This window comes from Actinoplanes flavus (assembly GCF_017592555.1).
Taxonomy (GTDB): domain Bacteria; phylum Actinomycetota; class Actinomycetes; order Mycobacteriales; family Micromonosporaceae; genus Actinoplanes; species Actinoplanes flavus.
In genome coordinates, this window is record NZ_JAGFNS010000001.1 from 111,830 (window position 1) to 211,560 (window position 99,731).

99 protein-coding genes and 1 riboswitch (1 of these 100 cut by a window edge) are annotated in these 99,731 nt (G+C 71.9%); of the genes, 36 read left to right on the forward strand and 63 right to left on the reverse strand.

Annotated elements, in window-relative coordinates:
* The 11 genes from J5X75_RS00535 to J5X75_RS00585 all read right to left on the reverse strand — a co-directional run.
* Nucleotides 1-294: the beginning of a DNA-3-methyladenine glycosylase family protein gene (locus J5X75_RS00535; protein ID WP_372450822.1), read on the reverse strand. Its footprint begins 675 nt before the window's first position; the window shows 294 of its 969 coding nt (coding positions 1-294); the start codon lies at nt 292-294; the stop codon falls past the left edge of the window.
* Between the two features lie 205 nt (nt 295-499).
* Nucleotides 500-1,765: a Pecanex-like protein 1 gene (locus J5X75_RS00540; protein ID WP_208465125.1), complete on the reverse strand. Its 1,266-nt coding sequence runs from the start codon at nt 1,763-1,765 to the stop codon at nt 500-502.
* 38 nt (nt 1,766-1,803) lie between these two features.
* Complete coding sequence (locus tag J5X75_RS00545) at nt 1,804-2,577, reverse strand: DUF4142 domain-containing protein (RefSeq protein ID WP_183216139.1); 774 nt, start codon at nt 2,575-2,577, stop codon at nt 1,804-1,806.
* A 30-nt stretch (nt 2,578-2,607) separates the two neighbouring features.
* A complete protein-coding gene (locus J5X75_RS00550; protein ID WP_208465660.1) occupies nt 2,608-3,303 on the reverse strand; it encodes a hypothetical protein in 696 nt (231 codons plus the stop codon).
* Nucleotides 3,304-3,526: 223 nt separating this feature from the next.
* A complete protein-coding gene (locus tag J5X75_RS00555) occupies nt 3,527-4,303 on the reverse strand; it encodes a hypothetical protein (protein WP_208465126.1) in 777 nt (258 codons plus the stop codon).
* Nucleotides 4,300-4,980, reverse strand: a complete 681-nt coding sequence (locus J5X75_RS00560) for a sigma-70 family RNA polymerase sigma factor (protein WP_208465127.1) — start codon at nt 4,978-4,980, stop codon at nt 4,300-4,302. Before J5X75_RS00560 ends, J5X75_RS00555 begins: the two co-directional genes overlap by 4 nt.
* A gap of 600 nt (nt 4,981-5,580) precedes the next feature.
* Nucleotides 5,581-6,552, reverse strand: coding sequence for a hypothetical protein (locus J5X75_RS00565; RefSeq protein WP_208465128.1), 972 nt, complete (start codon nt 6,550-6,552; stop codon nt 5,581-5,583).
* Entirely contained in the window at nt 6,549-9,041 is a 2,493-nt protein-coding gene (locus J5X75_RS00570) for an AAA family ATPase (RefSeq protein WP_208465129.1), read from the reverse strand. The genes J5X75_RS00565 and J5X75_RS00570 overlap by 4 nt, the downstream gene beginning before the upstream one ends.
* Nucleotides 9,038-10,192 carry an exonuclease SbcCD subunit D gene (locus J5X75_RS00575; RefSeq protein WP_208465130.1) on the reverse strand — a complete coding sequence of 385 codons (1,155 nt, stop codon included), beginning with the start codon at nt 10,190-10,192 and terminating at the stop codon, nt 9,038-9,040. Before J5X75_RS00575 ends, J5X75_RS00570 begins: the two co-directional genes overlap by 4 nt.
* A gap of 21 nt (nt 10,193-10,213) precedes the next feature.
* The gene (locus tag J5X75_RS00580; protein WP_208465131.1) at nt 10,214-11,959 is read right to left on the reverse strand and encodes an ATP-binding protein; all 1,746 of its coding nucleotides are present in this window, start codon (nt 11,957-11,959) and stop codon (nt 10,214-10,216) included.
* 97 nt (nt 11,960-12,056) lie between these two features.
* The gene (locus J5X75_RS00585; protein WP_307797875.1) at nt 12,057-12,752 is read right to left on the reverse strand and encodes a pyrimidine reductase family protein; all 696 of its coding nucleotides are present in this window, start codon (nt 12,750-12,752) and stop codon (nt 12,057-12,059) included.
* 317 nt (nt 12,753-13,069) lie between these two features.
* Between J5X75_RS00585 and J5X75_RS00590 the strand changes: the two genes are divergently transcribed.
* Together J5X75_RS00590 and J5X75_RS00595 are read left to right on the forward strand one after the other, a co-directional pair.
* Complete coding sequence (locus tag J5X75_RS00590) at nt 13,070-13,780, forward strand: ACT domain-containing protein (RefSeq protein ID WP_208465132.1); 711 nt, start codon at nt 13,070-13,072, stop codon at nt 13,778-13,780.
* Between the two features lie 87 nt (nt 13,781-13,867).
* The gene (locus tag J5X75_RS00595; RefSeq protein WP_208465134.1) at nt 13,868-14,896 is read left to right on the forward strand and encodes a GNAT family N-acetyltransferase; all 1,029 of its coding nucleotides are present in this window, start codon (nt 13,868-13,870) and stop codon (nt 14,894-14,896) included.
* On the opposite strand, the gene bsaP is transcribed toward J5X75_RS00595, so the two are convergent.
* Together bsaP and bioB are read right to left on the reverse strand one after the other, a co-directional pair.
* Nucleotides 14,893-15,069 carry a biotin synthase auxiliary protein BsaP gene (bsaP, locus tag J5X75_RS46530; RefSeq protein WP_443607005.1) on the reverse strand — a complete coding sequence of 59 codons (177 nt, stop codon included), beginning with the start codon at nt 15,067-15,069 and terminating at the stop codon, nt 14,893-14,895. The genes J5X75_RS00595 and bsaP overlap by 4 nt on opposite strands.
* Nucleotides 15,069-16,064: a biotin synthase BioB gene (gene bioB, locus J5X75_RS00600; RefSeq protein ID WP_208465135.1), complete on the reverse strand. Its 996-nt coding sequence runs from the start codon at nt 16,062-16,064 to the stop codon at nt 15,069-15,071. Before bioB ends, bsaP begins: the two co-directional genes overlap by 1 nt.
* A gap of 84 nt (nt 16,065-16,148) precedes the next feature.
* On the opposite strand from bioB, the gene J5X75_RS00605 reads away from it, so the two are divergent.
* The 3 genes from J5X75_RS00605 (at nt 16,149) to J5X75_RS00615 (ending at nt 19,227) form a co-directional block, all read left to right on the forward strand.
* A complete protein-coding gene (locus J5X75_RS00605; RefSeq protein ID WP_208465136.1) occupies nt 16,149-17,282 on the forward strand; it encodes an 8-amino-7-oxononanoate synthase in 1,134 nt (377 codons plus the stop codon).
* A 377-nt stretch (nt 17,283-17,659) separates the two neighbouring features.
* Nucleotides 17,660-18,415 carry a dethiobiotin synthase gene (bioD, locus tag J5X75_RS00610; RefSeq protein WP_208465663.1) on the forward strand — a complete coding sequence of 252 codons (756 nt, stop codon included), beginning with the start codon at nt 17,660-17,662 and terminating at the stop codon, nt 18,413-18,415.
* Nucleotides 18,416-18,471: 56 nt separating this feature from the next.
* Nucleotides 18,472-19,227 carry an ROK family protein gene (locus J5X75_RS00615; protein WP_188119290.1) on the forward strand — a complete coding sequence of 252 codons (756 nt, stop codon included), beginning with the start codon at nt 18,472-18,474 and terminating at the stop codon, nt 19,225-19,227.
* Here the strand turns inward: J5X75_RS00615 and J5X75_RS00620 are convergent.
* A complete protein-coding gene (locus J5X75_RS00620) occupies nt 19,224-19,853 on the reverse strand; it encodes a class I SAM-dependent methyltransferase (RefSeq protein WP_208465137.1) in 630 nt (209 codons plus the stop codon). The two genes, J5X75_RS00615 and J5X75_RS00620, sit on opposite strands and share 4 nt — an antisense overlap.
* 78 nt (nt 19,854-19,931) lie before the next feature.
* Here J5X75_RS00620 and J5X75_RS00625 point away from each other — a divergent pair, with 78 nt between their 5' ends.
* Entirely contained in the window at nt 19,932-22,961 is a 3,030-nt protein-coding gene (locus tag J5X75_RS00625; RefSeq protein WP_208465138.1) for a putative bifunctional diguanylate cyclase/phosphodiesterase, read from the forward strand.
* 420 nt (nt 22,962-23,381) lie between these two features.
* On the opposite strand, the gene J5X75_RS00630 is transcribed toward J5X75_RS00625, so the two are convergent.
* Entirely contained in the window at nt 23,382-23,729 is a 348-nt protein-coding gene (locus tag J5X75_RS00630) for a histone-like nucleoid-structuring protein Lsr2 (RefSeq protein WP_208465139.1), read from the reverse strand.
* Nucleotides 23,730-24,493: 764 nt separating this feature from the next.
* Here J5X75_RS00630 and abmR point away from each other — a divergent pair.
* The 5 genes from abmR (at nt 24,494) to J5X75_RS00655 (ending at nt 29,475) form a co-directional block, all read left to right on the forward strand.
* The gene (abmR, locus tag J5X75_RS00635) at nt 24,494-25,045 is read left to right on the forward strand and encodes an ATP-binding transcription factor AbmR (protein WP_208465140.1); all 552 of its coding nucleotides are present in this window, start codon (nt 24,494-24,496) and stop codon (nt 25,043-25,045) included.
* A 538-nt stretch (nt 25,046-25,583) separates the two neighbouring features.
* Nucleotides 25,584-26,306 carry a HipA family kinase gene (locus tag J5X75_RS00640; protein ID WP_208465141.1) on the forward strand — a complete coding sequence of 241 codons (723 nt, stop codon included), beginning with the start codon at nt 25,584-25,586 and terminating at the stop codon, nt 26,304-26,306.
* Entirely contained in the window at nt 26,303-26,668 is a 366-nt protein-coding gene (locus tag J5X75_RS00645) for a DUF3037 domain-containing protein (protein ID WP_208465142.1), read from the forward strand. The genes J5X75_RS00640 and J5X75_RS00645 overlap by 4 nt, the downstream gene beginning before the upstream one ends.
* A gap of 129 nt (nt 26,669-26,797) precedes the next feature.
* On the forward strand, nt 26,798-27,865 hold the full coding sequence (locus J5X75_RS00650) for an ATP-dependent DNA ligase (RefSeq protein ID WP_208465144.1): 1,068 nt from the start codon (nt 26,798-26,800) through the stop codon (nt 27,863-27,865).
* Nucleotides 27,866-27,900: 35 nt separating this feature from the next.
* A complete protein-coding gene (locus J5X75_RS00655) occupies nt 27,901-29,475 on the forward strand; it encodes an alpha/beta hydrolase (protein ID WP_208465145.1) in 1,575 nt (524 codons plus the stop codon).
* On the opposite strand, the gene J5X75_RS00660 is transcribed toward J5X75_RS00655, so the two are convergent.
* The gene (locus J5X75_RS00660) at nt 29,402-29,887 is read right to left on the reverse strand and encodes a potassium channel family protein (protein WP_208465146.1); all 486 of its coding nucleotides are present in this window, start codon (nt 29,885-29,887) and stop codon (nt 29,402-29,404) included. The two genes, J5X75_RS00655 and J5X75_RS00660, sit on opposite strands and share 74 nt — an antisense overlap.
* A 56-nt stretch (nt 29,888-29,943) precedes the next feature.
* Here J5X75_RS00660 and J5X75_RS00665 point away from each other — a divergent pair, with 56 nt between their 5' ends.
* Complete coding sequence (locus J5X75_RS00665; protein ID WP_208465147.1) at nt 29,944-30,393, forward strand: GNAT family N-acetyltransferase; 450 nt, start codon at nt 29,944-29,946, stop codon at nt 30,391-30,393.
* On the opposite strand, the gene ligD is transcribed toward J5X75_RS00665, so the two are convergent.
* The 3 genes from ligD to J5X75_RS00680 all read right to left on the reverse strand — a co-directional run bounded on the left by ligD (nt 30,382) and on the right by J5X75_RS00680 (nt 32,559).
* Nucleotides 30,382-31,407 (reverse strand): non-homologous end-joining DNA ligase, encoded by a 1,026-nt coding sequence (ligD, locus tag J5X75_RS00670; RefSeq protein ID WP_208465148.1) that lies wholly within the window; start codon nt 31,405-31,407, stop codon nt 30,382-30,384. The two genes, J5X75_RS00665 and ligD, sit on opposite strands and share 12 nt — an antisense overlap.
* A 78-nt stretch (nt 31,408-31,485) precedes the next feature.
* On the reverse strand, nt 31,486-31,992 hold the full coding sequence (locus J5X75_RS00675; RefSeq protein WP_208465149.1) for an LPXTG cell wall anchor domain-containing protein: 507 nt from the start codon (nt 31,990-31,992) through the stop codon (nt 31,486-31,488).
* A gap of 99 nt (nt 31,993-32,091) precedes the next feature.
* Complete coding sequence (locus J5X75_RS00680) at nt 32,092-32,559, reverse strand: hypothetical protein (protein ID WP_238487106.1); 468 nt, start codon at nt 32,557-32,559, stop codon at nt 32,092-32,094.
* 84 nt (nt 32,560-32,643) lie between these two features.
* Between J5X75_RS00680 and msrB the strand changes: the two genes are divergently transcribed.
* On the forward strand, nt 32,644-33,042 hold the full coding sequence (msrB, locus tag J5X75_RS00685) for a peptide-methionine (R)-S-oxide reductase MsrB (protein ID WP_208465151.1): 399 nt from the start codon (nt 32,644-32,646) through the stop codon (nt 33,040-33,042).
* On the opposite strand, the gene J5X75_RS00690 is transcribed toward msrB, so the two are convergent.
* Genes J5X75_RS00690 through J5X75_RS00705 form a run of 4 tightly spaced genes read right to left on the reverse strand, consistent with a single transcriptional unit; the run spans nt 33,026 to nt 35,189 of the window.
* The gene (locus J5X75_RS00690) at nt 33,026-33,493 is read right to left on the reverse strand and encodes a dihydrofolate reductase (protein ID WP_208465153.1); all 468 of its coding nucleotides are present in this window, start codon (nt 33,491-33,493) and stop codon (nt 33,026-33,028) included. The genes msrB and J5X75_RS00690 overlap by 17 nt on opposite strands.
* Nucleotides 33,490-34,284 carry a thymidylate synthase gene (locus J5X75_RS00695; protein ID WP_208465154.1) on the reverse strand — a complete coding sequence of 265 codons (795 nt, stop codon included), beginning with the start codon at nt 34,282-34,284 and terminating at the stop codon, nt 33,490-33,492. The genes J5X75_RS00690 and J5X75_RS00695 overlap by 4 nt, the downstream gene beginning before the upstream one ends.
* Nucleotides 34,285-34,293: 9 nt before the next feature.
* Nucleotides 34,294-34,896: an NAD(P)H:quinone oxidoreductase gene (wrbA, locus tag J5X75_RS00700; protein ID WP_208465155.1), complete on the reverse strand. Its 603-nt coding sequence runs from the start codon at nt 34,894-34,896 to the stop codon at nt 34,294-34,296.
* 38 nt (nt 34,897-34,934) lie between these two features.
* On the reverse strand, nt 34,935-35,189 hold the full coding sequence (locus J5X75_RS00705) for an isoamylase early set domain-containing protein (protein WP_208465156.1): 255 nt from the start codon (nt 35,187-35,189) through the stop codon (nt 34,935-34,937).
* 54 nt (nt 35,190-35,243) lie between these two features.
* On the opposite strand from J5X75_RS00705, the gene J5X75_RS00710 reads away from it, so the two are divergent.
* The gene (locus J5X75_RS00710; RefSeq protein ID WP_208465157.1) at nt 35,244-35,735 is read left to right on the forward strand and encodes a GNAT family N-acetyltransferase; all 492 of its coding nucleotides are present in this window, start codon (nt 35,244-35,246) and stop codon (nt 35,733-35,735) included.
* On the opposite strand, the gene hemQ is transcribed toward J5X75_RS00710, so the two are convergent.
* The 3 genes from hemQ to hemE all read right to left on the reverse strand — a co-directional run bounded on the left by hemQ (nt 35,684) and on the right by hemE (nt 38,908).
* The gene (gene hemQ, locus J5X75_RS00715) at nt 35,684-36,388 is read right to left on the reverse strand and encodes a hydrogen peroxide-dependent heme synthase (RefSeq protein ID WP_208465158.1); all 705 of its coding nucleotides are present in this window, start codon (nt 36,386-36,388) and stop codon (nt 35,684-35,686) included. The two genes, J5X75_RS00710 and hemQ, sit on opposite strands and share 52 nt — an antisense overlap.
* The gene (gene hemG / locus J5X75_RS00720; protein ID WP_208465159.1) at nt 36,385-37,779 is read right to left on the reverse strand and encodes a protoporphyrinogen oxidase; all 1,395 of its coding nucleotides are present in this window, start codon (nt 37,777-37,779) and stop codon (nt 36,385-36,387) included. The genes hemQ and hemG overlap by 4 nt, the downstream gene beginning before the upstream one ends.
* Nucleotides 37,780-37,873: 94 nt before the next feature.
* Nucleotides 37,874-38,908, reverse strand: coding sequence for a uroporphyrinogen decarboxylase (gene hemE, locus J5X75_RS00725; RefSeq protein ID WP_307797876.1), 1,035 nt, complete (start codon nt 38,906-38,908; stop codon nt 37,874-37,876).
* An 82-nt stretch (nt 38,909-38,990) separates the two neighbouring features.
* Here hemE and J5X75_RS00730 point away from each other — a divergent pair, with 82 nt between their 5' ends.
* The gene (locus tag J5X75_RS00730) at nt 38,991-39,557 is read left to right on the forward strand and encodes a DUF3000 domain-containing protein (RefSeq protein ID WP_208465163.1); all 567 of its coding nucleotides are present in this window, start codon (nt 38,991-38,993) and stop codon (nt 39,555-39,557) included.
* 33 nt (nt 39,558-39,590) lie between these two features.
* Here J5X75_RS00730 and J5X75_RS00735 read toward each other — a convergent pair whose 3' ends face one another.
* A complete protein-coding gene (locus J5X75_RS00735; RefSeq protein WP_208465164.1) occupies nt 39,591-40,619 on the reverse strand; it encodes a S1C family serine protease in 1,029 nt (342 codons plus the stop codon).
* A gap of 144 nt (nt 40,620-40,763) precedes the next feature.
* On the opposite strand from J5X75_RS00735, the gene J5X75_RS00740 reads away from it, so the two are divergent.
* From J5X75_RS00740 to J5X75_RS00755, 4 genes are all read left to right on the forward strand, one after another.
* On the forward strand, nt 40,764-42,083 hold the full coding sequence (locus J5X75_RS00740) for an HRDC domain-containing protein (RefSeq protein WP_208465166.1): 1,320 nt from the start codon (nt 40,764-40,766) through the stop codon (nt 42,081-42,083).
* A 143-nt stretch (nt 42,084-42,226) separates the two neighbouring features.
* Nucleotides 42,227-43,423 (forward strand): thiolase family protein, encoded by a 1,197-nt coding sequence (locus J5X75_RS00745; RefSeq protein ID WP_183216208.1) that lies wholly within the window; start codon nt 42,227-42,229, stop codon nt 43,421-43,423.
* Nucleotides 43,420-45,480, forward strand: a complete 2,061-nt coding sequence (locus tag J5X75_RS00750) for a 3-hydroxyacyl-CoA dehydrogenase NAD-binding domain-containing protein (protein ID WP_208465168.1) — start codon at nt 43,420-43,422, stop codon at nt 45,478-45,480. The genes J5X75_RS00745 and J5X75_RS00750 overlap by 4 nt, the downstream gene beginning before the upstream one ends.
* A gap of 142 nt (nt 45,481-45,622) precedes the next feature.
* On the forward strand, nt 45,623-46,357 hold the full coding sequence (locus tag J5X75_RS00755; RefSeq protein ID WP_208465169.1) for a hypothetical protein: 735 nt from the start codon (nt 45,623-45,625) through the stop codon (nt 46,355-46,357).
* 4 nt (nt 46,358-46,361) lie between these two features.
* On the opposite strand, the gene J5X75_RS00760 is transcribed toward J5X75_RS00755, so the two are convergent.
* Genes J5X75_RS00760 through dxs form a run of 6 tightly spaced genes read right to left on the reverse strand, consistent with a single transcriptional unit; the run spans nt 46,362 to nt 54,246 of the window.
* On the reverse strand, nt 46,362-47,534 hold the full coding sequence (locus J5X75_RS00760) for a sensor histidine kinase (protein ID WP_208465664.1): 1,173 nt from the start codon (nt 47,532-47,534) through the stop codon (nt 46,362-46,364).
* 26 nt (nt 47,535-47,560) lie between these two features.
* A complete protein-coding gene (locus tag J5X75_RS00765; RefSeq protein WP_208465170.1) occupies nt 47,561-48,235 on the reverse strand; it encodes a response regulator transcription factor in 675 nt (224 codons plus the stop codon).
* A 60-nt stretch (nt 48,236-48,295) separates the two neighbouring features.
* Complete coding sequence (locus tag J5X75_RS45830) at nt 48,296-49,606, reverse strand: PQQ-binding-like beta-propeller repeat protein (RefSeq protein WP_208465171.1); 1,311 nt, start codon at nt 49,604-49,606, stop codon at nt 48,296-48,298.
* Between the two features lie 24 nt (nt 49,607-49,630).
* The gene (locus tag J5X75_RS00775) at nt 49,631-50,983 is read right to left on the reverse strand and encodes an outer membrane protein assembly factor BamB family protein (RefSeq protein ID WP_208465172.1); all 1,353 of its coding nucleotides are present in this window, start codon (nt 50,981-50,983) and stop codon (nt 49,631-49,633) included.
* Nucleotides 50,984-50,999: 16 nt separating this feature from the next.
* Nucleotides 51,000-52,316, reverse strand: coding sequence for an outer membrane protein assembly factor BamB family protein (locus tag J5X75_RS00780; RefSeq protein WP_208465173.1), 1,317 nt, complete (start codon nt 52,314-52,316; stop codon nt 51,000-51,002).
* Nucleotides 52,317-52,332: 16 nt separating this feature from the next.
* Nucleotides 52,333-54,246, reverse strand: a complete 1,914-nt coding sequence (gene dxs, locus J5X75_RS00785) for a 1-deoxy-D-xylulose-5-phosphate synthase (protein ID WP_208465174.1) — start codon at nt 54,244-54,246, stop codon at nt 52,333-52,335.
* A gap of 166 nt (nt 54,247-54,412) precedes the next feature.
* Nucleotides 54,413-54,495, forward strand: a riboswitch (ZMP/ZTP riboswitch).
* A gap of 13 nt (nt 54,496-54,508) precedes the next feature.
* Between dxs and J5X75_RS00790 the strand changes: the two genes are divergently transcribed.
* Complete coding sequence (locus J5X75_RS00790; protein ID WP_208465175.1) at nt 54,509-55,369, forward strand: bifunctional 5,10-methylenetetrahydrofolate dehydrogenase/5,10-methenyltetrahydrofolate cyclohydrolase; 861 nt, start codon at nt 54,509-54,511, stop codon at nt 55,367-55,369.
* Between the two features lie 241 nt (nt 55,370-55,610).
* Here J5X75_RS00790 and J5X75_RS00795 read toward each other — a convergent pair whose 3' ends face one another.
* Both J5X75_RS00795 and J5X75_RS00800 read right to left on the reverse strand, forming a co-directional pair.
* Entirely contained in the window at nt 55,611-56,897 is a 1,287-nt protein-coding gene (locus J5X75_RS00795; protein WP_208465176.1) for a class I SAM-dependent RNA methyltransferase, read from the reverse strand.
* On the reverse strand, nt 56,894-58,912 hold the full coding sequence (locus tag J5X75_RS00800) for an APC family permease (RefSeq protein WP_208465178.1): 2,019 nt from the start codon (nt 58,910-58,912) through the stop codon (nt 56,894-56,896). Before J5X75_RS00800 ends, J5X75_RS00795 begins: the two co-directional genes overlap by 4 nt.
* A gap of 168 nt (nt 58,913-59,080) precedes the next feature.
* On the opposite strand from J5X75_RS00800, the gene J5X75_RS00805 reads away from it, so the two are divergent.
* Together J5X75_RS00805 and J5X75_RS00810 are read left to right on the forward strand one after the other, a co-directional pair.
* Entirely contained in the window at nt 59,081-59,746 is a 666-nt protein-coding gene (locus J5X75_RS00805; protein ID WP_208465180.1) for a potassium channel family protein, read from the forward strand.
* 2 nt (nt 59,747-59,748) lie between these two features.
* Nucleotides 59,749-60,414 (forward strand): potassium channel family protein, encoded by a 666-nt coding sequence (locus J5X75_RS00810; RefSeq protein ID WP_208465182.1) that lies wholly within the window; start codon nt 59,749-59,751, stop codon nt 60,412-60,414.
* On the opposite strand, the gene J5X75_RS00815 is transcribed toward J5X75_RS00810, so the two are convergent.
* From J5X75_RS00815 to dut, 4 genes are all read right to left on the reverse strand, one after another.
* Nucleotides 60,411-61,226, reverse strand: coding sequence for a DUF3159 domain-containing protein (locus tag J5X75_RS00815; protein WP_208465183.1), 816 nt, complete (start codon nt 61,224-61,226; stop codon nt 60,411-60,413). The two genes, J5X75_RS00810 and J5X75_RS00815, sit on opposite strands and share 4 nt — an antisense overlap.
* Nucleotides 61,223-61,600 carry an OB-fold nucleic acid binding domain-containing protein gene (locus J5X75_RS00820; protein ID WP_208465185.1) on the reverse strand — a complete coding sequence of 126 codons (378 nt, stop codon included), beginning with the start codon at nt 61,598-61,600 and terminating at the stop codon, nt 61,223-61,225. The genes J5X75_RS00815 and J5X75_RS00820 overlap by 4 nt, the downstream gene beginning before the upstream one ends.
* 88 nt (nt 61,601-61,688) lie before the next feature.
* Nucleotides 61,689-62,363 carry a DUF3710 domain-containing protein gene (locus tag J5X75_RS00825; protein WP_208465187.1) on the reverse strand — a complete coding sequence of 225 codons (675 nt, stop codon included), beginning with the start codon at nt 62,361-62,363 and terminating at the stop codon, nt 61,689-61,691.
* 29 nt (nt 62,364-62,392) lie between these two features.
* A complete protein-coding gene (gene dut / locus J5X75_RS00830; RefSeq protein ID WP_208465189.1) occupies nt 62,393-62,845 on the reverse strand; it encodes a dUTP diphosphatase in 453 nt (150 codons plus the stop codon).
* Between the two features lie 93 nt (nt 62,846-62,938).
* Here dut and J5X75_RS00835 point away from each other — a divergent pair, with 93 nt between their 5' ends.
* Nucleotides 62,939-63,439: a DUF3093 domain-containing protein gene (locus tag J5X75_RS00835; protein WP_208465191.1), complete on the forward strand. Its 501-nt coding sequence runs from the start codon at nt 62,939-62,941 to the stop codon at nt 63,437-63,439.
* Here J5X75_RS00835 and J5X75_RS00840 read toward each other — a convergent pair.
* Together J5X75_RS00840 and J5X75_RS00845 are read right to left on the reverse strand one after the other, a co-directional pair.
* Nucleotides 63,402-64,214 carry a hypothetical protein gene (locus J5X75_RS00840; RefSeq protein ID WP_208465192.1) on the reverse strand — a complete coding sequence of 271 codons (813 nt, stop codon included), beginning with the start codon at nt 64,212-64,214 and terminating at the stop codon, nt 63,402-63,404. The two genes, J5X75_RS00835 and J5X75_RS00840, sit on opposite strands and share 38 nt — an antisense overlap.
* Before the next feature lie 145 nt (nt 64,215-64,359).
* Nucleotides 64,360-64,656 (reverse strand): DUF4193 domain-containing protein, encoded by a 297-nt coding sequence (locus tag J5X75_RS00845; RefSeq protein ID WP_014446959.1) that lies wholly within the window; start codon nt 64,654-64,656, stop codon nt 64,360-64,362.
* A gap of 335 nt (nt 64,657-64,991) precedes the next feature.
* Between J5X75_RS00845 and J5X75_RS00850 the strand changes: the two genes are divergently transcribed.
* Nucleotides 64,992-65,540, forward strand: coding sequence for a LytR C-terminal domain-containing protein (locus J5X75_RS00850; protein WP_208465193.1), 549 nt, complete (start codon nt 64,992-64,994; stop codon nt 65,538-65,540).
* A gap of 4 nt (nt 65,541-65,544) precedes the next feature.
* Here the strand turns inward: J5X75_RS00850 and J5X75_RS00855 are convergent, their stop codons facing one another.
* Entirely contained in the window at nt 65,545-66,366 is an 822-nt protein-coding gene (locus tag J5X75_RS00855; protein WP_208465194.1) for an inositol monophosphatase family protein, read from the reverse strand.
* Between the two features lie 253 nt (nt 66,367-66,619).
* On the opposite strand from J5X75_RS00855, the gene J5X75_RS00860 reads away from it, so the two are divergent.
* Together J5X75_RS00860 and J5X75_RS00865 are read left to right on the forward strand one after the other, a co-directional pair.
* A complete protein-coding gene (locus tag J5X75_RS00860; RefSeq protein ID WP_208465195.1) occupies nt 66,620-68,194 on the forward strand; it encodes an RNA polymerase sigma factor in 1,575 nt (524 codons plus the stop codon).
* 246 nt (nt 68,195-68,440) lie between these two features.
* Nucleotides 68,441-68,683, forward strand: coding sequence for a DUF7455 domain-containing protein (locus tag J5X75_RS00865; RefSeq protein WP_183216247.1), 243 nt, complete (start codon nt 68,441-68,443; stop codon nt 68,681-68,683).
* A gap of 78 nt (nt 68,684-68,761) precedes the next feature.
* On the opposite strand, the gene J5X75_RS00870 is transcribed toward J5X75_RS00865, so the two are convergent.
* From J5X75_RS00870 to J5X75_RS00890, 5 genes are all read right to left on the reverse strand, one after another.
* Nucleotides 68,762-68,986, reverse strand: coding sequence for a helix-turn-helix transcriptional regulator (locus J5X75_RS00870; protein ID WP_208465196.1), 225 nt, complete (start codon nt 68,984-68,986; stop codon nt 68,762-68,764).
* Entirely contained in the window at nt 68,986-69,483 is a 498-nt protein-coding gene (locus J5X75_RS00875) for a hypothetical protein (RefSeq protein WP_208465197.1), read from the reverse strand. The genes J5X75_RS00870 and J5X75_RS00875 overlap by 1 nt, the downstream gene beginning before the upstream one ends.
* 47 nt (nt 69,484-69,530) lie before the next feature.
* Nucleotides 69,531-71,261 (reverse strand): DEAD/DEAH box helicase, encoded by a 1,731-nt coding sequence (locus tag J5X75_RS00880; RefSeq protein ID WP_208465199.1) that lies wholly within the window; start codon nt 71,259-71,261, stop codon nt 69,531-69,533.
* 91 nt (nt 71,262-71,352) lie between these two features.
* Nucleotides 71,353-71,967 carry a trimeric intracellular cation channel family protein gene (locus J5X75_RS00885; protein WP_208465200.1) on the reverse strand — a complete coding sequence of 205 codons (615 nt, stop codon included), beginning with the start codon at nt 71,965-71,967 and terminating at the stop codon, nt 71,353-71,355.
* 7 nt (nt 71,968-71,974) lie between these two features.
* Nucleotides 71,975-72,199 (reverse strand): DUF3039 domain-containing protein, encoded by a 225-nt coding sequence (locus tag J5X75_RS00890; protein WP_183217188.1) that lies wholly within the window; start codon nt 72,197-72,199, stop codon nt 71,975-71,977.
* Nucleotides 72,200-72,302: 103 nt separating this feature from the next.
* Here J5X75_RS00890 and J5X75_RS00895 point away from each other — a divergent pair, with 103 nt between their 5' ends.
* Together J5X75_RS00895 and J5X75_RS00900 are read left to right on the forward strand one after the other, a co-directional pair.
* A complete protein-coding gene (locus tag J5X75_RS00895) occupies nt 72,303-73,256 on the forward strand; it encodes a pseudouridine-5'-phosphate glycosidase (RefSeq protein WP_208465201.1) in 954 nt (317 codons plus the stop codon).
* Between the two features lie 80 nt (nt 73,257-73,336).
* Nucleotides 73,337-74,218 (forward strand): carbohydrate kinase family protein, encoded by an 882-nt coding sequence (locus J5X75_RS00900; RefSeq protein ID WP_208465665.1) that lies wholly within the window; start codon nt 73,337-73,339, stop codon nt 74,216-74,218.
* A 141-nt stretch (nt 74,219-74,359) separates the two neighbouring features.
* Here J5X75_RS00900 and J5X75_RS00905 read toward each other — a convergent pair whose 3' ends face one another.
* Nucleotides 74,360-74,740 carry a DUF3099 domain-containing protein gene (locus J5X75_RS00905; protein ID WP_208465202.1) on the reverse strand — a complete coding sequence of 127 codons (381 nt, stop codon included), beginning with the start codon at nt 74,738-74,740 and terminating at the stop codon, nt 74,360-74,362.
* 67 nt (nt 74,741-74,807) lie between these two features.
* A complete protein-coding gene (locus J5X75_RS00910; protein WP_208465203.1) occupies nt 74,808-75,386 on the reverse strand; it encodes an HhH-GPD-type base excision DNA repair protein in 579 nt (192 codons plus the stop codon).
* A gap of 42 nt (nt 75,387-75,428) precedes the next feature.
* On the opposite strand from J5X75_RS00910, the gene dtd reads away from it, so the two are divergent.
* Nucleotides 75,429-75,848, forward strand: a complete 420-nt coding sequence (gene dtd / locus J5X75_RS00915) for a D-aminoacyl-tRNA deacylase (protein WP_208465204.1) — start codon at nt 75,429-75,431, stop codon at nt 75,846-75,848.
* Here dtd and J5X75_RS00920 read toward each other — a convergent pair.
* Nucleotides 75,845-76,633: a sporulation protein gene (locus tag J5X75_RS00920; RefSeq protein ID WP_208465206.1), complete on the reverse strand. Its 789-nt coding sequence runs from the start codon at nt 76,631-76,633 to the stop codon at nt 75,845-75,847. The two genes, dtd and J5X75_RS00920, sit on opposite strands and share 4 nt — an antisense overlap.
* 234 nt (nt 76,634-76,867) lie before the next feature.
* Between J5X75_RS00920 and sigB the strand changes: the two genes are divergently transcribed.
* Nucleotides 76,868-77,857 carry an RNA polymerase sigma factor SigB gene (gene sigB / locus J5X75_RS00925; protein WP_208465666.1) on the forward strand — a complete coding sequence of 330 codons (990 nt, stop codon included), beginning with the start codon at nt 76,868-76,870 and terminating at the stop codon, nt 77,855-77,857.
* Between the two features lie 3 nt (nt 77,858-77,860).
* On the opposite strand, the gene J5X75_RS00930 is transcribed toward sigB, so the two are convergent.
* Together J5X75_RS00930 and J5X75_RS00935 are read right to left on the reverse strand one after the other, a co-directional pair.
* On the reverse strand, nt 77,861-80,407 hold the full coding sequence (locus J5X75_RS00930; RefSeq protein ID WP_208465207.1) for a bifunctional acetate--CoA ligase family protein/GNAT family N-acetyltransferase: 2,547 nt from the start codon (nt 80,405-80,407) through the stop codon (nt 77,861-77,863).
* Between the two features lie 2 nt (nt 80,408-80,409).
* A complete protein-coding gene (locus tag J5X75_RS00935) occupies nt 80,410-81,591 on the reverse strand; it encodes an acetoin utilization protein AcuC (protein WP_208465209.1) in 1,182 nt (393 codons plus the stop codon).
* A 151-nt stretch (nt 81,592-81,742) separates the two neighbouring features.
* Here J5X75_RS00935 and J5X75_RS00940 point away from each other — a divergent pair, with 151 nt between their 5' ends.
* A complete protein-coding gene (locus J5X75_RS00940) occupies nt 81,743-82,429 on the forward strand; it encodes an iron-dependent transcriptional repressor DtxR (protein WP_307797898.1) in 687 nt (228 codons plus the stop codon).
* Here J5X75_RS00940 and J5X75_RS00945 read toward each other — a convergent pair.
* Nucleotides 82,426-82,986: a hypothetical protein gene (locus J5X75_RS00945; RefSeq protein ID WP_208465211.1), complete on the reverse strand. Its 561-nt coding sequence runs from the start codon at nt 82,984-82,986 to the stop codon at nt 82,426-82,428. The two genes, J5X75_RS00940 and J5X75_RS00945, sit on opposite strands and share 4 nt — an antisense overlap.
* Before the next feature lie 70 nt (nt 82,987-83,056).
* Nucleotides 83,057-83,296, reverse strand: a complete 240-nt coding sequence (locus tag J5X75_RS00950) for a DUF5522 domain-containing protein (RefSeq protein ID WP_307797899.1) — start codon at nt 83,294-83,296, stop codon at nt 83,057-83,059.
* A 44-nt stretch (nt 83,297-83,340) separates the two neighbouring features.
* Between J5X75_RS00950 and J5X75_RS00955 the strand changes: the two genes are divergently transcribed.
* A complete protein-coding gene (locus tag J5X75_RS00955) occupies nt 83,341-83,799 on the forward strand; it encodes a MerR family transcriptional regulator (RefSeq protein ID WP_208465213.1) in 459 nt (152 codons plus the stop codon).
* Entirely contained in the window at nt 83,796-84,695 is a 900-nt protein-coding gene (locus J5X75_RS00960; RefSeq protein ID WP_208465214.1) for an alpha/beta fold hydrolase, read from the forward strand. The genes J5X75_RS00955 and J5X75_RS00960 overlap by 4 nt, the downstream gene beginning before the upstream one ends.
* A gap of 10 nt (nt 84,696-84,705) precedes the next feature.
* Here the strand turns inward: J5X75_RS00960 and J5X75_RS00965 are convergent, their stop codons facing one another.
* From J5X75_RS00965 to J5X75_RS00980, 4 genes are all read right to left on the reverse strand, one after another.
* A complete protein-coding gene (locus J5X75_RS00965) occupies nt 84,706-85,254 on the reverse strand; it encodes a hypothetical protein (protein WP_208465215.1) in 549 nt (182 codons plus the stop codon).
* Nucleotides 85,255-85,425: 171 nt separating this feature from the next.
* Nucleotides 85,426-88,329: a vitamin B12-dependent ribonucleotide reductase gene (locus J5X75_RS00970; protein ID WP_208465216.1), complete on the reverse strand. Its 2,904-nt coding sequence runs from the start codon at nt 88,327-88,329 to the stop codon at nt 85,426-85,428.
* A gap of 83 nt (nt 88,330-88,412) precedes the next feature.
* Nucleotides 88,413-88,931: a transcriptional regulator NrdR gene (gene nrdR, locus J5X75_RS00975; protein ID WP_183216288.1), complete on the reverse strand. Its 519-nt coding sequence runs from the start codon at nt 88,929-88,931 to the stop codon at nt 88,413-88,415.
* A 350-nt stretch (nt 88,932-89,281) separates the two neighbouring features.
* A complete protein-coding gene (locus J5X75_RS00980; protein WP_208465217.1) occupies nt 89,282-89,419 on the reverse strand; it encodes a hypothetical protein in 138 nt (45 codons plus the stop codon).
* A 253-nt stretch (nt 89,420-89,672) separates the two neighbouring features.
* Here J5X75_RS00980 and lexA point away from each other — a divergent pair, with 253 nt between their 5' ends.
* Nucleotides 89,673-90,446 carry a transcriptional repressor LexA gene (gene lexA / locus J5X75_RS00985; protein WP_208465218.1) on the forward strand — a complete coding sequence of 258 codons (774 nt, stop codon included), beginning with the start codon at nt 89,673-89,675 and terminating at the stop codon, nt 90,444-90,446.
* Between the two features lie 281 nt (nt 90,447-90,727).
* Here the strand turns inward: lexA and J5X75_RS00990 are convergent, their stop codons facing one another.
* Nucleotides 90,728-92,452 (reverse strand): hypothetical protein, encoded by a 1,725-nt coding sequence (locus J5X75_RS00990; protein WP_208465219.1) that lies wholly within the window; start codon nt 92,450-92,452, stop codon nt 90,728-90,730.
* Between the two features lie 216 nt (nt 92,453-92,668).
* On the reverse strand, nt 92,669-94,081 hold the full coding sequence (gene hflX / locus J5X75_RS00995) for a GTPase HflX (protein WP_208465221.1): 1,413 nt from the start codon (nt 94,079-94,081) through the stop codon (nt 92,669-92,671).
* Between the two features lie 174 nt (nt 94,082-94,255).
* On the opposite strand from hflX, the gene J5X75_RS01000 reads away from it, so the two are divergent.
* Complete coding sequence (locus J5X75_RS01000) at nt 94,256-95,716, forward strand: NAD-dependent malic enzyme (protein ID WP_208465222.1); 1,461 nt, start codon at nt 94,256-94,258, stop codon at nt 95,714-95,716.
* A gap of 44 nt (nt 95,717-95,760) precedes the next feature.
* Here J5X75_RS01000 and J5X75_RS01005 read toward each other — a convergent pair whose 3' ends face one another.
* The 3 genes from J5X75_RS01005 to miaA are packed head-to-tail and all read right to left on the reverse strand — an operon-like array spanning nt 95,761 to nt 98,260.
* Nucleotides 95,761-96,501 (reverse strand): glycerophosphodiester phosphodiesterase, encoded by a 741-nt coding sequence (locus tag J5X75_RS01005; RefSeq protein ID WP_208465224.1) that lies wholly within the window; start codon nt 96,499-96,501, stop codon nt 95,761-95,763.
* Entirely contained in the window at nt 96,501-97,346 is an 846-nt protein-coding gene (dapF, locus tag J5X75_RS01010; protein WP_208465225.1) for a diaminopimelate epimerase, read from the reverse strand. The genes J5X75_RS01005 and dapF overlap by 1 nt, the downstream gene beginning before the upstream one ends.
* Before the next feature lie 8 nt (nt 97,347-97,354).
* Nucleotides 97,355-98,260, reverse strand: a complete 906-nt coding sequence (gene miaA / locus J5X75_RS01015) for a tRNA (adenosine(37)-N6)-dimethylallyltransferase MiaA (protein WP_307797877.1) — start codon at nt 98,258-98,260, stop codon at nt 97,355-97,357.
* A gap of 179 nt (nt 98,261-98,439) precedes the next feature.
* Here miaA and J5X75_RS01020 point away from each other — a divergent pair, with 179 nt between their 5' ends.
* Nucleotides 98,440-99,648, forward strand: a complete 1,209-nt coding sequence (locus tag J5X75_RS01020; RefSeq protein ID WP_208465229.1) for a DUF349 domain-containing protein — start codon at nt 98,440-98,442, stop codon at nt 99,646-99,648.
* Nucleotides 99,649-99,731 lie beyond the last annotated feature (83 nt).

Genomic DNA, 99,731 nt, shown 5'->3' on the forward strand with positions numbered 1-99,731 from the left:
GGCCCGGTCGGCGGCCCACTCGGCGCCCGGCCCGTGACCGGTCGCGATCAGCTCACCGGCGGCGCGGGCCAGGTGCAGCGAGGCCGGCCCGGCCGGGGTACGCATGGCGAGCCAGAGACCGTCCTCGCCGAGCCGCCCGCAGGGGTCGTGCTTCGGGACCAGCAGTGGCCGCACCGAGACGGCGAAGGCATAACGCTCGGGTGGGCGCAGGCGGCGGACGACTTCCACCGCGCCACTATGACACTCCGTCCGGGCAGACCGATGGCCCTGACCGTGCTCCGGGGTCAGGGCCATCGGTTGTGGTGACCGGACGCCCGAGAATGTCCGGTCTCCCTCTGCGGGCGCCGAACCCGGTGGTGGCCGGGTGGCCCGCCGCGCTCTCGTCCAGCAGGGGGAAGGACGGTCGCCGGACCGATGGGGGGCCCGGACCGGGGTGGGAGACCCCGGTCCGGTTCGGTCCGGCGACAGCGGCAGCGGCGTCCGCGGTCTTTGCCGCCGGTCAGCGAACTCGGATCTTGACCGAGTCGAAGGCCGGCGTCTGGTTGGCGCGCTCCATCATCGGGATCCGGTGCGAACCGTCACCGGCCCACGAGGAGCACTGGAAGGTGCCTGCCTGGGGCAGGCCCGGCACCTGGATGGCGACGGTGTCCGGCTGGGCGCCACCCTGGCTGTCCTCGGTCGCGACGAAGAACGCCGGGACCGGGTCCGGGGCGGGCGCCTGGTTCTGGCTGTCCAGGATCCGGCACGCGGTGTGGAAGTGACCGCGGACCAGGCCGTTCTGGAGAACGCTGGACTCCACGTAGTAACCGCCCTGGCCGGCCGCGAGGAACCGGTCACGGATCAGGTTCCGGGTGCTCACCTGGAGGGTGAACGGGGTGTTCCGGTTGACCTGCCGGGGCGCGCCGGTGATCAGCAGCGTCGGGTTGTTCGCGGCGGCGCCGACCTCACCGAACTCGGTCGAGACGCAGCGGTTGCCACGCTGGAAGCCGTCGTGCGCCTCCAGGTCGGAGGTCTCGCAGCTGTTGGTCAGGATGCCGAGCCCGGCGCCGGGCGGCGGGGTGGTGGCGGTGGGAGCGGGATCCGGCTGGTCGCCGCCCTGGTCGGCACCGTTGTTGCCGCCCTGGTTCTGGTCGCCACCACCCTGGTTCTGGTCGCCACCACCCTGGTTCTGGTCGCCACCGCCCTGGTTCTGGTCGCCACCGCCCTGGTTCTGGTCGCCACCACCCTGGTTCTGGTCGTCGGCGGGGGCGCTGGTCGCTCCGTCGGCGGGCGCGCTGGTGGCTCCGTCGGTGGGCGCCGCGGCGCTGGCGCTCGGTGCCGCGCCACCGCCGTTGTTGTTGCCCCGGCCGCCACCGTTGTTGTTGCCCCGGCCGCCGTTGTTGCCGCGGTTACGCCGGAGGGTGGTGGCCTCGGACTCGGAGGCGACGTTGTTCAGCACCCACTCGCGGCAGCGGTTCCGCACGTCCGCGGTCGTCGCCACGTCACCGGCACCGTCGTCCGGGTGCTGCGTGACCTTGCCGTTGTTCGTGGTGTACGTGCCCCGCCGGGTCTGGGTGGAGAGCCGGGAGGACTTCGGCGCCTGCAGATCGTCACACGCCGCCATGGCCCGGTCGGTGACCGTGTCCTCGGTGGCCGCGTTCGAGATCTGGGTGACGGTCACTACGCCGCCGAACGCCGCCAGCGCCGCGGCGCCGATGATCGCGATGCGGCGCCGACCGCTGAACCAAGTCGGGGAATTGGCGCGGCGGTACTTGGACCTTCGCATGGGTGACACCTTTCTTCGTCGCCGTGGGCGATTTCGACTTACCGCGCGCGGAAGATGCGCATGGTCGTTACGACCCCGACCACCAGCGCGGCAGCGAGGACCAACAGGATTACGGTGTTGCTGAGACCGGGGATGCTGTCCCCGTTGGTCGCCGCGACCAGCATCTGGTTGTCGATCGGGACCGGTCCCTGTCCGGCGGCGGCCGGCGCCGGCGCTGTGGGCAGCGCGGCGTAGTCGACGATCCCGCTGCTCTCCAGCAGGGTCATGTGCGTGGCGACGAACTGGTTCGTCTGCTGTGCCAGCGCGCGGACCGTGTCGTTGCGCGTGGTGGCCCGGATCGTGGCGATCGCCGGGAAGATCTTGCCGTGCGCGGCGCGGAGCCGGTCGATGAAGATCTGGTCGAACTGCTCCGGCGTCGCCGCCGTGCGCATCTCGTTCAGCCAGAGCTGCTGGTCGCCGTTCGGCTGGTTCGGCAGGCTGATCCCGAGCTTCTTGGCCGCGGTGCGGTCCAGGCTGTCCAGCGCGACGTGCTGCGCCGCGATCGACTGGCCGATCTTCTTGACCGCCGCGTTGTTCGACTTCTCCACGGCCATGTTGCCGGCCGGGACCTCCCAGAGGCCGGCCAGTCGCACCTTGATCACGAAGTCACGGTCGGCCGCGCTGAGCGTGCCGGTGCCCTTGTTCGGCAGGCCTGAGGTCTGCGGAACCGGAATCGGCTCCGCGGCGTGAGCCACCCCGGCCGGCGCCACCATGAACGCCAGGGATAGGGCCAGGGTGCCGACCAGCCATCGGGGGCTACGGCGGGTCCTCATCATGTCCTCCAATGCCTCTTCTCTGCCAGATCAGTAGCTGTAGTCGCCGCCGGACTCGCCACTGCCGGCCTCGCCGGAGGTGTCGTCGGACGGCGGAGCGACCGGCTTCGACACGGCCGGCAGGCAGGTCAGGTTCTTGGTGCCGGTGGGCGTGATGACGAACCAGGTGCCACTGACGTTCTGGCCCTTCCACTGACCGGGCTTCTTGTCGCCGATGTAGCGGTAGAGCGGCCAGCCCTTGAGGGTGAGCTGCTTGGTGCCGTCGGCCCGGGTGACCGTCCCGACCAGGGACTTGTCGACGCCCTTGAGGGTCGGCTCCCCGTCGTTCGTGACCGCCGGCGGCCAGATCTTGGCGCAGTCGCCGTTGCAGTTCGACTTCGCCGGGTCGTCGGAGTCCTTGTCGAAGCGGTAGAGCACGAAGCCGTCCTCGTCCTGAACGGTGCTGCCCATCCGGGCCACCTTCGTCGCGTTCAGTTCGGTGGTGGCCACCTCGTCGCTGATCTCCGGGGTGTTCGCCTCGCCACCGCCGGCCGGGTCGGCCGGCGCGGTCGCCTCGGCGGTGGGATCGGCCGCGGCGACGGCTTCACCGGTCGCGCCCGGCGAGGCCTGGACGTCGTTGGAGGCCGGCTCGGCCGCGTTCCCGTAGTCGGCGGCGCCCGCGTCGAATCCGGCCGGGGCACAACCGGGCAGGGTGATCACCGCCGCCAGCGCCGCACCGACGACCATCAACTTTCGCTTCTCCGGTACCACGAGCCCTCCCGGCTGATTCATGGCTCTGCCATTTCCGGGCAGTAGTACGGAGAGGGTGCGGAGTCGGTTGAACATTCGGGTGGATCAAATCAATGATTTTTCGGTTGAACCTTCCGGCCCGGCCGTACGTAAAGAGATGACCCGGCGCACGAAAAAGGCCCGGCCGCGTGGGCGACCGGACCTTTTCGTGGTCGTACGGTTACGGAACGCGAACCAGCGTCTCGCCGGCCCCGGTCGAGGTGATCTCCTGGACCTGGACGTGCGCGATCTTGTCCCGCGGGGTGGCGGTGACCGCCTGGAGCATCAGCGGGGTCGGGTTGGCCGCCGTGCCCCAGCCGGTCTCGGTGACCGTCCAGTCGGCGACCTTCTCGGCCGTGCCGTCGGTGCGCACCACGAAGAGGGCACACGTCTTCGGCCCGCTGATGTTGGCGACCGCGAAGGAGACCTGGGTGCCCCAGTCCTTCTTCAGCAGGCCGACCGCGGCGGCCACGTTGGTCCGGTTGTCGGTGCCACTGTAGTTGTCGCCGGGCAGCTTGGTGCCACCGATGGCCACCCCGTCGGCACTCGGCAGCTGGTCCAGCTGGCTGGCGCCGCCCTGGGCGCCGGTCTCGGTCGTGCCCGCCTGGTCCGGCGCGAGCCACTTGCCGCCGGCGAACAGCGCGCCGATGGACAGCATGGCGAAGACCACCACGGCGGCGGCCAGCGAGTAGAGCCGGCGGCTGTTGGCCCGCTGCCGCTCCGCGCCGACCTCGCGCATCATGCGGTTCAGGACCGCACCGTCGCGCTCGGCCCGCTCGGCGGCCACGAACGCCTCCGCGTCGACGGTCGCGAGGACGTCCGCCACCTGGACGAACGACTCCAGCTCGTACGCGCACTGCGCGCAGTCGATCAGGTGGTCCTCGAACTGGGCGGCATCGCGGTCGTCGAGGATGCCGAGGGCGTACGAGGCGACGTCGTAGTGCTGCTCCTGCGTCATTCCGTCACCCCCCGCTGCTGCAACGCGGTACGCAGCGCGCGCAGCGCGTAGTACACCCGTGACTTGGCCGTGCCCAGCGGAAGGTTCAGCGCCTCGGCGGCTTCCGGCACGGTACGGCCGCGGAAGTACGTCTCGATCAGGATCTCCCGGTGCGAGTGGCTCAACTGCCGGAGCGCGTCCGACACGGTCATCGACTGCAGGACCTTGTCGGTCTCGTCGGACGTGGTCGGGAAACTCTCCAGCTCCCGATCGTACGTCTCCGCGGGGCGCGCGTTGGCGCTGCGATGCTCGTCGATGGCGATCCGCCGGGCCACGGTGACCAGCCAGGGACGCAGCGACTGCTGGCCCTGGGCGCCGAGCCGGTGCGCGTTGCGCCAGGCCCGGAGCAGGGTCTCCTGCACGATGTCCTCGGCGCGCTGCCGGTCACCGCCGGTCAGCCGCAGGACGAACATCAGCAGCGGGCCCGCGTGCTCTTCGTAGAGTGTCCGCACGAGGGTGTCCTCGTGGCTGGGAGAACTGCTCGAAGCGGCCTCGTGCCGCGGCCCCTGCCGCGGGATCACCGTGCCCTGGTCCCGGTGGTTGCCACCGTCCAGCGCCTGCCACCGACCACCGGAGTGTTGCCGTGCCATCACGCGCACCCTCTCCGGCGCGAGCCGTTCCTCGACCACCGCATGCATCGATACCTCCGCCCGGACCCTTCCCCGTCGCCTGAGATACGGCCGGGGAGCCCTGCCGGGATCAAAGCCGGGGCGAGAATTTCCGGGACACTCGGTCTCAACGGTCCTCCGCTGCGTTCGTGGTCGAGACGGCGCACCCGTCGCCGATCACCCTCCGTATTGATCAACGCCGATTGGGACGCCAGGTAAGCCGGAATGATACTCAGTGACATTCGACCCTGGACATGTCCCTGAGAATAATTCTCGGAGGCGTGGAGAGAGCCTGAACTCGCAGCGTGAACAGGCGATTCCACTGCGTTGTCACAGGTGCGTAATGTGCGGCTAATAGGGGCACCGGCGAGCCGATCGGGGGATGCCGGAATGCCACACGGACCCTTTCGGGCGACACCCGTGCGGGAGCGCTCCCAATTTTCGATCCCCCTGATCGGGCGGTAGAACGTGCCCGAATTCGCACGCCACGCGACAGCCGGTCACCGACCTCGGCGGCGAGCGCCGGTGCCGGCGGGGCGAACCCCGCTCCGGCGCCCGGATCAATGTCCCACTCAGTGAGACGCTGGGATCGGTTCTGAGACCGCGCGCCCAGCAGGTGGGCACGGCCCCTCAGAACGCCCGTGCCGAGTCGCGGGCCAGCGCGCGGTGCAGCACCCGGGCATCGCCGAGCATGCCCCGCAGACGGCGCTCCAGGCCCGCGATCGGCACCAGGTTCTGGGGCGCCCGGGGATCCTTGTACGCCGACGAGGCGAACCGCGGCAGCGTCGCGAGCGACACCTCGGCCAGTTCGATCGCCTGCTCCGGGGACAGCTCGGGCGAACACTCCACGCGGACGATCCCGGACCACGGCGCGCCCGACGACCCGGGCAACCTCAAATACCACGACCAGCCGCCCCAGACCGTGCCGATCTGGAAGACCGGGGTCCGCTGGCCGGGCCGCAGCCGGGGCACGATCGCCTCCTGCGCGGCCGGCAGATAGTGCTTCTGCTGGGTTTTCACGTACCCGATGGTGCGGGGCAGCTGCCGCCGGTTGCGCAGCGGACCGTCCACGATCAACAGATCGGTCCCGTCCGAGCCGCTGTCCCGCGCGGCCGACGAGATCTCGATCTCCAGCGCGGTGAGCGGCCCCTGCACGGCGGCCGGCAGTTTGCTGGCCTCGCCGGGGCCGCTGACCCGGTGCACCTCGTAGCGCACCGTCCCGGCGCGGACGTCGCCGAGCGACGGGCTGGCGGTGAACAGGCCCCGGCTCACCCGGGCGACGGCCAGCTCGGCCGCCCCGCGGGCCAGGTCGCAGCGCACCACGCCGGCCGCGAACGAGGCGGCCAGCCCGGCGTACGAGGTGCCGTCGTCCTCCGCCGTCCACACCTGGGCGTCGTTGCGCCGCACCCCGTCGACCAGGAACACCACGTCCGGCACCCGGGCGCCGGCCGACACGTCGATCGGCGCCCACTCGGCGGCCGGCACCTCGACCTCGACGTCCACCTGGGCGCTGCTGGACGACCCCGGCCCGTCGCCGCCCTCGCCTCCCTCGAACGACGCGCCGTAGGACGGGTCCCACGCGTCGACGAACACTCTGGTCACAGGCCGACCCTCTCGACATGGGCGGTACGCGCGTCCTTGCGCACCTCGAACCGGACCGGCACCCGCTCGGCCAGCGCGTGCACGTGGGTCACCAGGCCGACCATCCGGTCGCCGCGGGCCGCCAGGTTCTCCAGGGTCGCGGCGACCACGTCGAGCGTGGCCGCGTCCAGCGTGCCGAAGCCCTCGTCCAGGACGATCGACTCCAGGCTGGCCGCCGTGGTGCTCATCCCGGCGAGCTGCTCGGAGAGGGCCAGCGCCAGGGCCAGCGAGGCCTGGAACGTCTCGCCGCCGGAGAGCGTCCGCACGCCGCGCCGCAGCCCCGCGTCGTGGTGGTCCACGACGTAGAACTCGCCCTTCTCGTGCATCAGCTCGTACTGGCCGCCGGTGAGCTCCCGCAGGATCCGGGAGGCGCCGTCGACCAGCAGGTCGAGGGCCTCCTCCAGCAGCCAGCGCTCGAAGTTGTTGGCCCGCAGGTGCCCGGACAGCGACTTCGCCACCCGGCTCTCCCGCTGCAGCGCACCCCGCTGCTCGGCGGCGGCCCGGGCCTGCTCACGCCGTTCGGTGGCCCGCTCCCACGCCGCGCCGGCCCGCTCCGCCGCCACCGCGGCGGCCCGGATCAGCCCCGATTCCCCCACCTGCCCGGCCGGCGCCGTCGCCCCGGCCGCGGTGAACAGCTCCACGATCGACTCGTGCACCCGGACCGTCGAGGCGCGGGCGGCCTGGACGGCCACCTCCGCCTCCTCCCGGGCGGCCCGCCGCCGACCGTGCTCGGCGGCCGCCCAGTCGACCAGGGCCCGCCAGGCGCCCGCCAGGTCGTCCCGGTCGGCCGGCGGCGGCACGAAGCGGGCCAGGCCGTCGCGGGTCGCGTCGAACCGCTGCCAGACCGCCCGCTGCTGCTCCTCCGCCGTCCGGACCAGCGCCTGGGCCCTCCGGTGCCCGTCCCGGGCGGCGCGGACCGCGGTGGCCGCGTCCTCCAGGCGCCGTTGCAGCTCGCCCAGCTCGGCCAGCCGCTGCTGGAGCGCCTCCACCCCGGGCAGGCCCTCCACCGCCCGGCGCACCTCGGCCAGGCGGGTCAGGTGATGCTCGTACTGGCCGCGCTTGCGCTCCAGATCGTTCGCCACGTTGCGGGCCACCGCGTCCCGCTCACGCCACCGGGCGGTCGCCTTCTCCGCCTCCTCCTTGGCGGCGTTGCCGGCCGCCTCGGCGATCCGCACCGCCGACTCCCCGGGCACCTCCGGCACCTCGGTCACCGTCTGCTCGCAGACCGGGCAGGCGTCGCCGGAGGTCAGGTGGCCGCGCAGGGCGGCCGCCCGGTCCCGCTGCTGGGCGTCCCGGTAGTCCTGCCGGGCCTGCTCCAGAAGCTGCTGGGCGCCGACGTGGTGGGCGTGCGCCAGATCGGCGGCGGCGACCGCGTCCCGGTGCTCGACCTCGGCGACCGACACCTTGCCGGCGAACCACTCCTCCTGCTCGATCAGGCGGGCCAGCTCGGTGTGCCGGTCGAGGGCCACCCGCAGGCGGCCCGGATCGCCGGCCGCGGCCAGCTCGCCGCGGATCTTCTCCTCCGCCTCCTCGGCGGCGTGCACCTCGTCGGCCGCACGGGTGGCGGCCTCGCGGGCCGCGGCGATCGCGCCGGACACCTCGGTCAGACCGTCCGGCACCCGGACCGCGCCCAGAGCGGCCAGCTCGGCGTCGAGCGCGTCCCGCGCCCCGGCGGCGGCGGTCTCCGCCTCCCGGGCGGTCCGCAGCCCCGGCACGGCCGCCTCCACGGCGGCGGTCAGCTCCCGCATCCGCGCGAGCTCCGCGGCGGCCGCCTCGACCGAGGCGTCGGTGGCGTCCTCCAGGGTGCCGAGCTGCTGCTCGACCACGGTCAGCTTCGCCTCCGCGGCACGGCCCCGCTCGGTCGCCTTGACCTGCACCTCCTCGTAGACGTGCAGGCCCAGCAGGTTGACCAGGATCTGCTGGCGGGTGGCCGGCTTGGCGTGCAGGAAGTCGGCGAACTGGCCCTGCGGCAGCACCACACAGCTGGTGAACTGCTCGTACGGCAGGCCGACCGCCTCCAGCACCGCGGCGTCCATCTCGGCCGGGGTGCCGGCCAGCACCTCACCGAGGTCGGCCAGGTCCATGCCGGTGTCGAGCTTGGTGACGTCGAAGCCGGGCGGCATCAGCTGCAGCCCGGCTCCCGCCGTCTTCACGTTGCCCCGGCCGTCCCGCCGGACCACCCGGGTCGCCACGAACCGGTTGTTCGCCGACTCGAAGACCAGTCGCACCCGGGCCTCGGCCGCCGACGGGGCCAGCGCGTTGCCGATGCCCCGGACGCCGCCCCACCGGGGAACCGTGCCGTAGAGGGCGAAACAGATCGCGTCCAGCACCGTCGACTTGCCCGAACCGGTCGGGCCGACCAGGGCGAAGTAGTCGGCGTCGGTGAAGTCCACGGTGGTCTGGTCACGGAACACCGTGAATCCGGCCATGTCCAGCCTTAATGGCCTCATTGGTTGCTGCTCACCTCGTCGTACAGCTGGTCGAAGAGCTCGCGGACGCCCTCCTCGGCGTTGCCGCGACTGTCCAGGTAGTCGCCGAACAGCTCACGTGGGGAACGGCCGGCCCGCTCCGCCGACCGCGCCCCCGACCGGCTCGGCAGCATGTCCGGGTCGATGCGCACCTCCAGCGCGTTGGGCAGCAGCTCCTGCACGTCCTCCCGGAGGCCGGGCCGTGGCGCCTCCCGGACCAGGACACGCAACCAGGCGTCCGGAAGGTTCACCGTGGCGAGCTGCTCCAGGGTGCCGCGCACGGTCCGTAGGGTGAGCGCCGAGGTGACCGGCACGTCCCGGACCTGGGCCGCCTTGTCGCAGGAGACGTCGACGACCGCCACCGAGCAGACGTTCTCCTCCTCGCCGAAGTCGACGGCGAGCGGGCTGCCCGAATAGCGGGTGGGGCACGGTGAGATCACCGACTGGGTCCGGTGCAGGTGACCGAGCGCGACGTAGTGCGCGTTCGGCGGGAAGACCGTGGCCGGCACCGCGTAACCCATCACGGTGTGCGCCTCACGCTCGCCGCCGCCGGTGCTCGCCCCGACGATCGTCAGGTGGGCGGTCAGCAGGTTGACCACGCCCGGCTCGGCGAACGGCTCACTGAGCTTGGCGATCAGCCGGGCCACCAGGTCCGCGTAGGTCTGGTTGGCCTCGGCGGCGGTCAGGTCGTACATCTCGGCGGCGCGGATCGCGTACCGCTGGGAGAGGAACGGCAGGGCGACCAGCCGCCACCGCTCACCGCCCTCGGTGACGCCCTCGATCAGAAGATCGTTCAGATCACCTTGGGGGTACGACCCGCGCAGCTCGATCCCGGCGGCGTCGGCCCACGGGCGCAGCGCGTCGAGAGCCGCCCCGTTGTCGTGGTTGCCGCCGATCGCCACCACCCGGGCGCCGGTCCGGCGCAGGGCGGAGAGCGCGCGGGTCACCAGCTTGGTGGCGTCAGCCGTCGGCGCCGCCGTGTCGTAGAGATCGCCCGCCACGATCACCAGGTCGGGTTTCTCGGCCTGGGCGATCTCGATCACCTGGGCGAGCACCCGGCGATGCTCGTCACGACGGTCGCGGCCCTTGAGAACCTTCCCGACGTGCCAGTCGGAGGTGTGCAGGATGCGCATCGCTGAACCCTAGTCCGATCCCTAGAACGGAATGTCGTCGTCGGCCCCTGGTCGCCCGCCTATCACCGCGAACGGGTCGGCGCCCTGTACGATCGACCGCAACGTCTCGGCCGGCGGCGGCCCCGACTCCGACTTGCGGGTGGCCCACGCCGGGAACGGGAACTCGACGCAGAGCGGGACCGGGATGTCCGGCTGGTTGACGAACATCGTGCCGGGCCGGGCCAGCAGGGCGCGCTGGCGCATGGCCGGGGGCAGGAAACCGTACTCCGGGCGGGACGCCTCGGCCGGATCGAGCCGGCCCACCACCCGGATCGCCGAGTTCGTCACGATCCGCCGCTCCACCTCGCTCGCGGTCTGCTGGGCGCCGATCAGGATCACGCCGAGCGAGCGGCCACGCTCGGCGATGTCGAGCAGCACCTCCTTGATCGGGGAGGAGCCCTCGCGAGGGGCGTACTTGTTCAGCTCGTCGAGGACCACGAAGAGCAGCGGGCGGCCGGTGCCGGCCTTCTCCTTCTCCTCGAACTCGGTCTTCAGCGTCACGCCGACCACGAACCGCTGTGCCCGGTCCGGCAGGTTGTGCAGGTCGACCACGGTGACCTGGGCGCTGTCCGCGGTCTTGATCTGGTGCGGGCGGCGCTGCGCCAGGTCGCCGCGGATCAGCCGGGACAGGTCCCGCTTGCTGCCGATCAGCCGGCGGGCGAAGGCGTTGACCGTGCCCATGTTGACCGCGCTGCCGGCCCAGGTCGAGCGGGTCTCGTCGTCGGTGAGCTGCTCGACGACGTGGTCCACGAGATCCTGGTACGAGCTGATCCGCTGCCCGTCGATGCTGATGCCGCCCTCCGCCGGGACCGCGTACCGGGCCAGGTGGGCGGTGACCGAGTGGACCACCATCGTGTACTGCTGGCGCTCGTCGTCGGCGTCGGCGAACACGTACGGAAGGAGCTTCTTCTCGCAGAACTCGGCCAGCGTCCAGTAGAACGCGTCGACACCGGTGAGGCGGCTGGCCACGTCCGGCGCTCCGGACGAGTCGCCGGCGCGCGGCGGGGCGTAGACCCGGACGTCCGGGAACGGCGCGGCGGGCAGACCGAGAAGCGCGTACGCCGAGCGGGTCGCGTCGTCCAGCTTCGTGTTCGGATGGTCCAGGAAGAGCAGGTCCTCACCCTTGACGTTGAAGATCAGCGCCCGCGCGTTCGTCCCGTCGGCGCCCAGCTGACCGGACCGGAACACCGAGTAGAGCAGGAACGTGGCGAAACTGGTCTTGGTGGCCACGCCGGAGATGCCGGAGATCGACACGTGCGCGCCGCGGGTGCCGTCGAGGAAGTCGGCGTTCAGGAAGACCGGGACCCCGTCACGCCCGGTGCCCATCGGGACCCGCCGCTCCATCCGGTCGAAGTGCAGCGCGGCGTCGCGGGCGTCGCCGCTGGCCCGGTGCACCACCGCGCCGGGGGCGGGCGGGACGTAGAGCTCCGGGTCGACGCGGGTGGTGGTGATCTCGGCGGCCTCCTGCACCATCGCGGGCAGGGTGCCGTCGGCGATGGCGAACACGTCCGAGTCGAACTGGGCCCCCTCGTGCCGGGCGCGCACCTGGGTGACCACCCCGGCGATCGTCACCGGCTCGCGGTCCGGCAGGTCACGGCGGGTCACCACGACGTCGTCGAGCTGGAGGTAGCTGCCGGGGGTCACGGCCGTCCAGAACTGCAGGGGGGTGGCGTCCGCGGTGCCCAGCACGCGGCCGACGGAGGAAGTTTCGTCAGACACGTCGATCATCGTGCCTCAGCGGTACGACAAAATGCCCGCGCCCTCGGCTGTCCACAACTTGTGGGGTCCATCCACCGAGTTATGCACAAGATCTTGATTCCACGAATCAGGCGCTCCGGGCGTACCTCAGAAAAAGCATGTCCCCGTGGACGAGCGCGTGCCGCAGCGACATCCGCCGAGGCGGCGACGGCGGTCCGTGCGCGATGCGGCCCGCCGGGCCGCCGACCAGCAACGGAGCGACCGTGAGACACAGCTCGTCGACCAGATCGGCGGCGATCATCGCGCCCAGCAGCCCCGGCCCGCCCTCGCAGAGCACCTGGGTCGCGCCGCGCTCGTGCAGCAGCCGCAGCCCGGCCGCGAGGTCGACCTCGGTGTCACCCGTGGGGATGATTTCGGCGACCGCGCGGACCGGCGAATCGGGGGCGGCCCGGTGGGTCAGCACGATCGGCGGAATCGGGGCGTCCGAGAAGACCAACTGCGCGGGGTCCAGGTCGAGGGAGCCGGAGACGATCACCATGAGCGGGAACTCGGGCAGCCCGTGCGCGACCCGCCAGGCCCGCGCGGACGGGGTCAGCCGCAGGGCGTCGTAGCCCTCGGCGCGGATCGTGCCGGCCGCCACCACGAGGGCGTCGCAGACCATCCGCAGGGTGTCGAAGACCTCCTTGTCACCGGGCCCTTGCAGGCCGGCGGAGAGTCCGTCGACGGTGACCGCGCCGTCGGCGCTGGCGATGAAGTTCACCCGGAGGACCGGCCGCCCGGCACGCGGATAGTGGGCGACGAGCGCCGCGGGGTCGAGATTCACGGACCGGGCGGACCGGTGACCGGCGGGGTCGGCTCGGGCTCGCGGTGCTGGCAGTCGCACCACGAACCGCCGCGGCAGTCGTCGTGCCGCCGCTGCCGGCAGGCTGCGCAGATCATGTGCCGACCCTACGGCACTGTCCGACACCCGACCGGCGCGGTTCTCCGAACATCGCGAACTCCTACTCTGACGTTGTGATTCCGGACATAAAGCTGCAGCTTGACGGCCGGGACACGGCCGTGCAACGGGTCCGAAACGCCGAATGTGCAAGGTGTTGATCGCAGGACGGCGCCACCGGCCGTCGCGACGGGAGGAGTTTCATGTTGCTGCGGGTTCGAGTCACTCTGCCGGACCGTCCCGGCGCTCTGGGCCAGGTCGCGCGCACCCTCGGGGTGGCCGGCGCGGACATCGTCCAGGTGGTGGTGCTGGAACGGCTCGGCGGCCGCGCCGTCGACGACTTCACCGTGGTGTGGCCGGGCGCCACCCGCGTCGAGCGCCTCCTCGCCGGTCTCGCCGCGATCCCCGGTGTGCAGGTCGACGGCGTGTGGAAGGCGATAGGAGCCCCGGTCAACGGCGGCCACGACGCCGAACTGCTCGCCCAGGTCGCGGCGAACCCGGTGGACGGCCTGGCCACCCTGGTCGACGCGGTGCCCGGCCTGCTGGCCGCCGACTGGGCCGCGGCCGCCGTGGTGCCGGCCGACTGGGCGGCCCGCAGCGGCGCCGGCGGCGGCAGCGAGCCGCGGTCGGTCTACGCGAGCTGGCGTGCCCCGTCCCCGCTGCACCTGCCCGAGGTCACCCCGCTGCGGGCCCGGCCGATGGCCGAGCCGGGCGGCGCACGGTACGCGGTGGCACCCTTCGGCCGGGCCGGGCTGGTTCTGGTCGTCGCCCGTGCCGACGACGAGGACCTGCCCGCCGCCGCCTTCCACGTGACCGAGGTGGACCGGGTCGCCCAGTTGGTGAGGGCCGCCGCGGTCATCCTCGGCGACCGTCTGGACGCCGTCGGCGCGCCCGCCGGAGCCACCCCGGTGTGATGCTCCTGACCCGGTAACCCCTGGTGAAGGCAATATTCGCGCAACAACGCCGGTGCACTCTTGAGGGCGGAGGAAAGGAGTGCCCGCATGGCGTTGTGGCGGATCAGGGCCACGGTCGACGACCGTCCCGGCTACCTCTCGGTGCTGACCGCGAGCCTGGCTCTGCGGTCGGTGAACATTCTCGCCGTCCAGGTGCACACCACCGAGGAGGGCGCGGTCGACGACTTCCTGGTGGACGCGCCGGACACGCTCACCGAGGCCGACCTGATGGCGGCGGTGGTCAAGGGCCGCGGGCGGGACGCGTTCGTCGGCCGGGCCGAGGCGGAGGGCCTGGCCGACCAGCCGACCCGCGGCCTGGCGCTGGCCGGGCGCCTGGTGCACGAGCCGGATTCCCTCGGCGAGTCCCTGGTCGCCCTGCTGGACGCCACCGACGTGCGCTGGCGGCCGGCGTCCGCCTCCGACGGGCCCGGCTTCCACGGCGGCCGGATGACGCTGATCGACCCGGCCGGCGGCTGCCTGGAGGTGCTCCGGGCGCTGCCCGCCTTCACCCCGGCCGAGTTCGCCCGGGCGCAGGCGCTGGTCGAGGTCGCCGCCTCGGTCCACCGGTTGCAGCGGGAGCAGGTTTCCCTGCTCCTGCCGGACGGCTCCGAGCTGGTGCTCCGCCCGGCCGGGCCGGACGATCTGCCCGCCGTCCGCGACCTGCACGAGGAGTGCTCGCCGGCCACGCTGCGCCACCGCTACCCGGGCGGGGTCCCCGGTGAGGCCCGGCTGCGCCGCCTCCTGGAGCCGTCCCGCGGGGTCACCCTGCTGGCGGTGGCGCCGGGCGGGTCGGTGGCGGCGATGGCGACCCTGCTCGTCGAGGGCGACCTCGGTGAGGCCACCGTCCTGGTGGAGGACGACTGGCAGCGCCGCGGCCTGGGCACCGTCCTGCTGCGCCGGCTACGCGCGCACGCCGAGCGGGCCGGCCTCGGCGCGGTGGTGGCGCACACTCCGAGCGACAACGTGGCGATGCTGCGCACGCTGCGGCGGCTCGGGGCGCACGCCGTCGAGCGCGACGGCGCGATGGTCAGCGTCACGATGCCGGCCGCCCGGGAGACTCCGGCGCCGTCGGCCTAGCCCGTGCGGAGGCCGTGCTCCACACAGGTGGCGGTCCAGCCGGTGGGGACGACCTGCACCTTCATCCGGCGGCGGCACTCCGGGCAGAAACGCGGCGGTTCCAGCGCACGAGCCGCCGCGCAAGCCATGTGATCACCGTCGGCCGCCGGCAGCCCGCACCGGTCGCAGAACATCAGAACGTCGCCGACAGGGACTTGACCGGCATCTTCAGGTCGGCCAGCAGCTCCAGGTCGGCGGTCGCCGGGCGGCCCAGCGTGGTGAGGTAGTTGCCGACGATCACCGCGTTGATGCCGCCGAGCAGGCCGTCCCGGGTGCCCAGGTCGCCGAGGGTGATCTCCCGGCCCCCGGCGTACCGGAGGATGGTCTTGGGCATCGCCAGCCGGAAGGCGGCGATCGCGCGCAGCGCGTCCTTGCCGTCCACCACCGGCCGGTCGCCCAGCGGGGTGCCGGGCCGCGGGTTCAGGAAGTTCAGCGGCACCTCGTGCGGGTCCAGCTCGGCGAGCTGGGCGGCGAACTCGGCGCGCTGCTCGACGGTCTCGCCCAGCCCGAGGATGCCGCCGCAGCAGACCTCCATGCCGGATTCGCGAACCATCCTCAGCGTCTCCCACCGCTCCTCCCACGAATGGGTGGTCACCACGTTGGGGAAGTAGGACCGGCAGGTCTCCAGATTGTGGTTGTAGCGGTGCACGCCCATGTCCACCAGGTCGTCGACCTGCTCCTGGCTGAGCATGCCGAGGCTGGCGGCGACCTGGATGTCGACCGCCTCCCGGATGGCCGCGACGCCGGCGCGCATCTGCTCCATGAGCCGCTTGTCCGGCCCGCGGACGGCGGCCACGATGCAGAACTCGCTCGCGCCGGTGGCGGCGGTCTGCTTCGCGGCCTCCACCAGGGAGGGAATGTCCAGCCAGACGGACCGGACGGGGGACGCGAACAGGCCCGACTGGGAGCAGAAGTGGCAGTCCTCGGGACAGCCGCCGGTCTTCAGCGAGACGATGCCCTCGACCTCGACCTCGGGGCCGCACCACTTCATCCGGACGTCGTGGGCCAACTGCAGCAACTCCGGCAGCGCCTCGTCGGGGAGGCGCAGAATCTCCAGAATGTCCGCCTCGGCCAAGCCGGAACCTTCGTCGAGCACCCGGGCCCTGGCCCGGTCGAGGATGTCAGACATGCCCGTACCCTACAGAGTTCACAGCCCGGTAGGACTGTCGGTGCTGGGTGATAGTTTCCCATTCTCGTGATCACTGGGGGTGTCTTGGCGGACTGGTTGGAGGCGCTGGACAGCCTGGCCCGCGAGCGGGCCAAGGCGGGGCTCACCCGTCAGTTGCGGCCGCGGGCCGCCGGCGACACCGTCGTCGATCTGGCCGGCAACGACTATCTCGGCCTCTCCGCCCACCCCCGGGTGATCGCCGCGGCGCGGCAGACCCTCGAGGGGTACGGCCTCGGCGCCACCGGTTCCCGACTGGTCCGTGGCTCCACCGGCCCGCACACCGAGCTGGAGGAGGCGCTGGCCGGCTGGCTGGGCGCCGAGTCCACCCTGCTCTTCTCCTCCGGCTATCTGGCCAACCTGGCCGTGGTCCGGGCCGTCGGCGCGGTCTGCGACCTGGTCGTGTCGGACGCCTACAACCACGCCTCCCTGATCGACGGCTGCCGGATCTCCGGTCTGCCGGTGCGGGTGTCGCCGCACAACGACCCGGCCGCCGTCGCCGCGATCCTCGAAGCGCATCCGGGCCGGGCCGCCGTGGTGACCGAATCCGTCTTCTCGGTCGACGGCGATCTCGCCCCGCTCGCCGCCCTGCACGAGGTGACCGCGGCCCACGGCGCGCTGCTGATCGTCGACGACGCGCACGCCCTCGGCCTGCTCGGGCCGTCCGGCGCGGGCGGGGTCGCGGCCGCCGGGCTGGCCGGCGCGCCCGATGTGATCGTCACGGCGACACTCTCCAAATCGCTCGGCGGCGCCGGTGGCGTGGTGGCCGGGCCGGCGGCGTTCGTCCGCCACCTGGTCGACACGGGCCGCAGCTTCATCTACGACACGGCGCCGCCACCGGCCGTGGTGGCCGGGGTGCTGGCCGCCGTCGGCATCGCCCGGGAGGCCGACGACCGCCGGGCCGTGCTGTTCGAGCGCGGCGCCCGGATCGCGGCCCGGCTCCGGGAGGCCGGGCTGACCGCCCGCGATCCGGCGGCCGGGGTGCTCTCGGTGCCGGCGCCCGGGCCGGAGGCCGCCGTGGCGTGGGCCGCCGACTGCCGCGACCGTGGGGTCGCGGTCGGCTGCTTCCGGCCACCGTCGACACCGGACGGCAGCTCGCGCCTGCGGCTGACCGTGAACGCGGGCGTCCCCGAGACGGACTTCGCCCGAGCCCTGACCGTGATCCTGGAGTGCGCACCATGACCGCCGACCCCCCTCAGGCGTCCCGTCCCACCCACCTCACGCTGGTCCCCCCGCACCGCGGTGGCGGCCACGGCCTGCCGGTCGCCACCGGTCCGGCCCGGCGGACGGTGACGACGGCCCCGGACCCGTTGCAGGCACACGGCGGCGGGCACGCGGCCGCCGTACCCTCTCCGGTCGTGAGCGTGACCCCGGCCGAACCCGCCGGTGAACCGGAGGCCGAGCCCCCCGCCCAGCCCGCGGAGCCCGCCACCGAACCCCCCGCCCAGCCCGCCGGGGCCCCCGCCTCACCCGCCGAGCCTCCCGCCCGGCCCGCGGAGGCCCCCGCCTCACCCGCCGAGCCTCTCGCCCAGCCCGCGGAGGCCGCCTCGGCCGAGCCGGTGGAGGCGGCGCGGCCGAGCCGGGCCGACAGCGACGAGTGGCGCGGCATCGTGCTGGTCACCGGCACCGACACCGAGGTCGGCAAGACCATCGCCACCGCCGCGATGGCCGCCGCCGCCCAGGCCGCCGGTCTTCGCGTGGCCGTGATCAAACCCGGTCAGACCGGCATCGCCACCGGCATGCCCACCGACGCCGAGGTGGTGACCCGCCTGGCCGGTCCGGAAACCGTGCGCACCCTGTCCGAGTTCCCGGAACCGCTCGCCCCGCTGGCCGCCGCCAAGGTGGCCGGGCTGCCCCCGCTGGACCTGTTCGACGTGGTCGACGCGATCCGGGCCGAGGCGGAGAAACACGACCTGGTGCTGGTCGAGGGCGCCGGCGGCCTCCTGGTGCCGATGGGCGTGCGCCCGTCCGGGGAGGCGTGGACGTTCGCCGACCTGGCCACCACGCTGGGCTGCGGGATGATCGTGGTGGCCCGCGCCGGGCTCGGCACGCTGAACCACACGGCCCTCACGCTGGAGGCGCTGAACCGTCGCGCCGTCCCGGCCCGGGTGATCCTCGGCGCCTGGCCGGCCGAGCCCGAGCTGGTCCACTGGGCCAACCTGGGCGAGCTGGTCCCGCACCTGGTGGGCGCCCTGCCGGCGGGCGCCGGATCGATGGACCCCGGCGTCTTCCGCCGGTCCGCGCCCGGCTGGCTCACCCCCGCGCTGTACGGCGTTCTGGACAACTGGCGCGTCTGGGCGGAGGAGGCGGGCTGACCGGACACCCGGCACAATCACCACCGGGGGAGGTGTCACGCATGCACACTGGCCGGGTGGCATTCACCTTGACGATCGACTGCGGCGGTGGCGGGATCAAGGGCTCGGTCCTCGACGAGGCCGGGACCATGCGGGCACACCCCATCCGGGTGCCCACCCCCTATCCCCTGTCGCCCGACCTGTTCGTCAAGACGCTCGTCGATCTGGGCCACCAGCTGCCGAACGCGGATCGCGTCACGGTCGGCATGCCCGGGATGATCCGGCACGGCGTGGTGGTGGCCACACCGCACTACGTGACCCGCAGCGGCCCGCGGACCCGGGTGGATCCGGAACTGTTCGAGGCGTGGCGGGGGTTCGACGCGCGGACCGCCCTGGCCGAGGCGTTCGGGCTGCCCACGCTGGTGCTCAACGACGCCGAGGTGCACGGCTGCGGGGTCGTCGCGGGCACCGGCTGCGAGCTGGTCCTGACCCTCGGCACCGGGCTGGGCTGTGCCCTCTTCGACGGTGGTGAGCTGGCCCCGCACCTGGAGATGTCACAGGCCCCGGTGCGGTGGGGGATGTCCTACGACACGTACATCGGCGAGCACGAGCGCCGCCGCCTCGGTGACGCGCTCTGGTCCCGCCGGGTCCGCAACGTGGTGGAGGGGCTGCGCCCGGTCTTCCTGTGGGACCGGGTCTACCTGGGCGGCGGCAACTCCCGCCTGATCACGCCCGCACAGCTGGCCCGGATGGGCGACGACGTGGTGGTGGTGCCGAACACGGCGGGCATCGTCGGCGGCGTCCGCGCCTGGACGCTGGGCCAGGTCGCCTAGGTGGTGACCTGCCAGACGGTGGTTCGGCGGATCGGGACACTCTCCAGGTCCTCGACCACCGGGACGTCGTACTCGGCGCGGCGGATCAGGCCCTCCGGCAGGTAGGCGCGGCCCGGATCGCCGACCAGGACCAGCGAACCACGGGCGGCGGCGCGGCGCAGGAACGGCAGGACCCGGCCGGCCATCTCCCGGCTGTAGAAGACGTCGCCGGCCAGCACGACGCCGTACCGGTCGTCGCTGTCCAACAGGTCGGCCTCGACGGTCTCCACCGGCATGCCGTTGGCCTCGGCGTTGGCCCGCGCGGCGGCCAGCGACAGCGGATCGATGTCGTTGGCCACGACCGGGCGCGCGCCGGCCCGCGCCGCGGCCACCGCGACCAGGCCGGAGCCGGTGGCCAGGTCGAGGACACTGCGCCCGGCGACCAGGTCGGGCTCGTCCAGGATGTGCCGGGCCAGCGCCTGCCCGCCGGCCCAGGCGAACGCCCAGAACGGCGGTGGCTGCGGCGTGCCGGCCGCCTCGGTCGCCTCCCAGAGGGCGATCGAGTCCTCGGCTTGGTAGAGCGAGACCTCGGGGACGAACGGGACCGGCGCCAGGACCGTGTGGGCGTGGACGAACTCCAGAAGCACCCTCCGATTGTGCCGTTGCCGCTCAGAGGCGCGGCGACCGGGCCGATCAGGACAGGGGAGAACGTCGGAGGGAGCGGGATGCCGACACGGTGGCCGGCCACCATCTTCGGCGCCTGGATGGTGGTCCTCGCCGTGGCCTTCGGGCTGCAGCCGGACCTGCGGGCTCCGCTCCAACTGATCGCCGGGATCTCGGCGGTGGCGGCGCTGACCCTCGGCATCCGCCGCAGCCAACCGGACGACGTACGCCCGTGGTGGGTCCTGGCCGGCGCGGTCGGCCTGTCCGCGCTCGGTGGCGCGGCCGTCGGCGCCCCCGCCTTCCTCACCGACCGGCTGCCCTGGCTGGAACCGGCCGGCACGGCCCTCCTGCTGATCGGCTACACGGCCCTGGCGGTGGCGCTGGCCGGCTTCGTGGACCGGCGAACCAGCTCGTCGCGGGACCTGGCCGGACTGCTCGACGCGCTCATGGTCACCTCCGGCGTGGCGCTGCTGATCTGGACCTTCGTGGTCGGCCCGCGGCTGGAGGGCTCGGTCGCGACCGGCTGGACCGAGATCGCCATGCCGGTCGCCGACCTGCTCTGCCTGGGCCTGCTGGTCCGGCTGGCGACCATGCCCGGCCGTCTGGTGGCGCCCGGCTACATCCTGGGCGCCGGGGTGGTGGCGCTGCTCGCCGCCCACGTGGCCCGGGGTTCCGGGTACGGGAATCTGGCCCTCTACACGGCGGCCGGCCTGGCGGCGCTGATCCCGTCGATGGCGGAGCTGACCCGTCCGGCCGAGTCGCCGCCCACCGAGACGAGTCATGGCCGGCTGGCGCTGCTCGGGGTGGCCGCCATGGTGGCCCCGACCGTGCTGCTGGTGAAGATGTTCCGGGACGGCGAGTTCGCCGGCCTGACCGTGGTGGCCGCGCTGAGCGCGCTGATGATGGCGCTGGTGCTGGCCCGGATGGCCGGGATCATGGCGAACCACCGGAAGGCGATGTCCCGGGAACAGGCGCTGCGGGAGGCGTCCGCGGCCCTGGTGTCGGCCGCCGAGGTGGAGGCGGTGGGCCGGGCCGTACGCACCGCGGTGGCCCAGCTCATCCCCGGTGACGTGCCGCACGGCGTGGTCCTGGCGATCGCGATCGCGCAGGCCGAGCCGCAGTCGCCGGAGGCGGTGGCGCAGGCCGCCGTGGACCGGGCCACCGGCACCGCCGCGCGCCTGGTCACCACCCGGGACGTGGACTGGGCGGTGGCGGTACGCCTCACCCAGTTCACCAGGACCCTGCGCTGCCCCATGGTGCTCAAGGACCGGCCGGCCGGCGACCCGCTGGTCGGCGTCCTGCACGTGGGCGCCCCGACCTGGGCGCTGCTGGAGTTGCAGCGGTCGGTCGAGGTGCTGGCCGGGCAGGTGGCGCTGGCCCTGGAACGGATCGCCCTCGGGCACGAGGTGACCCGGCAGAACAGCGAACGGTACTTCCGGACCCTGGTCCAGAACACCGCCGACGTGATCACGATCGTCGACGAGCAGGACCGGATCCGGTACGCCAGCCCGTCCGCGATCGGCGTCTTCGGTGGTGACCCGACCGGCTACCTCCTGTCCGAGGTGATCCACCCCGGCGAGCAGGACCGGCTGGGCGAGCTGCTGACCGCGGTCCGCAGCGGTCAGCAGCTGGACGAGCAGCCGGACTTCCGGGCGCGCGGCAACCGCAGCACCGAGGTGCTGCTCGAACTGCAATGCCGGGACCTGCGGGCCGACCCGACGGTGTCCGCCCTGGTCATCACGATGCGGGACGTGACCGAGCAGCGGCGCCTCCAGAACGAGCTGACCCATCAGGCGTTCCACGACGCGATGACCGGTCTGGCGAACCGGGTGCTGTTCAACGACCGGCTGCGGCACGCGGCGGCCCGCAGCGCCCGGGACGGCTCGGTGATCGGCGTGCTCTTCATCGACCTGGACGACTTCAAGATCGTGAACGACACCCTCGGGCACGCGGTCGGCGACCAGCTGCTGATCGCGGTGGCGCACCGGATCGCCGGGGCGTTGCGGGCCGACGACACCGCGGCCCGGCTCGGTGGCGACGAGTTCGCCGCCCTGGTGGAGAACGTCAACGACCCGGGCGCCGTGGAGGAGACCGCCAACCGGATCTTCACGGCCCTGGCCGAGCCGATCGCCACCGACGCCAAGCCCCTGTACGCGGCGGCCAGCATCGGCATCACCACCACCCCCGAGGGCAACGACGCCGACGAGCTGCTGCGCCAGGCCGACCTGGCCCTGTACGTGGCCAAGGGCGCCGGAAAGAACCAGTGGCGCCGCTACCAGGCGCACCTGCACGACGAGATGGTGCAGCGTCTGGAGCTGCGGTCGGCGCTGGACCACGCCGTCAACGAGGGCCACTTCCTGCTGCACTACCAGCCGATCGTGGACCTGCCCAGCGGTACGGCGGTCGGGTTCGAGGCGCTGGTCCGCTGGCACCACCCGAAGCGCGGGGTCGTCACGCCGGAGGAGTTCATCGAGGTCGCCGAGGAGAGCGGGCTGATCCTGCCGATGGGCCGCTGGGTGCTGGAGGAGGCGCTGCGCACGGTCGCCGAGTGGCGCCGCATCCTGCCGGCCGACCAGGCCCCGTACGTCAGCGTCAACGTCTCGGTCCGGCAGTTCCGCGAGTCCGGGTTCGTCGAACAGGTCCGGGCCGCGCTCACCCACACCGGCGTGCCGCCGCACGGGCTGATGCTGGAGATCACCGAGACCCTGCTGGTGAAGGACGACGAACGGATCTGGACCGATCTGGGCGCGCTGCGGGAGATGGGCGTGAGGATCGCCATCGACGACTTCGGCACCGGCTACTCGTCGCTCGGCTACCTGCGCCAGCGCCCGATCGACATCATCAAGATCGACAAGACGTTCATCGACGACATGGTCTCGAGCCCGCAGCCGATGGCTCTGGTCAGCGGCATCGTGAGCCTGGCGCACTCGCTCGGCCTCACGGTGATCGCCGAGGGCATCGAGAGCCCCACCCACCGCGAGGTGCTGATCCGCCTCGGCTGCCCGCTCGGCCAGGGCTACCTGTTCTCCAGCCCGCTCGGCCCCACCGAGGTTCTGGCCTGGCTGCGCGGCACCCAGCAGATAGCCGTCTGATCGGTACGGGCGCCGCACACCGGCCACGCGTGGAATCCTCGGCCATTTCCCGGGCGGGCGCTTTCCCGTACGGATGGGCCGGCCCCCGTTTTCCGGTCTCCGCCCGCCACCGGATACCCTTTCCGGCCCGCCCGGCCGGCCCCCGGCGAAGGCTCGGCGGGTTCCCCCCGGCCACGGTTACGTCGGTCCGGTACCGTCTCATTCCCACCGGTTAACGGACCTTTAGGGGCCCGCCTTTCCCCGCCGTCGTGCACCGCTTTCCCCGGTCGGCGGCCGGATCGTTCCCGGGTACCGGAACCGGAATGGCGCCGATCGCGCCGGTTATCGAAGGCGGCCGCTGAGGTCAGAGCGGGTCCGGACCGTCCACAGGAGACGGAACGGCGCCGCCCGGAAACCCGGACGGCGCCGCCGCGGAGCGCTCTAGCGCTTGTTGTGGTACGCCTCGACCACGTTGCTCGGGATCCGGCCACGCTCGGAGACCGGGTAGCCGTTCTTGTTCGCCCACTCACGAATAGCCTGGTTCTGGTCCCGGCTGGAACGGCTCGACACGGCCGCGACAGCCCGCCGGGCAGTGGCCGGAGTGCTGCCGTTGCGACCCAGACGGGTGGCCGCGGAGAGGAACGGCTCCAAGGCTTTACGCAGCTTACCGGCGTTCTTCTCGGAGAGGTCGATGGTGTAGTTGACCCCGTCGAGACCGAATTCGACGGTGCGGTCGGCTTCACCCCCGTCGAGGTCGTCGGTCAGAACGGTAATTATCTGCTTGGCCATGGTTGTTCGCTCCTACAGCGACGTCATTAGGCTGACGCCCGCCCCCGTACTGGCCGCGAATGGTCGTCATCGCATTCATTCTGTCGTCCGGGTGGCGGCTAGTGCAAATTGCCCGTTCTGGCATGTCGCAATTGCCGGGCTCATCGGACGTCGGCCGCGAGGGCTTTTCAGACCTGTGAATATGCGGTAACGTTCGCGGTGGGAGCGCTCCCACGTCGCCGTCCCCCGCGATGGCCCGCAGACCCGAGCCGCCTCGTCGCCGATCCTCCGGTGCCGGGGCGGTTCGCCGTTCCCCGGTCCATGATCCGGCCCATCCTGCCACGCGATCTCATCGCGCGCCGCCCTCCCACACGCCCCGCACCTCGCCCGGCAGGAAACCCGGCCGCACGCTCTCCGGCCCGTCACCGCCACACCCTCCGCCGCCGCGCCCGCACGCTTCCCCGAACCGTCACCACCACACCGGGCACGCCGCCCAACTCCGCCGCCACCGCGTCCGCACGGCGCCCCAGATCGCCACCGCCAAACCGAGCACACTTGCGCCCGGCAGGCGATCCCGATGCCCGTCCGCGTCGAGCCGGCTCGTTGCCGCCATGCCATAGCCGGCAGCAATCGCTCCGCCGCAGCTACACGACCAGTTCCTGACCGGCAGGCGGCTCTCCATCCACTGCGCCCGGCATCGGCCCTCCGCACCTCCATCGCCGACAGGTCTGGCGGAGCGGCGCGAAAGGTTGTAAGTATGTAATCAGGTAAGCGAGGAGGTTGTCATGCCAGTCCGATTCGCCGCGCCCGGTGGGCGCACCGAGCCGCCCAACGCCGACGACGCCGCCGCCTGGATCATCGGCGCGCTCCCCGACGGCTGGTTCACCGAGGCGCCCGAGGTCGTCATCGACCGCGACGAGATCATCATCTGGGGCCGTCTGCCCCAGCCCGACCTGCCGGAGGACACCACCGACGCCGACCGGGCCGCGGGCCAGGCCGGACGGATCGCCCGGTTCCGGGAGGAGACCCGGGAGGCCCGGATCCGGGTCGCCCGCCAGGTCGAGCACCGGTACCAGCGCAAGGTCGCATGGGGGGCCCGATGCGGGGAGACCTCGGAGCTCTTCACCCATCTGTCCGCACCGGTGATGACCCGGCTGCGGCAGCCCGAGCGCCAGGTCCTCGACACCCTGGTCGACGCCGGCGTGGCCCGCTCCCGCTCCGAGGCGCTGGCCTGGTGCGTGAAGCTGGTCGGCCGCCATACCGAAGACTGGCTGGCGGAACTGCGCTCCGCCATGACCCGCGTCGACGAACTCCGCCGCCGCGGACCGGAGGCCTGATCCAGTTGGCTGTCAGGGCTGCCCCAAGCACACCGAGACAGCCCTGACAACCAGCCAAAGTCGATCTAGCCGCCCAGACACAGCCCCGGCAACGGCGCACGCCGACCCACAGAGACAAGCCCGGACCCATCAAAGGACGCCACCCGGAGCGCGGGGGCACCCCAGATCCAGCTGGCTGTCAGGGCTGTCTCAGCGCCCCCGAGACAGCCCTGACAACCAGCCGAGTTTGGTCTTGACGCACGGACGCAAGTCGGCGCGGCGGACGCAAGTCCGGAATGGGGGCGCTCTCCGGATGCGGCTGGTTGGCAGGGCTGTCTCAGGGGCGCTGAGACAGCCCTGGCGGCCAGCTGGAGTTGATCTTGAGAGAGGGACCTAGCCCTCGCGGGGCACTTCGGCCGACGGGCTGTCTGGGTGAGGGGCGAGGCGGCCGGGAAGCGGAAAGCGGGGGCGAGGCGGCCGGGAGGCGGAAAGCGGGGGCGGGCGCTGTGGGGCGGGGCGGCGCACCGCGTACAGGATCATGGTCCGTAGGGTGAGTGGCGTGTTGCGTGAGGTCACCGCTATCCGTTATGTGACGCCCCTGCGGGAGGGCGGCTCGTTGCCCGGTGTCGTCGAGACGGACGATCTCGGGACCTATGTGGTCAAGTTCCGCGGAGCGGGCCAGGGGCCGCGCGCGCTGGTGGCCGAGGTGATCGCCGGGGAGCTGGCGCGACGGCTCGGGCTGCCGGTGCCGGAGCTGGCCCGGGTGGAGCTCGATCCGGTGGTGGCCCGCGCCGAGCCGGACGAGGAGGTCCAGGAGCTGATCAAGGCGAGTGCCGGGGGCAATCTGGGGATGGACTTCCTGCCCGGCTCGCTGGGGTACGACCCGGTGGCCCATCCGGTGGACGCCGCGCTGGCCAGCCGGATCGTCGCCTTCGACGCGTTCGTGGAGAACGTGGACCGCAGCTGGCGCAACCCCAATCTGCTGATCTGGCACGGCCGGCTCTGGCTGATCGATCATGGGGCGACGCTCTACTTCCATCACAATTGGGCGCGCGCCGAGCAGGTGGCGCACCGGCCCTACCGGTGGGACGACCACGTGCTGAAGCCGTACGCGACCGGGCTCGCCACCGAGGGCCCGGCGCTGGCCGCACGGATCACCCCGGAGCTGCTGGCCGAGGTGATCGATCTGGTGCCGCAGGAGTGGCTGGAGAACGGGGACCGGGCCGCCTACCTGAGCCATCTTTCCCGCCGGGCGGAGCGGCCGGAGGCGTGGTTGCCGTGACACCGTACGAGTACGCGATCATCCAGGCCATGCCGCGCGTCGAGCGCGGTGAGCTGATCAACGTCGGAGTGCTGCTCTACTGCCAGCGGCGGGACTTCCTGTCCGCGCGGACGCATCTGGACGAGTCGCGGCTGCTCGCGCTGGACCCGTCGGCGGACGTGGCGGCGATCCGGGCGGCCCTGGACGCCTGGGACCGGACCTGTGGCGGCAGCGGGGCGGCCGAGGGGATGCGGCCGGGTGAGCGGTTCCGCTGGCTGGTGGCGCCGCGCAGCACGATTCTGCGGGCCGGGCCGGTCCACATGGGCCTGACCGCCGAGCCGGCGGCCGAATTGGAGCGCCTGGTGGAGCTGCTGGTCCGCTGAGCCATCAGGGCTGCCGGTCCGAAACGTCCGTAGCGGGCAGGGCTGCTGGCCCAAGACGTCCGCAGCAGGCAGGGCTGCTGGTCCGGCAACGGGGCACCCGGCGGGCGCGCGAGGAGGCAGACTGATCGGATGCAGCTCCCGCTGAACCCGCCGGTCAAGCCGATGCTCGCGAAACCCGTCGCGGAGATCCCGCCCGGCCAGCTCTACGAGCCCAAATGGGACGGATTCCGGTCGATCGTCTTCCGGGACGGTGACGAGGTGGAGATCGGCAGCCGCAACGAGAAGCCGATGACCCGCTACTTCCCCGAGGTGGTCGCCGCCGTGCTGGCGAACTTCCCGGAGCGGGCGGTGATCGACGGCGAGGTGATCGTCGCCGACACCGGGCGGAACACTCTCGATTTCGAGGCGCTCCAGCAGCGCATCCATCCGGCGGCCAGCCGGGTCAAGCTGCTGTCCGAGCAGACTCCGGCCAGTTTCGTGGCCTTCGATCTGCTGGCGCTCGGCGACGAGGATCTGACCGGCCTGCCGTTCAGCGAGCGGCGCGCCCGTCTCAGCGAGATTCTCGAAGACGCTGAACCTCCGGTGTACGTGACTCCCGCGACCGATGATCTGGAGACGGCCCGCCGGTGGTTCGCCGAGTTCGAGGGCGCCGGGCTGGACGGGTTGATCGCCAAGGGGCGGGATCTGACGTACCAGCCGGACAAGCGGGTGATGTCGAAGATCAAGCACAAGCGGACGGCGGACTGCGTGGTGGCCGGCTACCGGGTGCACAAGTCGGCCGACAACCGGATCGGGTCGCTGCTGCTGGGCCTGCACGACGAGCGTGGCGTCCTGGTGAGCGTCGGGGTGATCGGCTCGTTCCCGATGAAGGTGCGCGAGGAGCTGTTCGAGGAGTTGCAGCCGCTGGTCACCACGTTCGAGGGACACCCGTGGAACTGGGCGGCGCACGAGCAGGGCGAGCGCACCCCCCGCAAGAACGAGGTGAGCAGGTGGAACGCGGGCAAGGACCTGTCGTTCACGCCGCTGCGGCCGGAGCGGGTCGTCGAGGTCCGCTACGACTACATGGAGGGCATCCGGTTCCGGCACACCGCCCAGTTCGAACGGTGGCGTCCCGATCGCGACCCGCTGACCTGCACGTACGAGCAGTTGGAGCGCCCGGTGCGGTTCGACTTGGCCGAGGTGCTCACCAGCCGTTGAGGGGCGTACCGGCACGGACCGGATAGGGTCGTTGCGTGGATCGTCGCTCGCGCCTGACCGTCGCAGTCCTCGCCGTGCTGGTCACGGCCACCGGTTGCACCCTGCCGTCGTTCGCTCCGGAGGGCGCGGACCAGCCGGCCCGGGCGGAGTCGGGCACGTCCGCGCCCGGCTCGGCGGCGCCCGGCTCGGCGCGCTGGCGGCCCTGCCCCGAGGTGGCGCGTGACCTGGTCGGCCGGACCGCCCCCGGGATGGCCTACGAGTGCGCGACGGTCCCGGTGCCGGAGGACTGGTCGAAGCCGGACGCCGGCGAGAAGTACGACATCTCGCTGGTCCGGATCCGCTCCAGCAGGCAGAAGGCGTCGGAGCGGATCGGCTCGCTGCTGCTCAATCCGGGCGGCCCGGGTGGCTCGGGTGTCGACCTGGCGGTCTACCTGACGTTCGGGGAGAAGCTGGGCGGCCTGCCCACCGAGATCACCGACCGGTTCGACATCGTCGGCTTCGACCCGCGCGGGATCAGCCGGTCCAGCCCGGTCAAGTGCATCGACGCGAAGGACCAGGACGCCTCCTTCGCCGCCGACCCGGACCCGGTGACCCAGGCCGAGTTCGACGCGGTGGCGGCGCTCAACAAGAAGATCGCCGACGGCTGCACGAAGAAGTACGGCGACGACCTGACCGACTTCTCCACCGAGCAGGCCGCCCGTGACGTGGACGCGCTGCGCGCCGCGGTCGGCGACGAGAAGCTCACCTACCTGGGGTATTCGTACGGCACCCTGCTCGGCGCCACCTACGCCCAGCTGTTCCCGAAGAACGTGCGGGCCCTGGTGCTGGACGGCGCGGTCGACCCGACGGAGACCTTCACGCAGGGTTCGGAGCAGCAGGCCAAGGGCTTCGAGCGGGCGTTCACCAACTTCACGAAGTGGTGCACGGCCGAGCCCGGCCGTTGCCCGATCGCGCCGGACGCCCGGGGCGCGGTGACCGACGCGCTCGCCAAGGCCGAGACGTCGCCGGTGCGCGGGGCGGACGGGCGGGAGGCCACGGCCGGCTGGGTGTTCCTCGGGCTGATCTCGTCGCTCTACACCGAGTCCGGCTGGGCCGACCTGGCCAACGCCATCGACGACCTGCAGGCCGGTGACGCGACCGGCATCTTCGAGCTGGCCGACCAGTACGCCGAACGCGAGCCCGACGGCACCTACTCCAACCTGTTCGACGCCAACCTGACGGTGAACTGCGTGGACAACGAGAAGGCGCCGGGCGTGGCGGAGATCCGCAAGCTCCAGGGCGAGTGGCGGGCGAAGTACCCGCTGTTCGGGGCGCCCATGGCGGTCGGGATGCTGCCGTGCGCGTACTGGGGTGGCCAGCGGGACCCGTACCCGGCCGGCGAGGCGAAGGGTGCGCCGCCGATCCTGGTGGTGGGCACGACCGGGGACCCGGCCACGCCGTACGAGAACACCGCCGACCTGGCGAAGATGCTGGGTGTCGGGCAGGTGCTCACGTGGGAGGGCGAGGGGCACACCGCCTACCCCTCGACCCCGTGCATCAAGGACGCGGTGGACGGCTATCTGCTGGATCTGAAGATGCCGGCGGAGGGTCTGCGCTGCCCTCCGAAGTGAGCATTTCCTGACGGGCGGCCATCTCCTCGAGCAGTGCGCGTACCCGTCGGAGGTTGTTCTTGAGCTCTTCCTGCTCCTCGTGGCGGAAGGCGTCGGCGTCGACGATCAGCTTGCTGGCGAAGTGCGCGGTGATCAGCGGGATCACCAGCAGCACCATGACCGAGATGAGGATTCCGGCCATCACCCGCGCCTGCCAGGTCTCGGGTGAGATGTCGCCGTAGCCGACCGTGGACGCGGTGACGACGGCCCACCAGATCGCGTCGCCGAAGCTGGTGTCGTCCTCGAAGTGGTAGTAGAGGGTGGCGCCGATGATGATCAGCATCGAGTAGGACAGCAGCAGCGTCTTCGGCGAGTTGGCCAGCCAGACCATCGCGCGGTAGACGAGTCTCGGCAGCGTGAGCAACGCGTGCATGTCGTCATGGTGCCCGAGGTGAACGGTCCGCGACAGCCCGTGACAAGCTTTCGATCATGCAGATCCGGATCGCCACCCGTGCCGACGTCCCCGCCGTACTCGGCCTGCTCGCCGATGACGACATCAGCCGTACCCGTGGTTTCGGGACCGCGGACGTCGAGCCCGGGATCTGGGCGGCCTTCGACGCGATCGACTCCGACGACCGCAACTATCTGATCGTGGCCGCCGACGGCGACGAGGTGGTGGGCACCTGCCAGCTCACCTTCATCCCGGGCCTGAGCCGGGGCGGCGCCGAGCGGATGCTGATCGAGGCGGTCCGGATCAGCTCGGCCCGGCGTGGGCAGGGCCTCGGCGGCGAGCTGATGCGCTGGGCGATCGAGCGGGCGCGGGCGCGCGGCTGCCGGATCGTGCAGCTGACCACGGACAAGCGCCGCACCGACGCGCACCGGTTCTACGAGGCGCTCGGCTTCGAGGCCTCGCACGAGGGCATGAAGCTACTTCTGTGACTTGAGGTCGCGGTCCTTGGACGGCTGCACCCGCTTCGGCTCCCCGGGCATCTTGGGATGGTCCGGCGGGTAGGGCAGGTCGCCGAGGCCGTCCCGCTCGTCGCGGGCCACCCACTCCAGCAGCGGGGTGAGGTCGTGGGCCACGTCGTCGATGCCGGCGTGCGGGTCGCCGTTCTTCGCGAACCGGGCCGGCACGGTCCGCAGATCGAAGTCGTCGGGCTCGACGTCGGCCAGCTCGGCCCAGGTGACCGGGGTGGAGACGGTGGCCCGGGCGTTGGCGCGCAGTGAGTAGGCGCAGGCGATGGTGCGGTCCCGGGCCATCTGGTTGTAGTCGAGGAACACCCGCTCGCCGCGCTCCTCCTTCCACCAGGAGGTGGTGATGCCGGCCGGGTTGCGGCGCTCCACCTCCCGGGCCAGGGCGATGGCCGCGCGGCGCACGTCGACGAAGGACCAGCGCGGCTCGATGCGCACGTAGACGTGTACGCCGCGGCCGCCGGAGGTCTTCGGCCACCCGGTCCAGCCGAGGTCGGCGAGGACCTCGCGGACCACGCCGGCGGTGGCGACCACGTCGGCGAAGCCGGTGCCGGGCTGCGGGTCGAGGTCGATGCGCAGCTCGTCGGGCTCGTCCGGGGCGGCGGCGCGGACCGGCCAGGGGTGGAAGACCACGGTGCCCATCTGCGCGGCCCAGGCGACATGGGCCAGGTCCGCGGGGCTGAGCTCGTCGGCCGTACGCATGCTGGGGAATTTGATCTTCGCGGTCTGGATCCAGTCGGGGACTCCGCGGGTGGGGATCCGCTTCTGGAAGAACATCTCGCCCTCGATGCCGTCCGGGAAGCGCTGCAACGTGGTGGGACGGTCGCGCAGGGCCCGCAGGATGCCGTCGCCGACGGCGAGGTAGTACTCGAAGACGTCGCGCTTGGTGAATCCCCGCTCGGGGAAGACCATCTTGTCCGGGCTGCTCAGGCGCACGGTGTGGCCGGCGACCTCGTGTTCTTCCGCGGCGGCTTTCGGCATGCCCCTCAGCTTAGGGGCCGATACGCGAGGAGGCCGCCCGGCAAACCGGACGGCCTCTTACCGTTTTATGCTGATATTTCAGACATTACGCTGGCGACGCGTGTACCAGACAGCCGCGGCGCCACCCGCCACCATCAGGCCGCCGAGGGCCACCACGCCCCCGGACGGGGAGCCGGTCACCGGAAGCGTGTTGCCGGAGCTGACACCCGCGCCCGCGGTGGTCTGAGTCGGCTTCGGCGTGGCGATCTCCGAGCTGACCCCGGCCGGCGGCACCGAGTTGACGTTGCCGGTCGGCAGGCTCGGGCTGGGGCTCGGCGTCTCGCTCACGCCGCCGTAGCCCGGCTTGCCCCGGGTCGGCGGGGTGGCGGTCACGGCGTTGACGGCGGGTGGCGCGGTCTCGGCGCCACCGTAGCCGTCGCCCCCCTGGCCGTCGACCGGGTCAGGGCTCGGCGCCGCCATGACGTGACCGGCCTCGCCGACGAGTTCGGCAGACGCCGCGGCGGGTCCGGCACCGAGGGCGAGAGCAGCGAGGACAGTGGCGCCGACCGTGGGAATTCCAGCGGTCAGCCGACGCGAAAAGCTCATGAGGAGTATCCGTTCTGTTGCTGAAGGTACGGTTCCATGGTCGCACGGGAGCTTAACGGTAATTGCCCGTTTTACCCGGAAACACCCCGAGGCGGGTCTTCAGCTAGGAAGACCACCGAAACGGTGACTGCGCCACAGGTGCGACAAAGTGAATACCTTGAGCTCGAACTGCGGGTCCGCGGCGAAGAGTCCCCCGCTGTACGGAGCGTGCAGTTGCACGCTGGCCCCGGTGTCCAGGTAGACCGAGACCACGTTGCGGCGACCGCGCCGCTCGGCCCGCAGGTCCACCACCCGGTGCCAGGGCGCCTCACCCTCCTCGAACACCGACGAGGTACGGATGCCGACGGCACCCACCTCGACCCCGGTACGCCGCCCGGCCACCATGCCGGCCACCGCACCGAGCAGCAGCGGCCCGCCGATCAGCGCGAGCCACACCCAGCCCGGCGGGCCGCCCCGGCCGGGCCAGGCCAATGCCGCGATCACCCCCGTCGTGACACTCGCCACCGCGCTCATCGCGCCGAGGTAGAGACCATGGCCGAGGACCTGCTGCCAGGTCGGCCGGAACATCGCCGGGGATCCACCTTCCATGTCCTCTCAACCGGGCCGATCATCACCTCCGGCGCACGCCGCGTGCGACGTACGGTGGATGGCATGACAACCGATCTACCCACGACCGAGGAGGAGTGGCGGATCCGCCTCTCTCCGGCCGAGTTCCGCGTGCTCCGCGAGGCCGGCACCGAAGCTCCGTGGAGCGGCGAGTATGTGAGCACCAAGACCGCCGGTGTCTACGACTGCCGGGCCTGCGGCGCCCAGCTCTACCCGAGCGACACCAAATTCGACAGTCACTGCGGCTGGCCGTCCTTCGACGACGCCATCCCGGGCGCGGTCACCGAGATCGAGGACCACAGCCACGGGATGGTGCGCACCGAGATCCGGTGTGCCCGCTGCGACTCACACCTGGGTCACGTGTTCCGGGGCGAGGGCTTCACCTCGAAGAACACGCGGCACTGTGTGAACAGCCTGTCGATCCGGCTCACGCCCGCCGGCTGAGATCCTCCACCACATAGGTCACGCCGTTCGGCGCCTGGACCCGGTCGGCACTGGTGACCCGCCAGTCGTCGCCGAGTTCAGGCGCGTAGGCGTCGCCGGGCACCGTGAGGTCGATCCTCGTCCGGACGATGTGCTCGGCCCGCGGGAGGAAGGCGGCGTAGACCTCCGAGCCGCCCATCACCCAGAAGTCCCGATATTTCACATCATCGAGCGAATGGATGACCGTGGCGCCCGGGGCCGCCCAGGACGGGTCGCGGGTGAGGACGATGTTCTCCCGGCCCGGCAGCGGCCGCTTCGGCAGCGACTCCCACGTGCGGCGGCCCATCACCACCGGCGAGCCCAGGGTGCGCTCCTTGAAGACGGCCTGCTCCCCCGGGACCCGCCACGGGATGGTGTTGCCGGCGCCGATCACCCGGTCCCGGGCCTCGGCCCAGATCATGTGGATCGTCATACCGCGACGGGAGCCGGGATCAGCGGGTGGTGCCGGTAACCGACCACGGTGAAGTCGGCGTACTCGTGCTCGAACAGGCTGGGGCGGGGCGCGATCTCGAGTTCCGGGAACGGGTACGGCTCCCGGGTGAGCTGCTCCCGGACCTGCTCGATGTGGTTGTCGTAGATGTGCACGTCGCCGCCGACCCAGATGAAGTCACCGGGCTCCAGGCCGACGTGTGCCGCGATCATCCGGGTCAGCAGGGCGTAGCTGGCGATGTTGAACGGGACACCCAGGAAGAGGTCGGCGCTGCGCTGGTAGAGCTGGCAGGAGAGCCGGCCGTCGGCCACGTAGAACTGGAACAGCGCGTGGCAGGGCGCCAATGCCATGTCGGGGATGTCGGACACGTTCCACGCGGACACGATCATCCGGCGCGAGTCCGGATTCTTCCGGATGGTCTCCACGACCTCGGAAAGCTGGTCGATGTCCCCGTTCTTACCGGGCCAGGAACGCCACTGCTTGCCGTAGACCGGCCCCAGCTCGCCATCGGCGCCGGCCCACTCGTCCCAGATCGTGACGCCCTGCTCGTGCAGCCACTTCACGTTGGTGTCCCCGCGCAGGAACCAGAGCAGCTCGACCGCGATCGACTTGAAGTGCACCCGCTTCGTGGTGATCAGCGGGAAGCCCTGGGCCAGGTCGTATCGCAGGGTCGCACCGAAAAGACTCCGCGTCCCGGTGCCGGTGCGGTCGCTCTTGGGCGTGCCGGTCTCCAGAACCCGTCGCAACAGATCTTCAAACTGGGTGTCGGCCATGCGGCGAAATTATCGCAGACGCCCACCCACCGCGACGATCCGCCTCGCCAGGTGATCCAGGGCCGCGTACTGCACCTCGCTGAGCGGGATGTCGTTGCTGCCACCGGTGACGTGCGAGACGCCGTACGGGTTGCCGTCGGAGAACTTCAGCGGGTCGGTGTAGCCGGGCGCCACCACCACGCCGCCGAAGTGGTAGATCGTGGTGTAGAGGGCCAGCAACGTCGACTCCTGGCCGCCGTGCTCGGTCATCGAGGCGGTGAACCCGGCGTACGCCTTGTTCGCCAGCAGACCCTGCGCCCACTGCGGGCCGAGCGTGTCGAGGAACTGCTTGAGCTGGCTGGTCAGGTTGCCGAACCGGGTGGGTGTGCCGAAGAGCACGGCGTCGGCCCAGACCACGTCGCCGGCCTCGGCCCGCGGACCGTCCTTGGTCTGGTCGTGGTGCCGGCTCCAGGCCGGATTTGAGGCGATCGCCGCGGGCGGGGCCAGTTCCGGCACCTGGCGCAGGCGCACCTCGGCGCCCGCCTTCTCCCCCGCCTCGGCGAGCCGGCGCGCCATCGCGTGCACGGTGCCCGTGGACGAGTAGTAGATGATCGCCAGCTTCACCTCAGCCATGGCTCAAGAAGATCTCCCCGGCGGCCCGGCCGACCCACTTATAGATGAAGTTCGCTACCGTCCGGGTCGTCCAGCCACACGCCGTCGGTGGCCAGATAGCGGAACTTGTAGTGGCCCGGGTCGAGCGGCACGCTCACCGTCCGGGTGCCGTTGCGCCGCACCTGGAGTTCGTGGGTCCCCGGCCGCCAGTCGTTGAAGTCGCCGACCACGCTCACCGTGCCGGGCGGCTCGTCCGCCGGGAGGCAGAACGTCACCCGGGTCTTGTTGCCGAACAGTCTGCTGCGCTTGATCATGACGTCCTCCAGCCTTCACCGGTACAACGTCGAAAGCCCACGTATGTTGTGCCGATGCATCCCGAACCTCACGACGAGCTGCGGGTGGCGTCGTTTCGCGATCTCGACACCACCACCCTCTACGAGATCCTCAAGCTGCGCAGCGAGGTCTTCGTGGTCGAGCAGGAATGCGCCTACCTCGATCCGGACGGGCGAGACGTCGAACCCGGGACCCGGCATCTGTGGTTCGCCCAGGGCAAACGGGTGCGGGCCTACCTGCGGATCCTGAGCGACCACGGGGTGGAGCGGATCGGCCGGGTGGTGACCGCCCCGGACGCCCGCGGCAACGGGCTGGCCGGGCGGCTGATCTCCGAGGCGCTCGCCGTGATCGGCAACCGCCCGTCGATCCTGCACGCCCAGGCCCACCTCGCCGCCTACTACACCCGCTTCGGTTTCGAGCAGTCCGGCCCGGAATACCTCGAGGACGGCATCCCGCACATCCCGATGAAGCGGGATCAGGGCAGGTTCGCCACGATCTCGGTGATCGAGCGGCGCCGGCCGGTGTAGAACGGCACCTCCTCGCGGACGTGCCGCCGCGCCCGGGAGGCCCGCAGCTCACGCATCAGGTCGACGATGCGGTGCAGCTCGTCGGCCTCGAAGGCGAGCATCCACTCGTAGTCGCCGAGCGCGAACGACGCGACCGTGTTGGCGCGGACGTCCGGGTAGCCGCGCGCCTGACGGCCGTGCTCGGCCAGCATCTCGCGCCGCTCCGCGTCGGGCAGCAGGTACCACTCGTAGGAGCGGACGAACGGGTAGACACAGACGTACGGCCGGGGCTCCTCGTCGGCCAGGAAGGCCGGCAGGTGGCTGCGGTTGAACTCGGCCGGACGGTGCAGCGCCATCTGCGACCAGACCGGCTCCAGGTGGCGGCCCAGCGCGGTCCGGCGGAACAGCCCGTAGGCGTCCTGGAGCGCGTCGGACGAGCCGGAGTGCCACCACACCATGATGTCGGCGTCGGCGCGCAGGCCGGACACGTCGTAGGTGCCGCGGACCGTCACGTCCTTGCCGGCCAGCTGCTCGAAGAGCGCGCCGACCTCGCCGGCCAGCTCGTCACGGAGTGCGGGCAGCGGCGCGGACACCCGGAACACCGACCACATGGTGTAGCGGATGGTCGCGTTCAACTCGTTGATCCGCGCGGCGTTCGTCTGCTGTTCGCTCATGCGATCTCCTTCAGGAACGTACTCACATCGTCCGCGGCGCGCTCGCCGCTGGCCACGCACACCGGGATGCCGACACCGTCGAACGCCGCGCCGGCCAGCGCCAGCCCCTCCGGCAGCCCGGCCCGCGCCGCGGCGATCCGGTCGGCGTGACCCGGCGCGTACTGCGGCAGGCCGCCGCCCCAGCGCTGCACCCACGTCGCCGCCGGAACCGGCAGACCCACCCCGAGCAGGTCGCTCAGCTCCCGGTGGGCCACCTCCAGCAGCGCGGCGTCGTCGCGCTGCAGCCGCTCCTCCTCGCCGGACCGGCCGAGCGACACCCGGACGATCACCGGGCCCTCGTCGCGGGCCAGGTGCGGCCACTTGGCGGTGACGAAGGTGGCCGCCTTCACCAGCGTGCCCTCGCCCGGCGGCACCAGGAACCCGGAGAGGTCCGGCAGCTCGGTCCCGGCCGGCAGGGTCATCGCCGCGAGGGCGACGCTCGCGTAGTCCAGGGCGGCGACCGCGGTGGCCGGCTCCGGCGCGACCTCGCTCAGCAGCCGGGACGCCGGCTTCGCCGGCAACGCCAGGATCACCGCGTCGAACTCCTCGGTCCGCGGCGCGGGCACCGGCCCGGAGACCACCTGCCAAAGACCCTTCCCGGTACGGGTGAGCTCGCGCACCGGCGCACCGAGGCGGATCCGCGCCCCGCTCGCCGCGGCGGCGGCCTCGATCAGCCGGCTCATCCCGCCCTCGACCGCGGCGAAGACCGGCCGTCCGGGGACCCGGCGCCCGCGCGCCTGGGCGGCCCGGACCGCGCCGCGCAGCGTGTGCTCGGTCTCCGCGGTGTGTGCCAGCTGCGGCATGGTGACCCGCAGGGACAGCCGGTCGGCGCGGCCCGCGTAGACCCCGCCGAGCATCGGGTCGACCAGCCGGTCCACGACCTCGTCACCGAACCGCTCGCGGACCAGGGCGCCGACCGCCACGTCGGCGCCGGGCGCCAGCAGGGGATGGCCGGTGTCCCGGTCGGCGTCGCTCGCCGGCAGCGCCACGCCGTCCAGCGTGGACAGGTCACCGGGGACGCCGACCAGCGTGCCGCCGGGAACGGGAGCCAGACGGCCCCCGAAGGCCAGGGCGGCCGGACGGGCCGCCGGGTGCACCAGGGCGTCGCCGAGGCCGACCCGCCGGGCCAGGGCCACCGCCGCGGACTCGCCGCCGTCCGGCGCGCTGTTCAGGAAGGACTCGGCGCCGCGCTCGACCGTGCGCCCACCCAGCTCACCGGTGCTGAGCTTGCCGCCCGGGGCGGGGCCGCGCTCGTACACCACCACCTCGGCGCCCGGGTGGACATCCCGCAGGCGCACGGCGGCCGCCAGGCCGGCGATGCCGCCGCCGATGACCGCGATCCGCTTCCGCACGCTTCACACACTCCCAGGTCGCGCCGGACCCCGGCCAGTGGGGTCCGGGTCTGTGACGTGAGCCTGCCGAGATCCGGCCCGGTCGCCCAGGGGCCTAGGACCCGGAGACCTCGTGAACCAGGGCGACCAGGCGGGTGAGGATGTCCGGGTCGGTCTCCGGCATCACGCCGTGGCCCAGGTTGAAGACGTGCCCGGGGGCGGCCTTGCCCTGGTCGAGGACCCGGCGGGTCTCCCGTTCCACCACGTCCCACCCGGCGAAGAGGATCGCCGGGTCCAGGTTGCCCTGCACCGCCCGGTCCGGGCCGATCCGCCGGGTGGCCTCGTCCAGCGGGGTCCGCCAGTCCACACCCACCACGTCGGCGCCGGCCTCGCCCATCGCCTCCAGCAGCACCCCGGTGCCCACACCGAAGTGGATACGCGGCACCCCGGCGTCGATCAGGCCGTTCAGCACCGCGGCCGAGTGCGGCATGACGAACCGCCGGTAGTCGGCCTCGGACAGGGCGCCGGCCCACGAGTCGAACAGCTGCACGGCGCTCACCCCGGCGTCGATCTGCACCCGCAGGAACGTCAGCGTGATCTCGGCGAGCCGGGCCAGCAGGGCGTTCCACAGCTCGGGTGCGCCGTACATCATGGCCTTGGTCTTCAGATAGGTCCGTGACGGGCCGCCCTCGATCAGGTAGCTGGCCAGCGTGAACGGCGCGCCCGCGAAGCCGATCAGCGGCGTCGCGCCCAGCTCGGCGACCAGCAGCCGCACCGCCTCGGTGACGAAGTCCACGTCGGCCGGGACGATCGGCCGCAGCCGGGCCAGGTCGGCCTCGGTGCGCACCGGCTCGGCCACCACCGGGCCGGTGCCGGCCACGATGTCGAGGTCGATGCCGGCCGCCGCGACCGGCACCACGATGTCGCTGAAGAAGATGGCCGCGTCCACGTTGTGCCGGCGGACCGGTTGCAGGGTGATCTCGGTGACCAGGTCCGGACGGCGGCACGACTCGAGCATGCCGACGCCCTGCCGGATCTTGCGGTACTCGGGCAGCGAGCGCCCGGCCTGCCGCATGAACCACACCGGCGTGTGCGGGCCGGGCAGACCGCGACACGCCCGGACGAAGGGGGAATCCTGGAGAACCGTCACCGGGCCATGGTGCCACGCCAGTACTCCGAGCGCGGCGGCGTGCCGACCCCGGACCACCGCTAGATCGGCATAGGCTTTCCCCATGGCGTCCCCCTCCGCTGCCCCTGAGGCGTTCACCCGCGCCGTCGCCGGGCTGCGCGCGGATTCGCCGCGGCCGGAGATCCTGCTCGAGGAGATCGCCGCGCCCCAGCGGCTCGCGCCGTTCGCGTTCGCCCTCAGCGCCACCGTGCTGCGCGGTGGTGACGAGGTGGCGAGCGGCCGGCTGATCCTGCTGCACGACCCGGCCGGGCACGAGGCCTGGCAGGGCGACCTGCGCCTGGTCACGCTGATCACCGCGGAGCTGGAGGAGGACCTGGCCTCCGATCCGCTGCTCTCGGCGGTGGCGTGGACCTGGCTGATTGACGGGCTGGAGCAGCACGCGGCGGCGTACACGGCGATCGGCGGCACGGTCACGCAGACCGCGTCCACCCGGTTCGGTGAGCTGGCCGGCCCGGCCCCGACCGCCGACCTGGAGGTGCGCGCCTCCTGGACACCCACCTCCACCGATTTCGGCGCCCATCTGTACGGCTGGTGCGCGATGCTGGCCTCGACGGCCGGCCTGCCGCCGCCCGGCGTGGCCTCCCTCACCGACCGTCACCTGCACGCCTGAGCGGCTCCGGCCGGTTTCCCGGCCGGAGCGGCCTCAGCCGTTGCCGCAGGCGCCGAGGGTCTGGCAGGCGGTCTCGATCGGGATCGCCAGGCCGATGCCCTCGGCGTCCCGCGCCTTCGCGGTGGCCAGCCCGACCACCTTCTTGCTGGAGTTGACCACCGGGCCGCCGGAGTTGCCCGGGTTGATCGGGGCGTCGAACTGGATGGTCGGCCCGTCCTCGGCGCCCGGCCGGTACGCGCTGATCACGCCGGTGGTGACCGAGTCCTCGAGGCCGAGCGGCGCGCCGACGACCATCACCTGCTGACCGGGCTTCACCTCGTCGGCGGCCACACCGAGCGGGGTGATGTCGGCGTTGGTACGCAGCAGCGCCAGATCCCGCCCCTGGCTCACCTTGACGATCGTCGCGTCGATCCGGGTGTTGCCACGTTCCAGCGACACCGCACGGTCGCCGCCGCTCCACACCTCCTCCACCACGTGGAAGTTGGTGAACAGGTTGGTCCGCCCGTTCGCCTGGCCGACCGCGAACGCCGTACCGGTGAAGTCGCCGGCCCGGACCCGGAACACGCTGGGCAGCACGCTCTTCGCGATGCCCTCCGGGTCGAAGACCGTGGCCAGCTGCTTCTCCAGCTCCTGGCTGCGGCCCTGCTCGGCGTTGACGGCGGTGGCCAGGTCGTTGCTGCTCCGGATCATGGTCTCCACCCGGAACGCCTGCCAGCCGGTGACCAGCAGCAGCGCCGCGACCAGGCCGATGACGATCATGCGGCCCCGGGTGCGCTTCGGAGCGGGCGCCGGCGCCGGCTGCTCGTAGACCGGCTGTTCATAGACCGGCTGCTCGTAGACCGGCTGCTGCGGCGTCTCGTAGACCGGCTGACTCCACTGCGGCTGCTGCGGCGCCCACTGCTGCTGCTGTTGCTGCTGACCCCACGGGTCGTAGGCGGGTTGCTGTTGCTGCTGCTGGGGCTGCTGGTTCCAGGACCGGTCGTCCTCCCAGCCCCATTCCTGAGCGCGCCGGTGCCCGCCTGATCCGTTGGCGGGCGTGAAGGGTTCGAATGGTGCGGTCATCCGGCGCGGCCTCCCCGGGTCTCGGCGCTGCGACAGGTGGTACGGACCGGAGCGCTGAACGGATGAACTTCGCACGAGATCAAGAATCGACGCGCCGGACCCCGGCTGCGCACGCCAAGGGTGCCACCCCCGTACGGTTACGGAGTGACCGACGAAGCACCCCTGCGCCGTCGGGACTCGCCGGACACGGCAGGAGACGGACCGCACCCAGTGCCGCCCGGCCCGCACGCCGGCGGTCCCGAGGGCGGCCCCGAGGAACCCCGACCCGCGACACCGCTGACCGCACCCCGCGAGGGCACGCCCCGCCCGGTGGAGACCGAGGCCGAGCTGGCCGAGATCGTCTCCCGGATGGCGGCGGGCAGCGGCCCGGTCGCCGTGGACGCCGAGCGCGCCTCCGGGTACCGCTACACCCAGCGCGCCTACCTGGTGCAGCTGCGCCGGGCCGGGTCCGGCACCGTGCTGCTGGACCCGCTCCCCCTCGACGATCTGCGCACCCTGGACCTCGCCCTCGCCGACACCGAGTGGGTGCTGCACGCCGCCAGCCAGGACCTGCCCTGCCTGGCCGAGCTGGGGATGCGACCACGCCGGCTGTTCGACACCGAGCTGGCGGCCCGGCTGGCCGGCTTCGAACGGGTCGGTCTCGCCGCGCTGACCGAGCAGCTGCTCGGCTACTCGCTGGAGAAACACCACTCGGCGGCGGACTGGTCGACCCGGCCGCTGCCGGAGTCCTGGCTGACGTACGCGGCACTCGACGTGGAGCTGCTCACCGACCTGCGCGACGTGCTCGCCGCCGAGCTGGAGCAGCAGGGCAAGACGGCGTGGGCGGCCGAGGAGTTCGCCGCGCTGGTGGCCGGCGCGGACCGCCCGCCGCGGGTGCGCCCCGATCCGTGGCGGCGCACCTCGGGCATCCACCGGGTGCGCGGCGCCCGCGCCCAGTCCCGGGTCCGCGCGCTCTGGTACGCCCGCGACGGCGTGGCGGCCCGCCGGGACTCGGCGCCGGGCCGGGTGCTGCCCGACTCGGCGATCGTGGCGGCGGCCGAGGCCGACCCGAAGGACGAGCGCACCCTGCTCGGCATCCCCGGTTTCGGCGGCCGCTCGGTGCGCCGGCTGGCCCGGATCTGGCTGGACGCACTGGACCAGGCGCGGTCCCTGCCGGACGACGCGCTGCCGGTGAACCAGCCGGTGGACGGGCCGCCCCCGCCGCACCGCTGGGCCGAGCGCGACCCGATCGCGGCGGCCCGGCTGGCCCGGTGCCGGCAGATCGTGGTGGGCACCGCCGAACGGCACAACCTCCCGCCGGAGAACCTGGTCAGCCCGGACTTCGTCCGCCGGCTCGCCTGGTCCCCGCCGGACGAGATCACGTCCCGCACGGTGGGTGACACGCTGCTCGGCTTCGGCGCCCGCAACTGGCAGGTGGTCCTGCTGGCCGACGACCTCGCCGAGGTCCTCCCCGAATCCTCCTGAGGGCTGTCCCGGGGCGTCCGAGACGGCCCCGGGATCCGGCCGGCCTCGAGGTGTGACCTTTTCCCGGTGGGCCTGGCAGCTACTAGTTACTGGCGAGTAGCATTGCCGACACATTTGGGTTCACGCCCGCAAGGAGGCTTGCTGTGCCCCGTGAAGTACGCGAGGTCGTCTTCGTCGACGGCGTCCGCACCCCGTTCGGCAAGGCGGGCGGCATGTATGCCGAGACCCGCGCCGACGACCTGGTGATCCGCTGCATGCGAGAGCTGCTGAAGCGGAACCCCAACCTCCCGCCGGAGAAGGTGGAGGAGGTCGCGATCGCGGCCACCACCCAGATCGGCGACCAGGGCCTGACGCTCGGCCGGACCGCCGCGCTGCTCTCCGGCCTGCCGAAGACCACCCCCGGCTACTCCGTCGACCGGATGTGCGCGGGCGCCATGACCGCGGTGACGAATGTCGCCGGCGGGATCGCGATGGGCGCGTACGACATCGCCATCGCCGGCGGCGTCGAGCACATGGGCCGCCACCCGATGGGCGAGGGCGTCGACCCCAACCCGCGGATCCTGGCCGAGAAGCTGGTCGACCCGTCCGCCCTGGTGATGGGCTCGACGGCGGAGAACCTGCACGACCGCCTGCCGCACATCACGAAGGAGCGGGCCGACGCGTACGGCCTCAACTCCCAGATCAAGACCGCCAAGGCGTACGCCGACGGCAAGATCCAGCCGGACCTGGTGCCGGTCGCCATCCGCTCCGCCGAGCTGGGCTGGGGCCTGGCCACCGTCGACGAGGCCCCGCGCCAGACGTCGCTGGAGAAGCTGGCCACCCTGAAGACCCCGTTCCGTCCGCACGGCCGGGTCACCGCCGGTAACGCGGCCGGCCTCAACGACGGCGCCACCGCGGCCATCCTGGCCGACGAGGCGACCGCCCGTGAGCTGGGCCTGCCGGTCGCCATGCGGATGGTGTCCTACGCGTTCGTCGGCGTGGAGCCGGAGATCATGGGCTACGGCCCGGTCCCGGCGACCGAGAAGGCCCTCAAGAAGGCCGGCCTGACGATCGACGACATCGGCCTGTTCGAGCTGAACGAGGCGTTCGCCGTGCAGGTGCTCGCCTTCCTCGACCACTACGGCATCGCCGACGACGACCCGCGGGTCAACCCGTGGGGCGGCGCGATCGCCATCGGTCACCCGCTGGCGTCCTCGGCCATCCGCCTGATGACCCAGCTCGCCCGGCAGTTCGCCGAGCGGCCCGACGTCCGCTACGGGATCAACGCGATGTGCATCGGCATCGGCATGGGCGGCACCGTTATCTGGGAGAACCCGTATTGGGAAGGCGCGGCCAAGTGATCGAGAACCCGAACGAGGTAGTCACCAAGGCGATCCTCCGCCTGGTCCAGGTCCCCGGTCTGGCGAAGCCCGCGGCCCTGATCACGCTGGACAACGGTTTCGACTACAAGAAGCCGAACAGCTTCGGCCCGGGCGGCCTGACCTCGCTGGACGAGGCGATCACCGCGGCCACCGAGGCGAACCCGTCGTTCATCGCGGTGACCGGCAAGCCGTACATCTTCTGCGTCGGCGCCGACATCACCGGCATGCCGCTGATCAACTCGCGTGAGCAGGCCCTGGCGCTCGGCGAGCTGGGCCACCGGGTCTTCGCCCGTCTCCGGAACAGCGAGATCCCGACCTTCGCGTTCGTGAACGGCGCGGCCATGGGCGGCGGCCTCGAGGTGGCGCTGCACTGCCACTACCGGACCGTCTCCACCGGCGCGGCGGCGCTCGCCCTGCCCGAGGTCGCGATCGGCCTGATCCCCGGCTGGGGTGGCTCGCAGATCCTGCCGAACCTGATCGGCATCATCAACGCGGCCACGGTCATCCTCCAGAACCCGCTGACCCAGAAGCAGCTGCGGCCGAAGCAGGCCAAGGAGATGGGTGTCGCCGACGCCCTCTTCGAGGCGGCCGACTTCCTGGAGGACTCGCTGGCCTGGGCGGCCGGCGTGGTCAACGGTGACATCATCGTCGAGCGGCCGGAGATCGACCGCAAGGACTGGGACGGCGTCCTGGAGTTCGTCAAGGCCATGCTGGACGAGAAGCTGCACGGCGCGGTCCCGGCCGCCAACAAGGCCGTCGAGCTGCTCGCCCTGGCCAAGACCGCGTCCTTCGAGGACGGCACCGCGGCCGAGACCGAGGCCCTCGCCGACCTGATCATGGGTGACGAGGCGCGTGCCAGCCTCTACTCCTTCGACCTGGTCCAGCGCCGGGCCAAGCGCCCGGTCGGCGTGCCGGACAAGTCGCTGGCCCGCAAGGTCACCAAGGTCGGCATCATCGGCGCCGGCCTGATGGCCTCCCAGCTGGCCCTGCTGTTCCTGCGCCGCCTCCAGGTCCCGGTGGTCCTCACCGACCTGGACCAGGAGCGGGTCGACAAGGGCGTGGCCTACGTCCACGGCGAGATCGACAAGCTGGTCGCCAAGAAGCGCATGGACGAGGGCACCGCCGCCAAGCTGCGCCTGCTCGTCAGCGGCTCGGTCGACAAGTCCGTCTTCGCCGACGCCGACTTCGTGATCGAGGCGGTCTTCGAGAACCTCGACCTGAAGAAGCAGATCTGGGCCGAGTTCGAGAAGATCGTCAAGCCCGAGGCGATCCTCGCGACCAACACCAGCTCGCTGTCCATCACCGAGATGGCCGCCGAGCTGGAGCACCCGGAGCGGGTCGTCGGCTTCCACTTCTTCAACCCGGTCGCGGTCCTCCCGCTCCTGGAGATCATCCGGGGCGAGCAGACCGACGACGCCACCCTCGCCACCGCGTTCGAGGTCGGCAAGACCCTGAAGAAGTCGTCGGTGCTGGTCAAGGACGCCCCGGCGTTCGTGGTCAACCGCCTGCTCACCCGGGTCACCAGCGAGATCTTCCAGGCCGTCGACGCCGGCACCCCGCTGGACGTGGTGAACGTGGCGATGGACCCGCTGGGCCTGCCGATGCGCCCGATCGCCCTGCTCCAGCTGGTCGGCCCGGCCGTGGCCTACCACGTGGGCGAGACGCTGCACGCGGCGTTCCCGGACCGCTACGTCGACTCGCCGAACCTCAAGCGCATCGTCGACAGCAAGCTGCCGGTGATGGTCGACAAGGAGATCAACCCCGAGGTGATCAAGCTCCTCGAGGTGGGCGACGCTCCGCTGACCGCCGACGAGGTCCGCCAGAAGGCGCTCGACGGCCTGGCCGAGGAGATCCGGATCATGCTCGACGAGGGCGTGGTCGCGGAGGCGCAGGACATCGACCTGTGCATGATCCTGGGCGCCGGCTACCCGTTCCACCTGGGTGGCGTCACGCCGTACCTGGACCGCAGCGGCACCGCCGAGCGGGTCACCGGCAAGCGCTTCCTGCCGGACGGCGTGGCCAACGTCCGCTCCTGATCAGGTAACTCCTTCGGAGGCCCCCGCACTCTCAGTGCGGGGGCCTTCGGCGTGCAGGTGTGACTACTCACGGCATGAACGGTCCGTTCTCGCTCCCCGGCGTCGATAAGATCCACCGACCTTCACCAGTCATGGAGCGTTGATGACATACCCGCCGCACCCCGGCCAGCCGGAGTACCCGCCGACGCAGCAGTACCCGCCCGCCGGGTACGGCCCCTACGGTGCGCCTCAGCCCGGCTTCGGGCCCCCGCAGCCGGGCTACCCGGGTTTCCCGCCGCCCTTCCCGCCGCCGAAGCCCAAGTCCCGGACGGTCCCGATCGTCCTGCTCTCGGTGGCGATCGCGCTGGTGCTCTGCGTCGGCGGCGCCGCCACGATCCTGCTGATCGGCAAGAACGCGGTCGACGACGCCGAGGCCGCGGCCGCCCGGATCGCCATCACGCAGCCGCAGACGCTGGGTGGCCTGCCGCTGGTCGACGACCCGCGGTTCGCGGCCATCACCGAGCAGATGGAGAGCAGCCTGGCCGCCTACCCGGGCGCGTCCAGCTCGTTCGGCGCCATCTACGGCTCGCCCGCCGAGCAGAATATGGTCGCCGCCCTGGCCACCAAGGCCACCATCAGCGACCCGGAGAAGGAGCTCACCGAGTCGTTCCGGGTCTTCGGCCAGTCCGCCGAGGTGTCCGGCCTGTCCGACGCCTCCACCGGCGAACTGGGTGGTGTCGCCCGGTGCGGCACCAGCAGCACCTCCGGCGTCGACCTGGCGATCTGCGGCTGGGCCGACGAGGGCAGCGTCGGCATGATCATGTGGTTCTTCAAGACCGCCGGCGACGTGCGTGCGGACTTCCCGGCTCTGCGCGCCGAGATCGAGACCAAGAGCTGAGCGGTCAGCCGGCGCGGGGGACGCTGGCGGTGGCCGACACCACCGGGGTGGTGTCGGCGGCCGGCAGGGCGACCGTGACCTCCAGGCCGCCGCCCTCCAGGGCCACCGCCGACACGGTGCCGCCGTGCGCGTCGCAGACGGCGCGCACGATCGAGAGGCCCAGGCCCGACCCACGGGAGCCGGTGCGTTCCCAGCCGCCCCGCTGGAACGGCTCGAACAGGCCCGGCACATCGCCCGGCTCCACCTCGTAGCCGGTGTTGCCGACCACCAGCCGGGCCTGGCCGCCCACCGACTCGGTCCGCAGCCACAGCTGCCCGAGCAGGTGGTTGTAGCGGATCGCGTTCTCGATCAGGTTGCCGGCCAGCCGGTCCAGCAGGCTCGGGTCGCCGACCACCGGGGCCGGCGCCAGTTCCGTGCTGACGTCGAGCTTGAGGCGCTCGGCCTCGGCCTTCACCGCGGACAGCGCGTTGTAGACGCTGGTCGCCAGGTCGGCCGGCACCTTGCGGACCAGCCGGCGGCCGGACTGCGCCTCCGACCGGGCCAGCACCAGCAGCGCGTCGACCAGCCCGTTGGCCCGCTCCGAGGCGTTGCGGACCACCTTGGCCATCCGCCGGTACTCCGCCACGTCCGCCTCGTCGTCGCTGAGCGTCACGTCGATCTCGGTCCGCATCACCGCGAGCGGAGTCCGCAGCTCGTGCGACGCGTTCGCCACGAACCGCTTCTGCGACTCGAACGCGGCCGTCAGCCGGTCCAGCATGGCGTCGAAGGTCCGGGCCAGCTCGGCCACCTCGTCGTCCGCGCCGGAGTAGCGGATCCGCTGGTCCAGCGTCTCCTCGCCGAGCCGCTGCGCGGTCTGGGTCACATAGTGCAGCGGGCGCAGCGCCCGGCCGGCCATCAGATACGCCAGGGCGACGCCGATGAGGCCGACCGCGATCAGCGCGCTGAAGCCCTTGACCAGCACCTCTCGGGAGGCCTGCTCGACCATCTCGGTCTGCCAGGCGAGCGCCTCCCGCGTGCGCCCGTCGCGCAGGGTCACCGTGGAGCCGGCCCGCAACTCGTCCACCGGGTGCAACGACTCACTGACCATCAGCCAGGCCAGCAGCACCAGGATCACCCCGGCGCCGACCAGCAGGATGCCGTTGAGCAGGGTCAGGCGCAGCCGCAGGGTGGGGCGCATCCGGCCGCGATCGCCGGGGTAGACGGTCACGATGCCACGACCGGCTCGGCGATCCGGTAACCGGCGCCCACCACGGTCTCGACCAGCGGCGGATCACCCAGCTTCTTGCGCAGGGTGTTGATCGTCACGCGGACGGTCGTGGTGAAGGGGTCGGTGTTGGCGTCCCACACCCGGTCCAGCAGCTCCTCGCTGGAGACCACCCCGCCCTTGGCCTTGAGCAGCTCCTCGAGGACGCAGAACTCCTTGTTGGTGAGCTCCAGCGGCGTCCCGCCGCGGGTCACCACCCGGCGGGACTGGTCCAGCACCAGATCGCCGGCGATGAGCACCGGGGGCGCCACCGGAGTGGCCCGCCGGCCCAGCGCCTGCACCCGGGCCACCAGCTCCTTGAAGTCGAACGGCTTGGCCAGGTAGTCGTCGGCGCCCAGCTCCAGGCCCTCCACCTTGTCGTCCACCGACGAGCTGGCGGTCAGCATCAGCACCCGGGTCAGCGTGCCCGACTCGACCAGGGCGGCACAGATCTCGTCGCCGTGCATGCCGGGCAGGTCGCGGTCGAGGACCACCACGTCATACCGCGTCACGTAGGCCATCTCGTGACCCTGGAGGCCGTCGTAGGCGACGTCCACCGCCATCCCCTTGCGGCGCAGGCCCCGCACGATCGCGTCGGCCATGTCCCGTTCGTCCTCCACCACCAGCACACGCACCGCAGACCTCCTGAAACACCCCGGCCGTACGTGCAGGCTACCCAGCCCCGGCCAGCGGTGTCAGAGGCGCCAGACCGCGGCCGAGGCGTCCAGCCGGCGGCAGATCAGCGCGCCCGAACCGAACCGGCAGTCACCGGCGATCCACCGCGCCCCACCGAGCAGGCGCACCTTTCCGGTGGCCAGATCGAGCACCCCGTACCGCATGGTGTTGTCGATCGAGAGGATGCGGTGGACGTAGGCCGTGCCGGGCCGCGGACCGGGACCACCGTTGATCCAGGCGCCCGCCCGGACGGTGATCCGGCCGGTACGCGAGTCGAGCACCGACAGCTCCGGATCCCCTCGGCTCGCCGCACCCAGCAGCACATGGTCGCCGAGCGGCTCGTGGCGGTCCCAGCCGTCCTGCCGCCACACCTGGCGCCCGGTGGCCGGGTCGATGCCGGCGAGGCCGTCCTGCCCCTGCACGGCGCAGATCATCGGACGGCAGTCCACCAGATACCCGTCCGGGCCGACCAGCGGCCCGCCCCGCCAGCGCTCGGCCAGGGTGGTGTCGTCGTAGGCGATCGAGTCGCCGCCCCGCGTGATCATGAGGAGGCCGCCCGCCACCCGAACCATGGTGTCGGAGTCCACCGGCAACGACGTGCGGGTGGACGCGGTGGTCCGGCCGTCACGCGTCTCCCGCGCCTCCAGCCGCCCGTCCGGCCACAACAGGTAGACGAGGCCCGGGAAACCGGTGTAGAAGTAGCCGGTCCGCAGCGCCCACCCGCCCGGCCGCGGTGGTGGCGGCATCGTCCAGCGGGGCTTCCCGGTCCCCGGATCCAGTCCGTGCAAGGGCGCCAGGTCGGGATCGATGATGTCGTCGTAGACCAGCACCGTACTCCGGTCGTCGGAGAGGCCGAACATGCCGGCCGCCCGCCGCCAGAGTGGCTCGGCCGACCCGGCCCGGACAGCGGTCAGCCCGATCGCCCCGGCACCGTTCTGCGTGCTGGACGAGATGAGCAGGATGCCGTCGCCGGCATCGATGAGGGAGGAGATGTCGCCCGCGATCGTGGCCGTCCACGTACCGGACAGGGTCATGCCGGGTAGCGCGAAGGCGCGGATGGTGTGGGTCCGCACCTCGCCGCCGATCGGCTCGCCGGGCCCGATCAGGTAGAGCCGGTCGCCCTGCACCCGGATCGCGTCGCGCAGGGTGAGCGGGATCACCTGCGGCGGCGGCGGGGGCGCGGCGGGCGGCACCGCGCCACCGAGCGCGATCAGCAGGATCGCCGCGAGCGGACCGAGAATCCATCGGTACGGCAGCGGCGCCCGCGGCAGCACCGGCTCCTCCGGCGCACCGGCCGGCACCTCGCCGAGGTCGATCACGCGGTCCCGCACGTCGACCCCCCGGTCCGCAAACGGTCAGGCCCGGTACGCCCAGACCCGCAGGCCACCGGTGTCCCGACAGACTACGTATCGATCGTCACCGACGCACTCGTTGCCCGGGAAGCCGGTCGTCCCGAGCACCGTGACTTCGGACCGACCGGGCAGCACGACACCGAACGTCTTCCCGCCGCCATGCTCGTAGCGGCGCAGCAGCAGCATCCGCTCGGGCGGGCCGTCGACCGCCTCGGTCCAGTCCCGCAGGCTCACCCGCGGCGCTCCGCTGCCCCGGTCGACCAGGTAGGACGGGGCGCCCGTCTCCCCGTCGGCGAACAGCACCCCGCCGGCCCGCACCATCAGGCGCATGTTCGCCGGAACGAACCATGTCGGCTCGCCGGTGGCCGGGTCCAGCACGGCCGTCTGGTCCTTGTCGCGGGAGCAGAGCAGTCCGTCGCAGTCGGCCGGGGCGGGGTCGTCGGCGATCTCCCGTTTCCACCGGCGCTCCAGCGTGCGGGCGTCGTAGCCGAGTTGCACGCCCACGCCCTGGTAGCCGACCAGCGCCAGGTCGCCGAGCACCGACGCGGTGCTCGGCCCGGCGCCGTCGACCTGCGGCAACGGCTTCTCGCGCAGCACCCGGCCGGTCGCCGCGTCCAGCAGGGTGAGCCGGTCGGAGGCGGTCACCAGGACGGCCCGCGGCGAACCCGCGACCGGGTCGGCGGTGACCGAGCCGGGCGACGTGACGGTCCACCGCGCCTCCCCGGTGGACAGGTCCAGGCCCCGCACCTCGGTGCGCACCGGCGGCTCGGTGTGCGGCTGCCCGTCGGCCGAGAAGTAGAGCATGCCCGGGTCGCCGGACTCCTGGTCGTAGAGCGTGCCGGGCCGGAAGATCCGCTCCACCGTGAACGCGGTGTCGCCGGCCGTGGTGATCCGGCCCGCCGAGGTCCAGAGGGTCCGCCCGTCCTCCGGGTCCAGGGCCGTGGTCGTTCCCGGCCCGTCGGTGACCAGCAGCGCCCCGCCGGCCGCCCGGACCGAGACCGGCCCGAAGATGTTGCTCACCGGGTCGTAGCTCACGCTGACCGGCAGCGCGGCGCTCCACATCCGGTACGGCTCCGGCTTCGGCGCCCAGGCGGTCAGTGTCCGCTCCTGACCGGACGAGGTGACCGTGAAGAGGCGGCCACCGGCCAGCTGGATCGGCGCGTCGGTGCCGGCCGACGCCGGGATCAGGCCCAGATAGCGCCAGAACGTGCCGCCCGGGAGGGCCGCACCACCCAGGGTCACGGCCAGCACGGCGGACAGGATCAGGCCGAGGTGCCGGTAGCGCCAGGGTGGCGGGGTGCGGCGGGCCGGTTCCGGATCGAGCGGGGCGTCCCGGTCCAGCTCGATCAACGTCACGCCGCGCCCTCCTCGTTCACGCCGTCAGAGGCCGGTACGCCCAGACGACCAACTCCCCGTACACCGACCGGCAGATCAGCCGTTCCGGGGCGGTCTGGCACTCCCCGGTGCCGGTGGGCAGCTCGGCGAGCAGGCGCGGATGGGGCAGGCCCGGGGCCGCGACGGCGACCATGGTACGCGGACCCGGACCGATCTCCCGGGTCACGAGCAGCTCCCCGCCGGTGGCCGCCCCGCCGACCGGCCGCCACCCGGTCAGGTCGACCAGCAGTCGCCCGGTCCGGGCGTCGACCACCCCGGCCGGGTATTCGGGGCCGTCGGCGTACGCGATCAGGCCGGCGCCGGACTCCTCGACGGATCGCCAGCCCGGCCGGTGCCACCGCTGGTCGCCGGTGGCCGGGTCGATGGCCCGCACCCCGTCCAGCCCGATGAGGCAGGCCAGCGGCCCGCACGCCTGGATCTCCCGGGTGCCGGTGGCCGGCTGGGTCCACAGTGGCCGCAGGGTCAGCGGGTCGTACGCGGAGATCTCGATCCCGGACGGCCCGGGGTGCCGCAGCAGCACCAGGCCACCGGCCACCACCGGGTTGTCCGGGTCGTAGTTGGCGGCCGGCATCCGCTGCGCGGCCAACGGGGTGCCGGTCGCCACCTCGTACAGCTGGGCCGTCAGGTCGTCCCGGACGAGCAGCAGCCGGCCGGGCCCACCGGGCGGGCCGGGCACGGCGAGCAGCACGGCGGTGGACGGCACCCAGAGCCGCCAGCGCGCGGCCCCGGCGGCCGGATCGAGCATCTCGATCCACTTCTCCACCCGGCGGCCGTTGCCGGACAGGCTGCGCACGCCCTCGACCGCGAGCATCAGGTCGTCGCCCGGGAAGGTGATCACGTTGCGCTCGTGGTGCCAGGTCAGGGCGCCGGTCCGCAGGGACACCGCGGTGGTCCCGGGTTCGCCCCGGCCGGGCGCCCAGGGGCGCAGCAGCACCTGGCCGCCGCCGGTGCGCAACCGGTAGACCGGGATGTCCTGCGCGACCCGCCACTGCCGGTCGCCGGTCTCCAGGTCGTAGGAACTCAGCTCGCCGGCCCGCTGGACGACCAGGCGGCCGTCGCTGGTCAGGGTGTCCGGGTCGCCGGGGCTGATCGCCAGCCGGAGCAGCTCGGACAGCGGCGGGCCGGGCGGCGGCGCCGCGGCCGCGACCGAGAAGAGCAGCAGGACGGCGAGGAGGGCCGGACCGAGCCAGAGCGGCGTGGTCCGCCGCTCCGGCCGGTGGTACGTCTCCGGCTCACCTCGCTCCAGCCCCAGGTCGATGACGACCGGTCCGCTGGAAGCGGGGTCAGCGCTCATCCATCAAAGGTAACAATTATGTAACGGGAATGCTCGCCTCAAGGCTCGACGCCCACTCGGTCACGTCCCGCGCGATGTCCTGCGCGGTCAGGCCCAGGGCGGTGAGGATCTCGGCGCGGCTGCCGTGCGGGTGGAACGCGGCCGGCACACCGAAGTCCCGCAGCGGGGTGGTCACGCCGGCGTCCCGCAGCGCGCTGGCCACCGCGTCACCCACACCACCGGTGCGAACGCCGTCCTCCAGGGTGACCACGGCCCGGTGCTGGGCGGCCAGACCGGTCAGCTCGATCGGCACCGGGCGGACCCAGCGCGGGTCGACGACGGTCACTCCGTACCCCTGCTCGGTGAGCCGCTCCGCGGTGTCCAGCGCCAGGCCCACGAAGGAACCGACGGCGACGAGCAGGATGTCCTCGCGGTCGCCCTCACGCAGCACGTCGACCTGACCCACCCGGCGCAGCGCCGGGGTGTCCGGGGCGACCGAGCCGGTCGGGAACCGCACGATGGTCGGCCCGTCGTCGACCGCGACCGCCTCGCGCAGCTCCTCACGCAGGGTGGCGGCGTCCCGCGGGGCGGCGATCCGCAGCCCCGGGACCACGCCGAAGACGCTCATGTCCCACATGCCGTAGTGGCTCGGCCCGTCCGGCCCGGTGATCCCGGCCCGGTCCAGCACGAAGGTCACCGGCAGGCGGTGCATCGCCACGTCCAGCAGGACCTGGTCGAAGGCCCGGTTCAGGAAGGTCGCGTAGACCGCCACCACCGGGTGCAGCCCGCCCATCGCCAGACCGGCCGCGGAGGTCGCCGCGTGCTGCTCGGCGATGCCCACGTCGTACGTCCGCTCCGGGTACTTCTTCGCCAGCGCCGCGATGCCGGTCGGCTCGGCCATCGCCGCGGTGATGCCCACGATGTCCGGGCGCTCGTCGGCGATCCGGACCAGCTCCTCGGAGAACACCTTGGTCCACTTGAGCGTCGGCGCGGCCAGCAGCTTGCCGGTCTCCACGTCGAACGCGCTGCCCGGGCCGTGCAGGCAGTCCGCCTCGTCCTGCTCGGCGGGGCGGTAGCCGTAGCCCTTCCTGGTGACCGCGTGCACGATGACCGGGGCGTTGAAGCCCTTGGCCCGGCGCAGCGCCGACTCCATGGCCTGCTGGTCGTGGCCGTCGACCGGGCCGATGTATTTCAGGCCCAGGTCCTCGAACATCGGCTGCGGGCTGATCGCGTCCTTGATGCCCTTCTTGACCGCGTGCAGCACCTCGAAGACCGGCTTGCCCACCACCGGGGTCTGGCCCAGCGCGTCCTTGACCAGGTCGAGCACCTTCTCGTAGCCCGGGTTGAGGCGCAGCGTGGACAGGTGGTCGGCGAGGCCGCCGATGGTCGGCGCGTACGAGCGGCCGTTGTCGTTGACCACGATCACCAGGCGGTTGCGGGTGGCCGCGATGTTGTTCAGCGCCTCCCAGCACATGCCGCCGGTCAGCGCGCCGTCGCCGACGACCGCCACCACGTGCCGGTCCTCGCCGCGCAGGGTGAACGCCTTGGCCAGGCCGTCCGCGTACGACAGGGCGGTGGAGGCGTGCGAATTCTCGATCAGGTCGTGGTCGCTCTCCGCCTGGCTCGGGTAGCCGGTCAGGCCACCGCGCTGGCGGAGCAGGTCGAAGCCGTCCTGCCGGCCGGTCACGATCTTGTGAACATACGCCTGATGGCCGGTGTCGAAGAGGATCTTGTCGCGCGGGGAGTCGAAGACGCGGTGCGTCGCCAGGGTCATCTCGACCACGCCCAGGTTCGGACCCAGATGACCGCCGGTGCGGGACACCTTGGCCACCAGGAAGTCACGAATCTCGGCCGCGAGCAGGGTCAACTGCTCCGCGGTCAGTCGCTTGAGATCACCGGGTTCGGTGATGCTGCTCAGCAGGCCGGCCGGGGTCGAGGGGGAGTCACTCATGAGGGCAGAGTCTATCCGTGCCCCGCTTCGCCGCGACTTGAGCGAACGGACCGTCACCAATCCTCCACACAATTGGAACGTAGTCCTCCACCCAACCGGGACCTCCGCCGACCGGCGCGAATCGGACCCCCGGCTGGTTCTCCGGCGCGACCTTCGGGCATCCTGGAGGGCACACAGCGACTGGCGGCACGGGGATGGTCCAACCATCGGGGAGCTCGTCACGAGGAGTCGACCGCCTGGGCTCCCCGCACGAGGAGTCCACATGTCCACCGCACGTCTTCTGCCCGGCGCCCCGGTCGCCGAATCGGTCCTCGACGACGTCCGCGCACGTGTCGCACGTCTCCAGGACCGCGGCATCCAGCCCAGCCTCGCCACCATCCTGGTCGGTGACGACGACGCCAGCGCCGGCTACATCCGGATCAAGCAGAAGCAGGCCGCCGAGCTGGGCTTCTCCTCCCCACACCGGCACCTCAGCGGTGACGTCACCCAGGCCGACCTGCTCAAGGTGATCGCCGAGTTCAACGACGACAAGGGCGTCCACGGCGTCCTCATCCAGTACCCGATCCCGGCCCACCTGGACTACGACGCGGCCCTGCAGACCCTCGACCCGGACAAGGACGTCGACGGCATGCACCCGCTCAACATGGGCCGGCTCGCCGTCGGCCTGCCCGGCCCGCTCCCCTGCACCCCGGCCGGCATCGAGGCGCTGCTCGCCTTCCACGGCATCGAGATCTCCGGCCGCGAGGTGGTCATCCTCGGCCGCGGCGCCACGCTGGGCCGACCGCTCGCCATGCTGCTGGCCCAGAAACGCCCGACCGCCAACGCCGCCGTCACCGTCGTGCACACCGGCGTCAAGGACTGGCCCCGCTACACCCAGCGGGCCGACGTCCTGATCGCCGCGGCCGGCGTCCCCGGCATCGTCAAGCCCGAACACGTCAAGCCCGGCTCGGTCGTCATCGGCGCCGGCGTCCGCTACGAGGGCCGCCGCCTGCTGCCGGACGTCGAGGAGTCCTGCGCCGAGGTGGCCGGCGCCATCACCCCCCGCGTCGGCGGCGTCGGCCCGACCACGGTCGCCATGCTCTTCCGCAACGCGGTAACCGCCGCAGAACGAGCCAACCCCTAAAGCCCTTCATCGGTACGGGGTGGAACGCACCCGCCGAATCCACCCCGTCCCGCCGGCTCCACGCGACCTCCCTGCCGGGTCACGCCGGTGCCGCCCCCGCCGGGCTGAGATCGGTGGTCCAGCCTGACCGGGCGGCTAGCGCCGCACGGTCCGGCCCGGGCGGCTAGCGCCGCACGGGCCACCCGGTGCCGCTGGGGCGGCTGACGCCGCACGGGCCGCCCGGTTCCGCTGGGCCAGTCGGTTACCGGGCGGTGGGTGGGGTCAGGTGGGCCACGCACTCGACGTGCTGGGTCATCGGGAAGCAGTCGAAGGCCCGCACCCTCTCGACCCGCCAGCCCTCGGCACGGAACGTCTTCAGGTCCCGGGCCAGGGCGGCCGGATCGCAGGCCACGTAGGCGACGGCCCGCGGACGGGCGGCCGCGACGGCCCGGACCACCCGGGCGCCGGCGCCGGCCCGCGGCGGGTCGAGGACGACCAGGTCGACCGGGCCGGTGACGCGGCGCCGGGACAGCGCCGTCTCCACCCGGGCCTCGACGACGTCCAGGTGGGGCAGGTCGGCCAGGTTGGCGCGGGCGGCGGCCACCCCGGCCGGGGACGACTCGACGACGGTCACCCGGGCCCCGGTCCGGCCGGCGATCGCGGCGGCGAACAGGCCGGCGCCCCCGTAGAGATCCCAGGTGGTCTCGCCGGCGGCCGGCCGCAGCATCTCGAGGACCGCCGTGACCAGGGTGTCCGCGGCCTGCGGATGGACCTGCCAGAAGCCCTGCGACGGGATCCGCCAGTCCCGCCCGGCCGCCTGCTCGGTGACCTCGGCCGGTCCGGCGAGCCGGATCAGCGGGCCGCCCTCCGGCGCCTCACCGAGGTCGTCGCCGTGGGCGGGGCCGGCCGTGCCGGACGGGCGGCCCAGCACCGCGACGTCCCCGCCGGTGGAGGCGACGGTCTGCACCGCGTCCGTGTCGGGCCAGTCCCGGGCGAGCACGTCCAGGTCCTGGATGGCCGGATGGGCGATCCGGCAGCGGTCGATCGGCACCACCTGGTGCGACCGGTGCTGCAACAGCCCGGGGCGCCCGGCCGCGTCGACCGCGTACCGCACCCGGGTCCGCCATCCGAGCAGCGGATCCTTCGCGGGCAGCGGCTCCACCCGTACGAAAACGCCGTCGGGGTCGAGGCCGGCCAGACGGACCAGCTGTTCCCGGACCACCTCGGCCTTCCACCGCAGCTGGGCCTCGCCGGAGGCGTGCTGGAGGTCGCAGCCGCCGCACCCGCCCGGATGGGCGTAGGGGCACGGCGGGGTGACCCGGTCCGGGGACGGCTCGTGGATCTCCACGGCGTCGGCCCGCAGGTAGCCGCGGTGCAGCTCGGTGATCTCGGCGGTGACCCGTTCGCCGGGCAGGGCGTGCCGGACGAAGATCACCCGTCCGTGCGGGCCGCCGAGCCGGGCGACGCAGTGCCCGCCGTGCGCGGGCGCGCCCACGGTGACCTCGACCCGGTCCCCCTCGACCAGGTCGTCGGCGATCGCACCGGTCATCGCGGCGTCTCCTCCTCGTCGTGGATGCGCGGTCCACGGGCCGGTGCCCGGGTGAGCCCCCGGTCCATCCGGTCGAGGTCGCGGTCCTGGCTGGACCGGAGCTGCCACGGCACGCTGGTGACCATCACGCCGGGTTCGAACAGCAGCCGGCCCTTGATCCGCAGCGCGCTCTGGTTGTGCAGCAGGTTCTCCCACCAGCGGCCCACCACGTACTCCGGGACGAAGACGGTGACCACGTCGCGCGGTGACGCGCGCCGGGTGTTCTTCACGAAGTCGATGATCGGCCGGGTGATCTCCCGGTACGGCGAGTCGACCACCGTGAGCGCGACCGGCAACTGCCGTCGTTCCCATTCGGCCTGGATGGCCCGGGTGTCGTTGTCGTCGACGTTGACGGTGACCGCGGTGAGCGTGTCCGGCCGGGTGGCCTGCGCGTAGGCGAGCGCACGCAGGGTCGGTTGGTGCACCTTGCTGACCAGCACGATGGCGTGGTTGCGGGACGGCAGCACGGGACGCTCGTCGGTGGGTTTGAGCTCCTCGGCGACCCGGGTGTAGTGCCGGTGGATGGCGACCATCAGCCCGTAGATCACGATCATGGCGGCGATCGCGATCCAGGCCCCGAGCAGGAACTTGGTGATCAGGACGACGATGAGCACCGCGCCGGTGAGGATCATGCCGAACGTGTTGATCGCCCGGGACCGGATCATCTGCCGGCGCCGGAGCGGGTCGCGCTGGGTCCGCAGGTGCCGGTTCCAGTGCCGGATCATGCCGGCCTGGGACAGCGTGAACGACACGAACACGCCCACGATGTACAGCTGGATCAGCCGGGTGACCTCGGCCTCGAAGGCCACGATCAGCACCATGGCGGCGCCCGCCAGGAAGAGGATGCCGTTGCTGAAGGCCAGCCGGTCGCCGCGGGTGTGCAGCTGGCGGGGCAGGTAACGGTCCTGGGCGAGGATCGAGCCGAGCACCGGGAAGCCGTTGAAGGCGGTGTTCGCGGCCAGGAAGAGGATCAGGGCGGTGACCGCGCCGACCACGTACAGCATGGTCGAACCGGATCCGAAGACCGTCTCGGCGAGCTGCGTGGTGACCGTCTTCTGGACGTAGCCCTCGGACGCGGCGTTCGGCACGATCTGCAGCAGCGGGTCCTCCACGTACTGCAACTTCGTGCGCTGGGCCAGCAGGATGATGCCGGAGAGCATGACGATCGCGAGCCCGCCGAGCAGCATCAGGGTGGTCGCCGCGTTCTTGCTCTTCGGCTTCTTGAAGGCGGGCACCCCGTTGGAGATCGCCTCCACGCCGGTGAGCGCGGCACAGCCCGAGGAGAACGTCCGCAGCAGCAGGAAGGCGAACCCGATCTGGGTCAGATGGTGTTCCTCGGCGTCGATCGTCAGGTCCGCGCTGGGCGCCCGCAGGTCGTCGCCGAGCACGAAGACCCGGAACACCCCGATGAGGATCATGCCGACGATGACCACGATGAACAGGTAGGTGGGCACCGCGAAGGCCGCCCCGGACTCCCGCAGGCCACGCAGGTTGAGCGCGCTGAGCAGGACGATCGCGAGGATGGCGATGGGCACCTTGTGGGTGGCGACCCAGGGGACCACCGAGCCCAGGTTGCTCACCCCGGAGGAGATCGACACCGCGACCGTGAGGATGTAGTCGACCAGCAGCGCGCTGGCCACGCCGAGCCCGGCCTTCGGCCCGAGGTTGACCGTGGCCACCTCGTAGTCGCCGCCGCCGGACGGGTAGGCGTGCACGTTCTGCCGGTAGCTGGCGACCACCGTCACCATCACCACCGCGACGGCCAGCGTCACCCATGGCGAGAAGGCGTACGCCGCGGCGCCGGCGATCGACAGCGTCAGCAGGATCTCGTCGGGCGCGTACGCCACGCTGGACAGCGCGTCGCTCGCGAAGACCGGCAGGGCGATCCGCTTGGGCAGCAGCGTGTGCTGCAGCTTGTCCGAGCGGAACGGCCGGCCCAGGAGCAGCCGTTTGGCTAGAGAGGTGGTACTTGCCACGAGTGCCAAGCGTACGGGCGGCCCTTTCGTCCTGCGGCCCGCCCCGGACAGCGCCCGGCCGACGGGCATGGCAGGCTCACGGTGAGCCTTGTCCCGACGGTGGAGACCGACCGCTAACGTTCGGCCGGGAGCAGCTCGAGGTAGGTCCTGGAAGGGGAGGCACGAACCGTGCACGTGGTGATCATGGGGTGCGGCCGGCTCGGGTCGACGCTGGCCCAGAAGCTCGACGCTCAGGGTCACCAGGTCGCGGTGATCGACCGCGACGCCGACGCGTTCCGGCGGCTCGGGGACAACTTCGGCGGCGTCACGGTCAACGGCATCGGCTTCGACCGGGACGTGCTGCGCGCCGCCGGCATCGAGCGGGCCGACGCGTTCGCGGCGGTCTCCAGCGGCGACAACTCGAACATCATCTCGGCCCGCCTGGCCCGCGAGACGTTCGGCGTCTCCCGGGTGGTGGCCCGGATCTACGACTCCCGCCGCGCGCAGGTCTACGAGCGGCTGGGCATCCCGACGATCGCGACGATCCGGTGGGCCGCCGACCGGATGTACCGGTTCCTGGTGCCCGCCGACCGCATCGAGGTGTTCCGCGACCCGACCAGCGTGATCAGCATCGTGGAGACGCCGCTGCACCGGGACTGGGTCGGCCGCACGGTCAAGTCGCTGGAGGACCGGACCGGCGCCCGGGTGGCGTACCTGGCCCGCTTCGGGGTGGGCACGCTCGCCGTGCCGTCCACCGTCCTGCAGGACGGCGACCAGGTCTACATGCTGGTCACCGACGAGACCGTGGAGCAGGTGCTGGACATCGCCCAGGGCGCCGACAAGGAAGGGAACTGATCGTGCGGATCGCCATCGCCGGCGCCGGCAACGTGGGCCGGTCCATCGCCCAGGAGCTGATCGGCAACGGTCACGAGGTCATGCTGATCGAGCGGCAGCCCCGGCAGTTGTGCCCGGAGCGGGTGCCGGAGGCCCGCTGGGTGCTCGCCGACGCCTGCGAGCTGAGCAGCCTGGAGGACGCCGACCTGGCCGGCTGTGACGTGGTGGTCGCGGCCACCGGCGACGACAAGGCCAACCTGGTGGTGTCGCTGCTGGCCAAGACCGAGTTCGCGGTGGGCCGGGTGGTGGCCCGGGTGAACCGGGCGGAGAACGAGTGGCTCTTCAACGAGCAGTGGGGTGTCGACGTCGCGGTGAGCAAGCCCCGCCTGATGGCCGCCCTGGTCGAGGAGGCGGTGACGGTCGGCGACCTGGTCCGGCTGATGACCTTCCGGCAGGGCGAGGCGAACCTGGTGGAGATCACTCTGCCGCGGAACGCGCCCTACGAGGGCCAGCCGGTCCGCTCGGTGCCGATGCCGCGCGACGCCGCCCTGGTCGCCATCCTGCGCGGCAAGCGGGTGGTGGTGCCGACCCCGGACGATCCGCTGGAGGCCGGCGACGAGCTGATCTTCGTGTGCACCGCCGAGGTGGAGGACCAGGTCCGCGCCGTGGTGCTGGGCCCGGGCGACTAGGCGACGGCGGTGTCCCGGCGCTGGGCCGACGTGACCCGGTGGATGGCCCAGACGGTGAAGGCGAACGTGGCGGCGTAGATCGGCCAGCTCACCAGGATGCGCACGATGCCGAGCGCGTTCGCCTTGTCCATCGCGTAGAGGACCGCCTGGATGCCGGCGCGGGTGGTGAGGGAGACCGCCCAGAGCACGGTCAACCACTGGAAGGTACGGAAGAGCCGGCCGTTGCCGAACCAGTCCTGCTTGCCCTTGTTGGCCATGATGCCCCAGGCGTACCCGATCAGGGGTTTGCGGAACGCCACCGACACCAGCAGCACCGCCGCCTGACCGAAGGTCAGCAGGATGCCGGGCAGGTAGAAGTCTTTGGCGTCGCCGCTGCGCCAGGCCAGCCAGGCGCCGAGCGCGATGCCGAAGAGGCCGTTGACCGCGTGCCGGACCGGCTGCCGGCGGGCCAGCCGCACCGCGCCGATGGCCAGCGCCGAACCGACCGAGCCGATGATCGCCCAGAGTAGGGCGGTCCGTTTCTCCAGCCCCGCCACGGACTCGCCGAGCAGCACGTTGAGCAGGACGAAGGCGAGCACCGGAACACTCGACTCGACGAGGCCGCGGACACCGCCGAGCTGCTCGGCGATCTGCTCGCTCATCGACGGGAGCGGCTCCTCGTCGTCGGGCTTCCCGGCCGGCTTCATCTCGTGGAGGTCGTGATCCGCGATGATCTCCTCGGCGATCTTCTCCTCGGCGGAGTCGAACATCGCGGAGAGCCGCTCCTCGACCGACTCGTGCGCGACGTGGCGCGGCTCGCTTCCGGATGTCACCGGGGCGCCTCCAGCTCGTAGTAGGGGTTGTAGATCACCTTGCGATCGTCCCGGATCGCGATCCGGCCTCGCGCGGTGAGCTGACGCCCCGGTTCGATGCCGGAGATGGACCGGCGCCCCAGGAAGACCAGCGTGACCACGTCACTGCCGTCGTAGAGGTCGGCCTCGAGCGTCGGCAGGTTGGTGCGAGGAGTGTACGCCACCGTCCGCAGTCGTCCCGACACCGAGACGACCTGGCCACGCCGGCAGTCGCCCGCCGGGACGGCGCCGCACTTGGCGCTGTCCCGTTGCAGCTCCCTCGCGTCCAGCTCGGAGTCGGTCGCGGTCAACCGGTCCAGGAACCGGCGCAGTCCGGTGCGCTCTTCGGTCGTCATGACTTCGCCGTCACCCTTCGTCGACGCGACGCAGTGTGCGCGTGTGCCGGACGTCCACGCTACAACCGCGACGCCCCGGTGATCTAGGTCACCCCAGCTGGTTGCCGTTGGCCGCCCGATCGGCCGCGGCCTGGCCCTGCTCGGCCATCTCCTTCGGCAGGCGCAGCGGCAGCGGCTCGCGCACCGGGCGGGGCTCGTTGTCCCGGACCACGACCAGACCGGTGAGCACCGCGCCGAGCACGCCCTCGTTCTCCGGCGAGGAGGCGGCCGCGCCCTGGAACAGCGCCCGGACCATCCAGCGGGGCCCGTCCACGCCGACGAACCGGACGTCCGCCGGGCCGTCCGGGGTGTTCACCCGGGCCAGCAGCTCGACGCCGTACCGTCCCTGGACCTCGCGCGGGGTGACCCCGTCCGCGGCCATCGCCTGGGCGATCTCCTCACGCACCTCGACCCAGATGCCCTCGGTACGCGGCGCGGCGAACACCCCGAGTTGCAGGGCGCTCTCGCCGTCGACCAGGACGACCTGCTCCACGCTGCCGTCCGGGTTGGCCTGCACCCGGACCTCGACGCCGTCGAGCGCGGGGATCTGGAGGCTGCCCAGATCGAGCCGCCGCACCCCGGCCGGGGCGTGCTGGGCGTCCCACGGCCCGAACTCGGGCGCCGGGGCCGCACCGTCGGAGGCGAGGCTGTCGGCGAGCGCCTTGGAGGGCGGCGCGTCGGCCGCCCGGACGTGCTTCGCGGCACCACGCTTACGGGAGAACATCACTGCCAGCCTTTCCTTCTCTTCGGGGCTCAGAGGGCCTGGTGGCCGCCGGTCGAACCGTGCCCGCCCGCGCCCCGCGCCGTGTCGTCGAGCGTGTCCACCTGCTGGAACACCGCCCGCTCCACCCGCTGAACGACGAGCTGGGCGATCCGGTCGCCCCGGGAGATCTTGACGGTGTTGTGCCGATCGTGATTGATCAGGTTCACCAGGATCTCGCCGCGGTAGCCGGCGTCGACCGTACCGGGCGCGTTGAGGACCGTCACGCCCAGGCGCGCGGCGAGCCCGGAGCGTGGGTGCACCAGGCCGGCGAAGCCGTCCGGCAGGGCGATCGCGATCCCGGTGCGCACCTTCGCCCGGGCGCCCGGGAGGAGCTCCACCTCCTCGGCCGCGAACAGGTCCGCGCCGGCGTCCCCGGGGTGGGCGTAAGCCGGTACGGGCAGGTCCGGGTCGATCCGGAGGACCTGGATGTTCACGTCGGTCACGTCGGGGTTCCTCACTGGCACGGGCACTGCGGGCGGCACTTACCCTGCCATCCTGCCGCGCCCCGCCACGGAGGCGCGCCGTACCCTTCGAGGGTGACACCCGAGTCCCCGGTCCGCACGGTGGCGGCCCATCAGGAACGCCTCGGCCTGCCGTGGTGGGCCTGGCCCGCCGCTCTCGCCGCCGCCGCGATCCTCGCCGTCGAGATGGTCCTGGGCGTGCCCGCGCTGCCCGCCTGGCTGCCGTTCGTGGTGCTGCCCCCGCTCGGTGTCCTGCTGCTGCTCCCGCTGAACCGGCTGCGCGTCGAGGTGACACCGGAGGAGTTCCGGGTGGACGACGCCCGGCTGCCGGTCGAGTTCATCTCCGGCGTGGTGGCGCTGGACGCCGCCGGCAAGCGGGAGGCGCTGGGTGTCGGCTCGCACCCGCTTGCCTTCGTGGTGCAGCGCGCCTGGATCGGCCCGGCGGTGCAGGTGCTGCTCGACGACCCGGCCGACCCGACCCCGTTCTGGGTGGTCAGCACCCGGCGCCCGGTCGAGCTGGCCACCGCCCTGCTCGAGGTCAGCGGCCGAGCGCGGGCCGAGCGGGCGGCGTCCTGAGGGCCTTCCTCCGCAGGTCGTCGTGCACCTTGTCGCCGACCGCCCGGGTGGCCCGCCGGTTCAGGTAACTCGCGACCACCGCGCCGGTGAGCATCGGCCCCAGCGTGGTCAGGTTCCGGCCGAACCGCTTCATCAACGACTTCTGCAACTCGCTGCGGGACGCCGTGCTGAGCACGGTGGCGACCCCGACGCCGGGCACCATGGGGTTGACACCGCGCTGCCCGGACCACGCCTCGATCAGGCGCAGGGCACGCTCGCCGGCGTCGCCGGTGATCGGCCGGCCGTACAGCTCGTGGAGCTCCCCGATCAACTTGATCTCGATCGCCACCACGGCGACCGTCTCGGTGGCCAGCAGCACCGGCACCGAGAGCAGGGTCGGGGCGGCGACCCACTCGACCGAGGCGATGCCGCCACCGGCCGCGCCCACCCCGGCGGTGGCCCGGGCGGCGTTGCGGATCAGGCGCTCGGCCAGCTCCCCGTCGTCCATGCCGGGGAAGTGCCGGCGTAGCGTCTCGCGGTCCCTGATCGGCACGTGCGGGGCCAGATCGGCGACCGTGTCGGCGACCCACCGCAGTGCCGCCCGCGGCCGGAACACCCGGCCGATCCCCCGCCCGCGAAGTTGCCCGGCCAGCCGGCCGAGCAGCCGGCGCCGGCCGCCCTGCTCCAGGTCGTCGGCGGTGAGGGCCGCGACGGTGCGGCCCACCGCCTCCGGAGCACGGGGCACGACGGGCTCGATCTCGGCGCCGGGTTCGGTCGCGCGATCCGGATGGCTCATCGTCGTCCTTCCCGTGGTCGTCACCGGCCTGTCAGTGCCCGGTCACGCCCCAGGGTCAAACCCCGTGTCAAACAGCGGCGGGAACGCCGTGGGCCCGACCGCGGAGACCGCGACCGGGTGGTGACGCGACCTGCGCGCGAGTGCGTCAGGCGCACTCGCGGCAGATCAGCTCCCCGTTGCGCTCCGTCGCCAGCTGGCTCCGGTGGTGCACGAGGAAGCAGCGGGAGCAGCGGAACTCGTCGGTCTGCATCGGCAGGACCTTCACGGTGAGTTCCTCGTCGGCGAGGTCGGCGCCGGGCAGCTCGAAGCTCTCCGCCACCTCGACCTCGTCGACGTCCACTGCGCCCGACTGCGAGTCGGCGCGACGGGCCTTGAGCTCCTCGAGGCTGTCCTCGCCGAGGTCGACCTCATCGCGACGCGGTGCGTCGTAGTCGGTGGCCATCGGTCTTCACTCTCCTGTATCGATGTGTCACTTTGGCGTTTGTAACGCCGATGACAAGGTTTCGGTTCCCTGTTTCGGTGGACGATTTCTGACACCAGAAACCGGTCTGCCGGGCGCGGAACCTTACCCCTGTCGCGGCAGGCTTGTACGCGCTCTGGCGGCACATTGTTCCCGATGTGACTGAGGCGACATCAAAGTAGGGGCACCAGCCTCTGGATCATCGTCAACGCGCCGGAAGCATTCCCTGTTTCCCAGCCCCTGGCGGACAGACGCTAACCTCTCGACAGGTCCGGGCGCCTCACCCGGGCCCGCCGTCCGATCCTGGAGCCTGCCCCATGAGCTTTGCCCGCGTCCGAGCGCTCGTCGTCGTCGGCGTGCTCGCCGTGGCCGCAATCGTGTTCGTCGTCGTCGCCCTTTTCCGGGACACGCAGCGCAACACCGCGAACGGCAGCGACTGCCCGGCCGGCGCCCCGCTGGCCGACATGCGGCTCCCGGACGATCCGGCCGAGATCACCGTCAAGGTGTTCAACGGGACCAACCGGGCCGGCCTGGCCGATCAGGTGACCACCGAGTTCAAGAACCGGCGCTTCACCGTCCAGGACCCGGGCAAGAGCAAGACCAAGTTCAACGGGGTCGCCGAGGTCCGGTTCGGCCCCGACGCGGCCGGCAAGGCCCAGCTCATCCGGGCGTACTTCCTGGCCCAGTCGAAGATGGTCTACAACGCCAAGCGCAAGGGCGACGTCATCGACATCGTCATCGGCGACCAGTTCCAGCAGCTGGCCACCACGACCGAGGTCAACCAGTCGCTGGTCGAGGTGGGCGAGCCCACCCTCCCGCCGGGCGCCTGCGTCAAGCCGGTCGAGGCGACCAAGGACCCGGAGTAGGCCGTCACGGGCCACCGGCCGCGTCCAGCTCCACCAGGGCGTCGTGCAGGGCCGGGAAGATCGCCGGCGGCGCGGCCACCAGCATCGTGCGGCCGGCCGGCGCGCCGGCCAGCCCGGCCACGGTGAGACCGGCCTCGGCCGCGATCAGCCCGCCCGCCGCGTGGTCCCACGCGTTGAGACCCTTCTCGAAGTACGCGTCCAGCTGCCCCTCGGCGGCCATGCAGAGGTCCAGGGACGCCGCACCGAATCGCCGGATGTCACGCACTCGGGTGATCAGACCGGCCAGCACGGCGCCCTGATGGGCCCGTCGCCGCGCGTCGTAGCCGAACCCGGTGCCGACCAGGGACTGGTCCAGCGTGGTGCGCACCGAGCCGCTGAGCCGCCGCCCGGCCCGCCACGCCCCGCCGCCCCGGGTGGCCGTCCACTCGTCGCCGGTGGCCGCGTTGACGACCACCCCGGCCACCACCTCGCCGTCCCGCTCGGCGGCCAGCGAGACCGCGTACTGGGGCAGTCCGTACAGGTAGTTCACCGTGCCGTCGATCGGGTCGAGGATCCACCGGACGGCGCCGGGCGCCACCTCGGCGGAGTCGCCGTACTCCTCGCCGAGCACGCCGTCGCCGGGCCGCTCGGCCAGCAGCGCCTCCACGACCTGCCGCTCGACCGCCTTGTCCGCCGCCGTGACGACGTCGGTGTCGGTGCTCTTGGTCTCGACGTCGCCGATCGCCGCGGCGCGCATCCGCCGGGCCGTGCCGGCCGCCTCCCGGGCCACTCGGACCGCCAGGACCAACAACTCATCGGGTGTCGATGCCACCGGAATCTCGCTCACGTATGGGTCCTTTCCGCCGATAGCATTCTCTCGCCAGGCGTCTCTGACGAGGTCGTCGGCCCCCGGCGGCGTGCTGTGGGCGGAGGATCTCGGTAAGCGGCGCTACAATTCACCCCTGCACCCGCTTCACGGACACCGACCACCGGGACGGTCCGTGACCCGGGGGTCCCCAAACCGACTCCGGCGACACTCGCCCCCGCGTGCTGCGCTGGACCTGGCCGTGCCCTATCTCATCGCCTCCGGAAGGTCATTCGTGACAGAAGCCCACCAGAACGGTGCCGACGTTCGCTCTCTCACCGAGGCCTTGATCACCCATGCGCAGGGTGCTGGCGGGCAACTGACCTCGGCACAGGTCGCGCACACGCTCGAGTCAGCCGCGGTCAACCCGGCGCAGGCCAAGAAGATCCTGCGGGCTCTGGTGGACGCCGGCATCACCGTCGTGGTCGACGGATCGGCCAGCACCCGCCGGCCGAAGGTGGCGGCGGCTCGCGCCACCACCCCGGCGTCGCGTGCCACCACCGCCAAGACCGCGCCGGCCAAGAAGGCGGCGCCGGCGCCCAAGCAGGCCGCCCCGGCCGCCGAGGGCGACGCCCCGGCCGCCGCGCGCAAGGCCGCTCCGGCCCGCAAGGCCACCGCCGCGGCCGCCAAGGCCGCTCCGGCCCGCAAGGTGACCGCCGCCAAGGCCGGCCCGGCCAAGGCCGCCAAGCCCGGCGAGGGCCCCGAGGGCGAGGAGATCGATCCCGAGGAGCTGGCCGCCGAGATCGAGGACGTGGTGGTCGAGGAGCCGCCCGCCATGGTCGCGGCCGCCGCCACCGACGCCGCCAGCTCGGCCACCGACGGCGACTTCGAGTGGGACGACGAGGAGTCCGAGGCGCTCAAGCAGGCCCGCCGGGACGCGGAGCTCACCGCCTCCGCCGACTCGGTCCGCGCCTACCTCAAGCAGATCGGCAAGGTTCCGCTGCTCAACGCGGAGCAGGAGGTCGAGCTCGCCAAGCGGATCGAGGCCGGCCTGTACGCCGCCGAGCGCCTGCGGGCCGCCGAGGAGGGCGAGGAGGCGCTCGAGCGCAACTTCGAGCGCGACCTCAAGTGGATCAACCGGGACGGCGAGCGGGCGAAGAATCACCTGCTCGAGGCCAACCTGCGGCTCGTCGTGTCGCTCGCGAAGCGGTACACGGGCCGGGGCATGGCGTTCCTCGACCTGATCCAGGAGGGCAACCTCGGCCTGATCCGCGCCGTCGAGAAGTTCGACTACACCAAGGGCTACAAGTTCTCCACGTACGCCACCTGGTGGATCCGGCAGGCCATCACCCGCGCCATGGCCGACCAGGCCCGCACCATCCGCATCCCGGTGCACATGGTCGAGGTGATCAACAAGCTCGGCCGGATCCAGCGCGAGCTGCTCCAGGACCTGGGCCGCGAGCCCACCCCGGAGGAGCTGGCCAAGGAGATGGACATCACGCCGGAGAAGGTGCTGGAGATCCAGCAGTACGCGCGTGAGCCCATCTCGCTGGACCAGACGATCGGCGACGAGGGCGACAGCCAGCTCGGTGACTTCATCGAGGACTCGGAGGCGGTCGTCGCGGTCGACGCGGTCTCCTTCTCGCTGCTGCAGGATCAGCTCCAGCAGGTGCTGCAGACGCTCTCCGAGCGGGAGGCGGGCGTGGTCCGGCTGCGGTTCGGCCTGACCGACGGCCAGCCGCGCACGCTCGACGAGATCGGCCAGGTCTACGGGGTGACCCGGGAGCGGATCCGGCAGATCGAGTCGAAGACGATGTCGAAGTTGCGTCACCCGTCCCGGTCGCAGGTTCTGCGCGACTACCTCGACTAGGACCTTTGGTCAACATTGCGTGTCCGATTGGTCACCACCCGTACATCAACGGGTGGTGATCAGACCGTTGTGCAGAAGTGATCGTTGACGTGGCACCCTTGGATCACGGCACACTAGCCGGAACCAACGTGTGACCCTGGTCCCCCCGGGGCACCTTGGGAAGGCTGCAACGGTGCAGGGTGTTGCACGATGTGTGAGCAGTAGCCGAGGAACATGTTCATCGGTGACGAACAGAGGAGGAAGGCGATGACCCCGACCCTCACGCCGCCGGCCGGAAGTCTGGCCGGCCCCGCAGCCGATGAACGGTGCGACCGCTGCAATGCAGCCGGGAAGCTCCGTTTGACCCTGGCGGGTGGTGGAGAGCTGGTGTTCTGCGGCCACCACGCCAACCGGTACGCCGAGGACCTGGTGAAGATCGCGGTGCAGTACGCGGCCGATCCCGAGTTCACCTGGCGCGGCGCGGACATGATGTCGAACTCCAGCAACTAGCAGCGGTCCCCCAACCGATACGTGTGACGAAGAGAGGGCGCTTCCCCTGCAGGGAGCGCCCTCTCTGCTGTGCCCGGCTCAGTGGCCCCAGAGGTCCTCGACGGTGACACCCAGCGCCCGGGCCACCTTGATGGCCAGGTAGACCGAGGGGGCGTAGTCGCCGGTCTCCATCGCGATGACGGTCTGCCGGCTCACCTGGATCTCGGCGGCCATGCTCTGCTGGGTCAGCCCGGCCGCCTTGCGGGCGTCCCGGATCCGGGCGCCGGTCGTGCCGTCGGACTCGGCCGCCCGCACCGGGGCCATCAGTCGTCGTCCCCGACGAGCAGCGCGTCCCGGCGGCGCACGCGGCGGGTCTGCACGGCCTGGATCACCGCACCGGCGGCGAGGCCGATGAGCGAGCCGATGAGGGCCGAACGCCAGACGTCCGACTCCGGGTAGGCGTGGTAGAGGAAACCGACCCCGAACGCCACATAGGGGGCGCCCAGCAGGGTCGAGATGAGCAGGCGCTTGCCGCTCCACACCCGCGGCGTGGTGTCGACCCGGCGGCTCTGCACGTAGATCGAGCTGAAGCCGATCGGCACCAGGAAGACGGCGAGCAGGATGAGCAGCGGCCAGGCGACCGGCTCGCCGACGGTCCAGACCAGGGCGGTGGCCGTCCACGGGACGACGATGGCCTGGAGCTGGAAGGCGACGGTGACGGCCTCGTACCACCGCAGGCGCTCGCGCTCGTCGCGGCCGTAGAGGTCACCGTCGAAGTCGAGGTTCCAGCGAACGAATCGATCCATCAGCGTCGTGGTCATGCGTCCATGATGATGTTAAGTCGACTTGACGTCAAGTCCTCTTTACATCAGAACGTCTGGATCGTCGCGATCCGCTCCTCCAGCTGCTCGATCGTGGCCTGCGCGCTGGGCGGCCCGCCGCAGATCCGGCGAAGCTCCGCGTGGATCTTCCCGTGCGGCAGGTTGGTCCGGTGGTGATGCGCCGCCACCAGGGTGTTGAGCTGACGGCGCAGGCTGTTGCGGCGCTCGCCCGCGCTCATCGGCACGACCGGCTCCCGGGTCGCGGGCTCCTGGTTCCTCGCCTCTTCCGCCTGCCGCCTCGACGCGGCCGCCATCTGCTCCTGCTGCCGCTTGTTCAGCAGGGTGGTCACCTGGTCCGGGGTGAGCAGGCCGGGCAGCCCCAGATAGTCGGCCTCCTCGGGGGTGCCGGTCCGGGCCGCCATACCGAACGAGGTGCCGTCGTAGATCACCTGATCCAGCTCGGCCGTGGCGGACAGCGCCTCGAACTTCTTGTCCAGGTCGCCCAGCGCGTCCTCGGACTTCTGCGCCCGCTCGATCAGTTGGTCGTCCAGGCCGTCGGGGTCCTTCGGCGCGCCCAGGACGTGGTTGCGCTGGGCCTCCATCTCGCTGGCCAGCCCCAGCAGGTGCGGCACGCTGGGCAGGAAGACGGTGGCGGTCTCGCCGGGGCGCCGGGACCGCACGAACCGGCCGATCGCCTGCGCGAAGTAGAGCGGGGTGGAGGCGCTCGTCGCGTACACCCCCACGGCCAGGCGGGGGATGTCGACGCCCTCCGACACCATCCGGACCGCGACCATCCAGCGCTGCTCGGACGCGGCGAACTCGGCGATCCGCCCGGAGGCGCCCTCGTCGTCGGAGAGCACCACGACGGCCGACTGGCCGGTGAGGTCGTGGAGAAGCTTCGCGTACGCCCGGGCCGACTGCTGGTCACTCGCGATGACCAGGCCGCCCGCGTCCGGCATGCCGTGCTCGCGGATCTTGGTGAGCCGGGCGTCGGCGGCCCGCATGACCTGCGGCATCCAGTCGCCCCGGTGGTCCAGGGCGGTACGCCACGCCTGCGCCACCAGGTCCTTGGTCATCGGCTCACCCAGCCGGGCGGCCAGTTCGTCACCGGCGTTGGTGCGCCAGCGGGTCTCCCCCGAGTACGCCATGAACAGCACCGGGCGGACGACCTGGTCCCGGAGGGCGTCGGCGTACCCGTACACCGAGTCGGCGTGGGACCGCTGGACACCGTCAGAGCCCCGCTCGTACGACACGAAGGGGATGGGGTTCTCGTCGGACCGGAACGGGGTCCCGGTGAGCAGGAGACGCCGTACAGCGGGCTCGAAGGCGTCCTTGACCCCGTCGCCCCAGGTACGCGAGTCACCGGCGTGGTGGATCTCGTCCAGGATCACGAACGTGCGCCGGGTGATGGTGCGCCGTTTGTGCACGGCCGGCGCCATGCCGACCTGGGCGTACGTCAGGACGGCGCCGTGGAAGTCCCGCGACGAGTGCACGTCCGAGTTGCGGAAATGCGGGTCCAGCTGGATGCCGACCCGGGCCGCGGCGTGCGCCCACTGCGTCTTGAGGTGCTCGGTGGGACACACCACGGTGACCGCGTCGCAGGTCCCGTCGACGAGCATCTCGGCCGCGATCCGCAGAGCGAACGTGGTCTTGCCGGCGCCGGGCGTCGCCACGGCCATGAAGTCCTCGGATCGGCGACGCAGGTACGTCACCATCGCCTTGCGCTGCCAGTCCCGCAGCGGCGGAAAGATCTCCAGGTTCGGCACAGGCGGGCTCAAGCTGCGGTGATCCCTTCTCCATGGAAAAACCCCCGCGATGAGAGGCGCGGAGGCGGGCTTCAGCATAGCCACGTGAGGTTGCGGAGCGGGTCTACGGCGCCGCCACCGGAGCCGACCAGCGGCGGTGGAGAGCGAGCAGCCGGACCCCCGTCATCAGGGCCGCGGAGACGGCCAGCGGCAGCAGGCCGGTGAGCTGGAACCGGTGCAGGACCGCCACCAGCACGGCGCCGCCGAGCGCGACCACCGCGTAGATCTCTCGTTGCAGGACCGCCGGGATCTGCCCGGTGAGCAGGTCGCGGGTCAGGCCCCCGCCGATTGCTGTGAGCATCCCCACGAGACAGGCGCCCACCTCCGGGACGCCGACGTCGAGCGCCTTGAGCGTGCCGGTCACGGTGAACAGGCCCAGGCCGGCGGCGTCCAGCGCCAGCACGCTGCGCCGCACCCGGTGCAGCGCCGGGTGCAGCCAGAAGACCGCGACCGAGGCGGCCACCGCGGTCACCGCGTAGCGCCAGTCGGCGAACGCCAGCGGGGGCGCCGCGCCGATCACCAGGTCGCGCAGGATGCCACCACCGAGCGCGGCCGCGAAGCCGACGAACGCGACACCGAACAGGTCGAGTCGTTTCGCGACGGCGGCCGAGGCGCCCGAGGCGGCGAACACCGCCACACCGATCAGGTCCGCGACGAGCAGTGCGTTTCCGCCCGTCACGCCCGGATCAGGCCTTCATGGCTTCGTAGATCTCCTTGCACTGGGGGCAGACGGGCGACCCCGGCTTCGGCGACTTGGTCACCGGGAAGGTCTCGCCGCAGAGAGCGATCACATAGGTGCCCATGACGGCACTCTCAGCGATCTTCTCTTTGCGGACGTAATGGAACATCTCCGGCCCGGTGTCGGCGTCACGGGTCTCCGGACGCTCCAGGATCTGGGTGCTCACGGTTATCTGCCCTTCGGGAAATCAGCAAAGCCTCAGCGGCCAAGTCTGACACCTCACGCCTGGTCGGTCCAACGACAACGCAGGGGGTCCGGCCCGTACGGTAACCAGCGTGACGACTGACTTCGCGATTCGATACGGCGAGCATGTGACCCGTGCCCGCCGGGACGGCCGGCCGGTGGTGGCGCTGGAGAGCACGATCATCTCCCACGGCCTGCCGCACCCCGACAACATCCGGGTGGCCCGGGAGATCGAACAGGCCGTCCGGGACAACGGCGCGGTCCCGGCCACCATCGGCATGATCGGCGGCGAGGTGATCGTCGGGCTGGAGGACCATCAGGTCGAGCGGCTGGCGTCGGCCGAGTCGGTGGCCAAGCTCTCGGTGCGGGACCTGGCCGTCGCCGCGGCCCGGCGCGCCGACGGGGCGACCACGGTGGCGGCCACCAGCGCGATCGCCGCGGCCGCGGGCATCGGGGTGTTCGCCACCGGCGGCCTCGGCGGGGTGCACCGCGAGGCGAACGTCACGTACGACGAGTCGGCCGACCTCACGGCGCTTGCCCGTACCCCCATCGTGGTGGTCTGCGCCGGGGTCAAGTCGATCCTCGACGTGGGCGCCACCCTGGAGCGGCTGGAGACGCTGGGCGTGTCGGTGGCCGGCTTCCGCACCCGGCGCTTCCCCGGCTTCTTCATCACCGACGGCGGCTTCGACCTGGACTGGCAGCTGGACTCGCCGGAGCAGGTGGCCGACTTCATCCGGGCCCGGGCCGAGCAGGGCGTCTCCGAGGGGGCGCTGGTGCTGGCCAACCCGCTGCCCACCGACGAGCAGCTGGACCCGGCACTGCACGACCGGACCCTGGCGACCGGCCTGAACCTGCTCGCCGAGCAGAACATCACCGGCAAGGCGGTCACGCCGTTCCTGCTCGGCCACTTCCACTCCAGCACCGAGGGCCGGAGCCTGGCGGTCAACATCCGGATCATCCTGCGCAACGCCGCGCTGGCCGCGCGGATCGCGGTGGCCACCAGCAGCGGGTCGTCCGCGCCGGTCGGATTCGCCGTCCCGGCGTGACCGCGGCCCGCCGGACGGATCCGGCCGGCTCCCCGGCTGGTCTCCGGGCGCCCGGGACGTCTCCCCGGGCCGGCCGGGGTCTGGTGATCGTCGGCGATCTGGTCACCGACGTCCTGGTCGAGCACCACGGGCCGATCCGGGCCGGCTCGGACACCGACGCGACGATCCGGATCGCCGGTGGCGGCCAGGCCGCGAACACGGCCGCCTGGCTGGCCCACGCCGGCCGGGCGGTCACCCTGGTCGCGGCGGTCGGCGACGACCAGGCCGGCCGGGACCGGGTCGCCGAACTGGAGGCGGCCGGGGTGTCCTGCGCCGTCCGGGTCCATCCGGACGCCGCGACCGGCAGCGTGGTGGTGCTCACCCAGGCCGCCGAACGCACCATGATCACCGATCGGGGCGCGTCGCTGCTGCTCGATCCGGACCACGTCACCGCGGCGGTCACGGCCGTGCCGGCCGACGGCCACCTGCATCTCTCCGGCTATCCCCTGCTGCACTCCGGGTCGCGCCCGGCGGGCCTCGCCGCCCTCACCGCCGCGGCCGCGAGAGGACTCACGGTGAGCGTCGACGCGGCCTCGGCGGCCCCCTTGCGCGACGTCGGGGCCGATCTCTTCCTGGCCTGGGTACGGGGAATCGACCTGCTCCTGTGCAACGCCGCCGAGGCCGAGGTGCTCGCCGGGCCGGGCAGTCCCGCCGAACAGGCGGAACGGCTCGCCCGGCAGGTCCGCAACGTGGTCGTCAAACGCGGCGCGGACGGGGCGCTCTGGCACGGGCCGGACGGCGCCTTCCCGGTGGCGGCCGAGGCGGCGGCGGTGCGGGATCCCACCGGCGCGGGTGACGCCTTCGCGGCCGGGCTGCTCGCGGCGTGGTGCTCGGGCGCCGGGCCGGAGGCGTCGCTGCGGGCGGGCACCGTGCTGGGGGCGACCGCGGTGTCCGGAGCCGGGGCGCGGCCGGCGATCCGCTGAACGGCCGGGTGCGGCCGACGGGCGGGACCCGTGCAGGGCTCACCCGGCCGGCCGGCCCGCCTCTTTCGACGATCGGGTGCGCGTACGGCGTACCCGATCGGGGCTGGGCGGAGACGCGAAGCCGGCGGCGCGCCGCCGAGATCAGTCGGTGCGGCCTCGCGTCTCCTCGACCACCTCGGCGTCGATGGTGATGTGGTCCGGCTCGGGGGCCGGCTGGGTGAGGGCGCGCCGGGTGTCCTCCCGGGCCGCGGCGTCGGCGGCCCGCTCGGCCTTGCTCTTGGGTGGCCGGTCGTTCGCGATCAGCACCGCCATCCAGGGCAGGAGGACCATGCCGAGCGCGCAGAGGGCCAGCCACAGCGGGAGCAACGGGACCCGGGCGCTGATCAGGATCGCGCCGAGGATCAGGCATCCGGCACGCACCGACATCATGGTGACGTAGCGGATCTGCCGGCTGCGGAGCTGGTCCTCCTGGCTGGTGGCGGCGTCGGTGATCAACACCGGACGCTCCGGGTGTCTCTTCACGCGAGGTCTCCGATCGACCCCGCCATCCTCGCACCGGACGGGCCGTCCCGCCCACCGGGTCGGGACCTCAGGCCTCCTTGGCCGCTTTCGCCTCGGCCTTGGCCTGCTTCTTGTAGGCGCGCACCCGGGCCAGCGAGTCGGCGTCGACGATGTCGGCCACCGACCGGTACGACCCCTCCTCGCCGTAGCCGCCGGCCGCCTCCCGCCAGCCCTCCGGCCGCACGTCGTAGAGCTTGCCGAGCAGCGCCACGAAGATCTGCGCCTTCTGCTTGCCGAAGCCGGGCAGGGCGAGGATCCGGCGGTACAGCTCGGCGCCGGTCTTCGCGTCGCGCCACAGGTTCGCGGGGTCGCCGGCGTACTGGTCGGCGATGATCCGGCACACCTCCTGGGCCCGCACCGCCATCGCCTTGGGGAACCGGTGCAGGGCCGGCGGCTCGGCGAAGATCGCGATCAGCCGGTCGGGGTCGAAGTCGGCGATCTCGGTGGCGGTCGGCTCGTGCCCCAGCCGCTGCGCCAGCACCCACGGCGAGGTGAACGCCTTCTCCAGGGTGATCTGCTGGTCCAGCACGATACCCAGGGTCACGGCGAGCGGGTCGCGGTTCAGGAGGTCGTTGGCTTCGGCCGGGACCGGCAGGGAGAACGTCACGCCCTCATGATGGCAGGTCGGGCTCCGGTACCGTCCACGGTCATGCGCGCAGTGGTACAGACGGTGAGCCGGGCGAGTGTGACGGTCGGCGACGAGGTGGTCGGCAAGATCGAGGACGGTCTGCTGGTCCTGGTCGGGGTCACCCACGACGACACCCCGGCCAAGGCCGCCGAACTGGCCCGCAAGACCTGGGAGCTGCGGGTGCTGGACGACCGGTCGGCCGCCGACGTGGGCGCGCCGGTCCTGGTGGTCAGCCAGTTCACCCTCTACGGCGACGCCCGCAAGGGCCGCCGCCCGAGCTGGAGCGCGGCCGCGCCGGCCGAGATCGCCGAGCCGCTCGTCGAGGAGTACGTGAAAGCACTGCGCGCCCGGGGAGCGACGGTCGAGACCGGCCGCTTCCGGGCGCACATGCTGGTGGAGAGTGTGAACGTGGGACCCTGCACGGTCCTGCTGGAGCTCTAGAAGAACAGCCCCCGGCGGGAGGCCGACTGGCGCAGCCACTGGTCCAGGCGCGACACCCAATCCACCTGGTCGGCGGTGGCGTAGTCGACGTCGAAGCTGCCGAACGCGTCGTGCCCCTCGGTGAAGACGCCGCCGCGCTTGTCCAGCTCCAGCACCACCTGGAGTTTCTGCGGCGTGGGCAGGAAGGTCAGCTCCAGCTGGTTGATGCCGCTCGCGTACTGCGGCGGCGGGTAGAACTCGATCTCCTGGTAGAACGGCAGGTGCTGCTCCACCCCGTAGACCCGGCCCTTCTCCACGTCGGCCTTGCTGAACCGGAAACCGATCTGGAGCAGCGCGTTGAGGATGCGCTCCTGGGCCGGCAGCGGATGCACGGCGACCGTGTCGAGATCCGACTTGTCGACGGCGCGGGCCACCTCCAGCTCGGTGGCGAGACCCATCGTCATGCCGTGCAGATGCTGCCCGTACACCTCGGTGATCGGGGTCTGCCACGGCACCTCGAAGCGGAACGGCACGTCGTGACGCACGCCCGGCTCGAGCTTGAACGAACCGGTCAGCCGCTGCCGCTGGAACTCCTGGTTCGACTGGTACTCACTGTCGCCGCTCTCCACCTCGACCCGGGTGGTCAGGGCGATCGCCACATATTCGATATCCACCGCGTGGTCGCCGCCGACCACGTGGACGTGCCCCTCGAGGAAGCCGCCCGGATAGGTGTTGGGGTTGGTCAGCACGGTGTCGACCGACGGCCCACCGACGCCGAGCGCTTGCAACATCTTCTTGAAGACCACGCAGATCCCCTCCTAGGGCCAAGCACATTATCGGCCTGCGGCAAGTGTCCCGGTGCCTCGAACGCCCGGGTTGTCGGCTTGACGACCACAGGGTTCTCCCCGATTCATGCCACCTGGACGCTGGCCTCACCTCCGCTTAACGCGCCTCGGACGAAGCTAGCCCTCACACCGGCACGCAGCGGCTGGTTCGCACGAGACGTTATCGCGGGGAGGGGACTCAAAGTGGTCCTGGAGATGAAGGCGTCGGAGTCCACGGTCGTCGAGGACATCGTGACCGACGAAGTCGAGACGCTGGCCGACCTGGACGCGACCGACGAGCGGGGCGTCTCGGCCGACCTGGTCCGCGCCTACCTCAACGGCATCGGCCGGACCCGGCTGCTCACCGCCGTCGAGGAGGTGACGCTCTCCAAGCGCATCGAGGCCGGCCTGTACGCCGAGGAGAAGCTGCCGTCGGCGCCCGCCGACCTGGCGCCCCTGCTGCGGGTCATCGTCACCGAGGGCAAGGCCGCGAAGAACCACCTGCTGGAGGCGAACCTGCGCCTGGTGGTCAGCATCGCGAAGCGGTACACGGGACGGGGCATGGCGTTCCTCGACCTGATCCAGGAGGGCAACCTCGGCCTGATCCGCGCCGTCGAGAAGTTCGACTACACCAAGGGCTACAAGTTCTCCACGTACGCCACCTGGTGGATCCGGCAGGCCATCACCCGCGCCATGGCCGACCAGGCCCGCACCATCCGCATCCCGGTGCACATGGTCGAGCAGGTCAACCGCATGGTCCGCTGCCGCCGCGACCTGGCCGCCACGATCGGCCGCGAGCCGAGCATCGCCGAGATCGCCAAGGCCATGGACGTGCCCGAGTTCCAGGTCATCGAGCTGATCTCGTACGACCGGGAGCCGGTGAGCCTGGACCAGGCGGTCGGCGAGGACGGCGAGAGCGCCCTCGGCGACTTCGTGGCCGCCGTCGACCCGAACGTGCCCGGCGAGGGCCACACCCAGGGCGAACTGCGCAGCGAGGTGGAGATCGTGCTCAGCACCCTCTCCGAGCGGGAGTCCGCGGTGATCCGGCTGCGCTTCGGCCTGGACGACGGCCGCCAGCGCACCCTGGACGAGGTGGGCCGCGAGTTCGGCCTGAGCCGCGAGCGGATCCGCCAGATCGAGAAGGTCACCATGCTGAAGCTGCGTGACCCGGAGCGGGCCTCCCGCCTCGAGGCCTACGCCGGCTGATCCTCAGACCCTCCGCAACCTCCGGGGGCCGGTGTCCGGCCGCGCCCCCGGGTCACCGAACTCGACGGCCGCGTGCAGGACGGTCCAGCCGTCCGGCCGGGCCAGCACCGGGTTCAGGGTCAGCGACCGGACCCGCGGGTGCTCGTCGGCCAGCCGGCCCACCCGCAGCAGCAGGTCGATCAGGGCGGCCCGGTCCACCGGCGTGGAGCCACGGTAGCCGTGCAGCAGCGGGGCCGCCCGGGGCTCGTCGACCAGCGCCTCGGCCGCGCGGTCGGTGAGCGGCGCGGCCCGCCAGGCCAGATCGCCGAGCAGCTCACTGGCCACACCGCCGAGCCCGAAACCGATCACCGGGCCGAACGCCGGGTCCTCGACCATCTCGACGACACAGGCGACGCCCGGCGGCACCATGGTCTGCACCAGCACGTCCGGACCGAAGGCGCCGGCCAGTTCGCGGTACGCCGCGCGTACCCCCTCCTCTCCGGACAGGCCGAGGCGCACCGCGCCGAGGTCGATCCGATGGCGCAACGCACCGCCCGCCGCCTTGAGGGCGACCGGATAGCCCAGCTCGGCCGCCGCGGCGACCGCCGCGTCCCCGTCACCGGCCCGCACCGCCGGCACCACCGATATGCCGTAGGCGGCCAGCAGCCCGGCCGGGTCCTCCGCGGTCTCGGCGGCCACCGGATCCACGCCGGACAGCTCGGGCAGCACGCCCGGTGGGCGCCGCAGCCAGTCGGCGTAGTCGGCCACCCGGGACAGCGCGCGGACCGCCTCCTCGACCGACGGATAGCCGGGCACCCGCGGCGGGGCCTGCCCGAAGACCATCGTCGCGACGGTCGGCTTCTCCCCGGCCAGGGCCACGCTCGCCAGGGCCGCGGCGAAGTCGGCGTCCTCGTCGGCGTGCCGGCCGGGCACCGGCGGGGCGAAGACCACCAGCAGCGCGTCCACCCGGTCGTCGACGGCCGCGTCGGCCAGCGCGTCGGCGAGATCGTGCGCGCCGGCGTCCGGACCGGTGTCCAGCGGGTAGCCGTCGGCCACCAGAAGACCGGCCGACCGGCAGGCGACCACGGCCAGCTCGGCGAGCGCCGACGAGTTGCCGACCACGGCGACCCGCCGGCCGGCCGGCAGCGGCTGGTGGGCCAGGATCATGCCGACGTCGAAGAGCTCCTGCACCGTGTCGACCCGGATGACGCCGGAGCGGGCGAACAGGGCGGTCACCGCGTGCGCGTCCGGGCCGGGCGTGTCGCCGGCCAGACCGGGCGGGCGGGTCGCCGAGGCCACCGCCACCACCGGCTTGACCCGGCTCATCCGGCGGGCCAGGCGGGCGAACTTGCGCGGGTTGCCGAAGGTCTCCAGGTAGAGCAGCACCACGTCGGTGCCGGGGTCGTCCTGCCAGTACTGGAGCAGGTCGTTGCCGGAGACGTCGGCGCGGTTGCCGGCCGACACGAAGCTGGACAGGCCCAGACCTCGGCGGTCGGCCTCGGCCAGCAGCGCCACGCCGAGCGCGCCGCTCTGGCTGAAGAAGCCGACCCGCCCGGCGGTCGGCAGGCGCGGGGAGAGGGTGGCGTTCAGGCGTACCCCGGGGTCGGTGTTGGCGATCCCGAAGCTGCTCGGGCCCACCACGCGCAACCCCGCGGCCCGCGCGGCCTCGATCAGGCCGCGCTGCTGGGCGGCGCCGTCCGGGCCGGTCTCGGCGAAGCCGGCCGAGACCACCACCGCGCCGCCCGCTCCGGCGCGGGCCGCGTCGCGCCCGGCCTCGGCGACCCGGTCCGCGGGCACGGCGATCAGGGCCAGGTCGATCGGGACACCGGCTTCCGAGGCCTTCCGGTACGCGGTGAGCCCGGCCACCCGCTCGGCGGACGGATGCACCGGGACGATCTCGCCGGTGTAGCCGCCGTCGCGCAGGTTGCCCAGGATGTGCGCGCCGATCCCGTGGCCGGTGGCGCTGGCGCCGTAGACGGCGATGCCCCGGGGCGCCAGCAGCCGGGCGATCGACCGGGCCTCCGTGACGTGCTCGCGGGACTCCTGCACCTCACGGGACTTCTCGGTCGGCTCGATCGGGAAGCCCAGGTGGACCACTCCGTCGGCGTAGCGGCGCTGCACCTGGTAGCCGGAGTCGCCGAAGACCCGCAGCATGCCGCTGTTCTCCGGCAGCACCTCGGCCACGAACCGGGTGATGCCGTGCTCGCGGGCCGCGTCGGCGAGATGCTCCAGCAGCACCGAGCCGATGCCCCGGCCCTGGAGCGCGTCCTCCACCACGAAGGCGACCTCGGCCTCCGGTGAGTCCGGGCCGAGCCGTTCGTACCGGCCGACCGCGGTGATCCGGCCGCCGGCGACGGTGACGAACGCCTCCCGGTCGCGATGGTCGACGTTCACGAACCGGTGCAGGTCGCGTTCCGGGATCCGGGGGTACGGCGAGAAGTAGCGGAGGTACCGGGTCCGGTCGCTCATCCGGGAGTGGAAGTCCACGATGGCCGGCGCGTCCTCCGGCCGGATCCGGCGCAGATGTGCCGTGGTGCCGTCGGAGAGCAGGACGTCCGCGCTGCGTTCCACCGTCAGTCCCGGGGGTCGTGCGGGTCCAGGCCGTGCAGCGGGAAGACCGCCGTACGGGTGGCGAGGATCGCCCGGTCCACGGCGTCCTCGCTGGTCCCCGGCCAGGGCTCGACCGGTGGCTCGGCCCCGTCGGTCATCGTCTCCGGGACGGTGGTCCCCGGCCGGCGGGACCCGGCCAGCGCACGCCACGGCTGCGGGATCCGGGTCTGCGGGGGCAACGGGTCGCCGGTGACCACCGCGAGCAGGTGCGCCCAGGCCCGGGGCACCACCTCGACCAGGGCGTACCCTCCGCCGCCGGTGGCCACCCAGCGACCGTCGCAGACCTCGTCGGCCAGGGCCCGCATGGCGATGTACGCGGCGCGCTGGCCGTCCACCGACAGCCGCAGGTCGGCGAGCGGGTCGAGCCGGTGGGCGTCGGCGCCGCACTGGCTGACGATGATCTCCGGGGCGAAGGCGCGGACCACCGACGGGACGATCGCGTGGAAGGCCCGCAGCCATCCGGCGTCGCCGGTGGACGGTGGCAGCGGCACGTTGACCGCGGTGCCCTCGGCGTTCGGCCCACCGATCTCGTCGGCGAACCCGGTGCCGGGGAACAGCGCCAGCGGGGTCTCGTGCAGGCTCACCGTGAGCACTCGTGGGTCGTCGTAGAAGGCGGCCTGCACCCCGTCGCCGTGGTGCACGTCGACGTCGATGTACGCCACCCGCCGCGCCCCGTTCTCCAGCAGCCAGGCGATCGCCACCGCCGGGTCGTTGTAGACGCAGAATCCGGCGGCCCGGGCCGGCATGGCGTGGTGCAGCCCACCGGCCACGTTGACCGCACGACGGGCCGCACCGTGCCAGACGGCCTGCGCGGCGGCCAGGGTGGCGCCGCAGATCCGGGCGGAGGCCTGGTGCATGTCGTCGAAGACGGGGTTGTCCGGTGTGTTCAGTCCCCAGCCCGTGAAGAAAGGATCTATCGGGGCGAGACGGACGGCGTCCAGATAGTCGGCGCGGTGCACCCGGGTGAGATCGAGATCACTGGCCGGCTCGGGAGTGATCATCTGAACGCCGGGACGGTCCAGAACGCCTAATTCGCGGGCGAGTGCCATGGTGAGTTCCACTCGCACCGGATTGAGCGGATGGTCGCCCATGTCATAGTCCAGCAGGGCACTGTCCCAGACCACCGCCGCCACGTCGTCCGCCATGACCGTCATGCTGCCATGTGACACCGTCCCCCGGACGGGCGCGACGTGCCGTTAGCACAGGTGTTCCGGCGTCGGGTAGGGTCGGACGGCACCTGTCCGGGGCGGAGGTCAACCCCCCGCAACGCGTTATTATCGCTGCTGGGAGGACCGCATCGTGAACGATCTCGTCGATACCACCGAGATGTACCTTCGCACCATCCTCGAGCTCGAGGAAGAGGGTGTGCCCGCACTTCGCGCCCGGATCGCCGAGCGCCTGCATCAGAGCGGTCCCACGGTCAGCCAGACCGTCGCCCGGATGGAACGGGACGGCCTGCTCACCGTCGAGGGCGACCGTCATCTCGTCCTGACCGAGCTGGGCCGCACCAGCGCCGTCGCGGTCATGCGCAAGCACCGCCTCGCCGAGCTGCTGCTCGTCAACGTCATCGGCATGCCCTACGAGGAGGCCCACGAGGAGGCCTGCCGGTGGGAGCACGTGATGAGCGACTCCGTCGAGAAGCGGGTCTACGAGCTGCTCAACAAGCCGACCCGCTCACCGTACGGTAACCCGATCCCCGGCCTCGAACAGCTCGGCGCCGTGGACGACGCCGCCGAGGTCCTCACCCGGGGCGAGCGCAACCTCGCCTTCCCCGGCCTGAGCGGCAGCGTCGAGATCCGCCGCATCTGCGAGAGCGTGCAGACCAACTCGGACGTGCTGCGCCAGCTGCACGCCGCCGGCATCAACCCGGGCACGACGGTGACCGTGGCGCAGGAGCGCGACGGCGTGACCATCGACCGCTCCGGCGACAAGATCCGGCTGCCGCGCGAGGTGGCGTCCCGGGTGTTCGTCGCCGCCCGCTAGCCGTTGGTGGTGCTCAGGGCCTTGGCGAGTTCGAGCAGCTTCGCGTTCATGTCCTTCACCTCGGCCGCCGGCGCGTCCTTGGCGAAGGTGAAGCGCAACGTCTGAAGCTGCTTGGCCTCGCTGAGCCAGCCGATCTCCACGGCCGGCCCGTGGGCCGCGGTGGCCTTCATGGTGAGCCGGTAACCGGCACGCCCCAGGCCACTCAGCTTCGTCGCCTTCGCCGGCATCCGCTCGCTCAGGAAGATGTCGGCGTTCGCCTTCGTGGTCTCCACCACCGACAGCGTCAGATCCGGCCAGGCGGCCTCCAGCGTCTGCACCACACAGCTCGACGTGTCCTGCACCTGGTCCGAGGCGGCCACCGCGAAACGCACACCGGTGGTCTGCTCGATGAGCTCGTAATCCCACAGGATGCAGGCCCCGCCGGCCGCCGCCGCGGGCTCCTCCACGATCTCCTCGGCCGGAGCCGACGCGGTGACCACGGTGGTGTCCCCACCGTTCTGGCAGCCCGCGGCGGCGAGCAACACCACGGCGCCGAGCAGAGCCAAACGCGTACGCACTAAGCGATCCTTCCCGGGGAACGAGCGGACACACCGTACTGGGCGGCCCGGTGGCAGCGGAAGAGGGTGATCACGCGTCGGTCACGTACGGACAGTGACGGCAGCCTCGGGTACAGCAGGTGCCGCGCTCAGCCAGGAAACCGGCGGTCAGAACGAATAACCCGGAAACCGGATCCAGGTAACCGGGCTGACCGCCGGCCAGGGCCGCGGCGTGGGCGGCGAGGATCTCCGAACGGCGCGGATGGTCCGGCGCCAGACGGCTGGGATGAGGTTCGGTCAACGGACGCGGGGCCGGTTCCACGCCCGGAATGCTATCGCTTGACACTTGCTGTCAAGTAGGGACAGGATGGCCTCATGGACCTCGCCGGGCAGCTGTTCCGCCTGTTGGACAACCGCCTGTTCGACCCGCTGGAGATCCTCCTGGAGGACGCCCGGCCGGGTGACGCGGTCCGCCCGCTCCTGCGCCACCGGGTGCTCGAGTGGACCCGCGTGCTGGAGGGCGACGACGACGCGGCGGCCGTCCACGTGATCGCCCGGCTGATCGGCACGCTCTATTCCGACGATCACGCCTTCCATCCACCGGCCGACTGGTGGCGCACCCCGCTCGGCCGCGTCGTGGCCCGCCGGGTCGGTCACCCGTTCGCGACCACGGTGTCCCTGTCCACCGCCGGCGCGATGCTGGGCATCAGCCGGCAGGGTGTGCACGACCTGGTGCGCCGGGGTCGCCTGCCCCGCCATCCGGACGGTGGCGTGCCCGTCTCCGCCATCCGCGACCGACTTCGCGACAACCCTCCCACCGAGGAGTCCTCATGATCAACGACCGACTGATCGACGCCGGCGAGGTTCAGCTGGCCGTCCGCGACTTCGGCGGCGACCAGCCGCCGCTGCTGCTCCTGCACGGCGCCGGGGGCAACCTGGCGCACATGACCACGCTGGCCCGGGCGCTGCGCCCGCACCACCGGGTGGTCACCCTCGACCTGCGAGGGCACGGCCGCTCCGCCGACGGCTCCTGGACGTGGGAGGCCGCCCTCGGCGACCTGGCCGCCGTCTGCGTCCAGCTGGAGCTGGAGCGGCCGGCGGTGGTCGGCCATTCGCTCGGCGGCATGCTGGCCGCGCTGTGGGGTCAACGCCACCCGGAGTCCCCGGGCATCGTGAGCCTCGACGGCAACCCGCCGCCGACCAGGCCCGAGCAGCTGCCCGGGCTCGACCCGGAGAAGGCGACGGCCGAGCTGGCCCGGCTGCACGCGGTCTTCGACGCCATGCAGGCCGCCGCCGGCCAGGTGATCCCGGCCGACCAGCTGCCCGATCTGGTGGAGCGGCAGCAGATGGCGGCCCGCGACATGGGCGCCAACGAGAAGGTGTGGATCGAGGCCTTCCGGCGCAACCTCGTCCACCAGCACGGTGACACCTCGATCCGCCCGTCGGCCGAGCTCACCGCCCAGCTGCGGACCGCGATGAACGAGCTGGACCTGACCCCGGTGTACGCCGCGACCACCTGCCCCGAGCTGGTCGTGCTGCCCACCCGCAACCTGCCCGAACAGGAGCCCTTCGCCGAGCTGTACGAGGCTCACCGCCGGTTCCTGGTGGAGCAGGCGCGGGCCGTGCCGCACCTGCGCCACCTGTCGCTGGCCGACGCCTCGCACGCCATGGTGATCGAGCAGCCGGCCGCCCTGGCCGGGGTGATCACCGACTTCCTCGGCTCCCACTAGACAGTGGACGTCAGCGGGTGGTCCGCTCGGTACGCAGCCAGACGCCGAACTCCACCGCGGTCCGCACCCCGTGCTCCAGCACCGCCGTGTAGATGTCGAAGCCACTCACCTCGTCGGGGTACTCCGGACGCTGATGCCACACGTTCTTGATCGCGAGAATGGCCTGCCGCTCCTCGTCGCCGAGCCGGCCGGCCAGCTCACGGTGCCACTCGGCGCCGTCGGCGTGGTCGTCGTGCAGCCAGATCGACAGGTCGACGCGCCACTCGCCCACGGTGAGGGTGACGTGGTAGCGCTCGTCCCGCGGCTTGCCGGTCGGTGACCGGTCGCCCCGCTCGTCGGTGTAGGTGAAACCGGTCAGCCCGGGGATGGCGACCGCGCGCCCGAGCAGGGCGACGACGTCACCCGGGCCGAACTCCGGGCCCCCGGCCAGCATCACATCGAGGTCGCGCCACACCATGAGCCCTGAGACGTAGCTGCCGGTCGGCAGCAGCGGCCCCAGGGGCTCCAGCAGCGCGAGCACCGAACGCGCCTCCGCCTGCAGATCCTCGGGCCGGCCCATCCCGCTCTCCTTCCCATCCGGATGCCTCCATGACCCCCGTAGACGGACATTGTCGGATGTGGCCGATCGGCGGATGGGTTCGGGGCGTGGCGAGCCTCGGCGCCGGACCCCTGAAGGCGGCGATGCCTCCCACCCGCATCGGATGGGAGGCATCGCCGTCATGACTCCGGGTCAGCTGCAACCGGAGGTGGAGCCGCAGCCCTCGCAGACGTAGCAGCTTCCGGCGCGGCGCATCTTCGTGCCGCAGGTGAAGCAGAGCGGCGCGTCGGCGGCGTGACCGGTGACGATCTCCAGCAGCTCGGTGGAGGACCCGGCGGAGACCGGGGTCTCCTTCTCCGGAGCCGACGCGGCCTTGACCTCGGCCACCGTCACCTTGGCGGAACTCACCGGGGCGACGACCGGCGCGGAGGAGGCCATCGCGGCCATCTCCTCGGCGGCCGCTTCCGCGGCGGCCTCGGCGGCGGCCTGCGCGGTGCGCTCCTTCGCCGTGAAGATGCCCAGCTCAGCGCGGGTCTCGTAGGGCAGGAAGTCCAGCGCCAGGCGACGGAAGATGTAGTCCATCACCGAGGAGGCCATGCGGACGTCCGAGTCGTCGGTCATGCCGGCCGGCTCGAAGCGCATGTTGGTGAACTTCCCGACGTACGTCTCCAGCGGCACGCCGTACTGAAGACCTATCGAGATGGCGACCGAGAAGGCGTCCATCACCCCGGCCAGGGTGGAACCCTGCTTCGACATCTTCAGGAAGACCTCGCCGAGGCCGTCGTCCGGGTAGGACGACGCGGTGAGGTAGCCCTTGGCGCCGCCGACCGAGAAGGAGACCGTCTCCGACGGGCGCTTCTTCGGCAGCCGCTTGCGGACCGGCCGGTACTCGATGACCTTCTCGACGACCTTCTCGACCGCCTTCTCGGGCTGCGCAGCCACGGGTGCGTCAACGGCGACAGACTTCTTCGCCGCCGACAACGGTTGCCCGACCTTGCAGTTGTCGCGGTAGATCGCGAGCGCCTTGAGGCCCAGCTTCCAGCCCTGGAAGTGGATGTCCTCGATCTCCTCGACGGTCGCCGTCTCCGGCATGTTGACCGTCTTGGAGATGGCGCCGGAGATGAACGGCTGCACCGCGGCCATCATCTTGACGTGGCCGATCGGGGAGATCACCCGCTCGCCCATGGCGCAGTCGAAGATCGCGTAGTGCTCCGGCTTGAGGCCGGGCGCGTCGACGACGTTGCCGTGCTCGGCGATGTGCTCGACGATCGCCTCGACCTGCTCCTCGGGGTAGCCGATGCTGCGCAGGGCCCGCGGGACGGTCTGGTTGACGATCTGCATGGAGCCGCCGCCGACCAGCTTCTTGAACTTGACCAGGGCCAGGTCGGGCTCGATGCCGGTGGTGTCGCAGTCCATCATCAGGCCGATGGTGCCGGTCGGGGCGAGCACCGACGCCTGGGCGTTGCGCCAGCCGTTCTTCGCGCCGATCTTGTTGCCGTTCTGCCACTGGCGGGTCGCCTCGCGGACGATCTCGCCCGCGACGGCGCCCTGCGGGCGGATCTCGTCGTTGGCGGCGGCGTGCTTGCGCATGACGCGCTGGTGCGCCTCGGCGTTACGGGCGTAGCCGTCGTACGCGCCGACGACACCGGCCAGCTCGGCGGAGCGGCGGTACGCGGTGCCGGTCATCAGCGAGGTGATGGCCGCGGCGACGCTGCGACCGCCCTCCGAGTCGTACGGCAGGCCGGACGCCATGAGCAGGGCGCCGAGGTTCGCGTACCCGATGCCGAGCTGACGGTAGGCGCGGGTGGTGACCCCGATCTTCTCGGTCGGGAAGTCGGCGAAGCAGATCGAGATGTCCATCGCGGTGATGATGAACTCGACGCTCTTGACGAACTTCTCCACCTCGAAGCCGCCGTCGGCCTTGAGGAACTTCATCAGGTTCAGCGAGGCCAGGTTGCAGGACGAGTCGTCCAGCGACATGTACTCCGAGCACGGGTTGGACGCGGTGATGCGGCCGGTCTCGGGGTTGGTGTGCCAGTCGTTGATGGTGTCGTCGTACTGCAGGCCGGGGTCGGCGCACTCCCAGGCGGCCTGGGCAATGTCGCGGAACAGCTTCTTGGCGTCGATCTCCTCGATCACCTCGCCGTTCAGCCGGCCACGGAGCGCGAACGTGCCGCCCTCCTCGACCGCCCGCATGAACTCGTCGCTGACCCGCACCGAGTTGTTGGCGTTCTGGTACTGGACGCTGACGATGTCGGCGCCGCCCAGGTCCATGTCGAAGCCGGCGTCCCGCAGCGCGCGGATCTTGTTCTCCTCGCGCGCCTTGGTCCAGACGAACTCCTCCACGTCGGGGTGGTCGACGTCGATGATGACCATCTTGGCCGCGCGCCGGGTGGCGCCGCCGGACTTGATGGTGCCGGCGCTGGCGTCGGCGCCGCGCATGAAGCTGACCGGACCGCTGGCGGTGCCGCCGGAGGACAGCAGTTCCTTGGAGGAGCGGATGCGGGACAGGTTGACACCCGAGCCGGAGCCGCCCTTGAAGATCAGGCCCTCCTCCTTGTACCACTCGAGGATCGAGTCCATCGAGTCGTCCACGGAGAGGATGAAGCAGGCGCTGACCTGCTGCGGCGACTTGGTGCCGACGTTGAACCAGACCGGCGAGTTGAAGCTGAACACCTGGTGCAGCAGCATCCACGTCAGCTCGTGGTCGAACAGTTCGGCGTCGGCCGCGCTGGCGAAGTAGCCGTGCTCCTCGCCCGCCTTGCGGTAGGTCTGGACGACGCGGTCGATCAGCTGCTTCAGCGACCACTCCCGCTCCGGGGTACCCACGGCGCCACGGAAGTACTTGGTCGTGACGATGTTCGCCGCGTTCACGCTCCAGAACGCGGGGTACTCCACGCCGCGCTGCTCGAAGTTGATCGAGCCGTCGCGCCAGTTCGTCATGACGACGTCGCGGCGTTCCCACTCGACCTCGTCGTACGGGTGAACGCCCTCGGTCGTCCAGACCCGCTCCACTCGCAGCCCCCCGGCCGCCGCGCCGCCGCCGCCGTTCGCCCGGCTGCGCTGACGACCTGCAGTGATGCCGTCTCCGGCCATATGGATGTGCTCCCCCTCGTAGGTACCGCTACAGGTGTGTCGGATAGAAGTGCGTCAGGCTGAGATCGGCCGCTGCCGGCGTCTCAGCCGTTGAGCTTGGGTGCGCGTCCCCCGGACCGTGGCGCGACAGCGTGTCGCGTCCCGGCTTCCCGGACGGGAACGGCGTCGCGCAGCGCGGCGATCTCCTTCTCGAATTCGTCGAGAGAGTCGAAGGACTTGTACACGCTGGCGAACCGGAGATAGGCCACCTGATCCAGCTCACGCAACGGCGTGAGGATCGCCAGGCCCACCTCGTGGCTGGGGATCTCGGCGGCGCCACGCGCCCGGACGGTCTCCTCCACCCTCTGCGCGAGCAGAGCGATGGAGTCCTCGTCGACGGGCCGGCCCTGACAGGCCTTGCGCACCCCGCTCATGATCTTCGTCCGGCTGAAGGGCTCGGTGACGCCGCTGCGCTTGACGACCGCGAGGACCGCCTCCTCGACGGTCGTGAAGCGCTTGCCGCACTCGGGGCACGCCCGGCGGCGACGGATCAACTGACCGTCGTCGGCCTCGCGCGAGTCGACCACGCGCGAATCGGCATGGCGACAGTACGGGCAGCGCACCGCGATCTCCCTTCGGCCCCTTCTCGACGGACTCCGGGCACGCCGAAACACAGCGGAACCGGTGTCGGAACGACTGGTAACGCTGTGGATGGCATGTGGATAACCAGGGAGAAAGAAACCCAACCTGTGGACAACTTGCATCAGTGTAACCACTAGATGTTGGGGTAGACGCTAGGCCCCGGCGGACGCCGATGCAAGCTCAGCGACGTGCCGACGCGCCGGGGATCACACCCCACCACCGCAGGTGATCTCACGATCACGCGCGGCAGCCGGAACGGGCCGCGCGACGCGCCGGAAAATCGGGCGGGACACCCGACGGAGATCAACCGGGGACACCCGGGACGGCCAGGTCAGGCCGGAGAAGCCGTAGTGAAGAGCACGACACTCGCCAGGGCCACCATGGCGAAGAAGACACCGAGCAGCACCACCCGGCCACGCCGCGTGAGCCGCAACGGAGGCCCGACGTGTCGCGCACCACTGACGGTCATGGCGATCCCCCCTCTAGGACACCCGTTCGATAGAACGTCCGTACGACGGTCTATCAGAACAGGGGTACGGAAGTCGAGCGTCCGGGAGCGACACGCCGGGGAAATCTCGTACAGATGTTTGAATATGTCGCACCTGACCATTAGGTTCTCCGTCAAGAGGGGTCAGCCGGACAAACGCCATCCCCACGGCGTTGCCCCCGGCTCCGCGACGCACCACGTGCCGACGAGGCACTGGCCGACAGGGAGGGCGGACGTGTCGACCGACGACCGCACGAGCCGACAGCAGCAGACCAGGAAGACCGAGACCGCCCGGCGGCGGACGACGAGCCGATCCCGCGGTCCCGAGGCACCCCAGTTACGCGCGGTCACACCGGTCGGCCACCTGCCCGAGGTGGTGGCCACCGACCTCACCGCCCGGCAGCGCCGCATTCTCGAGTTCATCCGTGACTGGGTGGAGAAGTACGGTTACCCGCCCAGCGTCCGCGAGATCGGCGAAGCGGTCGGCCTGGTCTCGCCGTCCAGCGTGGCGTACCAGTTGAAGGCTCTGGAGAGCAAGGGATACCTCCGGCGCGACCCCAACCGGCCCCGCGCCGTGGACGTGCGGGCGCCCGGCGACCTGGTCGACGACGAGGCCCTACGGGCCGCCCGGCCGCAGCCGGCGTACGTGCCGTTGGTCGGCCGGATCGCCGCCGGTGGCCCGATCCTGGCCGAGCAGGCCGTGGAGGACTTCTTCCCGCTGCCGCGCGAGCTGGTCGGCGAGGGCGACGTCTTCATGCTGGAGGTCAAGGGCGACTCGATGATCGACGCGGCGATCTGCAACGGCGACTGGGTGGTGGTCCGCCAGCAGCCCAACGCCGAGGCGGGCGACATCGTGGCCGCGATGATCGACGGCGAGGCGACGGTGAAGAGCTACCGCCAGCGGGACGGGCACGTCTGGCTGATGCCGGCCAACCCGGCCTTCGATCCGATCCCGGGCGACGACGCGACCATCATGGGCCGCGTGGTGGCCGTCCTGCGCCGCGTCTGACCCGCCCACCGCCCGCAAGCGGGAAACGCACCCGCTCTGACCCGCCGCGGGCGGCAACGCCTGGTCTGACCCACCCCGGGGGCGGGAAACGCCCGGCCTGACCCGCGCACCGCCCGCAAGCGGGAAACACGCCCGGTCTGACCCGCCCCGGGGGCGGGAAGTGCGCCCGGCCTGACCCGCCGCCGCCCGCGGGCGGCGAAAACCACGCGCGCCGTCGGCAGGCGACGAAACGACGAAAAGCCGGCCCCGCGACGGGGCCGGCTTTTCGTCGAGCCGAGGGACTAGCGGTTGTCGGGGCCCGGTGGGCGGCCGCCGCCATACATGCCCGGGCCCTGCTGGGGCCCGCGCGGTTGCGGCTGGCCGCCGTAGACGCCGCTACCGCCGCCGGGCGGCTGCGGAGCACGACCGGGCGGCTGCTGCTGCGGACCACGCGGAGGCTGCTGCGGGTTACGCGGCGGCACCTGGCCCGGGCCGCGGCCGGGCGCCTGCTGCGGACCACGGCCGGGAGCCGGCTGCGGACCACGGGGTGGCTGCTGCTGCGGACCACGCGGGGCCTGCTGCGGGCCACGCGGCGGTTGCTGCTGGGGACCGCGCGGAGGCTGCTGCTGGGGGCCACGCGCGGGCTGCGGCTGCGGACCACGCGGGGCCTGCTGCGGACCACGCGGAGGCTGCTGCTGCGGGCCGCGGGCGGGCGGCTGACCGGCGGGGCGGCCGTACTGGGGGCCGCCGGGGGCCGGGCCGGACCCGGCGCCGTAGACCGGGCCGCCGCCACCGGGACGGCCGGAGCCGTAGGCCGCGGTGCCCCGGGGCGCTCCGCCGACCCCGATCAGCTCGGTCTCCGGGTCGTCCTTGTCGAGGCCGCCGGGCAGGGCGTCGTCGAGCGGGCCGGTCGCCTGCGGCGACTTGCGGAACCGGACGATGCCGAAGACGCCGGCGCCGACCAGGAGCAGGCCGAGCAGACCGACACCGCCCACCGCGTACATCAAGTTGTCGGGCGAGTAGTACCACGGCGTGCCCGTGGTGTCGCTTCCCTGCTTGTCCGACTTCTTGGCGAGTTCGGTGGCCGGCGTGTACTGCCGGATGTGGTTGGCGGTGGCGGTGTCACCGCTCATGTCCGAGATGGTGAGGAAGGTCTTGCCGTCCGCCGAGTACGAGATCGCCTCACCGAACTGCTCGTTGGGCAGGCCGGTGGTCCTCGGCACCTTCTTCAGGGCGCTCAGCACGTCACCGTTGGTCACGTCCCATTCGAGGGCGTCGGTGTACGTCCGCAGGACGACCCTGCCCCCGCCCGGGGCGATCGCCCCGCCGGTGATGGTCTTGTTGCCGATCCGGGCGACCCGGTTGCCGGCGGTCTCGGTGGCCGAGAGGGTGATCTCGCCGACCCGCTTCATCGGCACGCCGCTGGAGTTGTTGACCTTGAGCGCCGCCGTCGGCTGGTAGATGCCGGCCGGCTTGCCGATCTCCTTGGTCACGATGAGCGGGGTGCCGTCGCCATTGAGGAGCAGCGCCTCGGCGTCGTGCGCGTCCCCGTTCGGGTAGCTGAGGCGGTGGAGTTTCGGCTTGTCCGAACCGTCCGCCTTCATGCTCCACAGACCGACGGTGGGCCGCGGGTCGGGCGGCGAGTCACGGACGCCGTTGTCGCCGGTGTCCGCGATCCACAGGGTCTCGCCGTCGGGCGAGAGCACGATGTCCTCGGTGTCCGCCGGGCCGGAGCCGCTGAACGCGACCTTGTCGACGACCTTGCACTGGTTGTTGAGGAAGAAGACCTGCTCCCGGCCGGCGCCGCTGTCGTCGGCGCCGTCGTTGACGGCGACGTAACCCGACTTGGTCGCCACCAGGCCGGAGATCTCGGACAGGTTGGGATCGCCGATCTTGCAGAGCTTCTTGCCCGGCGTCGCCTTCGCGCTGACCGTGGGGGCCGGCGTCGGGTCGTCGGCGGACGCACCGGAGGAGCCGACCATCACGAGACCGAAAGCCACGATGGTCGAGAACACGAGACGCCGCATGCGCACAGTGTCGCATGCGGGGACACGTGCCGGTATTACGTGTGGATCAAAGCTGGGACGAGTCGGGCACTCCCGTGATAACACGCCTTCACCGTCGGTGATTGACATGACCGGATTGACCGCACCCGTCCCCACCGGGATCGGATGCGGCCTCCTCGACACGATCGAAATTTTGTTCACATTCACCCGGTCGCCGCGGACGGCGAAACCACGGATTCAGGAACGAAACTCCGCCAACTCGGCCGCCAGCCGCTCGTCGACTCGTACGAGCAGTTCGGTTCCGTCGTCCAGGTGTCGCGACTGGAGCACCTGACCGGACCGGTGCACCCGGGCCACCAGGTCGCCCCGGTCGTACGGCACCAGGAGCCGCAGCTCGACGGCCGGCCGTGGCAGCCGGTCGGCGATCGCCTTGTGCAGCTCCGGAATGCCGGCGCCGGACCGCGCGGAGACGAAGATCGCGTCCGGCCACGCCCGCTTCAGGCGCAGCACGGTCTCCTCGTCGGCCGCGTCCACCTTGTTGATCACCAGGAGCTCGGGCAGCCGGTCGGCGCCGACCTCACCGAGCACCTCGCGGACCGCGCTGACCTGGCCCTCCGGGTCCGGGTGGGCGCCGTCGACGACGTGCACCACCAGGTCGGCCCGGGCCACCTCCTCCAGCGTCGAGCGGAACGCCTCGACGATCTGGTGCGGCAGGTGCCGGACGAAGCCGACCGTGTCGGAGAGCGTGAAGACACGCCCGTCCTCCGCGGCGGTCCGCCGGGTGGTCGGGTCCAGGGTGGCGAACAGCGCGTCCTCCACCAGGACCCCGGCCTGGGTCAAACGGTTCAGCAGGCTGGACTTGCCGGCGTTGGTGTAACCGGCGATCGCCACGGCCGGCACCCCGCTGGCGGCACGGCGGGAGCGCTTGGTCTCCCGGACCGTCTTCATCGACTTGATCTCACGCCGCAGTTTCGCGATCCGCGTGTTGATCCGCCGCCGGTCGGTCTCCAGCTTGGTCTCACCGGGACCACGGGTGCCGACACCGCCGCCACCCGCGCCGCCGCCGGCGCCACCGCCCTGCCGGGACATCGCCTCACCCCAGCCGCGCAGACGCGGCAGGAGGTATTGCAGCTGGGCGAGCTCGACCTGGGCCTTGCCCTCCCGGCTCTTGGCGTGCTGGGCGAAGATGTCGAGGATCAGGGCGGTCCGGTCGACCACCTTGACCTTGATCTGCTGCTCCAGGTTGCGCAGCTGGGACGGGGACAGCTCGCCGTCGCAGATGACGGTGTCCGCGCCGGTCATGACGACCACGTCGCGGAGCTCGTCGACCTTGCCACGGCCGATGAAGGTGGCCGCGTCCGGTTGCTTCCGTCGTTGGATCAGGCCCTCGAGGACCTGGGAGCCGGCCGTCTCGGCGAGAGCGGCCAGCTCGGTGAGTGAATTGTCGGCGTCCTCGACGCTGCCCTCGGTCCACACCCCGACCAGCACGACCCGTTCGAGTCGCAACTGGCGGTACTCGACCTCGGTGACGTCGGTCAGCTCCGTGGAGAGACCGGCCACCCGCCTGAGCGAGTGCCGCTCCTCGAGCTCCAGGTCGCCGGTGGTGGGATCCAGCTCGTCAAGGACGGGTGTCTGGTACGTGTTTCGCAAAAGTGACCTCCTCGGACCTCGATCGTGGCACGTCCCGCGCGCGGGCGCATCCACATATGAGGGCCGGCAGTTTCGCTGCGTGATGGTGACCCTGCAGTAACCACCGTCGGCGACCCCGCTATTCCGTGCGAGCGACAATGCGGGTACTCACCCACCAACGTCGGAGGGACCACCGTGGTGACCACCCGCCTGCCGAGCGCAGGATTCTCGATCACGATTCGCATCGCCGTTACCGCGGACGCCTCGTCCATCGGCCGGCTCACCACCTGTGTGGGTGAGGCCGGGGCGATCGTGACGGCGCTGGACGTGGTGGACTCCGACCCCACCCACGTGCTGGTCGACCTCACCTGTGACACCGCCGACGCCGCGCACGCCGACCAGGTCGTCAAGCAGCTCGAGGACCAGGACGGGGTGGACGTCCGCAAGGTGTCCGACCGCACGTTCCTGCTGCACCTGGGCGGCAAGATCGAGGTGTCGTCGAAGGTCGCGCTGCGCAACCGCGACGAGCTGTCCCGCGCGTACACGCCGGGGGTGGCCCGGGTCTGCATGGCGATCGCGGAGAACCCGGCGGACGCCCGCCGCCTCACCATCAAGCGCAACACGGTCGCCGTGGTCAGCGACGGCTCGGCGGTGCTCGGCCTGGGCAACATCGGGCCGGCCGCGGCGATGCCGGTGATGGAGGGCAAGGCCGCGCTGTTCAAGCGGTTCGGCGGCGTGGACGCCTGGCCGGTGGTGCTGGACACGCAGGACACCGACGAGATCGTGGCCATAGTGAAGGCGATCGCCCCGGCCTACGGCGGCATCAACCTGGAGGACATCGCGGCCCCGCGGTGCTTCGAGATCGAGGCGCGGCTGCGGGAGCTGCTGGACATCCCGGTCTTCCACGACGACCAGCACGGCACGGCGATCTGCGTGCTGGCCGCGCTCACCAACGCGATGCGGGTGGTGGGCAAGCGGATGGAGGACGTCAAGGTGGTCGTGTCCGGCGCCGGCGCGGCCGGCACCGCGATCATGAAGCTGCTGATGCGGCAGGGGGTGGGCGACATCATCGCCTACGACCGCCGGGGCGCCCTGCACCGCGGCATGCCCGGCCTGAACGAGTCGATGCAGTGGCTGGCCGACCACACCAACCGGGAGAACTACTCCGGCGACCTGCCCGGCGCGATCGCCGGGGCGGACGTCTTCATCGGCGTCTCCGCGCCCAACCTGCTCACCGGCGACGACATCGCCCGGATGGCGGACCGGGCGATCGTGTTCGCGATGGCCAACCCGGACCCGGAGGTCGACCCGCGGGAGGCCCGCAAGCACGCCGCGGTGGTCGCGACCGGCCGTTCCGACCAGCCCAACCAGATCAACAACGTGCTGGCCTTCCCGGGCGTCTTCCGCGGTCTGCTCGACGCCGGCGCCGAGGAGTTCACCGAGGAGATGGCGCTGGCCGCCGCCCGGGCCATCGCCGACGTGGTGGGCGAGGACAAGCTCAACCCCACGGTGATCATCCCGAGCGTCTTCGACCAGCGGGTCACTCCGGCGGTGGCGGCGGCGATCCGCGCGGTGGTCCGGGGCGTGCACGCCCCGTCCAACCCCGCGGCCGTTCCGGAGTCGGAGCTCGACAAGGCCCCGGAGGCGACCTTTTAAACCTTTTTCCGGGTACGGGGGACGCGCTCTCGTACCCGGAAAGGCTATCCCGCGCTCGCCCAGCCGGTGAGTTCGCCGACCAGGTCGGTGATCAGGCCGGACACACCCGCATCCGCCAGGGGACCCCACCGGGCCATGTCGTTGGGAGTCCACGGCATCACGCCGATCCCGGCCGCGGCCAGCCCGGCCATCGTCTCCGGGCCGTGCAGCACGTCCTCCACCGACGGGTTGGTGTAGGCCACGCCCAGCTCCCGGGACAGCTCGACGGTCTCCGCGTCGAACCGGAACAGCAGCAGCCCGCGCCGCACCTCGGGCACCACGTCCCGGACCTTGCGGACCACGTCGGCGTCGAAGCTCTGCAGCACCGAGCGGCCCAGCAGGTCGCGCTCGGCGAGCTGGGCCACGATCGACTTCACCTCGTCGAGGGTGGCCGGCGGTTTGATCTCGACGAGGATCTCGGCCGGTCCGGGGGCGAGCAGGTCCAGTGTCTCGGCCAGCGTGGGCACCCGCAGCCCGGTGAACCCGGCGCCGAACCAGGAGCCGGCGTCCAGCTCGGCGATCTCGTCGTAGGTCAGGTCCCAGACCCGGCCGGAGCCGTCGGTGGTCCGGTCGACCGTCCGGTCGTGGATCACCACGGGCACGCCGTCCCGGGTCACCCGGACGTCGAACTCGACGAAGGTGGCCCCGGCCCGCAGCGCGGCGGCGAAGGCGGGCAGCGTGTTCTCGGGGGCGACGGTCGAGTAGCCCCGGTGCGCGACGCGGTGCACTGCGGTCCGGGGTGGCATCAGAGCACGGCCGCCGGGTCGACCTCGCCGTCGGCGACCAGCACGGCCGGGCCCTCCAGCCACCACCCGCCCTCGGCGTCGTGGGTCACCACCAGGCGGCCGCCGGGCAGGTCCACCGCGATCGAGCCGGTCGTCAGGCCGGCGTCGCGCAACGCCACCGTGCCGACCGCGAGCGCGCCCGTGCCGCAGGACTGCGTCTCGCCGGAGCCACGCTCGTGGACCCGCATCCGGACGTGGCCGTCGACCCCCTCGACCGGCTCGGCGGGCTCGACGAACTCCACGTTCACCCCGTTCGGGAAGACCGCCGGGTCGTGCAGCGGCGGGCGGGTCAGGTCGAGTGCGGCCAGCTCCATGCCGTCGTGCAGACCGCAGACCAGGTGCGGGTTGCCGGTGTCCACGGCCACGCCGGGCACGATGCGGGCGCCCACGGTCGCCGTGCTTCCCGCGTACACCCGGGGGGTCGTCATCCGCGCACGGATCGTGCCGTCACCGATCAGGGTGACCAGGACGCCGGCCCGGGTGGCCACCGCGAGGCCCTCCGGGCCGGGCGTGGCGAGGCCGCGGTCCAGCAGGTAGCGCACGAAGACGCGCAGGCCGTTGCCGCACATCTCGGCGATCGAGCCGTCGCTGTTGTGGTAATCCATGAACCACTCGGCCTCGGCGGCGAACCCGGCCGCCTCGGGATGTTTGGCGCTGCGGACCACTCGGAGCACACCGTCGCCGCCGATCCCGCGGCGGCGGTCGCAGAGCGCCGCGACGAGTTCGGGTGTCAGGTCGAGCTCCCCGAACGGGTCGGGGAGGATGACGAAGTCGTTGCCGGTCCCGTGGCCTTTGGTGAAACGCACGCCGACCATCATCCCGCAAGCGCGATCGCGTCCGCCACGAGCTTCGGGTCCGCCCCGTCCAGCCAGGTGATCGAGGGGTCGCGGCGGAACCAGGACCGCTGCCGGCGGACGAACCGGCGGGTGCCCTGGACGGTGTCCGCCTTCGCCTGCTCCTCGGTCAGCGCGCCGTCGATCTGGGCGAGCGCCTGCTGGTACCCGAGCGCACGGGAGGCGGTCCGGCCCTCCCGGATCCCGGTCAGGCCGCGCACCTCGCCGATCAGCCCGGCCGCCCACATCAGGTCGACCCGCAGGGCGATCCGCTCGTCCAGCGCGGCGGTGTCCCGGTCGACGCCGATCTGCACCGACTCGTAGACCGGCCGGGGATCGGGCAGGCTCGCGGTGAACGGCAGCCCGGTCAGCTCGATCACCTCGAGGGCGCGGACGATCCGGCGGCCGTTGCTCGGCAGGATCTTGGCGGCGGCCGCCGGGTCGCGCTCGGCGAGCCGGGCGTGCAGCGCCGCCGGGCCGGCCGCGGTCAGCTCCTGTTCGAGCCGGGCCCGGACCGCCGGGTCGGTGCCCGGGAACTCGAAGTCCTCCAGGACCGCCCGGACGTACAGGCCGGAGCCGCCGACCAGCAGCGGCACCCGGCCGCGGGCGAACACGCCGTCGATCGCGGCGCGGGCCAGCCGCTGGTACTCGGCGACCGCGGCGGGCTCGGTCACGTCCCAGATGTCGAGCAGATGGTGCGGCACGCCCTCGCGCTCGGCCGGGGTGAGCTTGGCGGTGCCGATGTCCATCCCGCGGTAGAGCTGCATCGAGTCGGCGTTGATCACCTCGCCGTCCAGCTCGTGGGCGAGAGCGATGCTCAGCGCGGATTTGCCGGCCGCCGTCGGCCCGACGACGGTGACCACCCGCTGACCTGTCCGGAACCGCACCGGCCAACCGTAGGACACCGTTGTGTCACGGTCGTCGGCGGGAGCTTTCCCCTAACCGGGTTGGACCTGTGACAATGCGCGAGAAAGAATGCCGTTGGGAAGTTGGCATTCGAGACTGCGCTATGGCGGTGGCCGAGGTCCGGTTGGACCGGCGGCGCCGGGAGAACGAGGATGAGCTCATGAACGACTGGACGGCCTTCGGGCGCGTGGATGCCGACGGCACCGTGTACGTGAAGACCGCCGAGGGCGACCGTGTGGTCGGCTCCTGGCAGGCGGGCACCCCCGAGGAGGGTCTCGCTCACTTCGCCCGGCGATTCGAGGACCTGGTCACCGAGGTCGACCTCGTCGAGGCTCGCCTCAAGTCCGGCGCGGCGGACGCGGCCCACTCGCTGACCAGCGTGAAGCGGCTGCGGACCCAGCTCGACGAGGCCCACGTGGTGGGTGACATCGACGGTCTGGCGGCCCGCCTGGACCGCCTCGCCACCCTCGCCGAGGAGAAGGCGGGTGAGGCCCGCGCGGCCCGCGAGGTGGCCCGCACCGAGGCGGTGGCCCGCAAGACCGCCCTGGTCGAGGAGGCGGAGAAGATCGCCGCCGACGCCACCGGGTGGAAGTCGGCGGGGGATCGCCTCAAGGAGATCCTCGACGAGTGGAAGACGATCCGCGGCGTCGACAAGAAGACCGACGGCGAGCTGTGGAAGCGGTTCGCCGCCGCCCGGGACGGCTTCACCCGCCGCCGGGGCGCCCACTTCGCCACCCTCGACGGCCAGCGCAAGCAGGCGCAGAGCGCCAAGGAGGACCTGGTCACCGAGGCGGAGAGCCTGGCCGAGTCGACCGAGTGGTCGAGCACCGCCAACCGGCTCAAGGAGCTGATGACCGAGTGGAAGTCGGCGCCGCGCGCCGCGAAGGAGGCAGAGCAGCGCCTCTGGGAACGCTTCCGGGCCGCTCAGGACGCCTTCTTCACCCGGCGCAGCGAGGTCTTCTCCGCCCGCGACGCGGAGTACCAGGGCAACCTGGAGAAGAAGCAGGCGATCCTGGCCGAGGTCGAGGCCATCGACGTCGACGCCGACCCGCGCGGCGCGCAGAACCGCATGCGGGACGCGCAGGCCGCCTGGCACGACGCCGGCCGGGTGCCCCGGGAGGCCGCCGCCTCGCTGGACCGCCGCTGGCGGGCCGCCGAGGAGCGGATCCGGGTGGCGATGGACTCGGCGTGGCGCAAGACCAGCCCGCAGGACAACCCGCTGCTGCGGCAGATGCGCGAGCAGGTCGCCGAGGCCGAGGAGAAGCTGGCCCGCGCCCGTTCCGCCGGCGACAACCGGCGGATCAAGGAGGCCGAGCAGGCGCTCGCCTCGAAGAAGCAGTTCCTCGCTCTGGCCGAGCAGGCGAACTGAATTTCACGCTCCGGTGACGGGGGGGGCGGGCCCCGGGGGCGGCGCCCCCCCGGAGGGGGTGCACCCTTGGACACCCCCCACCA

What these genes read in the sequence shown, in the direction of transcription:
- J5X75_RS00540 (WP_208465125.1), bottom strand. Translation starts at nt 1,765, where the DNA reads ATGCGAAGGTCCAAGTACCGCCGCGCCAATTCCCCGACTTGGTTCAGC.
- J5X75_RS00545 (WP_183216139.1), bottom strand. Translation starts at nt 2,577, where the DNA reads ATGAGGACCCGCCGTAGCCCCCGATGGCTGGTCGGCACCCTGGCCCTA.
- J5X75_RS00550 (WP_208465660.1), bottom strand. Translation starts at nt 3,303, where the DNA reads ATGGTCGTCGGTGCGGCGCTGGCGGCGGTGATCACCCTGCCCGGTTGT.
- J5X75_RS00555 (WP_208465126.1), bottom strand. Translation starts at nt 4,303, where the DNA reads ATGACGCAGGAGCAGCACTACGACGTCGCCTCGTACGCCCTCGGCATC.
- J5X75_RS00560 (WP_208465127.1), bottom strand. Translation starts at nt 4,980, where the DNA reads ATGCATGCGGTGGTCGAGGAACGGCTCGCGCCGGAGAGGGTGCGCGTG.
- J5X75_RS00570 (WP_208465129.1), bottom strand. Translation starts at nt 9,041, where the DNA reads ATGAGGCCATTAAGGCTGGACATGGCCGGATTCACGGTGTTCCGTGAC.
- J5X75_RS00575 (WP_208465130.1), bottom strand. Translation starts at nt 10,192, where the DNA reads ATGCGCATCCTGCACACCTCCGACTGGCACGTCGGGAAGGTTCTCAAG.
- J5X75_RS00580 (WP_208465131.1), bottom strand. Translation starts at nt 11,959, where the DNA reads ATGATCGACGTGTCTGACGAAACTTCCTCCGTCGGCCGCGTGCTGGGC.
- J5X75_RS00590 (WP_208465132.1), top strand. Translation starts at nt 13,070, where the DNA reads ATGTTGCTGCGGGTTCGAGTCACTCTGCCGGACCGTCCCGGCGCTCTG.
- J5X75_RS00595 (WP_208465134.1), top strand. Translation starts at nt 13,868, where the DNA reads ATGGCGTTGTGGCGGATCAGGGCCACGGTCGACGACCGTCCCGGCTAC.
- bsaP (WP_443607005.1), bottom strand. Translation starts at nt 15,069, where the DNA reads ATGTTCTGCGACCGGTGCGGGCTGCCGGCGGCCGACGGTGATCACATG.
- bioB (WP_208465135.1), bottom strand. Translation starts at nt 16,064, where the DNA reads ATGTCTGACATCCTCGACCGGGCCAGGGCCCGGGTGCTCGACGAAGGT.
- J5X75_RS00625 (WP_208465138.1), top strand. Translation starts at nt 19,932, where the DNA reads ATGCCGACACGGTGGCCGGCCACCATCTTCGGCGCCTGGATGGTGGTC.
- J5X75_RS00630 (WP_208465139.1), bottom strand. Translation starts at nt 23,729, where the DNA reads ATGGCCAAGCAGATAATTACCGTTCTGACCGACGACCTCGACGGGGGT.
- abmR (WP_208465140.1), top strand. Translation starts at nt 24,494, where the DNA reads ATGCCAGTCCGATTCGCCGCGCCCGGTGGGCGCACCGAGCCGCCCAAC.
- J5X75_RS00650 (WP_208465144.1), top strand. Translation starts at nt 26,798, where the DNA reads ATGCAGCTCCCGCTGAACCCGCCGGTCAAGCCGATGCTCGCGAAACCC.
- J5X75_RS00660 (WP_208465146.1), bottom strand. Translation starts at nt 29,887, where the DNA reads ATGCACGCGTTGCTCACGCTGCCGAGACTCGTCTACCGCGCGATGGTC.
- J5X75_RS00665 (WP_208465147.1), top strand. Translation starts at nt 29,944, where the DNA reads ATGCAGATCCGGATCGCCACCCGTGCCGACGTCCCCGCCGTACTCGGC.
- ligD (WP_208465148.1), bottom strand. Translation starts at nt 31,407, where the DNA reads ATGCCGAAAGCCGCCGCGGAAGAACACGAGGTCGCCGGCCACACCGTG.
- J5X75_RS00675 (WP_208465149.1), bottom strand. Translation starts at nt 31,992, where the DNA reads ATGAGCTTTTCGCGTCGGCTGACCGCTGGAATTCCCACGGTCGGCGCC.
- J5X75_RS00680 (WP_238487106.1), bottom strand. Translation starts at nt 32,559, where the DNA reads ATGTTCCGGCCGACCTGGCAGCAGGTCCTCGGCCATGGTCTCTACCTC.
- msrB (WP_208465151.1), top strand. Translation starts at nt 32,644, where the DNA reads ATGACAACCGATCTACCCACGACCGAGGAGGAGTGGCGGATCCGCCTC.
- J5X75_RS00690 (WP_208465153.1), bottom strand. Translation starts at nt 33,493, where the DNA reads ATGACGATCCACATGATCTGGGCCGAGGCCCGGGACCGGGTGATCGGC.
- J5X75_RS00695 (WP_208465154.1), bottom strand. Translation starts at nt 34,284, where the DNA reads ATGGCCGACACCCAGTTTGAAGATCTGTTGCGACGGGTTCTGGAGACC.
- wrbA (WP_208465155.1), bottom strand. Translation starts at nt 34,896, where the DNA reads ATGGCTGAGGTGAAGCTGGCGATCATCTACTACTCGTCCACGGGCACC.
- J5X75_RS00705 (WP_208465156.1), bottom strand. Translation starts at nt 35,189, where the DNA reads ATGATCAAGCGCAGCAGACTGTTCGGCAACAAGACCCGGGTGACGTTC.
- J5X75_RS00710 (WP_208465157.1), top strand. Translation starts at nt 35,244, where the DNA reads ATGCATCCCGAACCTCACGACGAGCTGCGGGTGGCGTCGTTTCGCGAT.
- hemQ (WP_208465158.1), bottom strand. Translation starts at nt 36,388, where the DNA reads ATGAGCGAACAGCAGACGAACGCCGCGCGGATCAACGAGTTGAACGCG.
- J5X75_RS00730 (WP_208465163.1), top strand. Translation starts at nt 38,991, where the DNA reads ATGGCGTCCCCCTCCGCTGCCCCTGAGGCGTTCACCCGCGCCGTCGCC.
- J5X75_RS00735 (WP_208465164.1), bottom strand. Translation starts at nt 40,619, where the DNA reads ATGACCGCACCATTCGAACCCTTCACGCCCGCCAACGGATCAGGCGGG.
- J5X75_RS00755 (WP_208465169.1), top strand. Translation starts at nt 45,623, where the DNA reads ATGACATACCCGCCGCACCCCGGCCAGCCGGAGTACCCGCCGACGCAG.
- J5X75_RS00760 (WP_208465664.1), bottom strand. Translation starts at nt 47,534, where the DNA reads ATGCGCCCCACCCTGCGGCTGCGCCTGACCCTGCTCAACGGCATCCTG.
- J5X75_RS00780 (WP_208465173.1), bottom strand. Translation starts at nt 52,316, where the DNA reads ATGAGCGCTGACCCCGCTTCCAGCGGACCGGTCGTCATCGACCTGGGG.
- dxs (WP_208465174.1), bottom strand. Translation starts at nt 54,246, where the DNA reads ATGAGTGACTCCCCCTCGACCCCGGCCGGCCTGCTGAGCAGCATCACC.
- J5X75_RS00790 (WP_208465175.1), top strand. Translation starts at nt 54,509, where the DNA reads ATGTCCACCGCACGTCTTCTGCCCGGCGCCCCGGTCGCCGAATCGGTC.
- J5X75_RS00795 (WP_208465176.1), bottom strand. Translation starts at nt 56,897, where the DNA reads ATGACCGGTGCGATCGCCGACGACCTGGTCGAGGGGGACCGGGTCGAG.
- J5X75_RS00820 (WP_208465185.1), bottom strand. Translation starts at nt 61,600, where the DNA reads ATGACGACCGAAGAGCGCACCGGACTGCGCCGGTTCCTGGACCGGTTG.
- J5X75_RS00825 (WP_208465187.1), bottom strand. Translation starts at nt 62,363, where the DNA reads ATGTTCTCCCGTAAGCGTGGTGCCGCGAAGCACGTCCGGGCGGCCGAC.
- J5X75_RS00840 (WP_208465192.1), bottom strand. Translation starts at nt 64,214, where the DNA reads ATGAGCCATCCGGATCGCGCGACCGAACCCGGCGCCGAGATCGAGCCC.
- J5X75_RS00845 (WP_014446959.1), bottom strand. Translation starts at nt 64,656, where the DNA reads ATGGCCACCGACTACGACGCACCGCGTCGCGATGAGGTCGACCTCGGC.
- J5X75_RS00850 (WP_208465193.1), top strand. Translation starts at nt 64,992, where the DNA reads ATGAGCTTTGCCCGCGTCCGAGCGCTCGTCGTCGTCGGCGTGCTCGCC.
- J5X75_RS00865 (WP_183216247.1), top strand. Translation starts at nt 68,441, where the DNA reads ATGACCCCGACCCTCACGCCGCCGGCCGGAAGTCTGGCCGGCCCCGCA.
- J5X75_RS00870 (WP_208465196.1), bottom strand. Translation starts at nt 68,986, where the DNA reads ATGGCCCCGGTGCGGGCGGCCGAGTCCGACGGCACGACCGGCGCCCGG.
- J5X75_RS00875 (WP_208465197.1), bottom strand. Translation starts at nt 69,483, where the DNA reads ATGACCACGACGCTGATGGATCGATTCGTTCGCTGGAACCTCGACTTC.
- dtd (WP_208465204.1), top strand. Translation starts at nt 75,429, where the DNA reads ATGCGCGCAGTGGTACAGACGGTGAGCCGGGCGAGTGTGACGGTCGGC.
- sigB (WP_208465666.1), top strand. Translation starts at nt 76,868, where the DNA reads ATGAAGGCGTCGGAGTCCACGGTCGTCGAGGACATCGTGACCGACGAA.
- J5X75_RS00935 (WP_208465209.1), bottom strand. Translation starts at nt 81,591, where the DNA reads ATGGCGGACGACGTGGCGGCGGTGGTCTGGGACAGTGCCCTGCTGGAC.
- J5X75_RS00955 (WP_208465213.1), top strand. Translation starts at nt 83,341, where the DNA reads ATGGACCTCGCCGGGCAGCTGTTCCGCCTGTTGGACAACCGCCTGTTC.
- J5X75_RS00960 (WP_208465214.1), top strand. Translation starts at nt 83,796, where the DNA reads ATGATCAACGACCGACTGATCGACGCCGGCGAGGTTCAGCTGGCCGTC.
- J5X75_RS00965 (WP_208465215.1), bottom strand. Translation starts at nt 85,254, where the DNA reads ATGGGCCGGCCCGAGGATCTGCAGGCGGAGGCGCGTTCGGTGCTCGCG.
- J5X75_RS00970 (WP_208465216.1), bottom strand. Translation starts at nt 88,329, where the DNA reads ATGGCCGGAGACGGCATCACTGCAGGTCGTCAGCGCAGCCGGGCGAAC.
- J5X75_RS00980 (WP_208465217.1), bottom strand. Translation starts at nt 89,419, where the DNA reads ATGACCGTCAGTGGTGCGCGACACGTCGGGCCTCCGTTGCGGCTCACG.
- J5X75_RS00990 (WP_208465219.1), bottom strand. Translation starts at nt 92,452, where the DNA reads ATGCGGCGTCTCGTGTTCTCGACCATCGTGGCTTTCGGTCTCGTGATG.
- J5X75_RS01005 (WP_208465224.1), bottom strand. Translation starts at nt 96,501, where the DNA reads ATGCCACCCCGGACCGCAGTGCACCGCGTCGCGCACCGGGGCTACTCG.
- J5X75_RS01020 (WP_208465229.1), top strand. Translation starts at nt 98,440, where the DNA reads ATGAACGACTGGACGGCCTTCGGGCGCGTGGATGCCGACGGCACCGTG.